Raw genomic sequence first — 114,874 nt, forward strand, 5'->3', positions numbered from 1 at the left:
GTGCTGCGGGAGGACGGGACGCTCAGGGTGCTGGGCCGCACGGACGACGTCATCAACACCGGCGGTGTGAAGGTCTCCGCGGGACTGGTCGCGGCCGAACTGCAGCGTGATGAGCGGGTCCGCCAGGCACTCGTGCTCGCGGTGCCGCACCCGGAGTGGGGGCAGGCGGTCGCGGCGTTGATCGCGCTGCGGGAGGGCTCGGACCTCAATGCCGTGGAGCGTGAACTGTCCTCGGCGATCCGGGACGGGCTCGGAGCCCCCGCGGTGCCCAAGCTGTGGCGTCACGTGGCGCAACTGCCCATGCTGGCCACGGGGAAACCCGACCGCCGTTCCGCCGAAGCGTTGTTCGCGAGCCCCGGTGTATAGCGCGCCGGCGTTCCACGGGGCCGGGGTGTGGCTGCCGACCGCGACAGGCCGGGCGGTCCTGCGTGACGAACCCACGGACGGGACGAGGTGACATCATGCCCGCGCACTCCCTCGACCTGGTGCTCTCCCCCGCCTCAGATGATCTGATCCGCTCGCGGTGGGCGGCACTGCACGGGGCCGGTCTACCGAGCCTCGCCACGCATTGCGGTGCGTCCAACGCCCCGCACATCACCGCACTGTCCGCGCCCTCGATGCCCGAACATGTCCTGGCCCGAGCACGGGAGGTGTTCTCCGCATTGTTGCCGTGTTCCGTGGATATCCCTGGGTTGCTCGTTGTGGGGCACGGGCCCTTCGTGCTCGCGGAGTCGGTGATTGTGCCACCCGGGGTCACGGAGGCCGTCCGCGAGCTGGAACGGATCGCGGCGGAGTCCCGACCCCCGGCCCGCCCGTGGGTTCCGCACCTGACCCTGGGTAAGCGACTCACCGCGTCTCAGGTGGGTAAGGCCTTGGAAGTACTCGCAGACGTGCCCGCACCGCGCGCGGTCGAGATCGCGGGCCTGCGACGGTGGGATCCCGACCAGCGCGTCACCACCATGGTGGTGGGCTGAACCGGACCGGGCGGCTTACCGTGCTCGCGCCGTCGTCATCCCTTGGGCTCGGCGAGACCGCGCATGCCTGACGCACTCAGGCGCCCCAGCGCCGGCCGGAATCCGCGACCGCCTCCACGGCCGGGCCGCTGGGACCGCCTGGACTCATCGTGTCCCCGGAACGTGTGCACGTGCACAGCGCGTGAAACAATGACACGAACCCGTCCCCGTTCTCGAAAGGTTGCACCGTGGCCACACCAGCTCAGTGGGTCGAGGGAGCACGTCTGCGTACGCTTCCCATGGCCGCGGCCCCCGTGATCGCCGGCACCGCCGCCGCCCAGTGGATGGCTGCCGCACGGTTGGGCCCCGCGGTCCTCGCGCTGCTGGTCGCGCTGTTCCTGCAGATCGGGGTGAACTACGCCAACGACTACTCGGACGGCGTGCGCGGGACGGACGACGATCGCGTGGGCCCGTTGCGTCTGACCGGCTCCGGTGCGGCATCCCCCCGCGAGGTCAAGACCGCGGCGTTCGTGTGCTTCGGGCTGGCTGCGCTCGCAGGCATCGCGCTCGTGGTGGTCTCCCAGCAATGGTGGCTCGCCGCGGTGGGTGTCCTGGCGATCCTCGCGGCATGGGGCTACACGGGTGGCAAGAAGCCCTACGGGTACATGGGACTCGGCGATCTCTTCGTGTTCATCTTCTTCGGTCTCGTGGCCACCCTGGGTACCACGATCACCCAGGCCGGGCGGCTCAACCTGGAGTCGTGGGTCCTGGCGATCTCCACCGGGCTGTTCGCGTGCGCGCTGCTCATGGCCAACAATGTCCGGGACATCCCCGGGGACCGCGCCGTGGGCAAGAAGACCTTGGCCGTGCGTCTGGGCGATCCGAAGGCCCGGCTCACGTTCACCACGGAGCTGTTCGTGGGGATGGTCCTGCCGTTGCTGCTCGTGCCCCACAACCCGTGGGTGCTCCTGATTTATGCCGTGACGCCACTGGCCATCGGCGCGGCCGTGACCGTGCTCAGGACCACCGACCGGCGCGAGCTGATCCCCGTGCTCAAGCAGTGCGGTTTCATCAACCTGGGAGTGACCGTGCTCTACGCGATCGCAGTGCTGGTGCACCAGTACCTGGGCTGACACTCCCCGCCGCTTGAATCATGGCGTCGCGCTCCGGGTGTGCGCCATCGCGACCGCTGAAGTGCCCCGGGCCAGAACCCCGCGGGCGGACGCTCAGACGTCCTTGCGAGCCTCGCGGTCCGTGTAGGAGTCCTCGATCTCCTGGTCCTCCAGGGCCACCCGGTTGGTGGGCTTGGGGGTGCGTGAGATCCATCGGTGGAAGTCCTGGCCCGCGGCGTAATGCAGCTTGGGGAAGAAGATGTAGCAGATCGCGAAGGCCGCCACCACGGCCGCGATCCCGGAGAAGACCAACCCCAGCCCCAGGTACATGCACAGCAGGAAGAGCACCACCAGGATGCCCAGGCGCAGCAGGGAATACTTCACGAAGTTCACCCGACCATTCTACGGGCCCGCCCTGGGTGCTTCCCGGGCACCGTGGTTGCCTGCGAAAAGCCCCGATCTGGACAGGACGTTGCCCGTGCGGGGCATCTGCCTCGGACGCCCTCCCCGCTCAAGGCCCCGGCCCTGGTCAGGGCGCCTTCCTGCCTGGGCCCGATCCGGACGGGACGCGCTCCCCCACCCGCCGCGCTGACCCGAAGAGGAACTGCCCAGTCCACTCCCCTAGGATGTTCCGCATGGGCAGAGCGATCCTGATCATCGGAGCAGGCGCCCTCGCTGTGGGCGTCATCATTTACGCGCTCATCGAGTGCGCGCAGTCGGACAAGTACGCCGTGCGGGCCATTCCCAAGTGGGGTTGGCTGTTGGTGATCCTGCTGTTGCCGGTGGTCGGGGCGGTGCTGTGGCTCTTCTTCGGCCGCCCCCGCAAGGACGACGCCGCCCGCGAACCCCAGCGCGGCCGCGGCCCGGACGACGACCCCCAGTTCCTGCGCAACCTCGAGGAGCGGCGCAAGCAACAGGAACGCGCTCGCAAGCTCCAGGAATGGGAGAACGAACTCAAGCGCACCGGTCGCGCCCCGGGCGAACGTCCCGACGCCGAGGAACCGGTGTTGGATCCCTCCGACCCGCGCCTCGCTGCTTCCTCCCCCGACCACCCGGCGGGTGATGTCCGCGCGAACGACCCGGACGACGCCGCCCCCCGCAGCGGCTCCCACTCGGAAGACTCAGACGCTCCCCGGGACGATCCCGACGCGGACGGCCTGGACCCCGACGATCCGCGCGGCGACGACTCGCGTCCCGGTGGTTCCACTCCCCGCTAACGAGCCCGAGATACCCACTGAACATGACGTGAGCCCCGCCCCATGAGGGACGGGGCTCACCTGTTTCGCGAACTCATGTCACGGGCTCATGCCCGCGGAGGACTCACAGGCCCGAGTACGAGTGCAGGCCCGGGAACAGCGTGTTGACCACCGTGAAGTTGAACACCACGCACAGGTAGCCCGCGATCGACAGCCACGCGGAACGATTGCCGTTCCAGCCGCGGGTCACGCGCGCGTGCATGTAGGCGGCGTAGACGGTCCACACCACGAAGGTCCAGACCTCCTTGGTGTCCCAACCCCAGAACCGACCCCAGGCCTGATCCGCCCAGATGGCACCGGCGGCCAGGGTGAAGGTCCAGAACACGAATCCCACGGAGTTGAGCCGGAAGGAGAAGTTCTCGAGGGTCACGGACGTGGGCACGGCCCGCAGGAAGCCCAGACGGGCGTCCTCGCCGGTGGCCAGCTTCTTCTCGCGGCGAGACTGCAACAACTGCAGCACGGCCATCGCGAACGTGATGGTGAAGATCCCGGAGGCCGCGACCGCGATGGACACGTGGATGATGAGCCAGTAGGACTGCAGCGCGGGCTGCAAGGGGGACACGGGGGTCGGGAACGCGATCGTGGCCAGACACAGCATGATGAGCACGAGGCCGGAGACCATGGGTCCCACGAAGCGCAGGTCCTTGAAGAACAGCGTCACGAGGTACACGCCGGCCACCACCAGGGCGCCCGTGGTGCAGAACTCGTACATGTTGGCCCACGGCACACGGTCCGCGGCGACACCGCGGGAGGCCACCGCGAACGCGTGCAGCAGGAACGCGATAACCATGAGGGTCACGGCCACGCGCGCAGCCGGGCGGCGGCTGTTGTGCTGGTAGTCCAGCGCCTCGAACTCGTTCACGCCTTTGGCGCCGTCCGCCGAGGTCCGGAACTCATCCGCGACGGATTCACCGGTCCCCGCGCCGTCGCCCGACGCACCCCCGGCGGAAGAGCGAGTGGACGCGGAGCGCGACACCGTGGAACCGACCGTGGCGGAACCCGCCGCCCGGGCCCCGGAATGCGCGGCCGTGGCGCCCACGAGTTCCTTGGCCTCGCCCTCGGCGGTGTCACGCCGGGCACGTTCAGTCAGGCCGAGGGTCTTGGAGTGGGAGGCCATGTCCCATACGAAGGCCACAAACACCACCAGGTAGGTCATGGCGGCCAGGAGCATGAACCATTCGCTCCAGTTGCCCAAGGTCACGTTGATGTTGCTACCCATTAGTTCACGCCTTCGAATTCAGGTGGAACTCCCGCACGCCGCGGTCCTCCCACAATGACGTCCACAGAGCTGTCAGTTTTTCCGCTTCCGCGCCCAAGCGGTGGTCCTCGCCACGCGCCAACAGTCCGTACTCCAGAACAGTACACCGCACCCCGTTGGCGTCCTCCGTGGTGGTGGCCCGCACCCACGCCCTCCGGCGCGCGATGAACAGGCTCATGATGAGCCCGATGAACGCGAGCACGAAGGAGATGAACGCGGGGATCCGCCCGGGGTCGCTGTGCACGTCCAGACCCACGTAGCGCTTCACGTCCAGGAACTCCACGCTGCCCTTGCCGTTGGGCAACTGCACCTCGCGGTGCTGACCGTCCAGCAGGATCGGGCCGTTGGCCGAAGTCATGGAGTTCAGTTCCGTGAGGTTCTCGGTGTTGAGCACGTACACGTTCTGCGGTTGCCCGCTGTCCAGGCCCAGGTCCCCGTAGAACGAGGACAGGATCAGCGCGGGGTTGTTCAGCGCGGGGTCCGCGGAGCGCGGGATCTCCCCCGGCTCCGAGACGGCCGTGGGCAACAACAACCCCACGAACCCGAGCTGATCGGGGCGGGCGTCCGGGACCTTGAGGGTCAGCGAGGACGTGTACACGGAGTCCGAGGGGACCGTGACCACGGGGCCCTCGTAGGCCACGTTGCCCTCCCCATCCGTCACGCGGATCACGGGCGCGTAACCGTTGCCTACCAGGTACACCTTGGTGCCGTTGACGTTGAGGGGCTTGTTGACCGCGAGGTTCACGTCCTGGGGTGTGGCCCCGGGTCCGTCCGTGACAGTCAGGTCCGCGTTGAAGTCGGTGGGCTGACCGTAGTGCCGGGGATCGGAGGTGTCCCGGTTGAACGTGGCCTGGAAGTTGTTGAGCCGCACCGAGAAGGGGTTGAGCCAGTCCGGGTCGAAATTGGTCCCCGGGTTGAAGGAGTCGTAGTCCACGAGGGTGTTCACGAAGGACTCCCCCTCCACGATGATCTTTTGCCCCTTGTACCCGAACAGGGCACCGATCGCCACGGAGACCAACACGCCCAGCAGCGCTACGTGGAAGAGGATGTTGCCCACTTCCTTGAGCATCCCGCGCTCGGCCGCGACCGACGGCGCCGCGGAGCCCAGGTCCTGTGTCTGCACCCGGTAGCCGCGCTTCTTCAGGGCGGCGGCGGCCTGCTCGACGGCGTCGTCCGGGGAAGGTGCGGCAGCGCCGTCGCGCCCGCCCAGCATGACCTTGCGGTACTGCGGCAACCGGGAGATCCGGCGCGGGGTGCGCGGCGGCTTGGAACGCCACGCCTTGAAGTGCTGGACGGCGCGCGGGAGCACGCAGCCCACGAGCGAGATGAACAGCAGGAGGTAGATCGCGGAGAACCAGTAGGAGGAGAAGACGTCGAACAGCTGCAGGCGGTCCAGCCACGGACCCATGGTGGGGTTCGCCTCGATGTAGCTGGTCACCGCGTCCGGGTCCTGGACCCGCTGGGGGAACAGGGATCCCGGGACCGCAGCGATCGCGAGCAACAACAACAGCACGAGGGCCGTGGACATCTTGGTCAGTTGCCGCCAGGCCCACCGGGCCATGCCGAGGGGACCCAGTGAGGGGACCTCCACGTCGGAACGCTGCGCCTTCTTCGGGCGTGGCGTGCGCGTCTCGGTCATATCGGCATCACCCAATCGGTTACGAATTCGGACTGGACCCACGAGACCAGTGCGGACCACACGCCCGTGGCCATGGCGGCCCCGATGAGCACGAGCACGGCACCGCCCACGCGCTGCAGCGTGAGACGGTGCCTGCGGAAGAAGGACATGGCCCCCATGCCCCGGCGCAACGCCAGGGCGATCAGCACGAACGGGACGCCCAGTCCCAGGCAGTAGGCGGTGGTGAGCACCACGGCCTTGCCGGTGGACGCGCCGTCCACGTAGACGAGCGCCTGCACCGCGGCGAAGGTCGGGCCGATGCACGGGGCCCATCCCAAACCGAAGGCCATCCCCAGGAGGGGCGCACCCCACAGCCCCGGGGGCGGGCGGCGCTCGATCTTGCGGTCACGCTGGAACCACGAGAAACCACCCATGAAGACCACGCCCATGAGCATCACCAGGATCCCGAGCACCACCATGATCCACTGCTGGCCCAACAACCACGCGAACGCGCCGAGCTGCGCGAGCACCACGGACATCAGCACGAACACTGCGGAGAACCCCAGGACGAACAGCACCACGCCCGTGAGGATCCGCCCGCGCCGCTGTTCCCGCAGGTCCACCCCGGTGAGCCCGGTGATGTAGCCCAGGTACCCGGGCACTAGGGGCAGCACGCACGGTGAGGCGAAGGAGACGAATCCCGCGAGCAGCGCCACGGGCAGCGCGGCAATCAGTGAACCGTCGAGGACGACCTCGGCGAAGGGATTGCCGTTCATGCGGACTCAGCCACCGTGTCCTTGATCAGGGCGTCCAGGGTGGATTTGTCCGCTTTGCCCAGCACGCGGGCGGCCACGCGACCCTGCTCGTCCAGAACGAGGGTCGTGGGGACGGCCTGCGGCGGGACGTAGTCGCTCAGTGCGAGCAGCACGGCCCCGTTGAGATCGGACGCGGAGGGGTAGTCCACCCCGTAGTTGCGTTCGAACGCCTCCGCGGTGGGCTGCTGGTCGCGCAGGTTCACGCCCAGGAACTGCGCGCGGTCCTGGTACTCGTGGTGCAGGGCCACGAGGTCCGGGGCCTCCGCGCGGCACGGCGCGCACCCTGCGTACCAGAAGTTCACGACGGCGGGCTTGCCGCGCAGGCTCTCGGCGCTCACGGTGCTGCCGTCGAACATCTCGGCCTCGAACTGCACGGGCTCCCCGCGCTGCTCCGGCGCGTACTCGCTCACGGAACCGTCACCGGCCACGTAGCCCTTCTCGCCGCCGGCGTTGGCCTGCTGGGCGAGGCTGTCGTTGCCCGAGGACGAGCACCCCGCGAGCGCGAGCCCCAGACACACCACCACGGCGACCGCTCCCGTGCGCACTCGGGCACGGGCAGGCAGGGAACGGGCGGATGAACAACGCGGAGAAGTCACGGGGAGAACACCTGGGAAGAGGTCGTGGGGTGAGAGATCAATTATGAGCCGGGAAGCTGATTGACGCCTGGATAGAGGTGGGCGGCGGGTTCCCGGTAGGAGACCTCCGGGACCTGCGCGGCGTCCACGTCCTTGAACGTTAAGGACGTCAGGGACGCGAGGTTGCACTCACGCTGCCGCGGGTCGTGCGGCAACGGACGGCCCTGCGCGGACAACCGCGTGAGCCAGATCGGCAACTGGTGGGACACGGCCACGGCCTGGGCGCCGTCGCCACCGCGGCGCACCGCGTCCCGGGCGAGTTCCCGCACGGCCTGTGCCATGCGCTCGACCTGCGCCTTGTAGGGCTCACCCCACGAGGGCCGCAAGGGGTTGAGCATGTAGGGCCAGTGCTTGGGCTTGGCGAGCTCACGACCGGTCACGTGCAGACCCTGGAAGTGGTTGGCCGGTTCGATCAACCGCTCGTCCGTGCGCACCTCGAGCCCCAACTCGCGGGCCACGGGTGCGGCAGTCTCCCGCGTGCGGGTCAGCGGCGAGCACGCCAGCAGAACGATCCGATCGCCATCCTGGACCCGCCGGGTCAGGTCCGCCGCGGCGGCCTCGGCCATCCGAGCGCCCTTCTCGGACAGGTGGTAGTCCGGGAGCCGCCCGTAGACCACGTGCGCGGGGTTGTGGACCTCGCCGTGGCGCAGGAGGTGAACGGTTGCTGAAGGCATGCCCCCAGTGTCTCAAACCCCGCTGTCAGCCCCCAATCGGCCCCGTCGGCACGGAACTGACCCCGTCAGGACAGCACTGCGCGTCAGGACAGCACGGCGCGCAACCGGGCGGCGTCGATGCGCAACCGGTCCCATGGGGCTCCGTCCACGAAGACCACGGGGATGTACTCGGCGTAGTCGCGCAGCAGCTGCAGATCGCCCGTGATGTCCCGCTCGCGGTACTCGCTGCCCGTCTGCTCGCACACCCCGGTCACGACCTCGCGCGCGTCCTCGCACAGATGGCATCCCGGTTTGGTCAGCAGCGTCACTGTGTGCGCCGGGCGCGGGCGGGTCCAGTCCGCGCCGGAGAGCAGGGGCGTACGACGTCGCTCGCGCCCGTCCTGCCTCCCCGCGGCACCGGCGCCCGCGCCGGTTTCACGCGCCGTCGCCGTTGCGGGAGCCGTCGTCGTCCCGCGCGTCGTCGTCGCTGCGGGTTCCGCCTGCACGGCGGGGCCCGGTTTGGCCGGACGGGCGGGATCGAGACGGTCGGGGCTCACGGACTGCTGCGTCATGCGGCCCATGCTACGCACGCGGACACTGCGCACACGATGAAGGCCCCGTTCCCATAGCGGGAACGGGGCCTATCACGGGCGCGCTTACTTCTTGTTACGGCGCTGGTGACGAGTCTTGCGAAGCAGCTTGCGGTGCTTCTTCTTGGACATGCGCTTGCGGCGCTTCTTGATGACCGAACCCATAGGATCCCTCACAGTTCTCTGGACAGTGGTATTTGCTGGGGGCCGCGGGTGAACACCGCCCCGCCCCTGCTAACGCGGGGGCAACATACGTTTAACGGCAAACTACTGGCCTACCTTACCGTGCGACCCCGCCGGGCCCGAAAACGGGCGCTCAGGCGCTCGCGCGGCGATCGGCGTCGAGTTCCTCGTCCTGCTCTGGCCGCCCGTCCTGCTCCGTGACGGAACGCCCCCGCGGCGTGGCCGTGCGCTTGTCCCGGGACGACGCCACACGGTCCAGCGAGCATGGTTCCGCGACCGAGGCGCGGGAGTCGTCCGGGTCCACGCCGGCTTCCTCGTACTGGTAGGTGATGTGTTCGGCCACGAGGCGGGCGGCCAGGTTGTGGTCCCCCGCTTCGAGGGCGCCCACGATGGCCCGGTGTTCGGCGCGGATGCGGCTGGACGTGGTGCTCCACAGCGGCACATGACCCACGAGTGCCAGGGTGTACTCGTAGATCGAGTCCCGCAGGGCAGTGAACAATGCCGCGTTCACCGCGTTGCCGCCCGCCTTGACCAGCGCGATGTGGAAGCTCACGTAGAGGTGGTGGAACTGCTTGAGCCCCAGGTCCTCGTCCATCTGCACCATGATCGCGTGCAGTTCCTCGCGCGGGATGCTGTGCTTCTCGGCGTTCTCGAGGGCCGAGGTCTCGAGCATCACGCGAGTCTGGACGATGTCACGCAACGGGTGCTGCGACGTCGCTATGTGCAACTGCAGTGCGGGACCCGCGGACGCGGCCGGTTCGCGCACCAGGATGGGGAGAATGCTGCGGTGCGGGCCCTCGAAGAGATTGACGATGCCCTGGGCCTCCAGGATCTTGAGGGTCTCACGCATGGAGTTGCGGGACACCCGGAAGATCGCGGCCAGGTCCTTGTCGGTGGGCAGTCGTTGACCCAGCACCAGGTTTGCGTCGAACAGCTCGTTCTCGAGCCATTGCAGAACCTCTCGATGCGTTGCCATATATCCCACCCTAAACGTCGTACGGCGCCCGACCGCCGTATGGCACGGTCGGGCGCCCGGCGCGCCGCTCTCCGGACGCGGCCGTGCTCAGATGATGCCCTGGGCCACCATGGCCCGGGCGACCTTGAGGAACCCCGCGATGTTCGCACCGGCCACGTAGTTGCCCGGCATCCCGAACTCCTCGGCGGTCTCTGCGCAGCGATCGTGGATCCCGCGCATGATCTCCCGCAGGCGTTGCTGCGTGTAGTCGAAGCTCCACGAGTCGCGGGACGCGTTCTGCTGCATCTCGAGCGCGGACGTGGCCACACCGCCGGCGTTGGCGGCCTTACCCGGCGCGAACAGCACGTCCGATTCCTGGAACCGGTGCACGGCCTCGGTGGTGCACGGCATGTTGGCACCCTCGGCGACGGCCACGATCCCGTTCTCGAGCAGGGTCTTGGCCTGACGGCCGTTGAGCTCGTTCTGCGTGGCACACGGCAGCGCGACCGTGCCGGGGACGTCCCACACCGAACCGTCGGAGACGAATCGGGCACTCGAGCCGCGCCGTTCGGCATACTCGCTGATCCGGGCCCGCTCAACCTCCTTGACCTGCTTGAGCAGCTCGAGGTCGATGCCGTTGCTGTCCACCACGTAACCGCTCGAGTCCGACGCCGTGAGCGCCTTGGCGCCGAGCGACTGGGCCCGCTCGATCGCGTAGATCGCCACGTTGCCCGAACCGGAGACGATCACGTCCCGGCCCTCGAGGTCCAACCCGCGGGTCTTGAGCATCTCCTCCGCGAACATCACCGCACCGTAGCCCGTGGCCTCGGTGCGCACGAGCGAACCGCCCCAGGACAGGCCCTTGCCCGTGAGCACACCGGACTCGTAGCGGTTGGTGATGCGCTTGTACTGACCGAAGAGGTACCCGATCTCACGCCCGCCCACGCCGATGTCACCGGCGGGGACGTCCGTGTACTCACCGATGTGGCGGTACAGCTCGGTCATGAAGGACTGGCAGAACCGCATGATCTCCGCGTCACTGCGCCCGGACGGGTCGAAGTCCGATCCACCCTTGCCGCCGCCGATGGGCATACCGGTCAGCGCATTCTTGAAGATCTGCTCGAAACCCAGGAACTTCACGATGCCCAGGTACACCGACGGGTGGAACCGCAAGCCACCCTTGTAGGGACCCAGCGCGGAGTTGAACTCCACCCGGAACCCGCGGTTGATGTGCACCTGGCCCTGGTCGTCCATCCACGGCACACGGAAAATGATCTGACGTTCGGGTTCGCAGATACGCTCCACGATCGCGGAGTCCAACAGATCCGGATGGCGAGCCACCACGGGACCCAACGACTCGAAGACCTCGTCCACAGCCTGGTGGAACTCGGACTCACCCGGGTTGCGCGCCGTGACGATCTGCCGGATGGGGATCAGTTTCTCGTGCATGTCTCTCCTGCCCTCTTGAAAGGTCTGCGGCTCCCACTCAACCGCGGCGTGAACCGCGGTTGCGGCGCCGGAAACCCGTCAGAGTGGACAGCAGACCGCTCTGACGGCGATGCGCGGCCCCGCGAGGTCGGATGAGCTCCGCGATCTCGGGCGAGTTCGTCTCCGGGGAGACAGCGCGGGGCTCTGCATCGTGGGGCTCGGCATCATGCGCGGCACGGGGCTGCGCAGCGGGCTCGATGTGGGCACCATCGTCCACAGTATCCCCTGTGACCTGGGCCTCCCGTTCGTCGGCCAGGCCCTCCGGATCAGCGGAATTGATAGCTTCTTCGGTGACCCCCGAGCTGAACTGCACGACTTTCTCGGACCCCTGGGATGATTCGTCGAAAAACTCGGCTTCTACGGGCGTCTCTGCTTCGCCAGAATTTTCTTCCGGACGGGGATCATCGACCGGGGATCCGGGGGCGACCGTGGGAGCGGGGATGTCCAGGACCTCGGGATCGTCCGAGGTGTTGGTGGCCTCCGCGGCCTCCGTCGTGACGTCGGTGACCTCCGCCGTGAACCACGGCAGGGACCGCTCGGGTTCGCGCACAGGTTCCTGGGCGGCGTCGACGTCGGCGGCCTCGGCGCGTACGGGCTCCGGGCGCGGGGCGTCCTCGGGCGACGGCGCGGCGTCGTGGTCGGTCGACTCGGCGGAGGCGTCCGTGGTCAGCTGTGCAGCGTCGTCGACGGCCAGCTGCGCAGCGACGTCGTTCGCCATGGCGGGCTCATCGGACTCGGCCGGGGCGGACTCATGTGTATCCGTCACGGGAGTGTCCGCCTCGTTCGCGGCGGCGACCAGCTCGTTCACCCAGTCGAGCACGGCCACGAAGGGCTCGGCGGTGAGGTTGTAGAAGCGCTTCTGTCCCTGGGCGCGGGTGGTGACCATCCCGGCGTCGCGCAGGACCTTGAGGTGCTTGGACACCGTGGGCTGGGAGACCTCGAGCGCGGTGACCAGCTCGCCCACCGGCCGGGGCCCGCCGCACAGGGCCGTGAGGATGCGGCGTCGGGTGGGGTCGGACAAGGCGGAATATGCGTCGTGGGACATGGGATTCACCTTAGACGGGCTGCCCACCCTGACCCAATCAGACCTTCCCGTCACGGGTCGGTCCCACCAGCGTCAGCCCTGCCAGGGTCAGTCGTACCAGGGGTCCAGTCCCCACTGGGGAAAGACCTCCTTGCGCGTGGCCATGATGCTGCGGTCGGTCTCGTCACTGGGGTCGTAGCCGATCTCCCACGAACGCCACCAGATGTCGACGTCGTCGCCCATGCGCTCGGGCGGGCGCCCGCCGTACTTTTCGGCCATGTAGCTGCGCCACGCCTGCGGGACCGGCGTGTTCACGTCCACGGGGTATCCCGAGGCGACCCCCACGAGGTGCGCCCACGAGCGGGGAACGGCGTCGTGGCAGTCGTACCCGCCGCCACCCGTGGCGATCCACCGGTCCTCACATAATTCCGCCGCGAGCTCGGACACCGCCAACGCGATCTGACGCTGCCCGTCCACGCTCATGCGTAAATGGGTCAGTTCGTCCTGGAAGTGGGAGTCGCAGCCGTGCTGGGAAACGATCACCTCGGGACGGAACTCGCGCGCGATCGGGGGGACCACGGCGTCGTACGCTCGAAGCCACTGGGAGTCGTCCGCGCGCGTGGGCATGGCCACGTTGACCGCGGTGCCGGCCGCCGCCCCGGAGCCGATCTCGTTGGCGAAGCCCGTGCCCGGGAACAGGGACAGGCCCGTCTCGTGCAGGGACACGGTCATGACGCGGGGCTCGTCGTAGAAAATCGACTGGGTGCCGTCCCCGTGGTGGCCATCCACGTCCACGTAGAGCACGCGCTGCACTCCGTTGTTCAAGAGGTGCTGGATGGCCACGGCGCAGTCGTTGTACACGCAGAAACCTGAGGCCTTGTCCGCCGCGGCGTGGTGCATGCCACCGCCGAAGTTCACGGCGTGGACCACGGAACCGCTCAGCAGGTCCACGGCCCCCTGGTAGCTGCCGCCCACCAGGCGCGCACTCGATTCGTGGATGCCCTCGTAGCCGGGAGTGTCCTCGGTGCCCAAACCGCATTCGGGGATCTGCCGCGTGGGGTCCTCCGAGACGGCGCGCACGGACTGCACGTAGGTCTTGGTGTGCACGAGTTCCAGGACGGAGTCGTCCGGTACCTCGGGGACGGTGACCCGCACGTTGGGCGCGGTGTCCAGGCCCAGGTTCTGCACCAACCGCATGGTCGCGTCCAGGCGGGTGGGGCTCATGGGGTGGTAGTCCCCGAAGTTGTACTGGAGCAACCGGGGATCCCAGTAGACACTGGTGGGGTAGACGGCATCCTTGCCCGTTGTCGCGGAGCTCACACCTCCATTAGAACACTCACGCGCGTGCGGCAGTCGCTGCAGCGCACTGTGACGGGGGATACTAGGGGTCGTTGCGCCGATCCACCCCCGCGGGCCGTAGGATTCCGCGTGACCCGACCGTCCATCGGATCCCGCGAGGAGGTGCCGTGAGCGAGCTCGAACAACCCAACGCCGTCGAGGAGCCTGCATCCCCCGCGCCCTCCGGTGAACCGCTGACCACACGCACGGCGCGAGGCATCCGGGACTTCGTGGACCAGATCGCGAGTTCCTCGCCCGCGCGGCTCGCGGTGATCGTGTTCGTGATCGTGGACCTGGGCTTCGCGGCCCTGTTGTGGCTGCCCTTGTCCGCCAATCCCGGTCAGGAGACCCGGTTCGTGGACGCCGTGTTCACCGCGACCTCCGCCGTGACCGTGACCGGACTGACCACGGTGTCCACGGCCGCGCAGTGGTCCGTGTTCGGCCAGGTAGTCATCCTGATCGCCATTCAAGTGGGCGGTCTGGGCACCCTGACGCTCACGTCCATCCTGGCGCTGGCCATCGGGCGCAAGCTCGGGCTCAAGTCCAAGCTCATCACTCAGGAGGCCCTCAACATCGGGCGCTTGGGTGAGGTCGGCTCGCTGCTGCAGATCATTGTGATCACCTCCGTGAGCATCGAGGCCGCCCTGGCGCTCGTGCTCTCCGTGGGGTTCCTCGCCGAAGGAGAACCCCTGGGAACGGCCCTGTGGCACGGGGTGTTCTACGCGATCTCGAGCTTCAACAACGCCGGGTTCACGCCCCACACGGACGGGCTCGTGCCCTACGACCACGCCGGGCCCACCGCGTGGCTCATCCTGCTGCCCGTGTGCATCGGGGTGATCGTGGGGTCCCTGGGCTTCCCCGTGATCTTGGTGCTGCGTCAGGTGGGGTTCCGGTTCACCCGGTGGAACCTCAACGCCAAACTCACCGTGGTCACCACCGCCGCACTGTTGCTGCTGGCGTGGGTGCTGTTCACGGCCATCGAGTGGGCCAACCCGGACACCCTGGGCGGACAGTCCGTCCCCGAACGGATCTTCCAGGGGTTCTTCGCGTCCGTGATGATGCGCTCGGGCGGTTTCAACCTGGTGGACATGACCGACACGTCCCAGGTCACGCTGTTGCTCACGGACGCCATGATGTTCGCCGGCGGCGGTTCCGCGTCCACGGCCGGCGGGATCAAGGTGACCACACTCGCCGTCGTCTTCCTGGCCATCCTCGCGGAGGCCCGCGGCGACCAGTCCGTGATCGCGTTCTTCCGCACCATCCCTGACTCCGTGCTGCGCATCGCGATCTCCGTGATCATGATGGGCGCCTCCGTGGTGCTGCTGGGTTCGAGCATCATGGTCGCCCTGACCCACATGCCCCTGGACCACGTACTGTTCGAGGTCATCTCCGCGTACGCCACGTGCGGTCTCAGCACCGGTGTGTCCGCGGGCGCCCCGGACGCCGGGAAGTACGTGCTGTCCGTCATCATGCTCATCGGCCGCATCGGTACCAACACCGTGGCCACGGCTCTGGCCCTGCGCTCGCGGCGCCGGCTCTACACGTACCCGGAAGAGAGGCCCATCATTGGCTAAGAACTCCTCCCACTCCGTCCCCGTCCTGGTGGTGGGCCTCGGGCGTTTCGGCTCGGCCACGGCCCTGCAGCTGATCCAGCAGGGGCGCGAGGTCCTCGGCGTGGAACGCGACGCCGCCCTCGTGCAGAAGATGTCCGGCCAGCTCACCCACGTGGTCGAGGCCGACGCCACGGACATCGACGCCCTGCGCCAGCTCGGCGCCGCCGAGTTCTCCTCCGCCGTGGTGGGTGTGGGCACGTCTATCGAGTCCTCGGTGCTGACCACCGCAAACCTCGTGGACCTGGGGATCGACCGGATCTGGGCCAAGGCCATCTCCCCCGCCCACGGCAAGATCCTCGCGCGCATCGGCGCCCACCACGTGATCTTCCCCGAGGCCGACGCCGGGCGCCGCACCGCCCACCTGGTCTCCGGGCGGCTCCTGGACTACATCGAGTTCGACGACGACTTCGCGATCGTCAAGATGTACCCGCCCCGGGAGACGCAGGGGTTCACGCTGGGCGAGTCCGACATCCGCTCCAAGTACGGCGTGACCGTGGTGGGTGTGAAGTCCCCGGGCGAGGACTTCACCTACGCCCGCCCGGACACCACGGTCAGCTCGCGGGACCTGCTCATCGTGTCCGGGCACGTTGACCTGATCGAACGGTTCGCCGCACGCCCCTGACCCGGTTGCGTCTCGGCGGGCCGTCGTGATCCGGCATCACGGCCCGACGCCCCTCGGTGCCGGTCAGCGTCGACCGGCACGCGCTCCTCGGTGACCGGCGTGACCGACGCCCGCGAGCGACGTCGTCCCCCGCTACGGCGCACGCGCGTGACGCTACCCCGCGTTATTCAGCATCCGACGGCGCGGCCGTCATGGCCCGCGTGGCGAACGCCATGATCCCGGGGACGCCGGCGCGGCCGAACGCCCGGCGCTGACGGCTCGCCCCATTACCGCGCTCGAGGATGTGGCGCACCCCCGCCTCGGCGAAGCGACGGTCCTCCTGCGAGGTGTAGTGCCCGCTCACCCGTTCCAGCAGGGTGCTCACGAGTTCCTCGGCCGGGACCAGGGTGGCCGTGACGGGATCCAGGAGCCGACCGCTCAGCCCCCACCGGGCGGACTGCCACAGTGCGATGTCCAGGTACTCCTGGGTGAACGCGACCGCGGGCGGTGTCTCGAGCGCGTAGTTCGCGAGGGCGCGCGTGAGCACCGCGATGGCCACCGAGTCCTGGGCCTCCAACTGGACGTCGCACGCGCGGATCTCCAGGGTGTCGTGGCGGTGGGACAACCGGGCGAGCCAGCTGAGACTCGCGGGGCCCTCCACGGCGTCGAACGCGGTGAGCATGGCCACGCGCGAGTCGTAGTCGTGCAGGTCCTGGAAGTGGGGCGGCACGCCGTTGGTCATCCAGCGGCGATAGTGGATGGAACGCCAGCTCTCGAACCCGGATTCCACGCCCCGCCACACGGGCGAGTTCGCACCGATGGCCACGAGCACGGGCAACCAGCCCCGCAGCCCGTTCAGGGCGCGCACCGCGACCTCCAGGTCCGGGAACCCCAGGTGCACGTGCATCCCGCTGATGTACTGGTCCGCCGCGATGGCCGGGGTCTGGCCGGCAAGTCGCTGGTAGCGGGCGTCGTGGGTGATCTGCGCGGGTTCGGGCCGCACGTCCGGGGCTGCGGCGACGCCCACCACGTCCATGCCCATGGCGTTCGTGGCCTCGCGCAGCGCCGTGCGGAACTCCACGAGCGAGTCCACTGCCGTGGCGGCGTCGCGGAACACCGGGGAGGTCTCCTCGACCTGACACGAGAGCCATTCCGGGGTGGCCGCACCGCCGCCAGCGGTCAGCGACATCAGTTGCGCCGACTGTTCCGGCGTGGGCCGTGCGGGGAGGTTGTCCCCGCGGTCCACCAGCAAGAACTCTTCCTCGATGCCGAACGTGCTCATGGTGCTACCGCCTTGCGTGGTCTCGTGTGGTGGGCCGGGCGGTTCACGTCATTCGCCGCCGTATTCCTTCTCCATTTGGTCACCCTTCGTCGCGGACGCCTCCGCGCCGGCCGCGATGATCTCGCGCAGGCCCTTCTCGTCGAACGTGGTGATCGCCTGCTCCGTGGTGCCGCCCGGGCTGGTGACGGCCTTGCGCAGGGCGGCGGGATCAGCGTCGTCGGGAGCGAGCAGGACGCCCGCGCCGGAGACCGTCTCCTTCGCGAGCACGCGCGCCGTCTCCGGGTCCAGGCCCAGCTGCTCCCCCGCGTGCTGCATGGCCTCGGCCAGGTAGAACACGTACGCGGGGCCCGAGCCGGACACACCCGTGACCGCGCGGATCAGGTTCTCGGGCACCTCCACGACCGTGCCCACGGCGGCCAGCACGTCCTTCACCGCGTCCAGCTGCTCACGGGACACGTGCTCACCCGGGGTCACGGACAGCACGCCACGGCCCACGCTCGACGGCGTATTGGGCATCGAGCGCACTACCGGCTGCCCCTGCGGCAGGGCCTTCTGCAGGGCGTCCAGCGTGACACCGGCGGCCACGGACACCACCACGGTCCCGGGGTCCAGAGCGGGTGCGATCTCGCGCGCCAGGTCCAGGATCGCGTACGGCTTGACCCCCAGCAGCACGACGTCCGCGCCCTTCACAGCAGTGCGGTTCGCCTCCGCGTCCTCCTCGCCCGCGAACACGGTCACGCCGGTCTCGTCACGCAGCTCCTCCCCCGACGACGCCGATCGGGTCGTCGCGCGCACCGCCCCCTTCTCGGTGCCGCCCGCCAGGACCCCTCGCAGGATCGCACCGTTCATGGAACCGGTTCCCAGGAACGCCAGGGTCAGCTCGCTCATGCCATCAGTCCTTTCACACCCGCCCGGGGGCCCTCTCGTGCTGTTGCCGCGCAGTAGGGCTCACGGGGTGTTGTTGCGGTCACGGAACTCTCCTTGAACGGTATCGCGCGGCGGACGGTCCCCGCGAGCGCGCCGGATGGGACTCCGTGCCGTGGGGGTCGGCGGGGAGCACTCCATACGGGGCCGGGGAAGCACCGCGCCCCGCGGCTGCGAACATTCATGGCCCGAAAAGACACGGATCCCGTGTCCAGGCGGCTGTTCCGGGACTTATGTGTATCCGCCCCTGGTAACTGGGCGGAAGCGGCAACCTCAGCCCGCTCCCACGCCGGTGCGGCCCGGGACATCCTCACTGCAGAACGCGCGGATTCGGGGCCGAAACCGTGCGTATCGCAGCGCAGATGTGCGCGCCACCATGGACGGGTGGCGGTGCAAGGCGGTGTGAGGCGGAAGGGGTGGCGGCACCGGCCCGCCGCGGTGCACCGGGTCCGGGGTCTGACGGGCTAGCCCTCCACCGTCATGTGGCGGCGCGCGAAAGACAGGGCTTCGGCGAGCCACTCGTCCCGCTCGTCCGCGTCCTTGGTCTTGCGTGTAGAGACCTCGACCCCCACCACACCCTGCCAGCGCTGATCACGCAGGTACTCGAGGGTCTCGGCGACCGGTTGTACGCCCCGCCCCGGCAGGAGGTGCTCGTCCGCCATGGTCTGACCCGAACCGTCCGTGAGGTGCACGTGGCCCAACCGGGAACCGAGTTCCTTGACGGCCGCGAGCGAATCCATCTTGGCGGTGGCCGCGTGGGAGAAGTCCCACGTGACCCAGTCGTAGTCCTGACCCAGGGGGCTGTAATGCGGCGAGTAGACGACGGCCTCACGCCCGCCCACGCGCCACGGGTACATGTTCTCCACGGAGATCTTGGTGTCGGTCATCCGGGAGACCTCACGCACACCGGCCACGAAGTTGCGCGCGTACTTGCGCTGCCACCGGAACGGCGGGTGGGCCACCACGACTTCCGCGCCCACCTGGTGCGTGAGCTTGGCGGCCATCTGGATCTTGGTCCACGCCTTGCCCCACACCTGTTGCGTGAACAGCAGCGTGGGCGCGTGGATCGTGGAGATGGGCAGCTGGTACTTCTGGATGTTGTCCAGCAGTTGGTGGGTCAGCTGACTCATGCGCTCGTGGGTCACGAGCACTTCCACGCTGTCGTAGCCCAGGCGCTGGGCGGCGTCGAACGTCTCGGGGACACCCTGCGGGTACAGCGAACTCGTGGACAGGGCCACGTGCGGGCGGTAGACGGGTGTGTCGGTCATGAGCTGGTCACCAGGTCCTTGGGATCGACGGTCGAGCTCGTGGAGTCCCGCAGCAGCCGGTCCATGCGCCGCAGGATGAGTCCTTCCCGCAGGGCCCACGGGGAGATCCGCAGCGACTCCACCTTGAGCAGGTCCATGGCGGTCTCCGCGACGATCGCCCCGGCCACCACCTGCGCGGCACGGTGTTCGGAGACACCGGGCAGGTCCGCGCGTTCGGCCACGGTCATGGCCTCCATGCGCCGCGTCCACAAGCGTAGGTCCTCCAGGTGCATAACGCGTTGCACGTACGGTCCCTGGCCCGACGGCGCCGCCCCGCAGATCCGCGCGAGCGAGCGGAACGTCTTGGACGTGCCCGCGACCAGATTCGGTTGTCCCCCGGCGGCGATCCGGTCCACGGCGGGACGCAGCGTGGTGCGCACGTGCTTGCGCAAGGCCTTGAAGCGGGCCGGGGGTGCGACGTCGTACCCCGCGAGATATGCCCGGTACAGCCGACCCGCACCGAGCGGGACGGACGTGGCGACCGTGGGCAACGCGTTGGTGCCGATCGCCATCTCGAAGGACCCTCCGCCGATGTCGAAATCCAGGACGCGTCCGGCGCCCCAGCCGAACCAGCGGCGCACCGCGGAGAACGTCACGGCCGCCTCCTGGTCCCCGGACAGTTCCGTGAGCGTGACCCCGGACGTGGACTGGACGTGGTCCAGCACGGCGTTGCCGTTGGTGGCCTCCCGGATCGCGGAGGTCGCGAACGCGAGCAGGTCCTCCGCGCGGTGCTCCACGGCAAAGTCACGCGCCTCCACCACGAACCCGGTGAGCAGGTCACGGCCCTCGTCCGTGATCCGACCGTCGTCGTCCTGGTAGTCCACGAGCCGTAGCGCCATCTTGTGGGACGCGTACGGTTCCGGCCGCGACCCCGGATAGACGTCCAGCAGGAGCAGGTGCACCGTGTTGGAGCCGACGTCCAGGACGGAGAGCCGCATGTGAGTTCCTTCGCTCGCTGGGTGGAGGCGTTGGGTGGGGCCGTTGGGCCGGACCGGATAGCGGGGCTTCGGGACGACCGCGGGGACGACGCCGCCGGGACGACGCCGCGCGAACCGCTCCTACTTGCTCGCGGAACGCCCCGCGCCGGCGGTCTTGCGCGTGGTCTTCCTGGCCGCGCCACTCTTGGTAGCCGCACCCTTGGCCGTGGAACGTTTCGTCGTGCCGCTCTTGGCCGAGCTGCGAGAGCGCGACGTCGTCTTGGCGGGCGCCGGGCCCTTCGCCCGCTTCTCGGCGAGCAACTGGGACGCGCGGGCCGCGGTGATCTGCTCGATCGCCTCGGCACGCGGGACCGTCACGTTGGTCTCCCCGTCCGTGATGTACGCGCCGAAGCGGCCTTCCTTAATGACCATGCGCTTCTCGGTCAGGGGATCCGCACCCAGATCCGCGAGCGGGGGCTTGGCGGCCTGGCGACCGCGCTGCTTGGGCTGCGCGTAAATGGTCTTGGCCTCGTCCAGGGTGATCGTGAAGATCTGGTCCTCGGAACCGATCGACCGGGAGTCGGAGCCCTTCTTCAGGTACGGGCCGTAACGCCCGTTCTGCACCGTGATGGTTTCACCGTCGGTGTCCTCACCCAGTACCCGGGGAAGGGACAGCAGCTTGAGGGCGTCGTCCAGGGTGATGTCCTGCAGGTTCATGGACGAGAACAGGGATGCCGTGTTGGGCTTGGGCCGCTCGACCTTCTTGGGCTTGGGCTTGCCGTTCTTGTAGTACTCGGTGGGGATCGCGTCCAGTTCCTCCTGCGTGGGCTCCGGGATCACCTCCGTGACGTAGGGACCGTAACGGCCGTCCTTGGCCACGATCATCCGACCGGTGTCCGGGTTCACGCCCAGCTCACGGCCGTCCGCCTTCCCGATCTCCATGAGTTCCCGCGCCTTCTCGGGCGTGAGCTCATCCGGGGCGAGGTCCAGCGGGACGTTCGCGCGCACCGGGTCGGTCAGTTCCCCCGTCGCCGGGTCCACCGTGCCACCGGTCTCGAGGTACGGACCGAACTTTCCCACGCGCAACGTGATCTCGTCCGTGACGGGGATCGAGTTCACGGCGCGGGCGTCGATCTCCCCGAGGTCGTCCACGAGCGGCTTGAGTCCTGGTTCGGAGGCGGTGTCACCGAAGTAGAACCCCTCGAGCCACTTGACCCGCTCGGCCTCGCCACGGGCGATCCGGTCCAGGTCCTCCTCGAGCTCCGCCGTGAAGTCGTAGTCCACGTAGTCGGAGAAATGCTCCTCCAACAACCGCACCACGGAGAACGCGAGCCAGGACGGGATCAACGCCGAGCCGCGCACCTGCACGTAACCGCGGTCCATGATCGTGGAGATGGTCGCGGCGTACGTGGAGGGCCGCCCGATCCCCAGTTCATCCAGGGTCTTCACGAGGGAGGCCTCTGTGTAGCGGGCGGGGGGCGTGGTGGTGTGCCCGTCCGCGGTGACCTCGGAGGCGTCCAGGGCGTCACCCTCGGCCATCACGGGCAGCCGCTTGTCCTCGGACTTCTCGGACTGCTTCGAGTTCTCATGGGCGAGATCCGGGTTCACGTCCCGGCCCTCCTCGTACGCGGCCAGGAACCCCCGGAAGGTGATGACGGTCCCGGAAGCCGAGAACTCGGCGTCGGCCCCGGAATGCTCACCGGCGGCGGAGGTGGCCGTGGCGCCCAGGCGGACGGTCGCGGTGCTGCCCTTGGCGTCCTCCATCTGGGAGGCCACGGTGCGCTTCCAGATCAGCTCGTAGAGCTTGAACTCGTCCACGGACAGCTGCGAGCGCACCTGCGACGGGGTGCGGAAGGTGTCCCCCGCGGGGCGCACGGCCTCGTGGGCCTCCTGCGCGTTCTTGGACTTGGACGCGTACACGCGCTTGGAGGCGGGGACGAACTCTGCGCCGTAGAGCTCCTTGGCCTGTGAGCGCGCGGCGTTGACCGCCTGATCGGACAGCGCGACCGAGTCGGTACGCATGTACGTGATGTAGCCGTTCTCGTACAACCGCTGCGCAACCCGCATGGTGGTGCGCGAGGTGAAACGCAGCTTGCGAGCGGCCTCCTGCTGCAGCGTGGAGGTGGTGAACGGTGCGGCGGGACGGCGCGTGTAGGGCTTGGTCTCGAGCGAACGGACCGAGAACTCGGCGTCCTGCAATCCGGCCGCGAGCGCCGTGGCCACGGTCTCGTCCAGCGCGGCGGGGGCGTTCTGCCCGGAGGCCTTGAGCTCGCCGCGGTCCGTGAAGTCCTTGCCGGTGGCCACTCGGCGGCCGTTCAGGGAGCTCAACCGGGCGGTGAAGGCCCGCCCGGCGTCCTGCCCCTCGGGCCGGGAGAAGGTGCCGGTGAGGTCCCAGTAGTCGGCGGGCACGAACGCAATCCGCTCCCGTTCGCGCTGGACCACCAGGCGGGTGGCCACGGACTGCACGCGCCCGGCGGAGAGCCCCGAGGAGACCTTGCGCCACAGCACCGGGGAGATCTCGTAGCCGTAGAGCCGGTCCAGGATGCGGCGGGTCTCCTGGGCGTCCACGAGGTCCTGGTCGATCTCCCGCAACTGCGCGAACCCGCGCTCAATGGCCTCCCGGGTGATCTCCGGGAACGTCAAGCGGTACACGGGGACCTTGGGCTTGAGCACCTGCAACAGGTGCCACGCGATCGCCTCACCCTCGCGATCACCATCCGTGGCCAGGTACAGGGCGTCCGCGTCCTTGAGCTTGCGCTTGAGCTCCGTGACCTTCTTCTTCTTGTCCGGGTTGACCACGTAGTACGGGTCGAACTCGTGCTCCACGTCCACCGCGAACTTGCCGTACGGGCCCTTCTTCATGTCCGTCGGCAGCTCGGAGGGCTGCGGCAGGTCACGGATGTGGCCCATGGAGGACTCCACTTCATAGGCGTCCCCCAGGTACCCCGCGATCGTCTTCACCTTGGACGGTGACTCCACGATCAGCAGGCTCTTGCCCGTACCGGCGTTCTTGGTGGCCTTGGATGCCAAAGGTGCTCCTCGTCATGACCCGTGGTTGCGGGGCGGGTCTGTGTTCAATGCTGGCCGTTCATGCTGATCGGCCGGTGGGCGTGGGCGACGGCGCTCGATTCCTCCGCGTGCCGCGTTCACTTCGTGCCCGGGACGTCAGCGTACGACACGCTGGATCACTACAGGTCGTGATCCGGTTCCTCACCCATGGTGAATTCGCGTCCGGTGGCGTCGTCCGGCTCCAGGACCACGTAGTGGAACTTGTAGTTCGGTGCCCATGGGGTCAGCGGCAATTGTTCCGCCGCCTCCACCTCCGCCCGGGTCTCCAACCGGCGCGCCCGGCCGTGGACCACCGCGGATTCAACGTGGGTGCCCTCGACCTTGTCCACCTCGAATGCCACGTGGTTGTTCACCACCAGGCTGGCCAGCTTGGTGCCCTGTGACGTGCGGAAATAGATCTTGCGCTGACTGACCACGTGATTGACCGGGAAGATGTCCACGAGGCCCGCGCCCTGGACGGCAAGGCGGCCGTACGGCATGTCGCCCAACAACTCCCAGACCCGCTGGGAATCCATGACCCGGAAGGGATTCAGGTTCTCGCTCATGGGTTCAGTCTTACACCTCCGTCAGGAAGCCATGTGTGATCAGGCCTTTGATTTCACGCAGCAGCTGGGGTGCCGGGCCGTCCTGCCACCCCAGCAGCGATCCGAGGGCCGTGAGGATCTGCCCCGCGCTGAGCTCGCCGTCGCACACGCCCGCGAAGCCCGCCGCCTCGCTCGAGAGGATCACGCTCCGACGCAGTCCCGCCCCCTGCCGCAACAGGATCAGGGCCGGGTCCGGGGCCCCGGGTGTGCCGTGGCGTTCCTCGGTCACGTCCTGCGCCACGGTGTAGTGCCGCGCGAGCCACGCGGGATCGGTGTCCGACGCCGCTGCCGGGCCGCGAGCGCCGTGGTCCGCCTCGTCGCGCGCCATGCGCAGCATGCGCTCCCACTCCGCGGCGAGCGCCGGGGCGATGGGTTGCTGGATCGGGTGCGGGACGGTCTCGAAGATCCGCGGTGCAATATCCGGTGTTTCCTCACCCGGGCGGTACAACCACACCATGCCGAAGCCCACCGCGGCCACGTCCCGGGAGTCGAAGTCGTCCAGGTAGGCCGCGTAGGCACGTTCGTAGTCGGCGACGTCGCGCTGCTGGGACGCGTCCCGCAACCAGGTCTCGGCGTACTCGCACGGGTCCTGCACTTCACGTTGGACGAGCCACGCGCCGGTTCCCGGCGGCACCCACGACGCCGGCCCGCGGGACCACGTGGTCGAGGGCTCCTCGTGCGGATCGCGCGGGATCTCCCAGTTCGCGAGCAGGTGCGCGGTGGCCCCCGGGTTCAACACGGTGGGCAGCGCGCCCAATAATTCCCGCACGAGCCGGTCCCCCGGCAGACCGCCGTCCCGGTAGGTGAAGCGGTCCTCGGCGTGTTCGTCCGGGCTGCGCGGCGTGATCACGAAGGGCGGGTTGGACACGACCATGTCGAACCGGCGATCCGCCACGGGCTCCAACAGGCTCCCCCGTTCCAGGCTCACCCGGGCGGGCAAGTCCCACGGGTCCACGTCCAGTGCCTCGGCGTTGAGGATCAGGTTGAACCGCGCGGTGGCCAGTGCGCGGTCGGAGATGTCCGTGGCCGTGACGTGGCGCGCGTGGGCCAAGAGGTGGAAGGTCTGGATCCCGCATCCGGTCCCCAGATCCAGGGCGGTGTCCACGGGCCGGCGCGGTGTGGACTGCACGAGGGTCAGCGATGCACCCCCGATGCCCAGCACGTGGTCATGGCGCAGCACGCCCGGTCGCTGGAACGCACCCAGGTCGCTCGCGACGTACAGCTCGGCCGAGGAATCCGTGGCGTAGGGCCGCAGATCCACCGCGGAACGCACTGTGACGGAGGGCGCGGGGGTATCCGCCGCTGCGCTCTCGTCCGGGTTCGCGTGGGACGGGCAGTTCTCACCGAGCCCGCGCACAGCGGCCTCGACGGCGCCTTCGGCCGACTCGGTGGCGGCATCGGCGGCACCACCGGCCGGCTCAACGCCGGCCTCGACCAGATCCAACCGTTGCAGGCCGGAAGCGCCCACGGAGGGCAGCGCGGCGTCGAGCGATGTGGCCGTTACGGGGTCCCCGAGCAGGAAGAACGCGGCGAGGGTGATCAACGCGGCGACGTCATGGCCCGCGGAATCCGCAGCGTTGCCGACGCCGCGCGGTGAGGAGTGAGTATCTTCCGCACCGCCCGGCACCGAACGGAGGTCCTGCGAGCGCCGTTGCAGGGCGCGACGGGCAGGGACCGCCTGGTCCCGCGACCACGCGGACATGGCCTGCTCGCCCACGAGGTCCGTGACCCCGTCCACCGTGAACCCCGCGGCCACGAGGTCGTCGTGGAGGCGGGCGATCAGCTCCGGGTCATCGGAGCGCGGGGCATCCGGGACCACGCTGAACGCGGGCCCGGGAGCGGCGTCGTTGGGACAGGAAGAGACCACCCGTCAGTGACCCAACCGGAAGGCGCGACCCGTGATGCGCGTGGGCGTGATCTCCACGAACTCGATCTTCTCCGTCTCCAACCACGGTCGCAGACCAAGCTCTTCCACGTACGCGATCCGGTCCGTGTCCGTGATCATCTCGGCCGTGCCGCGCACCACCACGGAGTGCGCTTGTGAACCGGCGGCGCGGTCGATCTCGACCGTCACGTTCGGGTTCAGTTGCAGGTGCAGGACCTTGGTGCCCTTGGCGGAGCGGAAAAAGATCTTCTCGCCGTCGGTCACGATGTTCAGCGGGGTGATGTCGATCTCGTCGCCGTCGCGAGTCGCCAGCCGCGCGAAGCGTGCCTGCTTCAGCAGCTCCCAGCTCTCCTGTTCGCTCAGCTCGGTGATGGGCGGGACCTGGGACGCGTCATCGTGCTCGTGGGCGATGTTCATGGGGTGCGGGTGCTCAGCGTTGCTCATACCCCCATGATTCCATGCGGGTGCGGGACGTGGGCCAGGTGGCGGTGTCGTCCCCGCATCGAATTCCGGCACCGGGTCCCCGCACAGGCAGGGAGCCGACGACGCGTGGCGGGCCCCGCGCATTGGTGGCCGGGCGGCGTCGTCCCCGCCCGGCGTGGGCCACAATGTCACGGTGACGACTTCGCAGGAGATGGTGGACCTGCTCGGACGCGGACCCCGCCCCGAGCAGGTACGTCATGTGCGCGAGATCCCGGAACGCGAACCCACCCACGCGCCCTGGCCCGAATGGCTGCACCCGGATGTGGTCAGCGCATATGAACGGCTGGGTATCCATGAACCGTACGCGCACCAGGTCGCTGCGCTGACCGCTCCGCGACACGCGATCGTGGCCACGGGCACCGCTTCGGGGAAGTCCCTGGTCTACCAATCCCTCGTGCTCGACGCCGTGCACCGGGGCAAACTCGCGGTGGCCGAACGCCCCGGCCTGCTGCACCATCCGGACGAGGCCACGGCCCTCTACATCTCGCCCACCAAGGCCCTGGCCGCGGACCAGCTCACGTCCCTGCGTGCACTCGGTTTCGCGGACGTGCGCGCGGCGACCTACGACGGGGACACCGATCCCGGCGAGCGCCGTTGGATCCGGGAGCACGCGGACGTGATCCTGTGCAACCCGGACATGCTCCACCACGGGATCCTGCCGCATCACATCGGCTGGTCTCGGTTCTTCCGGCGGCTGCGGTTCGTGATCGTGGACGAGGCACATTCCTATCGGGGGGTGTTCGGTTCGCACGTGGCCGTCCTGTTGCGCCGACTTGTCCGGGTCGCGGCGCATTATGGGGCCTCCCCCGTGTTCGTGGGGGCGTCCGCCACGAGTGCGTCCCCGCAGCAGTCATTCGCCAAGCTCATCGGCGCGTCCGAACAGGACGTGACGGCGGTGACCCGTGACACCTCGCCCCACGGTTCGCGCACCGTGGTGCTGTGGGAGCCGGAACAGTCGCCCGGCGGTTCGGACAACGGCGCGCCCCGTCGCCGCACGATCACAGCCGAGGCCTCCGACATGCTCACCGACCTGGTGCTGCGTCAGATCCGCACGATCGCGTTCATCCGTTCCCGCCGCGGCGCGGAGACCATCGCACAGGCGGCCCACCGGCAGCTCGAGGAGGTGGACCCCTCGCTCGGTCATCGCGTGGCCGCCTACCGTTCCGGATTCCTGCCGGAGGAACGCCGCGAGCTGGAACAGCAGTTGCGGGACGGGCGGTTGCTGGGGGTCGCGAGCACGTCCGCACTCGAGCTCGGGATCGACATCGCGGGGCTCGACGCCGTCCTGGTCGCCGGGTGGCCCGGCACCCGCGCGTCCTTCCTGCAGCAGATCGGCCGCGCCGGGCGGGCGGGCCAGCACGCCTTGGCGGCGCTGATCGCCGGTGACGATCCCCTGGACGGCTACTTGGTCAACCACCCCGAGGCAATCTTCGACGTCCCCGTGGAGGCCACGGTGTTCGAGGCCTCCAACCCCTACGTGCTCGCACCGCACCTGTGCGCGGCCGCCGCAGAACTGCCCCTGCGCCCCGACGAACTCGAGCTGTTCGGGCCCACCGCGCGCGACGTCGTCGACTCCCTCACGGACGCGGGGCACCTGCGCCGACGCCCGAGCGGGTGGTTCTGGACCCGGTCTGAACAGCCCGCCACCATGGTGTCGATCCGTTCCGGGGACGGCGGTCCCGTGCAGATCATCGACTCGGACACCGGCTCGGTGCTCGGCACCATGGGCGCTCCGCAATCGCATTACCAAGCCCACCCGGGCGCGGTCTACGTGCATCAGGGCCGAACCTATCTGGTGGAGGAACTGGACGAGGAACTACACGTGGCGGCGGTGCGCCGCGCGTTCCCGGACTTCTACACGGTCGCGCGGGACATCACCGAGGTCCGCGTGCGGGACGTGCGCGATTCGATGCAGTGGGGTCCTGTGAGCATCCACCGCGGGGCCGTGGACGTGACCACCCAGGTGGTCAGCTATCAACGCAAACTGGTGGCGTCCAACGAGGTGGCGGGTGAGGAACCCCTGGATCTGCCGCCCCGCCAGTTGTCCACCACGGCCACATGGTTCACGGTCTCCGGGGGTCAGCTGGCCGCGATGGGGATCGAGGAACCGGACATCCCCGGCTCCCTGCACGCCGCGGAACACGCGATGATCGGGCTCCTGCCACTGTTGGCCTCCTGTGACCGGTGGGACGTGGGCGGGCTCTCGACCGCCCTGCACGTGGACACCGAACGGCCCACGATCTTCGTGCACGACGGCCACCCCGGCGGTGCGGGCTTCTCCGAGCGCGGGTACGACATGTTCCGGCACTGGATCACCGCCACCCGGGACGCGATCGCGCAGTGCGAATGCGAGTCCGGTTGCCCCTCGTGCGTGCAGTCCCCCAAGTGCGGCAACCGCAACAATCCGCTCGACAAGGCGGGGGCGCTCAAGCTGCTCAACGGGGTGCTGTCCTTCGCGCCGTGATGCGCTCGCGGCTGCCACGCGGCGGGTGGCCGTCCCGCAATGGCTGACTACTCCGAGGTGGGGGACCACTCCGAGGTGGGGGACCACTCCGGGGCGGGCGCCTGCTGCGGGGCTGATGGCTGCTCCGGGGGTGAAGTTCCCGGAGCTCACGGCTCCCCCGGCGGCGGTCCGGCCCGGGACACCCCGGTGGCCGGGCCCAGTGACGCGAGGGGTTGCGGCAACTCGATCACCGCGGTGACGTCCACGATCGTGTTCTCAGGGGCCACCACCGCGCACTCGGACAACTGCGCCCCGTTGTCGGCGGCCACCCGCGCAGCCACATCGCACGGGACGCCGGGGCTCAGGCCGCGAGCGACGTCGGCCGCGGCGAGTGCTGCCAAATCCGCCGCCTTGGCCACACGGTGCGTGAGGATCGCGGCCTGCCCGACGAGCAGGACCACCACGAGGACAAAGCACAGCGTCACGGCCAGTGTCAGACCGTGCACCGTGCCGGACCCCTCGTCGCGATGATCTCCCGCGCCCACTGCTCGAGTCCGACGATGCTCGTGCACCTCGTCCGACGTCATGTCACGGCCTCGCATGATCAAGCGTCCCCGGCCCGGCGCTCGGATCCCCGGTGCTTCCGAGAGCGGTGTCCACGGCCGCGCTGCCCGTGGCCTGCAAGCGCCAATCACTCCACGTCCCCAGGATCCCCGGGGCGGGGCCGTTCACCGCGACCGTGACCCGGTCGTCCGCGACGCTCACCCGGACGACGGCGGTGTCCCCGGCGATCTCACGCGCCGTGCGTTCCACGACCTCGGCGGTTTCTCCCCGGGCGGCGGCGCGCGCGGAGGCCCGGGCGGCTTCTTCGTAGCGCACGGTCGTCATCCCGGCAGCTGCGGCCGCGAGCAGAACGGCCAGGAGCAGGACGAGACCGGGCATCATCACGGCCGTTTCGACCGTGACCGCTCCGGCATCCGGATGTCGTGGTGGGCGCTCCGGCTGTCCCGGTGGGGCTTCGGCGCGATCGTGCGCCGGCACGGTTCTTGACCTTCTCATGGGAGTCCTCCTTCTACGGACGGCCACGCGCTCGCTCACCGGCACTCCACGGTGTTCGAACCACGGTGTGACTGGGGACCGTGGCAGTTCCGGGCGGCGTGGTGGTGGCCCCACTCCGACGAGCGGGTCCGCCGGAACAGAAGCGCGGCGGGCCCGGGGGCTCGGAGTGGTTCGGGTGTATGCGGTTCTGGCACCGGGCCCGGGCCGCAGGGTGGCCGGTCCTACGCGGCCCTCCCACGGCCCGGGTCCGGTGGGTGCGCGGTTCAGACGGCCAGGGCCTTCTGGATGATGCCGAGCAACATGCCCGACACGGAGTCCGAGGACAGCACCGCGGCCATGACGCCGCCGAACGCGGCGGCCGCGAGCACGATGACCGCGTACTCCGCCGTGGACGCCCCGAGGTCCGGGTCGTCCGGATCGACGGCGGTGCGGGGCCGCACCTCGGCGGTCGGCATCGGTTGGGTCGCATCCTCCACGGGGATCTCCGTGGGATCGTCGAACGCGGTGGTGCAGGCGGGAAGCGTGATCATGGACATGGTGATATTCCTGTTCGTTGGGTGTTCGTGATGTGTTGAGGGGTGAGATGGCAGCGGTGTCGCGCACCCGCCTTCGTGACAAGTGGAAGGTTGCAAATACGTGCCTAGATCGGGGCGCAGCATCCTGCGGGCGGTCCCCTCCCCCTCCCCGCAGCGTGAGCGCCGTGCAGGCGCGCGTGGCCGGTCATGATCCGAAGACCCTGGGCAGCAAACTCATGAGTACGGGGACCACACCCCAGCACATGAACGCGGGCAGGAAGCACAGGCCGAGCGGCAGCACGAGCTTCACGGCGAGCGCCTCGGCCGCCCGTTCGGCGCGACGGTACTGCGCTCGCCGCACGAGGTCCGCCTGACCCCGCAGGACGGACGCCGAGGCCGTGGCGGAGGTGGCCGTGAACTCGAGAGCGTCGCGGAAGTCGCGCATGTCCCGGGACAGTTCTTGATCCGCGGGCCACGCCGCGTCCCACGGGAGCCCGAGTCGCAGGGCGGCCGCAACCCGACCCAGCTGCTGGTGGACAGCTCCAGCGCAGCTGTTCGCGAGGACGGACACGGCCTCCGCGAGGGGCAGTCCGGTCTCAAGCTGGCATGCCGTGAGTTCCACGAGTGCCGCGGCGGGTAGAGGGGGGATCGACGCCGCCGTCGCAGTTGCTGCACGGACCGAGGGACCCAGCGATGCGTCCGCCGGCATTGCCCAGGTCGCCACACTCCGAGCATCCCCGGTCGCTCCCGGGGTCGTGGATGACCCAGACGACCACCCGTTCGCCCCGGTCGATCCGATGTCCCCGCCCCGGGCCAATCCGCCGTGAACGGTCGACGTGGCCCTTGAGCCAGGACGAAGAAACCCACCGTTCAACCCCGAACGGGACGACCCGAGCTCACGTGGGGAACGTCGTCGTCCGCGGGGGATCCGCAGCCGCGAGCCGGGAGAAAGCCACACAAGTACACCGCATCCCGCGAGAACACCCGCCATCAGCGCCCCGATCATGACGCGCTCTCCACTTCGGCGCGATGCATCAGGGCCCGGGTCCACAATCGCCCGGCGATGCTGAGGGCGGCACCCGCCGCGAGCGCGAGCCGACCCCACCACGTGGTCAGCAACGTGGTGATCGGATCCGTGCCCATGAGCACACCGAGCCCCAGCGCGAGCACGGGCAGCCACGACAGCGTCCGCACCGTGACCCGCGGTCCTGCCAGGGCACTGTCCCGGGCGGCCTGCGCGTCCAGCTGCGATTCTAGGGACTCCGCCACGCCCGAGAGCGTGCGCCCCAGGGGCGCCCCGGAACGCTCCGAGATCTCCCAGCACGCGGCGAGCTGGGCGCACACGGACCGCGCGGTGGCCGCGAGGGCGCGATCACCCACGGGCACGGGAGCACTCGCGAAGCGCGTCAGACTGGCGGACACCGGGATCCCGACCTGGGCGGCGGCGTGGACGTCCCCGCACATCCGGGCGATCCACCGCCCCGTGGGTCCCGAGCCCGTGGAGACCGCGGGCAGTTCGCCGAACACCCGGGCGGGTGCCCGCCCCGCTTGCAGCAGCGCGGCCAGTCGGCGCACCACGGTCACCCATTGCATCGCTTCCGCGGCACGATCACGACGACGCCACCGTGCGAACACGCCCGTGCCCACCGAACGCTCGGCACCGCCGTCGGCGTCGTCATCACCCGAGCGGTGTGCGGGTACTGCGAGGCTGCCCCCGCGCGCGCCGCCACTGCTCCAGACGAGCAACGCGGCCGCGGTGAGGACGAAGAGGAGAAACGCGAGCATCATGATGCGTCACGCCCTCGGGCCAGCAGCCGTGCCAGCTGTGACCACCCGGGCCCCTCGACCGGATGCCCGGACTCCACGGTCAGAGCGGGCCGGGTGCTCAGCACACCGTCCTCGAGGTGGAGAGTGCACAGGGAATCCAGCCTGCGTCCGGCGGGGGTGCGGCTCACGTGGGCCACGAGGTCCAGCGCGTTGGCAGCCTGCAGATCCACGGCGCTACGGCTGAGTCCCGCGAGGGACCCCAGGGCGGCGAGCCGGGCCGGAACCGCCCGCGCGGAGTTCGCGTGCACGGTTCCCGCACCGGAGTGCCCCGTGTTCAGGGCGGTCAGCAACTCGCGGACCTCCGCGCCACGGCATTCCCCCACCACGAGCCAATCCGGGCGCATCCGCAACGCTTGCCGGACCAGGTCCGTGAGGTCCACGGAACCGGCCCCCTCCACGTTCTCCTGCCGGGACTGCATGCCGACCACGTGGGGATGATCGGGGTTCAGCTCCGCGGCGTCCTCCACGAGCACGAGGCGCTGTCCCGGCGCGCACTGGGACAGTAGCGCAGACAGCACGGTGGTCTTTCCGGAACCGGTGGCGCCGCTGATCATGAGATTCGCCCGTGCGGCCACGGCATCCGTGAGGACGTCCGCGAGGAACGGGTGCACGGTCCCGGAGTGCACCAGATCCGCGAGCGACAGCCGTTGCGGAGCCCGGAAACGGATGGACAGCAGTGTCCCCGACGTGGACACCGGCGGGATCACGGCATGCACCCGTAGCCCGGTGGCGGTCTGCACGTCCACGCACGGGTGGCCGTCGTCCAGCCTTCGCCCGGCCGCGGTCACGAGCCGCACCGCGAGCGCACGCACGTGCGCCTCGGACGTGAACGGGCTCGTGACACGCTGGATCCCGTCGTGGGTCTCCACGAAGACGTTCTCGTGGCCGTTGACGTAGACGTCGCTCAGTCCGGTCGCCGGCAGTAGTGGCTCCAACGGCCCGAGCCCGGTCAATTGCGCCTTGACGTGCTGCGCGGCTCGGACGGAGCCGACGGCCCCGAGCACCCGGCCCGTCTCCCGCACGGCCTTGGCGATCCTGGTGTCGGTGACCGGACCGCCCTCGGCCAGGAGGCGTTCGCGCACCTGGTCCACGAACGCGGCGTCGTGCGCGGCAGCTTCCGGCCCTGGCGTGACGCACGGGCCGGACCGGGTTGCGGTGTGGTCGACTACTTCCGACTCCGACGCATCGCGCGGACCGGGCCGAGCGGCGTCGTGATCGTGGGACACCGTGCATGAGACCGTCATGACAGCTCCTCCAATGCCCGGGCGATCTGCGCCACGGCCTTCGCGTGGCGGGGACGCCGGCCGCGACGTAGGACGGTGCCATCGTCGAGGTGCTGGGGCACACGAGCGTCGAACGCCACGGCCGCCACGCACGGCACGCCGGCGGCCTCGGCCACGACCGGGGGATCCACGTCCGCGACGTTGACCCCGCACACCGCACTCACCACGGGAACGGGTGCGCAACGCCGCACCGTGTGTTCCGCGGCCAGGATCCCGCGCACGGTGCGGGAAGCCAGGACCAGCACGGCATCGCACCAGCGCGCTTGCCGTTCGAGGTCCGAGCGGCACAGATCCACCACCTGGACCGCAGCGGCGCCACGCAGCGCGGCGATCACCGTGGCCATCGGAACGGTGTGCGCTAGGCTCGCGTGGCGATCCCATGAGAGGTACCGCAGGGCATCCAGGCGCGGCATGGCCGCCCACAGTTGATCGGCCGCCACGGTGCCCGAGAACTGATTGAGCTCGGGCCACCGCAGCCCGTCGGTGGTTTCCTCCCCCAGCGCGAGATCGAGGCCCGCGCCCAGGGGGTCACCGTCCACGAGCGCGGTGTCCACCCCCCGGGCCGCGAAGTGCCCCGCGAGCCAGCACGCCACCGTGGACGCGCCCACTCCCCCGGTAGCGCCGACGACGCCGTACACCCGCCCGGTCGTGCGTGGCAGTTCGGAATCGGACGAGCGGGAGATCATGTCCGCGAGCCACGCGGCCGCGTGCGGTAACACCACCACGGCGGACGCCCCGAACCTCACCGCGGTGTCCCACGCGTCGGCGTGTTCGGTGAGCGCCACGACCACCGCCCCGCGGGGTACGACGTCCCCGGCCCAGGCGGCATCCACGAGCACGACGTCCGACGACGCCGCTCGCGCCCCCGCACCGTCGTCCGTCACCCTGAGCGCAACCCCGGCGCCGATACACACGGCCTCAACGGCCTCCACGAGGTCAGGGGTGGTGCTGAGCAACTGCACGCCGCGGGTCCCGTGCAACTCGGTGCAGGCCAGCGAACTGCCCGCCGAGGCACTGCCCGCGGCGACACCGCCCGATGCCGCGCTGCCCGTCGCCGTGCTTCCCCTCGGTGCACGTCCCCCCGCTGCGCTGGCCCGCGAGCGCGCCGCGATCGGGGACTCGCGATCCGCGGGGACCGGCCCGGCAGGGAGCGGACCACACCCCTGATCGCCATCGCCACTGTCAAAGGCTGCGTAAGACCGACTGGCCGCGCGGCGGGCTCGACGCGAGGCGCCCGGAGGGTCGACGGGAGCCGTGATGGATGCGGTGTTCATGGCACCAACCTGGCCGGTGACACCCACGTTCCGCGCCCGCTGGCCCGCACTGTGCAGCGTTGCGGGCACCCGCCGCGGCGTGCCGGGTGCTGTGCAGATCGCCCGCCGCGGGGACGGAGGGTTCCCTCCCGTCGTGCGTGCTCGCCGAGTATTACGGAACGGTCACCGGTGGTGCACAGCTGTCCGGGGAAGCACCACCATGAGCTGATGGACCTCAACCCTGTGACACGAACATCGGCCGTCGCGGCGCTGATGCTGAATGTGCTCTATTGCCTGCTGGTGCTCGCCCTGCTGCTCTGGGTGTTCCACTGGGGCCGGGTCAGCATCATAGTGGTGGCTCTGCTTCTCCTGGCCGTCATCATCATCCCCGGGTTCTTCGCTCTGCGCCCGCAGACCGAGCGGGGCGAGGACTACATCATCACCTCATGCGGTGCCCGCAGCCAAGGGCAACTCACGGTACCGGTGCCCGTCTCCGAACTTCCGAGACTGGTCGAGCGTGCCTGCGCCCAGCACGCGGAACTGGGCTTGCGAGAACTCGATGCGCAGGGCGGGCGGATCTCGGTGGGAATCACGTTCTCGTCGTGGGGCGCGCGCGTCCGATTCGTCTTGCGACCCGTCTCGGAGACCGCGTCGCAGATCGTGGCGACCTCGCGTCCTCGGATGCCACTGGAACTGTGGGGCCTGGCCGGGAGCGAGGCAAACCTGTCCGTGCTGTTCCGCGGCGTGGCACAGGAGGCCGAGCGCACGCACACGAGCGTGGCCTGAGCACCGCCCGACCGGGCGCGGTGCATGCCCCATGAGGCCCGGCTCTCAGCTGAGCCGCCGCTCAGGCGGGTTCCACCCACCACGCCCGGGTGGTGTCGGTGGGGCCGTCCAGCTCGGTCAACCCCGCGTCCGTGACCGTGACCGGCCTCTGGACCCCGTCCCACTCCTCCCGCGAGGGGAACTCCACGCGCACCCGGTAGTCGTCCACGCGCCAGCGTTCCCGCACTGCTTCGGGCATGGCCTCCCACGCGAGCTGCGCGGCGTGCCCACACTGCGCCGCGAGCTTGCCGCTCGAGATCCCGAGTCCCGGGGCCACCTCCACGGTGACCACGGCATTCTGCGTGGCCGAGGCCCCGACGGCCGGGAATTGCGTGCCGGACACCTGCAGCTTGTGCAGTTGCTTGGGCAGGGGCTGCACGGGTGCGGGCACGAATGCCCTCACGGCCGCGGTGCCGTGCTCGTCCGCTGCCGTAGTCGGCGCCTTCTGCGCCACCGTGACCCCGGGTAACGCCTGCACGTCCTCCCAGCGCTTGCCGTCCGCGCGCCGCACAAGTTTGCGGATCTGCACGTCCCGCCACGTTCGCACGGCCTCGTGCCATGGCCCACCCGGGGCGCTGCGTTCGTCGCCCAGCAGCATCACGACGGCGCGCGCCGCCGCTTCCGCGACGTCCACCTCCCGTGCGGGGCGCCCACGATCCCGGTACACCACCAGTTGCATGGCCCAGGGGACGTCGTGGGTCTCAGTCGGCTCAGCACTCATGGCCCCGAGTCTCCCACGCGGATCCGCAGCGCGAGCTCGCCCATGGACAGCGCGTGCGTGTCCGGGACCACGGGGACCATGAGACCGCGGTCCGTGGCCCTGCGGACGCCCTTCAACGGGATGGTCCACGTCTCGTCGCCCTCCGGGGCGCCGGGCGACGTCGTCGGCGCGACCTCCGGGAGACCACCGGTGCCTACCAGGTGCTGCGCGAGGTCCCTGCGGGTGACCTCGCCGGCCGCACCCGTTCCGGTCAGCGCGGCGAGATCCACCCCGGCGTCCTTGGCCCGCTTGCGCACGGGCGGTGTGGCGCGGGCACGGGTGTCCCCGGGGGCCGGCACCGAGGGTTCAAGACGCTGCGGGGCCCCCACGTCCTCGTGGAGACCGATAGGACCGGACGGTGCGGGCCCCGCCGGCTCCGCCGCCCGCTGCTCCGCAAGGGCACGACGTCGCCCGAGTCGCCCGCGGCGCTTCGTGTCCTCCCGCGCCCCGCACCCGACCAGGGTGGCACCGGAACCCTCGGCATCGGCCGCGGGTTGCGCGCCGGTCTGGGGGCCGGACTCCCGTGCAGAACCGGCCGGGGCAGCGGGTGCACCGGTGGACCCGTCCGCCGCGGCGTCCTCGGCCACGATGTCGATGATGGGCGTCCCTACCTCCACCGTGGCTCCCTCGGGGGCGAGCAGCGCCGCCACCGATCCCGCGGTGGGACACGGCAGTTCCACGACCGGCTTGGCGGTCTCGATCTCCACGATCACCTGGTTGACCTTCACGGCGTCACCGGCAGCGACTTTCCAGGTCAGGATGTCCGCTTCCGTGAGGCCCTCGCCGACGTCCGGGAGCTTGAACTGGGCTGTATTCATGATCTTCTCCTCCATACTCGAGAGCCCGGTCGATCCCGTCGAGGATTCTGTCCACGTCGGGCAAGTCGTGGTGCTCGGAACGCGACGCCGGGTACGGGGTGTGGAACCCGCCCACGCGGATCACGGGTGCCTCGAGGTCGTAGAAGCATTTCTCCCCGACCCGCGCGGCGATCTCAGCGCCCTCACCGAAACTCGTGGGCGCTTCATGGACGATCACGAGACGACCCGTCTTGCGCACGGAGGTCACCACGGTGCCCGCTTCCGCGAGAGGAGCATGGATGACCCGCTGGTCGCCGAAGTCCTTCTGCAGTCCGTCCGTGATGAGGAAGACCCCGCCCAGCACGCCGATGTCCTCCCCGAACAGCACGACCCTGGGATCGTCCTCGAGGGCCTTGCGCAGTCCCCGGTTGATGGCAGCGGCCAGGGTCATGGTGGTGTTCTCGGCCCCGGGTGCCTGGGCCGCGGTCCCAGCTCGCCCTGGTGCTGGAGAGCCGTGGCCTCCTGGTCGAATCTGCGTAACAGGACCATGGATCGGTACATGGTCATCAGGTCGGTCATCTCGAGGGTATCGAGCTCGTATCCGTTCGGGGACAGACGCTCGCCGCTGGGACTGATCATCTGCACGGGATGAGGTTCACCCAGTCCCGTTCGTTCCGGATCCATCACCTCGTTGTGAACGTTCATGTCACTCCTCGAAGTAGCGCGTATTCAATTGTCACTAGGTCTCTGTGATGCAGGTCGCTACGCCTATCCCGCGCGGCTCCGCCAGGGGGCCCGGGTGTACCCGATCCACGCCCCATACTGGGAGCATGCACATCGTGGTGGCCGCCGCAGAGCCCGGGTCCTGGGTGTTGCGGGTGGTCTCCGCGAACGGCAAGCCCGCCGGGGAGCCGCACACCGTCACGGACGAGGGCCTCGCCTTCGAGGTCGCCCGGCGCGAGAACGCGGCACGTGCCGCGGGCGTGGTGCCTCCCGTGTGGACGTGGCTCGAGACCTCCGTCCCCGCCGCACTGCTGCTCGCCGCGGGCGTGTGGGTGACCCGCTGCCGGGACCTGGGACTGTGCGCCACGATCCTTGCCACGGCCGCGACCGCCCCCGGATCCGGCGCACCCGATCCCACCTCGGACGAACCCCGCCCACTCGACTACCGTCCCGTGATCGAACCCGCGGACCCGCGCCGCGTGGCCGGTCCGCACGCCCCGGCCGAACCGAGCAGCCAGGGGTCGCTGTTCGCCGTCGTCGAGCAGCGCGGGCACGGGACGGACGAGTTGATCGCGGAGCTCGCCGCGCAGAACCGGGCGTGCGAGACCGCGCGCTATCCCCGGCGGATCGAACGCCTGCTGGCCCTCGAGTCCCAGGGCGCGTTGGTGGCCGCGGACATGCGCCACCACGGCGTCCCCTGGAGCCCCCGGGCCCACGAGGAGATCCTCGAGGAGCTGCTCGGCCCCCGTCCGGTCGGTGAGGAGCGGCCCGCGCGCATGCAAGAACTCGCCCGGCGGGTACGTGACGTGCTCGACGCCCCCACCCTCAACCCGGACTCCCCCGTGGAGCTGCTCAAGGCCCTGCGCAACGCCGGGGTGGACGTGGACACCACGCGCGCGTGGAAACTGCGGGACTGGGCCCTCGTCAACGGCCGGCCGCAGGAGCAGCGCGTGGCCATCGTGGAACCGGTGCTCGAGTACAAGAAACTCTCCCGGGTCTTCTCCGCGACCGGGTGGCACTGGTTGGACACATGGGTGCGGGAGGAGCGCTTCCACCCCGAGTACGTCGTGGGCGGCGTCGTGACCGGACGATGGGCCGCGCGCGGCGGCGGTGCGCTGCAGATCCCCAAGTACATCCGCGGCGCCGTGCGCGCGGATCCCGGCCGCGCGCTCGTCGTGGCCGACGCCGCCCAGCTCGAGCCGCGCGTGCTGGCCATCCTCGCGCGCGACGACGCTCTGGCCGAGGCGTCGCGCGACCGTGACCTCTACGAGTCCATCGCACTACAGGGCGAGGCACGCGGTTCGGAATTAAAGGAGCGGGCGCACGCGAAGCTCGCGCTGCTGGGCGCGATGTACGGTGCGACGTCCGGGGCCGGCGGGCGGTTCATGCCTCACCTGGCCCGGATGTTCCCGCGCGCCGTGGGTTACGTGGAACACGCCGCGCGCGTGGGCGAGCTGGGGCACCAGGTCTGCACCTACCTGGGCCGCTGGTCACCCGTTCCCGGGGCGGAATGGTTTGAGGTGCAGCGCGCCACGGCCACCCAGGCCGGCGAGCGCCGGGCCACCCAGGCCGCGCGCGGTCACGGCCGGTTCTCCCGGAACTTCGTGGTCCAGGGCTCGGCCGCCGAGTGGGCGCTCGCGTGGTTGGGACACATCCGACAGGGTCTGCACGACGCCGGCCTGGACGCACAGCTCGTGTTCTTCCTGCACGACGAGGTCATGGTCCACTGTGCCGAGCAGCATGCGCCCCGGGTGCGGGACCTCGTGACGCAGGCGGCCGAACAAGCGGTGATCACGGTGTTCGGCAGAGTACCCGTGGCGGTCCCGGTGGCCACGACGGTGGTGACGTCGTACGCGGATGCGAAGTGACCGCGGCTGCGCGCACCGGCATTACGCTGAGACGTCCCGCTCCTGAGTAGCGTCCTGCTGGTGACCTCGCGGACCGTCCGCACCATGCGCCTCGACGGGGACCGAGGGTGAACGGCGCTGAAAGGGTTATGCCTTCGGCCCGAACCTCGGCACGGGGCGCTTGATCGAGCGGTCCCACTCCACGGACCAGCCGAGCCAGTCGAGCACGCGGTCGATGATGACGCCGGTGAACCCCCACACGGTGATGGGCTCGGCCACGCCCGCCACGCGCACGTCGAACGCCGGGGACTCGTAGGTGTGCTGCCCGCGGGTCACGGTCGCGTAGTACCGGTGGGCGGGGTTGATCAGGTCCAGCACCGGCACCCGGAACACCAGGGAGGACTCGGCGTGGTCCACCACGTCTACGGGGGACGGACTGCGCCACCAGCCGATCACCGGCGTAACCAGGTGGTTGCTCACGGGCAGCGGCACGGGGTGCAGTGCACCGAGGACCTCCACGCCGTCCGGGTCCACCCCGGTCTCCTCGTGGGCCTCCCGCAGTGCCGCCCGGACATGGGGTGCGCTCACGCGCCCGCCGGGCACGTCCAGGAAGGTGCCGGGTTCGCCGTCGGGCGGATCGAGGCGCCCGCCCGGGAAGGCGACCTGGCCGGGGTGGGCACGCAGGGTCGCGGCGCGCTGGACGAGCAGCACGTCCAGGTCACGTCCCGGCCCGTCCGTGTGCTCGGCGTAGTGCGAGGGCACGGCGTCCAGCGCGCCGAAGAGGATGAGCACCGCGGAGTGCCGGTGGTTCTCGTCCAGCTCGCCGATCCGCCACGGTTCGCGGTCGTGCATGATCACGGAATCACCGTGCCGGGCGAGCTCCACGAGCTGATCACGGGGGTCGGCCCCGTGAGGGTCGGAGGGGGTCATGCGAAGTCCTTTCACGCGCCGAGGGTGTGTCCGTCGGCGCGCAGTTCGCGGCGCGTGCGCCCGGCCAGGAAGCCCGCGAGCAGCTCCTCGCGGCCCGGGGCGAGTTCGTAGGCCAACAGTTTCCGGGCGGCCAGTGGATCGGTGGGGCCCGTGCCGTAGGAGGGGCACAGATCCGCGACCGGACACACTCCACACGCCGGTTTGCGCGCGTGGCACATCCGCCGCCCGTGGTAGATCAGTTCGTGGGACAGCTCGGTCCACACCGCGGGCGGGAACAGGGCGGCCACGTCCGTCTCGACCTTGACGGGGTCCTCCTGGTCGGTCCAGCCGAAGCGGCGCGCGAGCCTGCCGAAATGCGTGTCCACCGTGATCCCGGGGACCCCGAACGCATTGCCGAGCACCACGTTCGCGGTCTTGCGCCCCACGCCGGGCAGGGTCACGAGCTCGGCGAGCGTACCCGGGACGCGGCCGTCGTACTCGTCCACGATCCGCGTGGCCAGCCCCTGGATGGAACGCGCCTTGGACCGGTAGAACCCGAGCGAGCGCACCCGTTCCTCGACGTCCTCGGCCGGCGCCTCGGCCAGCTCCCAAGGCCCGGGGTATGCGGCGAACAGCCCCGGCGTCACCGAGTTGACGCGCACGTCGGTGGTCTGCGCGGAGAGCACCGTGGCCACGAGCAGCTGCCACGCGTCGTCGAAATCCAATTCCGCCACGGCGTACGGATAGCTGCGCGCGAGCTCGCGCTGGATCCGCCGCGCGCGCCGCGTCGTCGCCAACCGCGTTTCGCCCCCGGTACGACGACGCCGCGCGGCCGCCTGCTCGGCCTGGCGCGGGGGCACGAAGCGCACGTGGGCAGCGGCGGCCGGGGAGTCCATGTCCTCGATCATGGTGGCCGCCGTGGCGGGGGTCAAACCGCGCGGCCGCCGTGACGGTGCGCGCGACACCGGCCGCCATGGATCGAGCACGGGCGGGAACCTCGACTACGCTGGGGAACAAGAATGTGAACTGAACCACGTGCCCGCGAGCGGCACGAGACGGCCCAGGTAAGGAGCACCATGTTCCCGGAATCCGCAGCATCCCAGTCGAAGACCTACGCACCCAGCGAGGAGTTCGCCACCCAGGCCAACGCCACCGCGGAGCTGTACACGCGAGCCGAGGAGCAGGGTGAGGAGTTCTGGGCGGACCAGGCCCGCGAGCTGCTGACGTGGTCCACCCCGTTCACCGAGGTATTGGACTGGTCCAACCCGCCGTTCGCCAAGTGGTTCCAGGACGGCACCCTGAACGCCGCGTACAACGCCGTGGACCGCCACGTGGAGGCCGGCAACGGGGACCGCGTGGCCCTGTACTTCGAGGGCGAGCCCGGAGACAGTGCGTCCTACACGTACGCGCAGCTCAAGGACGAGGTCTCCAAGGCCGCGAACGCGTTCGAGGCGCTCGGCGTGGGCAAGGGCGACCGCGTGGCCGTGTACCTGCCCATGATCGCAGAGGCCGTGGTCACCATGCTCGCGTGCGCGCGCATCGGAGCGATCCACTCGGTGGTCTTCGGCGGCTTCTCCGCGGACGCCCTGCGCTCGCGCATCGAGGACGGCGAGGCCAAGCTCGTGGTCACCGCGGACGGCTCCTACCGCCGCGGCAAGCCCACGACGCTCAAGCCCGCCGTGGACGCCGCCCTGGAGAAGGGCGGGAGCTCCGTCCAACACGTGGTGGTGGTCAAGCGCAACGGCGAGGACGTTGCGTTCCAGGACGGCCGTGACGTGTGGTGGCACGAGGTCACCGAGAACGCCTCCACCGAGCACACGCCCTCGGAGCAGAACGCCGAGGATCCGCTGTTCATCCTCTACACCTCCGGCACCACCGGCAAGCCCAAGGGCATCCTGCACACCACCGGCGGCTACCTCACCCAGGCGGCGTTCACCCACAAGAACGTGTTCGACCTCAAACCGGAGACGGACGTCTACTGGTGCACCGCGGACGTCGGGTGGGTCACGGGCCACACCTACATCACTTACGGGCCGCTCGTGAACGGCGCCACCCAGGTGATCTACGAGGGCACCCCGGACTCCCCGCACCGCGGCCGGTTCTGGGAGATCGTGCAGAAGTACGGCGTGAGCATCCTCTACACGTCCCCCACCGCCATCCGCACCATGATGAAGTGGGGCGAGGAGATCCCCGGCGAGTGGGACCTCAGCTCGCTGCGCTTGCTGGGCACCGTGGGCGAGGCCATCAATCCCGAGGCCTGGACCTGGTTCCACCGTGTGATCGGCGGCGAGCGCTGCCCCATCGTGGACACGTGGTGGCAGACCGAGACCGGCGCGATCATGATCTCCCCGCTGCCCGGGGTCACCCACGCCAAGCCCGGTTCCGCGCAGGTCCCGCTGCCGGGGATCGCGGTGGACGTCGTGGACGACGCCGGCAACTCCCTGCCCAACGAGACCGACGGTTTCCTGGTGGTCCGCAAGCCGTGGCCGTCCATGCTGCGCACCATCTGGGGGGACGACGACCGTTTTGTCAACACCTACTGGGGCCAGTTCGGTGACAAGTACTTCGCCGGCGACGGCGCCAAGCGGGACGCGGACGGGGACGTCTGGATCCTGGGTCGCGTGGACGACGTCATGAACGTCTCCGGCCACCGCCTGTCCACCCCCGAGATCGAGTCCGCGCTGGTCTCCCACCCGTCCGTGGCCGAGGCTGCCGTGGTGGGCGCCCAGGACGAGACCACGGGCCAGGCGGTTTTCGCCTTCGTGATCCTCTCGGACCAGGCCACCGCCGAGAACCGGGACGCCGCCGAGCTCGCCGAGGAGATCCGCGCGCACGTGGGCCGGGAGATCTCCCCGATCGCCAAGCCCAAGAAGGTCTTGATCGTCCCCGAGCTGCCCAAGACCCGCTCGGGCAAGATCATGCGCCGTCTGCTCAAGGACGTCGCCGAGGACCGTCCCGTGGGTGACGTCTCCACGCTCGCGGACCAGACGGTCATGCAGCAGATCGTGGACTCGCTCGGCCAGAAGTAACCCCGGCCCCGGCGCACGACGCCGCTGCGGTGCCTCGCGTGAAGAGGTCATCGTGGCGGCGTCGTCCGGTGTTGTCAGGGTGTTCGACGACGCCGCACTGTTCGTCGGTGCCGCACTGTTGGTCGGCGCCGCCTTGTTCGGAGGTGCCGTGTCGCTCCACGTGACCGTGTTGTTGAATGGAGCCATGAGTGAGCTGCCGATCCACGTCCTGAATGGGCCCAATCTCAACACCCTGGGCACCCGCAAGCCCGAGATCTACGGGCACACGACCCTTGCGGACGTCGAACGCAATGTGCGCGTCCGCGCGCAGTCGTACGGGCTGGACGTGGTGTTCGAGCAGTCCAACTATGAGGGGCAGCTCGTGGACTGGATCCAGCGGGCGCGCACCGAGGCGTGCGGGATCGTGATCAATCCCGCGGCGCTGACCCACTACTCCGTGGCCCTGCACGACGCCCTCGAGATGTGCGAGATGCCGATCGTGGAGGTGCACATCTCCAACGTGCACCGCCGGGAGGCCTTCCGGCACACGTCCTTCGTGTCACCGCAGGCCACGGCCGTGATCGCCGGTGCCGGTGTCCTGGGGTACGAACTGGGCGTGCAGGTGATCGCCAACGAACTGGGTAAGAACATCGAGAGATAGGACGCACCCATGACCGCAGCAGATCCACGGTCCGGTGTGCCCCTGGTCTACAGGCGCATCGACGAGTCCTTCCACCAGGTGGCCGCCGCCGGGGACGTGGAGCTGTTCGCCGATGCGTGGTTGCCCGGCGGCCACGAGGTGTACTGCGAGCAGGTCAAGGACACGTGCGTGGAAGCCGCGGTGCTCTTCGAGGGGTGCATGTTCTCCTGGGCATTCCAGCCCACGTCCCGGAGGACCTGGTCTCGTCCCTCGAGGAACTGGCCAGCCCCGAGGTGGCCGAGCGGATGACCACGCTCACCGCGCAGGGGACCATGCCCGGGACCGGTCTGACCATGCGCTCCGAGAAACTCATCGAGGCCTACGGACTGGCTGCGCTGGGGCGGCGCCAGGAGATCGGTGACCCGCGGGCCATCATCGACACGGTCGACCGGCGCATGGCGGACGAGGACTGGTTCGTCACTGCCCTGTGGCAACCGCAGTACCTCCACGACGTGTAGTACGACCTGCGCCCGCTGCGTGATCCCCTGAATGCGTTCTTGGCCCCGGACCGCGCCTCCCTGCTGGCGCACTCGGTACCCGGCCACCGCTCGTCCGTGCTCGACCGCCGGTCATCGGTGCTCAGCCGCTGCTTGTCGGTGTTCAGCTGCTACCGACAGGATGTCCGCTCAGGACACCACGCACTGACCCGTGGGGACGGACTCCGTGGAGTCCCCCGCCGCGGCGAGGATCTCGGTGACACGAGCCACGGGGATCGCATACCCCACCTGGTCCGTGACGGCCTTGGCGAAGACCACGCCCACGACCTCACCGTCCGCGTTGAGCAGCGGACCGCCCGAGTTGCCCTGCTCCACGTTGCCCGCGATCTGGATGATGCTGCGGGTCTGGGTCTGCCCCGTGGTCACGTTCTGCACGGGGGCCACCGCCTGACCCTGGATCGTGGCCGGGCGCAGCGTATAGGGACCGCCCAGCGGGTAGCCCGCGAAGGACACGGTCTGTCCGCTCGTCACCGAACCCTGCAGGGCCAGGGGTGCCTCGGGCAGATCGGGGACGCGCAGCACCGCGAGGTCGGACGCGGCGTCGTACTGCACGGCCTGCGCGCGGTAGACGCGACCGTCGCGCGTCTGGACCACGGGCTGGTCCACGCCCGCGACCACGTGGGCGTTGGTAACCACCGTGCCGGGCTGCGCCACGAATCCCGAACCCGTCTGGTTCTGGGCGCACTGGGCGGCCGTGCCGTAGACCTGGACCACGGACTGGCCCGCGTCCGCGACGCTCTGGGTGTCCGGGGTGTCCGTGGGGTCCGGGGCGGCCTGGGACGGGAAGAGCAGTTCGTCCAGCTGCCGGATGCCCTGGGCGCCGCTGATCGCGTTGCGGGTCTGTGTCATGGCCTGGCGCACGGGCTCCGGGGTGACCCGCTCGATACCGCGCAGCACCTGCGAGGACGCGACCTGTTGGGACAGTGCGGGAAGGCCCAGCTGACCCACGAGCGAACCCACGAGCCCCATGACCAGGGCGGCCACGACCACGTTGAGCACCCCGCCGCCCACGCGGTCCAGGATCCCCAGTCCCGTCCTCTCGGTGATCCGCGCGAGGGCATTACCCGCGATCGACCCCAGCCACTGACCCAGGGCCAGGGCCACGAGGACGGTGAGCAGCACGGCCGGGATCCGCCATTCGTCCGAGACGTACGCGGACACCACGGGGCCGGCCCAGAACGCCACCACGGCGCCGAGCACTAGCCCCACGAGGGACGCGAACGAGCGGAAGAACCCTCGGCTCAGCCCTGCGACGAGATACGCCACCAGCGCCACGATCAGCAGCACGTCCAGGATGTTCAGGGACAGGGTCATCGAAGTCCTCACGGAGGGGGAACACGCGGGGATCGGGTGCGTGCTCAGCCGAGCATACGGTGGGGGGCTGGGTAAATCGTGGATCGTGAACGGTGGATGAACACGAGCGGGAACACCCGGAACTCGCAGCGCGTTCACACCGGGCATAACCAGCGGGGTGGACCCGGGCGGTGTGAAATTCGTTACGATGGAACGTACTCAGATCATGTGCCCCTGTCCGGGCTCATCCGCAATCCGTGAGGAGTTTTACCTTGGATACAGACGTCCTACGCCGCGCTCCGCTGTTCGCTTCCTTGGACGATGAGGCGTTCGCCGCTCTGACCGAGGAGATCACCGAGGTGAACCTCTCCCGCGGTGCCACCCTGTTCTACGAGGGTGATCCGGGGGACCAGCTCTACTTCATCGTCTCCGGCAAGATGAAGCTTGGGCGCACCGCGAGCGACGGTCGCGAGAACCTCGTGGCCGTCATGGGTCCCGGTGAGATCTTCGGCGAGATGGCCCTGTTCGACCCCAGCCCCCGCTCCACCTCTGCGACCGCCGTGTCCGAGACCCGTCTGGACGGGCTCAAGCACGAGAACCTGCGCAAGGTCATCCAGCGCTCCCCCGAGGTCTCCGCGCAGCTGCTGCAGGCGCTCGCCCGGCGCCTGCGCCGCACCAACGAGAACCTCGCGGACCTAGTGTTCTCGGACGTCCCCGGCCGCGTGGCCAAGGCCCTGCTGGACCTCGCGGACCGGTTCGGCCGCCCCGCCACGGACGGCATCCTGGTGGCGCACGAGCTCACCCAGGAGGAACTCGCCCAGCTCGTGGGTGCCTCTCGCGAGACCGTGAACAAGGCCCTGGCCGAGTTCGTCCAGCGCGGTTGGATCCGCCTCGAGGCGCGCGCCGTGGTCATCCTGGACCTGCAGCGCCTCAAGCAGCGCTCCCGCTGACGCCGGTTCTTCCGCCGACGGCGCTCGTGGCACCCGCCACGGGCGCCGTCGCCTTTCACACGGGATGCGTGAGGGGTGCGTGAGGGCGCGCGGGACGCGACCCACCCGGGAGGTCACTCGTCCAGGACGAGGACGGGTTCGCCGTCGCGCAGATCCAGTCGGGGACTCTTGACCCGCAGGTCCCGCCGGGCCGCGAGGAACGCCACCGCCGAGCCGGCGTGCGCAACCGCCTCGAGGGCGCACTGCACCCCGGGGGTCGTGAGCTCGTTGAGGTCGAAGTGCCAGGGGTCGTCGGTGAGGCTGGCTTCCTCCGACTGGCGCCGGAACAGCTCCGGCACCGGTGTGGACCACGGGTCCTCGAACAGGGCGCGCGCGTCCACCCAATCGAGCCACGCCATACCGCGCTGCGTGGCCAGCGGCACGGGTCGCTGGCCCACGGGAACGGCCGCCGAATAAAACTGCAGGTCCACGCGCTGGTGGATGAAGTCCGAGGTGATCCAGTGGGACAGCGGCCGGAGGCATTCGCTGTGGAACGTGAGACTGCGCTTGGCCAGCAGGTCCGCGAAGGAGAACTCCTCTGCTGCCAGCCGTTCCCGCGAGGTCATCCAGTCCGCGCCGTCCACGCTCTCGGCGACACCGTGACCCGGGGTTCCCGCGAGCAGGATCCCGGTCTCCACGAACACCTTGCGCGCGGCGGCCACCACGCTGCGGCGCGTGCGGCCGATGTCCTCCGAGAGCACCTTGTGGGCCCACTGCGCGGGGGTGGGGCCGTGCCAGTCCAGGGGTTCGTCGTCGCTGGTCTCGCACACCCCGCCGGGGAACGAGAGCGTGCCCATGGACTGGCGGCCCGGGCGGTGGAGCATGAGGGTCTCCACGCCGTGCTCGCCGTCCCGCACGAACACGGTGGCGGCGCCGTGGCGGGGGGCGGAACCGTGCAACCCCAACCCTCGTTCCATCCAGGCCCGGGCGGCCGTGGAATAGGCGCGGGGCACCGCGAAGATGCGTTCGTTCCCGCGGCCCCCGCTCATCGTCAGTGGAACTCGACGATCAGTTCGACCTCCACCGGGGAGTTCAGCGGCAACACGCTGACACCCACGGCGGAGCGGGCATGCACGCCGGCGTCCCCGAACACCCGGCCCAGCAGGGTGGACGCGCCGTCCACCACGGCGGGCTGACCGTAGAAGTCGGTCGCGGAGGCCACGAAACCCGTGACCTTGACGATGCGTTGGATCCGGTCCAGGTCCTCGATCTGGGACTTCACCGCGGCCAGGGCGTTGAGCGCGCAGCGTTCGGCGAGCTCGGCGGCCCGTTCCGGGGACACGGTCCCCTCGGCGCCGGAATCGCTCACCACGCCGGTCTCGAGTAGTGACCCGGACACCAGCGGCAGCTGGCCTGCGGTGTAGACGTGCTTCCCGCTCACCACGGCCGGGGCGTAGGCCGCGAGCGGCCGGGCCACGCCCGGCAGTTCCAGACCCAGCTGCGCGAGCCGGTCTTCGTAGCTCTTGTCCATGATGTCCTCTTCCCCGCGGGTCAGTTCTTGGGCCGCTTGAAGTAGGCGATCGGGTTGGTCTGGACGGGGGCGTTCACGTTGCCCGCGGGGGTGTCCGCGGCCTGCGTGCCGGGCAGGACGGTCACGAGCTCCCAGCCGTCCTCACCCCAGTTGTCCAGGATCTGCTTGGTGGCGTGGATCATCAACGGAACGGTGGCGTATTCCCATGTGGTCATGGCCACCACCCTACTGGTCCCGCCCCCCGCAGCGCGCCGGGAGCGTTCCCGCACGAGGTTCGCGGGCCGTGTGCCACCCTCTCCGGTACACGATTCGCACAGGACCCGGCCTATAGACTGGCCCAATGGCATCACGCAACAACTCGGGCTCCGAGCCCACCTCGGTACTGGGCAACATCGTGGCGTTCATCGCCGTGTCGGTGGTTGCCGGGGTGGTGGCAGCCGGGCTCCTCGTTCCCCCCGCCGCGGCCGCCGGACTGGCCGCCAACGCGTCCATCGGCTGGTTCAAGTCCCTTCCCGCGGACATGGAAATGGGCCCCCTCTCCCGTTCCTCCACCGTGGTGGCCAAGGACGGTTCCGAGATCGCCACGTTCTTCGCGCAGAACCGGGAACCGGTCTCCCTGAACCAGATCTCCCCCAACATGAAGAAGGCGCTGCTGTCCATCGAGGACCGCGACTTCTACGACCACGGCGGTGTGGACCCCTGGGGCATCGTGCGTGCCATGGGCAATAACGTGTTGCGCCCCAGCAACCGCCAGGGTGCCTCCACCATCACGCAGCAGTACGTGAACAACCTGATCATCGATCAGCAGGTCCGGGCCGGCGAGCAGGCCAGCACCATCGGCGCGGACAAGGGCATCGTGGATAAGATCAAGGAAATCAAGCTCGCGCTGTCCATGGAGCAGGAGAAGTCCAAGGACGAGATCCTGGAGGGCTACCTCAACATCGTGCTCTTCGGCGGTCAGAACTACGGTGTGCAGGCGGCCTCCGAGTACTACTGGGGCATCCCGGCCTCCCAGCTGAGCATCGCGCAGGCCGCCACGCTCGCGGGCATGGTGCAGTCCCCCAACTACTACGATCCGCAGGTCAACCCGGAGGCCTCGGTGCAGCGGCGCAACGTGGTGCTGGACACCATGGTGCAGACCGGCGCGATCACGCAGCAGCAAGCGGACCAGGCGGCCCGCGAGCCCCTGAACCTGGACATCCACCCCACGAGTTCCGGGTGCTCGGCCGCGCGGACCGCTCCCTACTTCTGTGACTACGTGGAGAACCAGGTCATGCAGTCCAACTCGTTCGGTGCCACGCCGGAGGAGCGCCTGGCCACGCTGCAGCGCGGTGGTCTGACGATCACCACCACCCTGGACCCCAAGGCCCAGCGGGCCGCGGACACCCAGGTGAACGCGACCCAGCCCAAGGACGACAACCCGGACAACGTCTCCACGGCGTTGGTTTCCCTGGAGCCGCGCAACGGTCACATCGTGTCCATGGCGCAGAACACCAACTACTCCGCCGCGGAGGGCACCTCCAACACCACGTACAACTTCAACGTGGACAGCTCCATGGGCGGTGCCGGTGGGTTCCAGGTGGGCTCCACGTTCAAGCCGTTCACCCTGGCCCAGTGGATCAACGCGGGCAAGGGCATCAAGGCGAGCGTGGACGCGCGTCGTCTGCACTATCCCGCGGACTTCCGTTGGAAGGCCTCGTGCCTGCCCAACGGGTACAAGATCGAACCGGGTGATGACGGCAACGGGTTCAGCTTCCAGAACGCGACCGAGGGATACGCCCGGGTCATGGACGTGGACTACGGCATCTACAACTCCATCAACTCGGCGCTGTACGCCATGGCCGCGGACCTGGACCTGTGCGAGATCGGTGAGTTAACCAAGGCCATGGGCATCCACGACGGTAAGACCGGTGATCCCGTGGACACCACCGTCCTGTCCTCCCTGTTGGGTGGTTCGGTGGACATCTCCCCCATGACAATGGCGCGTGCCTTCTCCGGCTTTGCGAACGACGGCGTGATGTGCGAGCCCCGCGCTGTCACCAAGGTCGTGGACTTCACCGGGAAGAACTACGACGTCCCCGGTGACAGCTGCCAGCAGGTGATCAAGAAGGAGGTGGCCCAGGGCGTGAACGAGGTGCTCAAGCAGGTGCTCGTGCGCGGTTCCGGGTACCAGCGCTCGATCGGGCTGCCGGATGCCTCCGCCGCCAAGACCGGCACCACCGACAACTCGACCCAGACCTGGATGCTCGGCTACACCAAGGGCCTCGCGACCGCCTCGTGGGTGGGTAACTACGAGTTCGGTTCCCGCTCCCTCAACGGCCTGAGCATCGGCGGGCGGACCGGCGGTTCGGGTACCGAGTGGGTGGACGGTGCCACGTACGCGGGTGGCCAGTGGCAGAACTACATGCGCACCGTGGCCCCCGACTACGACACCTCCCGGTTCTCCTCGCCGACGCCCAGCGTGATGTCGGCGCGCAAGTAGTGGCGGACTCCACCGCATCCGCCCCGGTCGCCCGCTCCCTCGCCGCGGCCGGAGCGGGCTTGTTCGCCGCTGGCGCCGGGACGCTCGCGTGGGCCTCACTCGGGGAGCGGCGTCGATTCCAACTGCGCCAGGAGACGGTGCGTGTGCTCCCGGAGGGCTCCCGGCCCGTGCGGATCCTGCACATCTCCGACCTGCACACCGTGCCCGGGCAGGAGGCCAAGAAGCGCTTCGTGCACTCGCTCGCCGCACTGCGCCCGGACCTCGTGATCGACACGGGTGACAACCTCTCGCACCTGCGCGCCCTGCCGTACCTGCTCGAGATCCTGGAGCCGCTGTTCGCGTTCCCCGGTGTGTACGTCCCGGGGTCCAACTGCTACTTCGCGCCGCAGCCCAAGAATCCCGCGCGCTACCTGTGGCGCACCACGAGCGGCGAGAAATCGGACGAGGCCCCGCGGTTGCCCACCGAGGACATGCACCGCGCGTTCGACGAACGCGGCTGGACCGGGCTCATCAACCGCGCCGAGCGGCTCAACATTGCGGACACCGTCATCTACTTCTCCGGCGTGGACGACCCCCACCTGCGCTTCGACCGGCACCCGGGCTTCCCGCGTGAGCAGGACGGGCCGGCCCACGTGCGCATCGGCGTGGCGCACGCGCCGTACGTGCGCACGCTGGACCGTTTCGCCGCCCACGGTGCGGACATCGTCTTCGCGGGTCACACCCACGGCGGTCAGGTCTGCCTCCCCGGGGGCCGCGCGCTGGTGAGCAATTGCGACCTGGATCCCGCGATGTGCAAGGGATTGATCTCCCACAGGGGCGTCCCGGTGAACATCTCCCAGGGCCTGGGCGAGTCCCGCTTCGCCCCGGTGCGGCTTTTCTGCCCACCACAGGCCGTTCTGGTCACGCTCACGGACTAAGGTTCTTCCCATGGCACCGATTCGACTCCCCCTCCCCACGCGCCGACCCGACGACGCCGCCCCGGCTCCCAGCGACTCTCCGCTGGACCGCGCGGTGGCGAGGATCGAACGGGAGTGCGGCAGCGGCGTCGTCGTCACCGGGGAGCTGGAACGGCGCGCGGTGGCCCACGACGCCTCCCACTACCTGATGCAGCCCCGCGCGGTGCTGCGCCCACGGGACACGCACGAGGTGGGGCGGATCTTCGCCGCGGCCGCGGACACGGACGCTGGCCTGACCCTGCGCTCGGGCGGCACGTCCCTGTCGGGGCAGTCCGTCACGGACCAGATCCTCGTGGACGTCCGCCGCCACTTCAAGAGCGTGGAGGTCCTGGATCGGGGTGCCCGCGTGCGCGTGCAACCCGGGGTCACCGTGCGCCAGGTCAATGCGCGGCTGGCTCCGCACGGGCGGGCGCTGGGCCCGGATCCGGCCAGCGAGTCCGCGTGCACGCTGGGCGGAGTGGTGGCCGACAACTCCTCCGGGATGGCGTGCGGCACCGAGTTCAACACGTACCGCACCCTGGAGTCCATGGTGCTCGTGTTGCCCTCCGGCACGGTGCTGGACACCGCCGCCCCGGATGCTGGTGAGCAGCTGCGGGCCCGAGAGCCCGACCTGTTCGAGGGCCTGCTCCGGCTGCGGGACCGCGTGCGGGGCAATCCGGAGTCCGTGCGGACCATCCAGCGACTGTTCGCCATGAAGAACACCATGGGCTACGGGCTGAACTCGTTCCTGGACCACGAGGACCCCGTGGCCATCCTGGAGCACCTCATGATCGGCTCGGAGGGCACCCTGGGGTTCGTGGCGAGCGCGACCCTGCGCACCGTGCCCGTGCACCCGCACGTGGCCACCGGCCTGCTGGTGTTCCCCACCGTGGTGGCCGCCACGAGTGCCGTTCCGGACCTGGTGGGCTCGCAGTGCGCCACCCTGGAGCTGATGGACGCCACGTCCCTGGCGGTCTCGCAGCGCACCGGACTCGCGCCGTCCGCGATCATGGACATCCCGGTGAGCCAGCAGGCCGCACTGCTCGTGGAGTACCAGCACGACACCGCGGCAGGTGTGCGGGAGCTGGCGGAGGCGGCGGCGTCCACCTTCGATGCGCTCGAGCTGGCCGGGCCGGTGGCCCTGACCACCGACCCCCGCGAGCGAGCGAGCCTGTGGACCGTGCGCAAGGGGCTCTACACCACTGTGGCGGGCAACCGACCGCAGGGCACCAACGCGCTGCTCGAAGACGTGGTGGTGCCGGTGGACCAGCTGGGCGGCACGTGCGAGGAGCTCACCGGACTCTTCGACGCCCACGGCTACCGGGACTCGGTGATCTTCGGCCACGCCAAGGACGGCAACGTCCACTTCATGCTCAACGAGCAGTTCGATGATCCCGCTTCGCTACGCCGTTACGAGCAGTTCACCGAGGAGATGGTGGAGCTCATCCTGGGCCGCGGGGGCTCCCTCAAGGCCGAGCACGGGACCGGGCGGATCATGGCCCCGTTCGTGCGGCGGCAGTACGGGGACGAGCTGTACTCGGTGATGGTGGAGCTGAAGGCCCTGATCGATCCCGGCAACCGCTTCAACCCCGGGGTGATCCTCACCGAGGACCCGCGCGCGTACCTGCGCGATCTCAAGACCGCGCCGGCCGTGGAGGAGGAGGTGGACCGGTGCGTGGAATGCGGATACTGCGAGCCGGTGTGCCCATCCCGGGATCTCACGCTCACGCCGCGCCAGCGCATCGTGGGGCGCCGCGAGATCGCGGACGCCGAAGCGCGCGGTGAGCACGAACTGGCCGGTCGGATGCGGCGCGAGTTCGACTACGACGGGCTGCAGACGTGCGCGGTGGACGGCATGTGCGTGACCGCGTGCCCCGTGGACATCAACACGGGTGACCTGGTGCGTCGGCTGCGGTCGGAGAACCGTTCCGCCGTGGCGGACCTCGTGTGGGCGGGGCTCGCCCGGGCGTGGCCCGTGACCGTCCCTGGTGCGGCCTTCGCGCTGTCCCTGGCCCGGCGGATGCCCGCCGCGCTCCCGGTCAGCGCGACGTCGGTGGCCCGCGCCGCGCTCGGGACGGACACCGTCCCCGGCTACTCCCCTCGTCTGCCCGCGGGCGGTCGCTCCCGTGCCGGATTGACGACGGCGCCCGCGAACGTCCCTGCCGACCGCGCCCGGGCCGTGTTCTTCCCCGCGTGCATCGGGGCCATGTTCGGCACGGTGCACGGGGAGGGACCGTCGGTGTCCGAGGCGTTCCTGATGTTGTGCGAGCGCGCCGGAGTGGACGTACATGTTCCCGAGGGCATCACCTCCACGTGCTGTGGCACGCCGTGGAAGTCCAAGGGCCTACCCTCCGGATACGAGACCATGTCCCGGCGGACCCTCGAGACCCTGTGGGAGGCCTCCGAGCACGGCACACTCCCGGTGGTGTGTGATGCCTCCTCGTGCACCGAGGGACTCGTCACCATGCGAGAACTGGCGGCGAACTCGCCCCGGTACGCCGGACTGCGGTTCGTGGACGCGGTGCAGTTCGTGGCCGAGAACGTGCTGGACCGGCTGACCGTGTCCTCGCCCGTGGGCGCGCTCGCGGTGCACCCCACGTGCTCGTCCGTGCAACTGGGGATCAACGATCACCTCCTGCGCGTGGCTGGCGCATGTGCCGAGCACGCCACCGTTCCTTTCGCGTGGGGGTGCTGCGGGTACGCGGGCGACCGCGGCATGCTGCATCCCGAGCTCACGGCGGCCGCCACGGCTCCCGAGGCTGCGGAGGTACAGGCCGGAGACTTTGATGCATATGCATCTTTGAATCGGACGTGTGAGCAAGGCATGACCGAGGCCACGGGCAAACCCTACGAACACGTCCTGCAGGTGCTGGAGCGGGTCAGCCGCTGACACCGCGCTCGGACGTTTTCGGTGACTCGGGGATTTCACATTCCTCCCGTGCTGCCGCTATGCTGGAGCAGTTGTTCGCGGCTCTGCCGTGTGACATCGGGATGTGGCGCAGCTTGGTAGCGCGCGTCGTTCGGGACGACGAGGTCGCAGGTTCAAATCCTGTCATCCCGACCACATGAACACCCGGACCCACGAATCGTGGGTCCGGGTGTTCTGCATTTCCCCACGGACCCGGATCCCGGAAACCCATTCCGAGCCTCTTCCCGGGAAATGTTCCGGCCCGGCGATACTCGGCAGCGGCACATAGAAACCTATGCATAATCATTCATTGTCTGAACCGATATGCACTCCGGTCATGATCGCGTAGCTAACCGGCAATCCGTCACCCCCCCCGGCGCACCGGTGAACTCCACGATGACAAGCACTGACGACGAGCCCCTCCGGTTCAGACACAATTCATCTGTTGGTTTGCTAGTGCACACATGAACTGTATATATTCACTGCGGCGACAGCGGAACTGGCCTCATCGCCTTCACATCATTTGCATGGGGGAATTCTCGTTAGCGGGGGCTGACGGGAAGCGCCAGGATCCCCGGGGGACAGCTGTGACAGCTCTGAGAACTTTGGTGCACGATTCTTTCAGTCGCACTCGTACCGCCACGATCGTCGTGGCCCTATTGCTCACGGGACTGGTCCCCGTGGTGCTTGAACTCCTGGGCTCACACGCCGAGGTCCTGGTCATCGCGGGCGGACTGCTGGTGTTGCTCACCGCATTCCTGGTGCTGCGCGGCTCCCGTCCGGTGGACGCCGAGCACGCATCGGAACCCGCCGGGAGCTCCCGCGGCGGGGTGGAGCTGTTGCTCTACCTCTCGCCGGTGATCTTCCTGAACATCGTCTTCCCGCTCGTGAGCCCGCGCATGGCGGAGGCGACCGTGGGTGGGGTCCAACTGACCCACGTGGTCCTGGCCTCTTCCATCACCGTGCCCTGGCTCGCGCAGGCCGCGTGCATGCCCGCGTACCGCGCGATCGGTGACCTCATGGCCGAGCGGGACATGCAGAAGATCACCCAGCGCTTTTGCGAGGTGTGGCCGGCCATGTTCCTGCAGACCCTCCCGCTCGCCGCGCTGTTCGCACTGCCGCTGTGGCTGGCCACCGGCTGGTCCTGGCAGGCCATGGGCGCCTACCTGCTGTTGCTGGGCGCGCACGTGCTGTTCGTGCAGTCCCTGGTCCTCGCCAACGTGGGAGAACGCCGCGGCCTGTGGGCCGTGGCATGGGGCGCCTACGCCCTGGCGCTGGCCGTGGTTCCCACCGTGTGGATCCTTCCGCCCCTGGTCGCCGCGGCCACCCAGATCGCGGCAATGGGCCGTCAGCTGTCCCACGTGCGGGTCTTCGAACGCCTGGACCACCGCAACTTCGCCGCGGACGCCCTGCGCGGATTGCTGCTCGGATCGGTGTTGTGGGCGGACAAGTTCGTGCTGTTCCTGGCCACGGACGGGACCTTCCAGGTGATCGTGGTGTTCATGGCCATGCTCCCCGCGGTGCTCGCCTACAACTTCTACTTCGTCAACATGGCCCCGCACGTGGACCGCGCCGTCAGCGGACTGCACCGGGCCATCGAGAAGGAAACACTGCCCGTGCTGGCCTCCCGCTCCACGCTGCTCAGCTACGTGGTGGACCGCTCCGTCCTGCGCACCGGCGCGGTGGGCATGGTGCTGACCCTGGCGGCCGCACTGCTACTGGGCGGCTTGCAGCCCAACCACGTCCTACTCGCGGTGACCGTGGCCGTGGCCTCATGGACATTCATGATGCTCACCCTGTTGAGCTACGAACTGGACTACATCGGGGAGAAGATCACGGCCCAGGCCCTGGGTGCGGTGCACCTGGTCGTGAGCGTCCTCGCGTTCGCGGTGTTCTCCACCAACGGGGCGTACGCCCTCCTGTTGCTCGCGGACCTGGTGCTGGTCGCTGGTGCCTGGGCGCTGTACAAACGCCACTGGGCCCAGCCCGAGTACACCCTCTTCTGGCGCCACGCCACGTCCTGGTAACGCAGTCCACGTAAGCGCTTCCTATCAAGCGCATCCGCCGCGCACGGGCGCAGTCCTGCCCGGTCCCGGCCCCACTGCACGTCCCGACTGGTCGCCACATTGCGCCCCCGGACCCTTTCATCCCGTGAGGAATAGCCGACATGTACCCTTTCACGCGCTCACACGCCAAGCACCGCGCCACCAAGTCCGTGGCCGTCGCGGAACCCGCCCGTCTGTCCCCCGCCGCGCAACAGCGCCAGAAGCAGTACGAGGACGTGGACGTCGCCATCGTCATGGAATCCACCTACCCCTTCCTCAAGGGCGGGGTCTCGGCGGTCGTCCACGACATCGTCACGGGTAACCCCGACCTGAGCTACGGGATCATCCACATCTCCTGGGACTCCGAGGCACCCCAGGAGGACCTCTACTCCATGCCCGAGAACGTGAAATGGGTCCGCGTGGTCTACCTGAGCATGCAGGAGCACCGGGACGACTTCATGTCCGTGCGTCCCAAGGACCTGCGCATGACCGCGGAGCAGCGAACGGTGCTGTCCCACCGGATCTTCGACGCGATCTACGCCCTGGCCGGTGCCCGGGACACCGAGCCACTGTGGGAGCTCATCGACGAAGGACTCAATGAACGTACCCGGCAGTACCCCCTGTGGGCCGTGCTGGGCTCCCGCGAGTTCCTGCATGCGCTGACGGAGCGGATGCCGCAGCTCGGGCTCCCCCTGTCCGAATCGTTCTGGTTGCTGCGCGGATTCTTCTCCCTGGCCCACGCGATCCTGGGCGAGACCATGCCCCGGGCCCGGGTGTACCACGCGCACACGACCGGCTACGCGTCCCTGCTGGGTGCCGCGGCCGCGCGCGATCACGGCACGTCGTTCCTGCTCACCGAGCACAACCTGTACGTGCGCGACACCGTGAACACCCTGCTCGACCGCAACATGGCGCTGTCGATCACGTCCGAGGACTACCGCACGTTTGACGTCAGTGCCGAGGACCGGGCGTGGATGGCGTGGTGGATCGAGATCGGGCACTTCTGCTACCCGAGCGCCGAGCTCGTAACCTACCTCTACCCCACGGCCATCACGGAGGCCGCGAGCCTGGGCGCGGACGTGGACAAGTCCGTGGTGCTGCCCAACGGCATGATCATCGAGGAGTTCGAGGAGAAGTACCACGCCCGCCAAGCCGCGGTAGAGCGCATTGCGCAGTCCCCGGAGGAACACACCTGGCGACTCGTGTACATCGCCCGCGTGGTGCCCATCAAGGGACTCATGGATCTGCTCTCCAGCATGGACATCCTGCGGGATCGCGGGTACCCCAACATCCACCTGGACGTCCTGGGCCCCACCGAGCATGTGCCCGAGTACTACGAGGCGTGCCTCGAGAAGATCGAGGCCCTGGGCCTCCACGACCTCGTGACCATCCACGGGACCGTGAACGTACGGGACATGCTCGACCAGTTCGACCTCCTGGTGCTCCCGAGCTACAACGAGGGCCAGCCGATCGTGGTGCTCGAGGCCATGGCCGCGGGCATCCCCACGGTGGGTTCGGACGTGGGTGGCATGAGCCAGCTCGTGGGCGACGACCTGGTGACCCCCGACGGCCGCACGTGGGGACCGTGCGGTGAACTGCTCGCACCCGGTGACATCGTGGCCATGGCGGACAAGGTCCAGGCCGTGATCGGGAACGTGGACCGTTACCGCTCCTACAGCACCAACGCCCGCGGCCGCGTGGAGGACTTCTTCCAGCTCCACGAGGTCATGTCCTCCTACAACAAGATCTACCGGATGCTCGGCAACATGGGTGAGAAGCGCAACTTCGAGTACTCGGACCTGCGTCAACCGGCGCTCGACGCGCCGTTGGCGGGCGCGGGCGAGTGAGCGGCGTCGGCGCCTGGATCCGGTACGGGGGCCCGATCAGCCCCGAGCAGCTCGACTTCGCCGCGCAGCACTACCGGGCGGCGATCCTGCAACCGTGGGAGACGGCGGCGGCCGCGGACCTCAAGCGGCGCCGCCCGGACATGACGGTGCTGTGCTACAAGTGCCTGTCCTCGACCCGCAGTTACGAACCGGGCCCGATCCACAGTTCCGGGGTCTCGTACGCCGAAGCCCCGGACCGGTGGTTCGCGCGGCGCCTGGACGGTGAACGCATCGAGTGGGCCCGCTACGGCGGACACTGGCAGATGACCGTGTGGTCGCCCGAGTACCGCGAGCGCTGGGTGCGCAACGTCGTCGCCGAGCTGCGGGATTCGCCGTTCGACGGCGTGATGGCGGACAACGACGTGTTCGACGACTACTACGGCCTGGACCTGCCCATCCGTCATGCCCGGACGATGGCGGATTTCCGCGACGGCGCGGGCGAATTGGTGCATGCCGCGGGCACGGCCCTGAACGAGGTCGGTAAGATCCTGGTCCCGAACATCGCGGAATCGCGGCGCGAGCCCGGCCGCTGGGCGAGCCACGCGGCCTACGGCGGCGGATTCGAGGAGGTATGGCTGGGTTTCAGCCCGGTGGACCTGTTCGACCCGCAGACCACCGAGGCGCAGCTGCCCCAGGCGGACGGGCCGGGCCTCAGCATCCTGCGGGTGCCCACGGACGGCGACGACGACCACCCCAATGTCGAGTACGGTCTGGCCGCGTTCTGGATCTTCGGGGCGGGCCGCGGCGCGTACTCGGCCACGGCGCACGACGACTACAGCCGCACCCAGCACACCGCGCAGCTCGATTGGGATCTCGGCGCGCCAGTGCAGGACCCCGTGCGCCGCGGTCACACGTGGTGGCGCGAGTTCACGCACGGCTGGGCCGCGGTGAACTTCAACGCCGACCGCCGACGACGCCGCCGCGTCCGGGTGCCGCGCGGCATGGTCGACGTCCGGGGTCGGGCGGCGGGGTCCCACCTGGTGCTGCAGCCCCGCCGCGGGGTGGTGCTGCGGCGGGGGTGAGCCCACCGGGGGTGCGGGGCATCGCGTGCCGGACGCCCGTCCGGCACGCGTGTGCGCCGGACATGTTGTCTCTGGCCGCGCCGTGTGAGGCCCGGGCGCGAGGTGACACCCCGTCGGCGCATCGTGATGGAATCACCCCATGAGCCCAATACCTCGTCCGCGCCCGTTCACCCAGGTCGACGTCTTCTCCCGGGAGCCCTATCTGGGCAACCCGGTGGCGGTCGTCCTGGATGGCACCGATCTCACCGACGACGCCATGGCCCGCTTCGCGCGCTGGACCAACCTGTCCGAGACCACGTTCGTGCTCCCACCCACGGACCCGGACGCCGACTACCGGTTGCGCATCTGGACCCCGGACCGTGAGCTGCCGTTCGCCGGTCACCCCACCCTGGGCTCGGCTCACGCATGGCTCACCGCGGGCAACACCGCGCGCGCCAAGGACGTCATCGTCCAGGAATGCGCCGCGGGCCTCGTGCGGATCCGCCCGTCCGACGACGGCGCACTGACCTTCGAGGCCCCACCCACCGACCGCACGGGAGACCTGGGCCCGGAATTGCTCGGGGGCGTAACCGCGGCCCTGGGCCTGCGGGACGAGCAGGTCGTCGCCCATCAGTGGGTCGACAACGGCCCCGGCTGGGCCGCGCTGCTTCTGGCCGGCGCCGAGGACGTCCTGGCGATCGAGCCCGACCTTCCCGCTCTCCACGGCGCCAAGATCGGCGTGGTGGGTCCCCACCCGCAGAGCAGCCCGCACCAGTTCGAGGTCCGCGCCTTCGTGGGTGGCACCGGCGGGTACGAGGACCCCGTCACGGGAAGCCTCAACGCGAGCCTGGCCCAGTGGCTCATCCGTACGGACCGGGCGCCCGCGAACTACATCGCCCGACAGGGCACCCTCATGGGACGCAGCGGCCTCGTGACCGTGACGTCGGACGGGGACCACGTGTTCGTGGGCGGACACTGCACCGCGTGCATCGACGGGACGGTGCTGTTGTGAACCCCCGGGGCACCGAGCAGGGCGCATCCCTGCACCTGGTCTTCGACGGCAACTGTGGGTTCTGCACGCGCTGCGTGGGATGGGCCCGGACACTGGACCGCCATGACCGGATCGCCCTGCACGCCTACCAGGTCCCCGGCGTACTGGAGCGGTTTGGACTGACGAATGCGGAGGGCAACGCGTCGGTGTGGGCCGTCCTATCCCGTTCCGGTGAGCGATCCTCGGGGGCGCACGCGGTGGCCGTGACCCTGGACACCGCCCTGAGCATCCGGGTGTTCGAGCCGTTCTACCGGTTACCGCCCGTGCGGTGGGTCCAGGACCGCGTGTACCGGTGGGTGGCCGATCACCGGGGGAAGTTCCCCGGTGTCACCCCGTGGTGCCAGCAGCACCCCGGGCAGTGCGGGACCCCGTAACGGTTCCGCTCCGCGTACCGAGCGAGCCGTGCCACCCGCGCGACGGCAAGACACTGCGGCGCCATGACTCCATGACTCCGCCCCGACGCGCACCACCCCACCGAACACGTCGCCACCCGAGCGGTGCCATCCCACCGCGGCGCCGCCGCTCCACCGCGTTCAAAGATCGGGTCTCACCCGGGCAGCGTGTCCCGCAGCGCCCGCGCCGCCGCGGTGACGTCCTCCGCATCGGTCACGGCCCGCACGACCACGATGCGCGAGGCACCCGTGTCGAGCACGGACGGCAACCGCGCGGTGTCGACCCCACCGATCGCGAAGAAGGGCTTGTCCCCCGCCTGCTGAGCGGCGTAGCGCGGCAGCTCGAGCCCCACGGCCGCGCGACCCGGCTTGGTGGGGGTCTCCCACACGGGCCCTGTGCAGAAGTAGTCGAGCCCGGCGTCGGCCACGGCGGCGTCCACCTGGGCCGGGGAGTGACAGGACCGCCCGATCACCACGTCGTCCCCCAGGACCCGCCGAGCCTGCGCGGTGGTGAGATCGCCCTGGCCCACGTGGAACACGTCCGCGCCGGTGAGCAGCGCGACGTCCGCACGATCGTTGACGGCGAAGAGTGCGCCGTGCTCACGGGCGACGTCGGCGAGCACCTCGATGGCCTCGATCTCCGCGGCGGCCTCGAGGGATTTGTCCCGCAACTGGATGATGTCCACCCCGCCCTCGTACGCGGCGTGCAGAAATTCGCGCAGGTCACCGCGCTCGTGGCGCGCCGTGACGCACACGTACAGTCGCGCGTTCTCGAGGGCGGCGCGGCGCCCGGTACCCGTCTGGCTCGTGTGTCCCATGCGGCCATCGTGGCACGAACCGCGCGCCCGCGGACACCTCGCCCGATCAGCCCGCCGCGAAGTCCCCCTGCGTTCCACAGCTAGGGGTGATTAGACTGGCAGGGCCGTTCGTCGCCGTTCGACGAACTCCACGGGAGTCCGCACACGTTGGCAACAACCACCGCAGCGGGCTGAGAGGGCGTGAGCCGCCGACCGGATCACCTGATGCGGATCATGCCGCCGGAGGGAGGAACAATGCCCGAGCACCTCGGTGACCACGTGGTCGTGGCCGGAGCTGGTCTCGTGGGCCTGGCCACGGCCTTCGAACTACGACGCCGCGGGGCCGCCGTGACCGTCGTCGATCCCCGCCCGGCGTGGGGCGCCACCCGCGCGGCCGCGGGCATGCTCGCACCGATCGCCGAGACCCAGTACGGCCAGGAACGCCTCTACCCCCTCATGCGGGCCTCCGCCACGGAGTACCCGGACTTCGTGGAGCGCGTCACCGCGGCCACGGGCCTGCCCACGGGCTACCGCACCGAGGAGACGCTCGTGGTGGCCGCCGATGCCGCGGACGCCCAATCCCTCTCCGACCTCGCCTCACACCAGATCGCCTCCGGGATGGACGTGCAGGAGATCTCCACGCGGGAGGCCCGGCACCTGGAACCGGCTCTTGCGCCGCGGTTGAGCGGTGCGGTACGGATCGTCTCCGACCGCCAGGTGGACCCCCGGATGCTCGCGGCCGCCCTGGTGGAGACCCTGAACTGCCCGCACCTGACCACCATTGGGGACGTCCCCGACGCCGGACCGGCGCAGTGGCTGACCTCCCGCGTGGACACCGTGCTAACGTCCCGCAGGGAACCCCGGCAGGCCACGGGCGTGCAGGTGGACTCCGGTGAGGTGATCCCCGCGGACGCCGTGGTCGTGGCCACCGGGCTGACCGCCAACACCATGGGCGGGCTGCCCGAGGGACTCGACCTCCGATTGCGCCCGGTGTTCGGGGACATCCTGCGGTTGCGGGTTCCCGAGACCGCACTGGCCCCCGGGGAATCGCATTTGCTCACGCGCACAGTGCGCGCCCAGGTCCTGGGTCGGCCCGTGTACATGGTCCCCCGCGAGGACCGCACCCTGGTGCTGGGCGCCACGAGCCGCGAGGACGGGCGCGAATCCGTGCTGGCCGGTGGCGTGCACCAACTGCTGCGGGACGCGCGCACCGTGGTCCCCGCGATCGACGACTGCGACGTCCTGGAGATGATGGCCCGCGCCCGCCCGGGAACCTCCGACGACCTGCCGTACGTGGGGAAGACCTCGGTGGCCGGGCTCGTGATCAGCACGGGTCACTTCCGTCACGGCATCCTGCTGACCCCCGTGGCGTCCCGGCTCGCGGCGGAGCTCGTGACCGGCGTCCTGGACCCGCTCGCGGACCACGAGTCCGACGCCGCGTTCCTCGCCGACACCGACCCGGCCCGGCACTCGAACCCCGCCCCCGAGGCCCCGTTCACCACACCCGAGAGCTATCCCCAGATGCAGGGAGGACTCGAATGATCGCGCCCGAGACCACAGACAATTCCTCCACGGCCGTCGTGAACGGCTCCCCCGTGACGGTGACCCCGGGGTTGACGGTCGCGAGCGCCGTCGTCGACCTCACGGGCCGCGAGATCACACCCGAGGGCACCGCCGCGGACGGTCATCCCCTGGGGATCGCCGTGGCGGTGGACGACGCCGTAATCCCCCGCTCCCTGTGGGCCACGACCCCCGTGGAAGCGGGTCAATCCGTCGAGATCGTCACCGCGGTGCAGGGAGGCTGAACATGACCACGCACGGAACCCCCCTGACCGTGGCCGGGGTGGAGCTCTCGTCCCGGCTGATCATGGGCACCGGGGGCCTCACCGATTTCGCAATGCTCGAACGGGCCCTGCTGGCCTCCGGGACGGAACTGACCACGGTGGCCCTGCGCCGCTTCGCGCCCGGCCCCGCCTCGCCAGCGGGCGCGCAAGCATCCGGCACGGCGAACCGGGCGAGCGGTCGCGCGGGAGGTGGCGCAGCGGCGTCGTCGACCGGGACACCGCAGGACAGCCTGTACGGGCTGCTGCGCCGCAACGACATCCGGGTGCTGCCCAACACTGCGGGGTGCTACACCGCGCGGGACGCTCTGCTGACCGCTGAACTGGGGCGCGAGGCGCTGGAGACGGACTGGGTCAAGCTCGAAATCATCGCGGACGAGGACACCCTGCTCCCGGACGGTGTGGAGCTGCTGGACGCGACCGAGAAACTCGCTCGGCGCGGTTTCAAGGTCTTCGCGTACACGTCCGACGACCCCGTGCTCGCGCTGCGGCTCGAGGACGCCGGGGCCGTGGCCGTGATGCCCCTCGGTGCTCCCATCGGCACGGGTCTGGGGATCCTCAACCCGCACAACATCGAACTCATCGCGTCCCGCGCGTCCGTGCCCGTGGTGCTGGATGCCGGGATCGGCACGGCGTCCGAGGCGGCCCTGGCCATGGAACTCGGGTGCGACGCCGTCCTGCTCGCGTCCGCCGTGACCCGGGCGCAAGATCCCGTGGCCATGGCGAGTGCCATGAAGCACGCCGTGCTCGCGGGGCACCTGGCCCGCGGCGCGGGGCGGATCGCGCGGCGCACGCACGCCGTGGCGTCCTCGCCCATGGCCGGGCGCATCGATACCGCCGACGCGCCCCGCGGGGACTGGCCCGCGCCTTCATCCACCACCCCACAGCTGGAATCGCAGGTTTCATGAGCACCCCGCTACCACCCCTCGTGGCCCCCGCCTCCGATCTGAGTCGCGAGGAACTCGAACGCTATTCACGCCACCTCACGTTGCCGCAACTGGGCGAGGAGGGGCAGCGTCGGCTCAAGAACGCACGCGTCCTGGTGATCGGCGCGGGCGGGCTCGGCGCTCCCGCGCTGCAGTACCTCGCGGCCGCCGGGGTGGGGACCATCGGCGTGGTCGACGACGACGTCGTATCCGTGTCCAACCTGCAACGCCAGGTGGTCCATGGGATGGCCGACATCGGTCGGCCCAAGGTCGATTCCGCCGCGGATGCCGTGGCCCGGCTCAACCCCCTGGTCACCGTGCACCGCCATCCCGAGCGGCTGAGCACCGACAACGCCCTGGAGATCTTCTCCGGCTACGACCTGATCATGGACGGCGCGGACAACTTCGGCACACGCTTCCTGGTCTCGGACGCCGCCGAACTCACCGGCATCCCCGTGGTGTGGGGCTCCATCCTGCGTTTCGACGGCCAGGTCTCCGTGTTCTGGTCCGGTCACGGCCCTGTGTACCGCGACCTGTTCCCGGAAGCGCCGGCGCCGGGCCAGGTCCCCTCGTGCGCCGAGGGCGGTGTGCTGGGCATGCTCCCGGCCACGATCGGCTCGGTCATGGTCACCGAGGCGCTCAAACTCATCACGGGCATCGGCCGTCCCCTGCTCGGCAGGGTCCTCATCCACGACGCCCTGGCCCAGACGTGGCGCGAGCTCACGGTCCTGCCGGACCCGCACCGCCCACCCGTCACGGATCTCTCGCGGGTGGCGCTCGCGTGCGGTCTGCCCTCCGACGACGACGCCGCTCCCGCCCCCCACGAGACCGTCACCGTCCCGGAGCTGGCCGAGCTACTGACCGCCCGGTCCCTCGGGGAGACGTCCTTCACGCTCGTGGACGTGCGCGAGGACTGGGAGCGCAAACTCGTGGCCATCCCCGGATCCGTGCACGTGCCGCTGCAGGACGTCCTGGACCGGGGTGTCACGGCTCTTCCGGATGAGGCGGAGGGCACCGTGATCCTGCACTGCAAGGCCGGTGCCCGTTCCGCCCAGGCCCTCGCGGCACTGCGCAGGGACTACGCCCTGCGGGAGGACACCGTGAAGCACCTGGACGGCGGGGTGCTCGCGTGGATCGACCGGGTGGACCCGGCGCTGCCGCGCTACTGACCCGTTCGATCACAGCTCCTCCTCAAGGAGCGGTTTCCGCGCGTGTGTCACCATGAGGTCCAGCGGTTCGTGGTGGATAGCCGTTGGACTGACTGATCGCTTGTCGCGCGCGGCAGCTCCTCGTGAGCGATCGCTGCTGGTGAGCAACGTGTGAACGCGAAGGTCCCCGTCACCGCGGTAACGCGGGCGACGGGGACCTTTCTCGAAGTATGCGGGACAGGACCGCGCGGCCTCAACCCAGCAGGATCACGTCCAGCGTGCGCGGACCGTGGACACCCTCCACGCGTTCGAGCTCGATGTCCGAGGTGGCCGAGGGCCCCGAGATCATGGTGGTGGGCGCAGTGGGCTCCACGCGGGCCATGGCCTCCGGGATGAGCTCCACCACGGAGTCCAGCGGCACGATGCAGATGTGGTGGTCCGGCACCAGGGTGATGGCGCGCCGACCCTCGTCCGGGCGCCCGGACAGGAAGATGGTGCCCGTCTGCGCGCACGAGACCGTGGAGGAGGTCACCACGGCGTCCACCTGGTTGAGGTCCCGCACGGTCAGCGCGGAGGCCTTGCGACCGTCATTGGGGTCCACGATGGCCCGGCGCGCGGCGGTCTCCTCAGGCAACCACGCGGTGTCGAGGCCCTCGGGGATCACGTAGCGCGCGGAGGTCCCGAGCTGGGTGGCGACGCGCTGCGCCACGGTCTGCGCGGTCTCCCTGTAGACGTTGGCCTTGTAATCCAGCAACCGGTCCTCGAGCATGTCGATGATCTCGTCCCGCCCGAGGTCCGAGGTGTGCCGGTAGTCGCGGGGCACGTGGGGTGCCCGCGGGTGGTCCGTGAGCGCACCGTTGAGCCGCTCGAGGATTTCGGTCTTGGCGTCGGCGCTCATGCCGGCTCTCCGTCCTGGTTCCCGCGGCCTGCGTGGCCGTTGCGGGGTGCGATGTTGTCCTCGTGGGGGTCGCCCGTGGCAGCACTGTACGCCCCGGCCACGGCATCCGCGCCGGCACCCGGGGCGGCGGCGTCCTGGCCGGTGCCGGCCGCGGTCTCCTCGGTCCGGGCGGCCTTGGACTCGCCGTGCGGGCCCTGGGGGGTTGCCACCTCGACGGACGACGCCGGGTGGTCCTCCGCGGGCCCCGCACCGGTGCGCGCGGTTCCCGACGCCGCAGTGACGCCGTCGCGCTCGAGTCGTTCCCCGGTCTCCCCCTCGTGCTTCTTCCACCAGTTGCGGAAGGATTCCTTGGGGGGCTCGGGGATGTCGCGTTCGGCGGTCCAGCCGCCCACCATGCCGGGCAGCCAGCCGATGGCGCGGTCGCGGCCGGCGATTACACGGCCCATGGGTAGCCCGCGCTCCGCCAAGGACATCCGCTGACCAGAGGACATCACGAAGGAAGCGCCCTTCATCATGGCGTCCATCTGCGTGGGCACACCGCGGGAAGGCACGGCTCCTCGGATGCGGCGTCCTGCGCGACGCGCCCGAGAACCGAGCTCCTGGGGGCTGCCCTTCTGGGGGGCAGTGTCCTGCCCACCCCGGCCCTCGTCCGCGGTCAGGGACTTCTCCTCGCGCCAGTTGTCGTCCCCGCCCACCGCCGGGTCCTTGGAGGCCGGTGCCGGGTGGGCGTGGTCCGCGCGTTGCCCGTGCTGGGTGCGGATGTCCTCGTCCCGCAGATGCACGAGGATCTCGGGGATGTTGATCTTCACGGGACACACCTGGTAGCACGCCCCGCACAGGGAGGACGCGTACGGCAGGGAGGCATTCTTCTCGGACGTGATGCCCGTGAGCTGCGGCGAGAGGATCGCCCCGATGGGACCGGGGTAGGTGGAGCCGTAGGAGTGCCCGCCCGCGTGCTCGTACACGGGGCACACGTTCAGGCACGCGGAACACCGGATGCAGTGCAGTGCGGAGCGACCCTGGGGGTCCGCGAGCACCGCGGAGCGCCCGTTGTCCAGGAGCACCACGTGAAAGTTCTTGGGGCCGTCCCCGGGCGTCACGCCGGTCCACAGGGAGGTGTACGGGTTCATGCGTTCGCCAGTGGAGGAGCGCGGCAAGAGCTGGAAGAACACCTCGAGGTCCTGGTAGGTGGGCAACAGTTTCTCGATGCCCATCACGGTGATCAGGGTCTCGGGCAGGGTCAGGCACATGCGCCCGTTGCCCTCGGACTCCACCACGGACAGGGTGCCAGTGTCCGCGATGCCGAAGTTCGCGCCGCTGATGGCCACCTTGGAGGTGAGGAACTTCTCCCGCAGGTGCTGCCGCGCGGCCTCCGCGAGCACTCGAGGCTCGCTCGTGAGCTCCTCGGTGACGCCGGGCATCTCGCGGCTGAAGATCTCGCGGATCTCCTCGCGGTTCTTGTGGATCGCGGGCACCAGGATGTGGGAGGGCTTGTCCCGCCCCAGCTGCACGATGAGCTCGGCGAGGTCCGTCTCCGTGGCGGTGATCCCGTGCTCGGAGAGGTGCTCGTCCAGCCCGATCTCCTGGGTGGCCATGGACTTCACCTTGATCACGTCCGTGGTGTCCTGCTCCTGGACCAGGCGGGTCACGATGGCGTTCGCCTCGTCCGCGTCCCGGGCCCAGTGGACGACGCCGCCGCGCGCCGTCACATTCGCCTCGAACAGCTCGAGCAGCTCGGGCAGCTCCGCCATCACGGTCTCCTTGATGGCGGAGCCGGCGTCGCGCAGCTCGCTCCAGTCCGGGACTTCCCCCACCACGCCGGCGCGCTTGGCGCGGATGGTGTGGGTGGCGTGCCGGATGTTGGCGCGCATCTGCTTGTTCTGCAGCTCCTTCTTGGCGGCCTTGGGGAAGGCGACCTGCGCGTGCAGGTTGCCCTGCCCGTGCACGGGACGCACGGCGGGCATGCCGAGGGACGTGACGCTCATCGAGTTGCTCCTGCAGTGGTGGCCGGGCTCGCCGCGCGACGGCCGGGCTGGGGGATGGACAGTTCAACGGGGCCCTCTACCTGCAGCGGGTTGGCCCGGGTTGAGGCGAGGATTTCCGCGAAGTGGACGGTCTGGACGTCCACGTTCCGCTTGGACGCCGCTCCGCCCAGGTGCAGCAGGCACGAGGCATCCCCGCCGGTGCACAGCGAGGCGCCCGAGCTGCGAATGTTGTTGAGCTTGGCGTCCGCCATGGCACCGGAGACGTCCGGATTCTTGAAGGAGAACGTGCCGCCGAAGCCGCAGCACTCCTCGGCGTCGGGTAGCTCATGGAACTCGATGTCCGCCACGGAGCGCACGAGGTCTTTCTGGCGATCCCCGAGTCCCAACAGGCGCATGCCGTGGCACGAGGGGTGGTAGGTCACCGGGTGCGGGAACCAGGAGCCGAGCTGCTCGGCGGCGTCCGTCACGCCCAGCACGTCCACGAGCAGCTCGGAGAGCTCGTAGGTGTTCTTGGCCACCATGGCGGCATCCTCGGCCAGGGCGTCCTCGCCGCACTGGCGCGCAACCATCGGCTGCTGGTGCCCCAGGGAGGCCACACAGGAGCCGGAGGGGGCCACGGCGACGTCGTAGTCCACACTCGTGAACGCGCGCACGTGGTTGCGGATCACCGGCACAGCGTCCTGGAAGTACCCGCTGTTGACGTGCATCTGGGAACAGCAGCCCTGCCCCTGGGGAAACACGACCTCGTGTCCCAGCCGCTCGAGGATCCGCACGGTGGCCAGCGCCACCTTGGGATACATGGCATCCACAATGCATGTGGCGAAGAGCGCGATTTTCATGTGTGTGGTCTCCTAACCGTCTGCCCCGGTCCATACTCTGCGGTCATACCAGGCTACGCCCGTGAGCCCGGTCACAACAACGTACGGCGTGGCATGGGACAGGCATGAAAGGCCGCGCGGGCTCCCCGTGGCGGGGCGCGAGGTGTTCACCATGTGACCTGCATCATGTACGCTGTGCGGTAGGACCAATGTGGTCTGACCACTCATCGTACGACTTGCCCGGACGTGGCGCACACCGCCCCGCCGAGACCACACTCTCGATCCGGGAACCACGGTTCCGATCCGGCCCCACCCCTTGGAGAACGCGTGAACACCTTTACCGCCGCGACCGACGCCGTGGGCGGCAGCGTCGGGCTGTCCGCCCTGGTCGGCTGCCTGCCCCTGCTGACCTTCTTCGTGATGCTGCTGGCCTTCAAGGCCAGCGCCTACGTGGCGGGGCTGACGTCCCTCGCCGTGGCCCTGCTGGTGGCCATCCTGGGCTTCGGCATGCCAGCGCACCTCGCCGCACTGACCGCCACCCAGGGCGCCGTCTACGGACTGTTCCCGATCGTGTGGATCGTGGTCATGGCCCTGTGGTTCTACCAGGTGACCGTGCTCTCCGGGCGTTTCGAGGACCTGCGCACCATCTTCGACACCATCGGGGGCGGTGACCTGCGCATCCAGGCCATGCTCATCGCGTTCTGCTTCGGCGGTCTGCTCGAGGCTCTCGCAGGCTTCGGTGCCCCCGTGGCGATCACCGCCACGATGATCCTGGCCCTCGGCCTCAAGCCGCTCAAGACGGCCACCCTGGTGCTGATCGCCAACACCGCCCCGGTGGCCTTCGGCGCGATCGCCATCCCCATCACCACCGCGGGCACGCTCACGGATCTGGACCCCGCCCACATCGGTGCCGTGGTGGGGCACCAGGCCCCGTTCTTCGCGTTCGTGGTCCCCTTCTTCCTGCTGCTGATCGTCGACGGCGCCCGCGGTCTCAAGCAGGCCTGGCCCGCCGCCCTCGTGGTGGGCGGCAGCTTCGCGATCGCCCAGTGGTGGTGCGCCACGCACTTCTCGTACGAGCTCACCGACGTGGTGGCGTCCCTCGCCGGGCTCGCCGGTGTGGTGATCCTCATGCGCTTCTGGCGTCCCAAGGGCGCCGAGGCCGTGCGCGCGGACCTGGGCGTCTCCCGCCCGGAGGATGCTGCGGTGCTCACGGCCGGGCGCGTGTGGATGGCAGTGCTGCCCTACCTGCTGGTGGTGGCCGTCTTCGGCGTCGCCAAGCTCTGGACCGCCGGGGTCAATGTGCCCAAGGCGCTGGCGTCCACGGACGTCAAGATCCCGTGGCCCGGCCTGAACGGGCACCTGCTCAATGCCAAGGGCGAAGCCATCTCGGGCACGGTCTACTCTTTCCAGTGGCTCTCCAGCCCCGGCACGCTGCTGCTCATCACCGGCCTGCTGGTGGCCGTGATCTACGCCCTGTTCAACCACCACGGGATGTTCCGACTCTCGATCGCGGATGCCCTTGCCGAAATCGGACGCAGCTTCTGGAAGATGCGTTTCTCCGCCCTGACCATCATGTCCGTGCTGGCACTGGCCTACGTGATGAACTTCTCCGGCCAGACCCTGGCGATCGGCACGTTCGTGGCCGGTCTTGGCGCGGCGTTCGCGTTCTTCTCCCCCGTGCTGGGCTGGGTGGGCACCGCGGTCACCGGTTCGGACACGTCCGCCAACGCACTGTTCGCCAACCTGCAGAAGACCGCGGCCCTGGGGTCTGGGCTGGACCCGCACCTGATGACCGCCGCGAACACGTCCGGCGGTGTGGTGGGCAAGATGATCTCGCCGCAGTCACTGGCCATCGCGTCCTCAGCGGTGGGCATGCAGGGCAAGGAGTCTCAGATCTTCCGCTCCGTGGTCCCGTGGTCCCTGGGCATGCTGCTGGTGCTGTGCTGCCTGGTGTTCCTGCAGTCCAACGTGCTCGCATGGATGCTGCCCGCCGCCTGAGCACTCCTGAGATACCAGACCGTCCGGGCGCCGCGGAGCTGCGGGCACCCCGGGGACGCCGAGCGCCACGGGGCTCAGCACGCCCTGGCACCCGCAACCCTGTGGGCACCGTGAGGAGACCGGTCCGGCGGCACCTCGCCGCAACGGACCACGGACCCGCCCCGAGAGGAATCAATGAGCACCACCCCCGCCTACACCCTCGTGCTGGACTGGCTCGAACACCAGTTGCGCACGGGCGGGCTGCACGTGGGCGACAAGCTCCCCGCCGAACGCGCGCTCGCCGAGGACTTCGGCATCTCCCGGGCGTCGGTACGGGAGGCCGTGCGGATCCTCGCGGCCATGGGGCTCGTACGGACGGCCACGGGCTCGGGCCCGCAGTCCGGGGCCTCCGTTATCTCGGACCCCTCCGCGGCGCTCGGCTGGGCCCTGCGGATGCACATTGCCACCCGTTCCTTGCCGGTCGCGGACGTGGTGGGCACACGCGTGCTGCTGGAGAGCCACGCGAGTCTTGAGGCGGCGTCGTCGACCGATCCGCACCGGGACGAGATCCTTGCGCAGGCCGGCGAACTGCTCGACCGCATGGACGACCCCGAGGTGAGCGACGCCGAGTTCCACGCGCTGGACGCGCAGTTCCACGTGCGCCTCGCATCCCTGAGCGGGAATGTGGTGCTCGAGACGATCATGGCGTCCCTGCGCGAGGCCACGATCGGGTACGTCCAGGAGACGGTCGCGAAGGTCACGGGCTGGCCGGAGATCCGCGCGCACCTGCAGCAACAGCACCGCGCGATCCTGCGCGCGACCACCGAACGCGACGGCGCCCTGACCGCGCGCCTGCTGCGCGAGCACATCATGTGGTTCTACGGCTTCGTGCCGGATGCGACCGGCACGGCCGACCAGGACCGAGCCAACCACGACCGCGCCGCGCATGACCGCGCCGAATAGGACCGGGCCCGGCAGGACTGAACTGAACGGGACTGAGCCGGGTAGAAACCGAGCCGAACGGGACTGAACGACCCGGCAGCGAACGGTCTCGAGACCGGCTACGACCGACCCGGGCGTCAGCGTCGGATCGATGAAGGGGCGCCGTTGACCCGCACGTCGGAAACTCCCCTGACAAAGGAAAAACCCCGGCGCCTCCTGGCCGGGAGGCGCCGGGGTCAGGCTTGCATCCGCCCTGGCCCGCTGACGCGACGGAGGACCTCGGAACTGCACGCGAGGTGATCCAGGCCTCGCGGAGCTCTGTCACAAGGGGGTACGAGGACCCCCGCCGCGAGTTCAGCGGTCCGCTCCTACTCGGGGCCGCACGCCGTACACTCGCTCGACCCCCGTGGAGCGGTGGACATCTCTTCCGATGTCCACCACTAACTGTGCCGTACCGGGGACCCGCGCCACCATGGCCATTCGGCCAGTCTTCGAGCGTGAACCTGAAGGTAACCTGGGAATCAGGTCAGGTGGGGGTACCGCTCGTCGTCCAGCTCGGGATGCACGAGGCCCCACTGGATGCCCGAGATCAGCACCTGGACCCGATCCCGCACCGCGAGTTTCTCGCACAGATGGGACACGTAGGCCTTCACACTGCCGTGCGAGACGGACATGCGCTCGGCGATCTCATTGTTGTTGAGCCCCTTGGCGATCCACTCGAGCGTTTCGAGTTCGCGCGGCGAGAGCTTGGGCGCGTCCGGGTGGGGTCCCCGGGATGCGGGTTCGACGGCGCCGGCCGCCGCCGCGCGCAGGTGACCGCGGCGCACGGAGGGCACCGGGACGTCCCCCAACACGTTGTTGGCCAGCGAGCTGGCCACGGACGGGGACAGCGCGAGTTCGTCCTCGCGGATCAGGCTCACGGCGGAGACGATCTCGTCGTGCCGGGCGTCCTTGACGAGGTACCCGGAGGCTCCCGCGCGCAGAGCGGGGACCACGTACTCGAGGGTCGAGAACGTGGTCAGCGCGAGCACCTTGGTTTCCGGGCAGCGCTGCACGATCTCCCCGGTGGCCTCGATCCCGTCCATCCCCGGCATACGGATGTCCATGAGCACCACGTCAGGGCGCAGTTCCAGGCACGTGGCCACGGCCTTCGCGCCGTCCGAGGCCTCCCCCGCGACCTCGAAACCCGGCTCCGCGCGGAACAGGTTCGCGAGGGCGTCACGCATGAGCGGATGATCGTCCACCAAGAGAAGCCTGCACAAATCCATGGCCTGATCATAAACTGAGCGCATGACTGAGCACTCGTCCCCCGTGACCACCACCACTTCGACCCGCACACGCTGGGTGCGCACCGCCACCGCGGCCCTGCTGAGCGGAGCCCTCATCCTCAGCGCGGCGCCGGCGCACGCCGCGTCCCCCACAGTCCCGCGCGGCCCCACGAACGTGATCTGCCACTACTGGCCCGTTCTCTGCCCCAACCGGTGATCCCGGGGGGTACTGCTATCGGGGTGGACCCCGCCCCTCGATCCGGCGGTATGCCGAGCTGGCTGCGTGTCGTCGTGGTGCTCTTCGCCGCGGTGGCACTGCTCGACGACCTGCGGTCCATGCCGTGGTCGTTCATGCCCCCGGCACCCGCCGTGCTCTCGAGCAGTTTCCTGGTCCTGAGCTACGGGGCCGTGGCGCTGCTCGCATGGTCGCCCCTCGCGAGCGCCGTGGCCATCACGCTGTCGTACGTGTTGGCCACGGTCTTGCACGACTACGCCCTGGCCCTGTTGTGCGGGTGCGTCGTGATGGTCGCGGTGCTCGCGATGCTCTCCCGCGGGACCGCGCTGGCCCACCTCGCGGTCACCGCCACGTGGATAGTCGTGTCCGCGGGGGTGCTGCGCAATTCCGATTTCGTGTGGACCGTGGGCATCCCCCTGGGTGTGTCCGCGCTGATCGGTGCGGCCGTGCGGTTCTTCGTGACCCAGTACCGGCTCAACACCCGCCGCCTCGCGGTTCTGGAGGTCACCCACCAGCGGCTGCGGGAGCAGGAACGGCTCGCCCTGGCCCGGGACCTGCACGACGTGGTCGCGCACGAACTGACCCTCGTGACCATGCAGGCTGCGGGGTCCCACCGGCAGCAGGACCCCAGGGAACTGCACCGCACGATCGACATGATGGACTCCGCCGCCCGCTCCGGGCTGCATGAGCTGCGCACGCTGCTGCACATCCTGCGGGACTCCCCCGGCGCCCCGGACGAGCGGGACAGCAGTTCCGGGCTCACCACGGGGTCCCTGTACGGCGTGGCCCGGGCACTCGCGGCGAGCCTCGAACGCGCCGCACTCGTGCCGGAGCTCGAACTGGGTGACGGCCTGGACGAGATCCCCACGTCCATCCGCGGCACCGCGGCCCGGGTGCTGCAGGAGGCCTCGACCAACATGATCAAGTACGCGCCCACGGGTTCCCGGTGCGCCCTGCGGGTGTTCGTCCGGGACGGCGCCGTGCACGTCCACGCCGAGAACCAGATCCGCCGGGGTGCCGGCACCGACTCCGGGCGCAGGGAACTGACCTCCGCGTTCGGGCTGCGCGGCATCCAGGAACGGGTCGCCCTGCTCAACGGTCAGGTGGAGTACGGTCCGCGCAATGCCGTGTGGCACCTGGACGTGCGGATCCCGGTCGCGTGAGTGACACCCCGGACGCCCCGAGGACCGGGACGGACGCGGTCGAGGCCGTGCGCGGCGTCGTCGTCGCGATCCCACCGGGCGCGGTGCTCAGCTACGGGGACGTGGCGGAACTCGCGTGGTTGAGCACCCCGCGGCTCGCGGCGCGGATCATGGCCATGGGCCTGGCCGGGACGGACGTCCCGTGGTGGCGTGTGGTGCGCGCGGACGGCACGCTGCCCGACCACCTGCAGATCACTGCGCGGGAACACTACGAACGCGAGGGCACGCCCCTGCGCGAGACCGACGCCCATTGGGTCCGCGTGGATATGCGCACCGGGCGCTGGGACGGCCGGTGAGCACCGGCGCGTGAGCGCGCCGACGCGTCAGTCTCGACAAAGTAGGACCCGCGCTGCCGCCAGCCTAGCGCCGGGCAGGATCCGTACTCGGCCGGATCAGTACTCGGGCGGGCCGGCGACCTCGAAGAACGGGCCGCGGGCGTCGAACACCCGACCGGTGAGCCGCTCGTACGCCTCCACGTAGCGCTCGCGCGTCTTGGCCACGACCTCCTCGGGCAGCTCGGGCACGGGGCCCTGGCCGTCCCACCCGGAGGCGTCCGAGCGCAACCAGTCCCGCACGTACTGTTTGTCGAAGGACGGTTGCGGGCGGCCCGGCTTGTAGGTCTCCAGGTCCCAGAACCGTGAGGAGTCCGGGGTGAGCACCTCGTCCCCCAGGGTGATGGCCCCGCGGTAGGAGTCCAGGCCGAACTCCACCTTGGTGTCCGCCACGATGATCCCCCGCTCCCGGGCGATCCGCTCGGCGCTCGAGTAAATCTTCAGGGACAGCTCCCGCAACCGGTCCGCCACGGAATTGCCCACCACGTTCGCCATTTCCTGATATGTGATGGGCTCGTCGTGCTCCCCCAGTTCGGCCTTGCCCGTGGGGGTGAAGATGGGCTGCTCCAGCCGGTCGCCGTCCTCGAGGCCCTCCGGCAGCTCGATCCCGCACACCGACCCGGTGGCGCGGTAGTCCTTGAGCCCGGAGCCGGTGAGATACCCGCGCACGATGTTCTCCACGGGAAACATAGACAGGTTCTTGCACACGACCGCGCGCCCGCGCACGGACTCGTGAACGTCCGTGGTCAGGATGTGGTTCGCGATCCCGTCCAACTGCTGGAACCACCACAGGGACAACTGGGTGAGGATGACGCCCTTGTCCGGGATGGTGGTGGGCAGCACCTGGTCGAACGCGGAGATCCGGTCGCTCGCGACCACGAGCACGGCACCGGCGCGGTACTCGGCGTCGTCGTGGATCGCCACACCCGTGGCGCTGAGGCGGGAGTCGTCCGGGACGTAGAGTTCCCGGACCTTGCCGGAGTAGACGTGCTTCCAGCCCGGGATCTCGAGGGGTATGCCGTGCTCGCTCATGCCTGCTCCTCTGCTGTGGTCGCGGTGGGCGCCCCGGTGCGACCCGGCGTCCCGCCCGGGGCGTCCGTGGTGCCGGGACCCGGTTGGCCCCCGGGGACCGTGATCCGTCCCTCGGACGCGGCCAGTGCGATGTCGGTGCGGTAGTGCGATCCGGGAAGGGTGATGCGCTCCATCCCACGATAGCCACGCTCGCGCGCTTCCCGCAGGTCCGCCCCGCGGGAGACGACGGCGAGCACGCGCCCGCCCGCCGAGACGATCTCCCCGGCGGCGTTGCGGTCTGTGCCGGCGTGGATGACCCACGTGTCCGGGTCCTGGGCGGCCTCGGCCAGCCCCGTGATCACGTCCCCCTTGCGCGGGGCGCCCGGGTAGTTGTGAGCCGCGAGCACGATGGTCACGGACGCGCCGGAGGCCCACTGGAGCTCCTCGCGCTCGGACAACCGGCCCTGCGCGGCGTCGAGCAGCAGTTCGCCCAGCGGGGTTTCGAGCACCGCCAGGACGGACTGGGTCTCGGGATCGCCGAAGCGCGCGTTGAACTCGATGACCTGGATGCCGCGCTCGGTCACGGCGAGACCGCAGTAGAGCACCCCCACGAAGGGGGTGCCGCGGCGTCGCAGTTCGTCGATCACGGGGCGGGCCACGCGGCGCACGACCTCGTCCGTGAACCCCTCGGGCAGCCACTCGAGCGGCGTGTAAGCGCCCATGCCACCCGTGTTGGGGCCCTGGTCACCGTCGCGAACGCGCTTGAAGTCCTGGGCCGGTTGCAGTGGGACCACGTTCTCGCCGTCGCTGAGCACGAACAGGGACACTTCCGGGCCGTCCAGGAACTCTTCGACGACCACGGCACCGCCCGCGTCCAGGCACTCGCGCGCGTGGGCCTCGGCACGGTCCCGGTCCGGCGTGACCACCACGCCCTTGCCCGCGGCCAACCCGTCGTCCTTAACCACGTAGGGCGCACCGAAACGCTCGAAGGCCGCCCGCACGTCCGCGAGATCCGTCGTGGCCACCGATCGCGCGGTGGGGACACCCGCCGCCGCCATGATCTCCTTGGCGAACGCCTTGGAGCCCTCGATCCGCGCGGCCTGTGCGGACGGACCGAACACGGGGATGCCCGCACGAGTGAGGGCGTCCGCGACACCGGCGACGAGCGGTGCCTCCGGTCCCACGACCACGAGGTCCGCGTCCAACTCCCGAGCCAGCGCGACCACGGCCTCCGGGTCCTGCGCGTTGAGGGGATGTACCGGGACGTCCTGGGCGATCCCCTGGTTACCGGGTGCGCTGTGCACCTCGCTGACGTGCGGGTCCCGTAGCAGGGACGTGATCATCGCGTGTTCGCGGCCCCCTGGGCCCACCACCAAAACCTTCACGCGCTCAGCGTATCGGCCACAGCCCCCGTCCGGGCAACGATTGCGCGGGCCACGCTGCCATACTGGAAGGTATGCAGACCTTCAGCTCGGACCAGGCCGTGGAACTCGCCGTGGTGCAACGCAGCGGCTTCGTGGAGTCCCGGCACAGCGGATCCGCCGTGGTGCTGGCACCTGACGGATCCGTGGCGTTCTCCGTGGGCGCTCCGGACGAGGCGATCTTCCCGCGCTCGACCCTCAAGCCGTTCCAAGCGATCGCCGCGATGAAGGCCGGGGCCCCGCTGCGCGGCGAGCAGGTGGCGATCGCGGCGGCGTCGCACACCGCCACGTTCGACCACCTGGACGCGGTCAACTCGATCCTCAAGGCGGCCGAGCTGGACCCCGAGGCGCTGCAGTGCCCGCCGGACTGGCCCCAGGACGAGGACACGCGCGCGTGGTTGATCCGCACCGAACGCGGCCGCAACCGCATGTGCATGAACTGTTCGGGCAAGCACGCGGCGTTCCTGCTCGCGTGCGTGACCAACGGGTGGCCCATCGACTCCTACCTGAATCCCGAGCACCCGCTGCAGCAGCTCGTGATCGAGACCATCGAGGAGTTCTCCGGCGAGCGCGCCCAGCACGTGGGCGTGGACGGCTGCGGTGCACCGCTCACGGCGATCACCCTCACCGGCCTCGCCCGCATGTACTCCACGCTGGGGCGCGCCGCACGCAACGTCCAGGCTGACGCCCGCGCCGCGACCGTGGCCACGTCCATGCTCGACTACCCCGAGTACGTCCAGGGCCCGGGGCGTTCGAACACCGTGATCATGGAGGAGCTGGACGTGATCACCAAGCTCGGCGCGGAGGGCGTGCTGGGGCTGGGCACCCGTTCCGGGTGGTCCGTGGCCATCAAGATGCTGGACGGTTCCTCGCGCGCCAACTCACTCGTGGGCCTCACACTGCTCGCGCACGCGGGTGCCGTTTCCCGGGCCGACGCCGATCGCGTCCTCGAACGCGTCACGCACCCGATCACCGGGGCCGGGCGGCCCGTGGGTGCCATCGAGCTCGCCGAGCCGCTGCGGGAACTCCTGGGCTGACCGCCCCCCCCCCCGATCCTCAATCCGAGATCCACGATCCCAGAGGTGGGCCATGACGATCCGACGCAAGGTCGACCCGGCGGACGGCAGCCTCGCGCTCGCGCGCTGGCGTCGATCCCCTGACGAGGCCGACCGCCGCACCACGGCCACCGCGGTGCGCTACTGCCTCGAGGAACTCGCGAGTCGCGCTGAGGGCAATTCCGTGGAGGTGCGCGTGCCGCCCTTCGGCGTGACCCAGTGCGTCCCCGGTCCGCGCCACACGCGCGGCACCCCACCCAACGTGGTGGAGACCGACGCCACCACGTGGCTCGCGCTCGCGACCGGACGCGCACGGTGGACCGACAGCGTCCGCGAGGGCAGCGTCGCGGCGTCCGGGACGCGCACCGACCTCAGCGCGTGGCTCCCGCTGTTCGGCTGAGGCACCACCCACGCCCCACCGACGACATCGCGTGGCCCGCGCACGCCCGGATGCGCGATAACCTGGAAACCATGAGCTCCGCCGATCCCGAGACGCCCGCGCCCGCCTCGCAGCCCGGTTCCGCCACCGAACGGATGACGGTGCGCCGCGCCCCCAACATGATCGCGTTCCTCATCACGGGCGCGGCCGTCGGGGCCATCGCGGGACTGCTCGTGGGGGCGCTGGGCCCCGGATCGCTCGCCTACACCCGCGGGGCCATCATCGGGTTCTTCCTCATGACGTTCCTGATCGTGGGTGCGACCGTGGGTGCCGTGGTGGCACTCGTCCTGGACCGGATCTCCCTCAAACGCTCCCGGCACGTGACCGCGGAGGTCCAGGATCTTCACGGGGCGGACGAGCGCCCCGGCACATGAGACACTGTCTGCGTGGTTCGAGCTGACGGAAAACTCTCTCACGACCTCTTGCCCGGAGAAAAAGGCCCCCAGGACGCGTGCGGCGTGTTCGGCGTGTGGGCCCCGGGCGAGGACGTCGCCAAACTGACGTACTACGGCCTGTACGCGCTGCAGCACCGCGGGCAGGAGTCCGCGGGCATCGCGACGTCCGACGGGGAACGGATCTCGGTCTACAAGGACATGGGGCTCGTGTCCCAGGTCTTCGACGAGACCACGCTCAACACCCTCAAGGGGTACCTGGCCGTGGGACATGCGCGCTACTCCACCACGGGTGCGTCCCACTGGGCCAATGCCCAGCCCACCCTGGGTGCCACCCCGCACGGCACGCTCGCGCTCGCGCACAACGGCAACCTGACCAACTCCGCCGAGCTCTACGACCTGCTGCTCGACAAGTCCGGGTTCCCGTCCCGCGGTGAGATCGCCCGGGGCAACACCACGGACACCGCGTTGATCACCGCGCTGCTCGCGGAGCACCCCCTAAACTCGCTCGAGGAGGCGGCCATGATGCTGCTGCCCCGGCTCGTGGGGTCCTTCTGTCTCACGTTCATGGACGAGGCCACACTCTACGCCGCGCGCGATCCCCTGGGCGTGCGTCCCCTCGTGCTGGGCCGACTGGAACGCGGCTGGGTCGTGGCCTCCGAGACCGCTGCGCTGGACATCGTGGGCGCCTCCCTCGTGCGCGAGGTGGAACCTGGTGAGTTCATCGCAATCGACGAGAACGGCCTGCGTTCGCGCCGTTTCGCGGAGGCGAAGCCCGCGGGGTGCGTGTTCGAGTACGTGTACCTGGCCCGCCCCGACACCACGATCGCCGGGCGCTCCGTGTACGAGTCCCGCGTGGAGATGGGCCGACAACTCGCGCGCGAGCATGCCGTGAACGCGGACCTCGTGATGCCCACCCCCGAGTCCGGGACCCCCGCCGCGATCGGATACGCGGAGGCCTCGGGCATCCCGTTCGGACACGGACTCGTGAAGAACTCCTACGTGGGCCGCACGTTCATCGAGCCCTCGGACACCATCCGTCAGCTCGGGATCCGGCTCAAGCTCAACCCCCTGCGTTCGATCGTGGCGGGCAAGCGCCTGGTGGTCGTGGACGACTCGATCGTGCGCGGCAACACCCAGCGGGCCCTCGTGCGCATGCTGCGTGAAGCGGGGGCGGCGGAGATCCACGTGCGGATCTCCTCCCCGCCCATCAAGTGGCCGTGCTTCTACGGCATCGACTTCGCGTCCCCCGCGGAGCTGATCGCCAACGGGCTCGCCGTGGAGGACGTCCGCGCCTCCCTGGGCGCCGATTCCCTGGGGTACATCTCCGAGGAGGGGATGATCGAGGCCACCGCCCGCCCCCGTTCCACCCTGTGCACCGCGTGCTTCTCGGGTGATTACCCCACGGCCCTGCCCAAGGCGGACCGGCTCGGCAAGTCCGTGCTGGAATCCCCCGGGGCCCACGCGGAACCTTCCGAGGACCTCGTGGACCCAGCACCGCGCACCGACACCGCCCACGAGGAGACCACCGCATGAGCCAGTCCCGAGCCCACGGCACGGAAGCCGTCACCTACGCGAGCGCGGGGGTGGACGTCGAGGCCGGGGACCGCGCCGTCGAACTCATGAAGTCCGCCGTGAAGGCGACCCACACGTCCGGCGTGGTGGGCGGCGTGGGCGGCTTCGCCGGGCTCTTCGACGTCTCCGAGCTCACCGGCTACCGCAAGCCCTACCTGGCCACGTCCACGGACGGCGTGGGCACCAAGGTCGCGATCGCCCAGTCCCTGGACGTCCACGACACCATCGGGTGGGACCTCGTGGGCATGGTCGTGGACGACATCGTGGTCGTGGGCGCCAAGCCGCTGTTCATGACCGACTACATCGCGACCGGCAAGGTGGTCCCGGAACGCATCGCGGACATCGTGCGGGGCATCGCCGCGGCGTGCGAGGCCGCGGGCACCGCCCTCGTGGGCGGAGAGACCGCCGAGCACCCCGGGCTGCTGGGCGTGGACGAGTACGACGTCGCCGGTGCGGCCACCGGCGTGATCGAGGCGGACGAACTGCTCGGCCCGCAGCGCGTGCGTGACGGGGACGTCGTGATCGGCATGGCGTCCTCCGGGCTGCACTCCAACGGGTACTCCCTGGTGCGCCGGGTCATCAACGTGGCCGGTTGGCAGCTGGACCGCCAGGTCAGCGAACTGGGCCGGACCCTGGGCGAGGAACTGCTCGAACCCACGCGCGTCTACGCGGCGGACGTCCTGGACCTCGCGCGGGCGTTCCCCGTGAACGGTCCGGACGGCACCACGGGCCACGGCGTGCGCGGCTTCTCCCACGTGACCGGCGGTGGTCTCGCGGCCAACCTGGCGCGTGTTCTGCCCGCGGACCTGCAGGCCACGGTGGAGCGCTCCACGTGGTCCCTGCCGCCCGTGTTCCAGCTCGTGGCGCAGCTCGGTCAGGTGCCCCTGGCGGACCTCGAGCGCACGCTCAACCTGGGCGTGGGCATGGTCGCGATCGTGGACCCCGCCGTGGCCGACGCCGCCGTGGCCCATCTCACCGAACGCGGGCTGCCGTCCTGGATCATGGGCCGCGTGGGTCCCGTGGACCCGGATGCCTCCCGCCACGGCAGTGACTGGGTGCAAGGCGCCAAGGGCGTGGCCGGCGGCGGCGTGCTCATGACAGGTGACTACGCCCTCTGAACGCGCACCGAGCGCCCGCGACGCGACGGGCACGCAAGGAACCGCCCACACGCTCGTGTGGGCGGTTCCTTGCTCTGCTGGTCACGATGACGACGCCGCCGCGGTGGCGCGGCGAGCGGATCAGTCGTAGTCCGAGTACTTCTCCGCGTAGGTCGAGTAGTCGTCCTCATCCTCGGGACGTTCCTCGTGATCCATGGCTCGGGAGGACGGTTTGCTGCTGCGCAACTCCCGCTGCAACGCCGAATAGTCGGTCTGCGGGCTGAAGTACTTCATCTCCCGCGCCTGTCGTGTCGCCTTCGCCTTTTGACGGCCGCGCCCCATGGCGTGACCCCCTCTGCGTCTCGTGTCCGATCGGCGGTACCGTGTTGAGCACACAGTACGGCCCCGGAGTGTCTTGTCAGTTTTTCGTGTGTCCAGGGTACATGTTTTGTACGCTTCTCGCGCACCCGCACGCCGTGCGTCCACCCCGGGCGAATCCCGGGCGAATCCCGGGCCCTCACGGCGTGGTTCGAGGAAACTCGCGGGGCGAATCCGGCCGGTACAGTGAAACGGCCCCGGCGGCGCAGTCCGCACATTCCCCGCACCAGAGCAGGTTTGCCATGAGTTCATCCCCGCGGAGGGTCCCGCCCTCCGAGAGTCCGTATCCCCATGACACCCACCCGGGCCTGGTGCCCGGGGTCTCGGTGGAGGAGCAGCGGGTGCGCTACCGCACGGACAAGATCACGTTCGGGGTCGCCGGAGCACTGATCGTGGGGTTCGTGGTGTGGGGTGCGGTCTCCACCGAATCGCTCACCACGGTGTCCAAAGGTGCGCTGGACGCGGTGGTGACCTACGGCGGATGGGTCTTCACCTTGTTGGCCGCCGTGATGCTGTTGTTCCTGCTCTTCGTGGGGTTCTCACGCTACGGCCGGATCCCTCTGGGCAAGGACGGCGAGGAACCGGCCTACTCCATGGGGTCGTGGATCGCCATGCTCTTCGCGGCGGGGATGGGCGTGGGGCTCATCTTCTTCGGTGTCTACGAACCCGTCACGTACTACATGACCCCTCCCCCGGGACGCGCCGCGGCGCAGAGCTACCACGCGATGCATTCCGCACTCGCACAGACCATCTTCCACTGGGGACTGCAGGCGTGGGCCATCTACGCGCTCGTGGGGGCGGCCGTGGGCTACGCGGGCTATCGCCGTGGGCGGCCCCTGCTGATGTCCGCGATCTTCGGCCAGCGCGCGCACCTGAGCGTGGGCGGGCGGCTCATCGACATGTTCGCGATCGTGGGCATCCTCTTCGCGACCTCCGCCTCCCTGGGATTGGGCACGCTGCAGATCGGCCGCGGTCTGCAGATCATCACCGGTCTCGGTGAGGTGGGCAACGCGGTGCTGATCGCGATCATCGCGGTGCTCACGTGCGTGTTCCTGATCTCCGCGGTCTCCGGCGTGGCCAAGGGGATCCGCAGGCTCTCGAACTTCAACATGGTGCTCGCGGCCGTGGTCGCGTTCTTCCTGTTCGTGGCGGGCCCCACCGTGTTCCTGCTGAACTTCATCCCCTCGGTCGTGGGCACGTACTTCGGTGAGATGTTCCAGATGCTGTCCCTCTCCGCGTCCTGGGGCAGGGAGGCCGAGGAATTCATGCGCTCATGGACCCTGTTCTACTGGGCGTGGTGGGTTTCGTGGGCGCCGTTCGTGGGCGTGTTCGTGGCCCGCATCTCCCGCGGGCGCACCCTGCGCCAGTATGTGAGCGTGGTACTGCTGGCACCCACCGTGATCTGTGTGCTCGCGTTCTCGGTCTTCGGCGGCACCGCCATCTGGTTGCAGCGCGACGGCGTGGACATCGCGGGTGCCGCGTCCCCCGAGGACATGCTCTTCCGCGTCCTGGACGCCCTGCCGTTCGCGCAGATCACGCCCATTGCGATCATCGTGCTGCTGGCCGTCTTCTTCATTACGTCCGCGGACTCCGCGACGCTCGTGATGGCGTCCATGTCCCAGCAGGGCAAGCCCGAACCGGACCGGAAGATCATCATCTTCTGGGGTGTGGCCCTGGCCGGGGTGTCCTCCGTGATGCTCGCGGTGGGCGGGGCGAACGCCCTGCAGGGTCTGCAGGACCTCGTGACCGTGGCGGCGCTGCCGTTCGCGGTGATCCTGCTGGCCCTGATCCCGGCGTTCCTGCGGGACCTCTCCACCGATCCCATGAGTCTGCGCCACCACTACGCGCGCACGGCGCTCGACAACGCGGTACGCCAGGGCATGGACGAGCACGGGGACGACTTCGCCCTGGAGGTCCGCCACCAGGAGGGCCCCGCCGCGGCCGGTCACGACGTGGACTCCACGGGGGAGCGCATGAGTTCGTGGTACCAGCGCACCGACGAGAACGGTCAGCCCGTGGAGTACGACTACCGTCAGGACACCTACGTGGACGCGCGGCCGGCCGTGGCCGATCAGCCGGCCGCGGGCGAGAGGCCCACCGTGGATGAGCGGTCGCCCCGGAACGGACGACCGCCCGAGCAGCACTAGGCTCCTCGGGCGGTCTCGGTCACCGCGAACGCATCCGCGGTAGCCGGGGTGTCACTCGTCGACGATCTCCGCGTCCACGACGTCGTCGCCGCTGTCCCGCGCCGGGGCGTCGTGGGCGTGCGCGGCGTCGTCGTCCTGCGGGTCGTCGCCGTGCGAAGCGGTGACAGTCAGGCCGTCCTGAGCGACGTCCGGGTTGACGTCCACGAGCACGGTGTCCCCGTCCGTGATGGCGCCGGAGAGCAGCCCGCGCGCCAAGCGGTCACCGATCTCGCGCTGCACGAGCCGACGCAGCGGGCGGGCACCGTAGGCGGGGTCGTAGCCCGTGATACCCAGCCACTCGCTAGCCCCGGGCGTGACCTCCAAGGACAGGCGCCGCTGCTCGAGACGGTGCGCGAGCTGGGCCACCTGGATGTCCACGATCTTGGCCAGGTCCTCGGTGCTCAGCGGGTCGAACATGATGATGTCGTCCAACCGGTTGAGGAACTCCGGCTTGAACGAGGCGTTGACCACGCCCATCACGGCGTTCTTCTTGGCCTCCTCGTCCATGGTGGGATCCACCAGGAACTGGCTGCCCATGTTCGAGGTCAGGATCAGGATCACGTTGCGGAAGTCCACCGTGCGGCCCTGCCCGTCGGTCAGGCGACCGTCGTCCAGGACCTGCAGCAGGATGTCGAAGACCTCGGGATGGGCCTTCTCGACCTCGTCGAGCAGCACCACCGAGTACGGACGACGCCGCACGGCCTCGGTCAGCTGTCCGCCCTCGTCGTAGCCCACGTACCCCGGAGGGGCGCCGACCAGGCGTGAGACGGAGTGCTTCTCCGAGTACTCGGACATGTCGATGCGGATCAGGGCGCGCTCGTCGTCGAACTGGAAGTCCGCGAGGGACTTGGCCAGCTCGGTCTTGCCCACGCCCGTGGGACCCAGGAACAGGAACGAGCCGATGGGGCGGTCCGGGTCCGAGATCCCCGCGCGGGAACGCCGTACGGCGTCCGCGACCGCACTCACGGCCGGCTTCTGCCCGATCAGGCGCTTGCCCAGCAGCTGCTCCATGTGCAGCAGCTTGTCGGACTCGCCCTGCAGCATCTTGCCCGCGGGGATACCGGTCCACGCGGAGATCACCTCGGCGATGTCGTCCGCGGTAACCTCCTCCGAGACCATGGTGTCATGCCGGGCCCCGGCCTCCTCCTGCGCCTGTGCGGCGTCCAGGTCCTTCTGCAGAGCCGGGATCTCGCCGTACAGCAAGCGGGAGGCCTCCCCCAAGTCACCGTTGCGCTGGGCGCGTTCGGCCTGCGAGCGCAGGTCGTCGATCTGCGCCTTGAGGTCACCCACGCGGTTGAGTCCGGCCTTCTCGGCCTCCCACCGCGCGTTGAGGGCATCCAGCTCGGCCTCCTTGTCCGCCTTGTCCTGGCGCAGAGCGGCCAGACGTTCGACGGACGCGGGGTCTGTCTCCCCGTCCAGGGCCAGTTCCTCCATGGTCAAGCGGTCCACGGAGCGGCGCAGCTCGTCGATCTCCTCCGGGGCGGAATCGATCTCCATGCGCAACCGGGACGCGGCCTCGTCAATCAGGTCGATGGCCTTGTCCGGGAGCTGACGGCTGGGGATGTAACGCTGGGACAGTTGAGCGGCGGCAACGAGTGCCGAGTCCGCGATCTGCACCTTGTGGTGCGCCTCGTAACGCTCCTTCAACCCGCGCAGGATCGCCACGGTGTCCTCGACCGAGGGCTCCCCCACGTAGACCTGCTGGAACCGACGCTCCAGGGCGGCGTCCTTCTCGATGTTCTCGCGGTACTCGTCCAGCGTGGTGGCACCAATCAGGCGCAGCTCACCGCGGGCCAGCATGGGCTTGAGCATGTTGCCCGCGTCCATGGACCCCTCGGACGCACCCGCGCCCACGACCGTGTGGATCTCGTCGATGAACGTGACGATCTGACCCTCGGACTTCTTGATCTCGTCCAGGACGGCCTTGAGGCGTTCCTCGAACTCCCCGCGGTACTTGGCGCCGGCCACCATGGACCCCAGGTCCAGGGAGATCAGGGTCTTGCCGCGCAGCGACTCGGGTACGTCCCCGGCCACCATGCGCTGGGCGAGGCCCTCGACCACGGCGGTCTTACCCACACCGGGCTCACCGATCAGCACGGGGTTGTTCTTGGTCCGGCGCGAGAGCACCTGGACCACGCGGCGGATCTCCGAGTCACGCCCGATCACGGGATCGAGCTTCCCCTCGCGGGCGATCGCCGTGAGGTCCGTGCCGAACTTCTCGAGGGACTGGAAGGTCCCCTCCGGGTCCGGGCTGGTGACCCGGCGGTCACCGCGCACCTGCGGGATGGCCTGTGCGAGCGCCTCCGTGGTCACGCCCGCCGCCTGCAGCGCCTCGGCGGTCTTGTCGCGTCCCGCGGCCAGACCGTAGAGCAGGTGCTCGGTGGAGACGTACTCGTCCTTGAGGTCACGCGCGTAGTTCTCCGCGGCCTGCAGTGCCTGCAGCGCGGTGCGGCTCAGCTGGGGCTGGGCCGTGGAGGTCCCGGATGCGCTGGGCATCTCGTGGATGATGTTGCTCGCCTTGATGGACACGGCGTCCGCGTTGGCACCGGTGGCCTGTAGGACAGCGACGGCCACGCCGTCGCGCTGGTCCATGAGCGCCTTGAGGACGTGGGCGGGCTCGATATTGGGGTTGCCCGCGGTCGCGGCATTCGACGCTGCAGCGCTCAGGGCTTCTTGAGACTTGGTCGTGAACTTGGTGTCCACGGCGGCTCCTTCCGACAGTAGTGATGACGTTGACTTCAGTTAACTTGAGTCTACTACGCTCAACTTGATACGGGAAGCCCGATATTCCGCTCAGCGCGAAATGATTTGTCAATTCATTTTCCATTCCGGGTTTTCGGCCTAACCGGGTGGAAATAGATTATCGAATGCTCTATACCAATCCCCCGATAATATGTAGCCTTATTAAATCCACCACATGCTGTAGGAAAGGTGCCACTATGAGCAACAACAACGATCAGCGTCGAGCTGGTCAACAGACCCACTCCCAGGGTTCCACCGAGGTCCCGTCCAAGAAGGACGTCGCCGCGGAATCCGGCAAGGTCGAGGCGCAGCAGCTCAAGAACGAGGCGGCTGGATCCGGCCGCCGCGTGAAAGAGACCGCCAAGGAGCAGGCCGTCGCCGCCAAGGACGAGGCCATGGGCCAGGCGCACGACCTGTGGGGCCGCCTCAAGGAAGACCTACAGGGCTACGTGGGCCCGCAGCAGGAGCGCCTCGCATCGACCGTCCGCTCCGTGAGCGATGAGGTGGACGCCATCTCCCAGGGCAAGAAGCCGGAGACCGAGTACGTCAGTGGCCTGCTCGGCAACGCCTCGGGCACCGTGAACTCCCTCGCGTCCTCGCTGGAGAACAAGGACCCGCAGCAGCTGCTCGGTGACGTACGCCGTTTCGCTGCCCGCCGTCCCGGGACCTTCCTGGCCATCGCGGCCGGCATCGGTCTGCTCGCCGGGCGCGCCACGCGCAGCGCCAAGGACAGCGACGAGATCGGCAACGACCACCACGACACCGTCGCCCGCACCCAGGCACCCGCGTACGGCACCCCCAGCACGGGTGACACGTACGCGTACCGCAACGACACCCGTGGCGAGGGCACCCGCACCTACACCGACCGGGTTCCCGGCACGGTCTACCCGGATCAGCGCGACGCGCAGGTTCCCGGCACCACGTACCCCGGTCAGGGCGACACCCAGGTCCCCGGCACCACCTACCCCGGACAAGGCAGTGAGCGTCGATGAGTCACCCCATTCCCCCGTCGGAACCCGAAGAGCGGGCGGAGCACGAGTCGCTCGGTGAGATGTTCAAGTCTCTGAGCACCAACCTGACCACCCTGATCCAGCAGGAGATCGCGCTGGCCAAGGCCGAGGCGAACATGGCGATCCAAAAGGCCACGGACTCCGTAAAGGTCACAGGTAAGGGCGCGGGGCTGTTGGGAGGCGCCGGTGTGGCCGGCCACTTCGTGCTCCTGTTCCTATCCCTGGCCCTCATGTGGGCCCTGGGCAACCTGGTGGGTCTTGGCTGGTCGGCCGTGATCGTGGCGCTCATCTGGGCGATCATCGCCGCGATCCTCGCCGCGGTGGGCAAGAAGAACCTGGACCGCGGCAAGCGCAAGATGGCCCAGGCCACCAAGGACCCGCTGCCCCGAACCCGCGAAACCGTCAGCGAAATTCCGGATACCGTGAAGCCTTCCAAGGAGACCCGATGAGCCAGCAGAACCCTGATCAGATCCGCGCCGATATCGAAGCCACCCGTGCACGCCTGAATGCGGACGTGGACGCCGTGGCGGAGAAGGTGACCCCGGAAAAGGTGGTCGACCGTCAGAAGAGCAAGGCCCGCCACAAGATCCAGGACGTCCGTGAGTCCATCATGGGCTCCGCAGAGGACGCCCGGGATACAGGCCGCGACCTTCGTGACGAGGCCTCCCACCGCATGGACCAGGCCGGCGAGGCCATCAGCAACGCCCCGGCGGCCGCCCGGGCCAAGACCCGTGGCAACCCCATGGCCGCGGGCCTGATCGCCCTCGGTGCCGGTTGGTTGATCGGTTCCCTGCTGCCCTCGAGCCAGAAGGAGCAGGAGCTCGTGGCCGAGGCCGCCGACCGCGTCCAGCCGCACCTGCAGAGCGCCATGGATTCCACCAAGGAAACCGCGCAGGAGATCGCGGACGACCTGAAAAAACCGGCCAAGGAGGCTGCGGAGTCGGTCAAGCAGACCGCGCAGTCCGGCGCCCAGGAGGTCAAGGAGCAGGGTCAGCAGGAAGCCGGCCAGCTCAAGGGCTCCGCGCAGGAGCACGCCAAAAACGTCAAGGACGACACGCAGCGGGCCTGATCCGCTCGTAATCGCACCCTAGGGCCCCTGACCGGGAACGGTCAGGGGCCCTAGGGCCTTTCTCACCCCTGCGTCGGGCATAATGGAGGTGGGACGCGCGTGCGCTCCCCAGAGTTCTCTCCCCACCCGCAGTCTCCAAAGGAACCCGCCGTGGACACCGATTCACCGTCCGATGAGACCACCCCGCGCAAGCCGAGTCGGCTGCAGCGTTTCAACAAGGTGGTGATGCGCTTCGTGGGACCGGCCAACCGCAGTTCCATGAACCTGCGGGGCAACACCGAGATGACCCCCGAGGCCCAGGACTGGTACCGCAACCTCCAGGACGACTACGAGATGGTCAGGGATTCCGACGGCCGCAGCTATCTGCGCCGTCGTGATCGCTAGCGCCCGCGGCACCCGGTCTCACGTCCAGACCCCGGAGGTCCCGCGGCGGTGACTGCCCACCAAATGGGTGTCCACCATCCCGATCGCTTCCATGAGCGCGTACATGGTCGTGGGACCCACGAACACGAACCCGCGCCGTTTCAGTTCGCGGGACAGGGCCCTGCTCTCATCCGAGGTGGTCGGGACGTCCGCGAAGCGATCGGGATGCGGGGTACTGCTCGGCATGAAGGACCACACGAGGTCCGCCAGACCGCCGTCCTCGCGCAGAGCCACGGTGGCTCGCGCGTTCGTCACGGTCGCCTCGATCTTGCGCCGGTTGCGGATGAACCGCGCGTCCCCCAGGAGCCGCTCGACGTCCCGTTCGTCCATGGCCGCCACGGCCTCCGGGTCGAAGCCGTGAAAGACCTCCCGGAACGCCGGCCGTTTCGCGAGCACCGTGCGCCATGACAGCCCGGATTGGAACGCCTCGAGCGTCACGCGCTCGAACAGCCCGGTCTCGTCCCGCACCGGCACGCCCCACTCGTGGTCGTAGTACTCCCTGAGCAGTGGGTCCGAGGCCGCCCATCTGGGCCGGGCGAGACCGTCCGCACCGATCACGAGATCGGGATCACTCATGCTGCCTCCCCTTCGTGCGCGGTGGGTGCCCGGAGCTCGAAGAGTGCGCACTCGGCGTCGTAGTACGCTCGGCTGAGACCGCGGTGGGTCATGCCCAGGCGATGACACACGGCCTGCGACGCCCGGTTGGCCGGGTGCGTCACGGCGACCACCCGGTCCTGACCGTGCTCGAAGGCGTGGGCCAGCACGGCACGGGCCGCCTCCGTGGCGTATCCGCGTCCCCACGCGCGCGGGTGCAGGTGCCACCCGACCTCCACGTCGGTCGCGGTGTTCGTGCCGGAATCGGGGATGGGCTTGAGCAGCAGGGTCCCCGCGAGGGCGTCGACCGGGTCGACGATGGCCCACACACCGAGCACCGGCTCGTGCGCGTAGCCTTGGTCCCAGCCCCGGATCTTCTCCCGGGCCTGCCCGTCCGAGCTCACGCGCTGCGTGCCGTCCCCGATGTAGCGCTGCACCTCGGCGCGCGCATACAGGTCACGCACGAACGCGGCGTCGTCCGCGCGGTAGACACGCAGCATGAGTCGCGGCGTGCGCAGCGGCACCGTCACGGTCGTTCCCGGGACGACGACGTCGCGCTCGCCGGCGCGGGCCCGGCACCGGCGGCGTCGGCGTCGGCGTCGGCGTCGGAGGCAGCGTCGAGACCGCGGGGGTGCGCCTCAAAGCGGTCCAGGCGCTCGTCCTCCGTGAGGGGCTCACCGCGCAGCCGGCGCGCCGTGACGCGCAGATCCGTGAGCGCGAGCAACACCAGGGCGACCGCGAGCGCCACGGACAGCACGCCGAAGATGTTGACAAACCCGTAACTCAACTCCACGTACTCGGCGCCGACCGCATGGGTGAACAGGGACTGCATACCGTGGGCGGCGGAATCCGGGAGGAAGAACCCGAAGCACAGTGTGATCACCCATGAGGCCACCGCGGTGAGCATGCCCCGCCGGCTCATGGCGTGGGACGGGTAGCTGAGTGCGTCCCGGCGGAACAGCGCCGCCGCGATGACGTGTAACAGCAGGATGGGCAGCCCGATCGCCGCCGCGTAGACCGGGGTGAGGGAGCCGAGCAGACCCGCGACGCCCCGGCCGAAGCCGACCCACAGGGCCAACGCCGCGGCCACCGCGATCATGATTACCGGGAAGGCGCCGGACAGCGCAGATCCCGGTCTGTGATGGGCGGACGCGGGATCGGTAGCACTCATACGTCCATCGTAGGGCGCGGTCCGTGTCGGGGCGGGCAGGTACCGTGGGGTCATGAGTACCCACGACTTCCCGCAGGCCGTCCTCTTCGACCATGACGGCACCCTGGTGGACACCGAACCGCTGTGGGAACTGGGCAAGCAGCGGATCGTGGTCGCGCACGGGGGTGAGTGGACCGAGCGGGACACCCAGGACACCCTGGGCAGGCCGCTCGCGACCACCGTGGAGCGGTTGAGCGCGCTGGGCGTACCGGGGTCGCTGGACGAGGTCTACCGCGAGTTCTACGGGGTGCTGCAGGCGGTGTTGGAGGAGAACCCGCCCACGTTCATTCCCGGGGTCGTACCTCTCCTGGAGGACCTGGACCGTGCCGGGATCCCCGCGGCGATCGTCACGAACGCTACCTCCGAGGTGGCCCGCTACAGCGCGTCCCTGGCCCCGGACAACCTGTTCCGGGTGATCATCGGGGACCAGGAGGTGGCCCAGGGTGTCAGGCCCAAACCGGATCCGGACGCGTACCTTGAGGCCGCCAGGCGTCTGGGCGTGGCGCCCGGGGCCTGCGTAGTCGTGGAGGATTCGCCCTCCGGCGCGGCGTCCGGCGTGGCCGCGGGGATCACCACGGTCGTGGTCCCGGGGGTGCAGCAGGTCCTGCCCGGACCCGGCATCGTGCACGTGGCCGATCACGCGGCGCTCACCCTGGACTTCCTGCGCGGTCTGGCTCCTGCATAGCGCGGCGGCATCCCGACGACGCCGCCTCCGGCCCCGGGGTTCGCCGGTAAACTGGGGTCCCATATCCCACCCCCGATGCTTCCGAAAGGTGGCCATGACCTACCCCCTGGCTGTGCTTTTCGACCACGACGGCACCCTCGTGGACACGGAGCCCCAATGGGCGGCCGCCAAGCGCAAGGTCGCGCAGCGGTACGACCAGAGCTGGACCGTGGAGGACGATCACGCGACCCTCGGGGGGACCGTGCCGGATGCGGCCCGCAAGTTCGTGGAACGCGGGGCCACCGATTCCGTCGAGGACATCACGCAGCAACTCGCCGAGCACGTGATCGACAGCATGGACGACCGCGTACCCTTCCTGCCCGGCATGCGCTCGCTGTTGAGCGAACTGAGCGAGGCCGGTATCCCGGCGGCGATCGTCACGAACGCGCTGAGCTCGGTCGCGGGGACCACCGCTGCTGGCGCCCCGGACGTGCTCACCCGGATCGTCTCCCAGGACGATGTGACCCGTCCCAAGCCGGATCCCGAACCGTACCTCACGGGTGCCAAACTGCTCGGAGTCGCCCCGCGGAATTGCGTGGCCATCGAGGACTCGGAACCGGGGGTGCGCAGTGCGGTTGCCGCGGGCATGACCGTGGTGGTCGTCCCGGGTGACAAGCCCGTCCCCGACGGCCCGCACCGGGTGTTCGTCAACGCGCACGAGGACATCACCCTGGACTTCCTGCGCTCGCTCACTCCTCCGGAGTAGGCCCGCGGGCATGATGCCGGAACCGCCCCGGCCCGAACCAGCAATAGAGAACTCCCGGTCCGATGACTCATCAGACCGGGAGTTCTCCACTGGGAAGCGCAGTTCCGCGAGCACCGTTCCACCCCGGGGTCGAGGTGGGACAGCGCTCGCGGCGACCCTCGCCGAGCGATCAGCGAGTGGGCTGACCCGCCCGGTTGTTCTCACGGCGCCGCTGCGCCGCCGCCGTGGCGCGGTCCGGAACCCGGTCCGCCCCGTGACCGCGCTGGGCGGAACCGCTGCGGGCGGAGCGGGACGCGCCGGTGCGTGCGCTACCGGAGGCCGCGCCATCGACGCTGCCACCGCGGCGTCGTTCGCTGGAGCGAGCCTGCGAACGCCCGTTCGAGGGACCGCGCCCGGCACCGGCGTCGCCGGAACGAGTACCGTTGCCGCGTCCGGCGGCCTGAGCGGAACCGCGACCGCGGCCCCGGCCCGAACCGCCACGGCCACCGCGGCGGGACCCGGAGGCACCCCCGCCGGAACGGGAAGCGGAAGGCGAGCCACCGGTCGCGCCGGCCGGGGTGGCACCCGGCGCAACGCGCTCGGCGCGCTCGCCCACGAGGTCCTTCACGACCTCGGAACCGGGTGCGACCTGGTCCACCCGGGGCGTGACACCGGCCTTCTTCATGAGCTTGTTGACGTCCGAGCGCTCCTCGGTGGTCGCGATCGTGATCACGGACCCGGAGGCGCCAGCCCGCGCCGTGCGGCCGGAACGGTGCAGGTAGGACTTGTGCTCGGCGGGCGGGTCGATGTGTACGACGAGTTCGACGTCGTCCACGTGGACACCGCGCGCGGCCACGTCCGTGGCCACGAGGACCCGCACGTCACCCGCGGAGAACGCGGCGAGATTGCGGTCCCGCGCGCCCTGGGACAGGTTACCCTGCAGGTCCACCGCGGGGATCCCGGCCTGGCTGAGCTTCTTGGCCATCTTCTTGGCGCGATACTTGGTGCGGGTGAACATCATCCGCCGACCGGTGCCCGACGCGAGGGTCTCGATCAGCGCTTGCTTGTGATCGCTGTCGGTGACCAGGACGTGGTGGTCCATGGTGGTCACCGCGGCCTGGGCGTTGTCCGCCGAGTGCAGCACCGGGTCCTTGAGGAACTTCTTGACCAGGATGTCCACGCCGTTGTCCAGGGTTGCGGAGAACAGCAACCGCTGGGAGCCCTTGGGGGTGCGGGACAGGATCCGGGTGACCACGGGCAGGAAGCCCATGTCGGCCATGTGGTCGGCCTCGTCCAGGACGGTCACGCGGACGTCGTCGAGCGTGAGCAGACCTTGCTTGATGAGGTCCTCGAGCCGGCCCGGGCAGGCCACGACGATGTCCACACCGCCCGCGAGCGCCTTCTCCTGGTGCTTCTGGGAGACACCGCCGAAGATCACGGTGGTGTTCAGCCCCGCGGCCTTGGCCAGGGGCGCCACCGTGCGATCGATCTGGGTCGCGAGCTCACGCGTGGGAGCCAGCACCAGGCCGGTGGGGCGGTTCGCCCGGCGGGCCACGCGGGACGAACCGGGGGCGAGTCCCGCGAGCCGGGACACGAGCGGCAGCGCGAACGCGACCGTCTTGCCCGAGCCGGTGCGGCCGCGGCCGAGCACGTCACGCCCGGACAGTGAATCGGGGAGGGTTTTCTCTTGGATGGGGAAAGCTTCCGTGATGCCCACGCGGGCGAGGTCAGCGGAAAGCGCCTCGGATACACCGAGGTCTTCAAAGGAATGAGACAAAGAACGTCTTTCAGGTTGGTCCGCGCGAAACGATTCCGCGCGCACGCGCCATGTTGGGGCGCGAACTGCGCGCCTCGGACCGGCGCGCCTCTACCCCGCAATGTGTACGGGGGAACCTGACCATTCTACACGCGTGCCGGAACACCCGTGACCCGCGGGTGTCGCCGCTACTCAGACCGCCGTGTACCCGCCATCCACCAGGAAGTAGCCCCCGGTGATGAAGGACGCGCCGTCCGAGAGCAGGAACGTGGTCAGCTGAGCCACTTCCTGCGAGGTGCCCAGCCGCCCCATGGGGTGCTTGTCGATCAGTTCCGACAGCGTCTGCGGGGGCAGGTTCTTGAGCAGCGGGGTGTCGATGTAGGCGGGACCCACCGCGTTCACGCGTACGCCGCGTCGGGCGTAGTCCACGCCCGTCTGCTTGGTGAGACCCACCAGACCGTGCTTGGCCGCGGTGTACGCGCTGTTGCCCACGGCAGTGGCCACGGTGGAATGGATGGAGCCGATGTTCACGATGGCCCCTCCCCCGTGCTGTTCGATCACGGGCAGCTGGGCGTGCATCCCGTAGGCCACGCCGGTGAGATCGATCGCGAGCGTGCGCTCCCACGCCTCGATATCGGTCTCCCCGAGGGCCTCCATCTGCCCGCCCACGCCAGCATTGTTCACGGCGTAGTGCAGTCCGCCGTAGGTCTGCACCGCGAAGTCGACGGCGGCCACGGCGTCCTCGCGCTTGGAGACGTCCTGGTGGATCCCGGCGGCGTCCCCGCCGTCCGCCATGATGGCCTGGACCACGTCGTCGATCCCGGTGGCATCGATGTCCGTGACCACCACCTTGGCGCCCTGCCGGGCCAGGTGTTTGGCAATGGCCTCACCGATACCGGAGGCGGCGCCGGTGACCAGCGCGACACGGGACGTGAACTCTGGCATGACAACTCCTGGCGTCGAATCCATGGGGACCGCTTCCAGTCTCACCCGTGTCGCCGCCGACCACCAGGGCGTGCGGCAATGAGTCAGGACGCCGTCACTCGTCGTCCTCCGCGGCCTTCTCCGCGTCCCGCTCCGCACGCAGCTTCTGGGCGGCCTCTTCCTCCTCCGCCTTCTGTTCGCGCACGACCTCGGTGAGCAGCTTGGTCATCTCCTTGGCCACACCCGCGGCGGACTGGGGGTTCTGCCCCGTGACGAGGCGCTCGTCCACCTGGACGTTCTCCTCCCAGTTGTCGGCGAGCTTGACCGTGGCGCCCTGTTCCTCGAGCTTGTCCTGGAGCAGGTACGGCACCACGTCCTGCTTGCCCACGACTTTCTCCTCCGCATTGGTGAATGCGGCCACCTTGCGCCCGGACAGCAACGCCACGCCCGTGCCGAGCTCCACGTCCACGAGGCCGGCGGGGCCGTGGCACACCGCGCCCACCACGCCACCGGAGTCGTAGACGGACGCGATGAGCTTCTGCAGGTCCGCGTCCCCGGTGAAGTCCCACATGGTGCCGTGCCCGCCCACGAGGTAGACGGCGTCGTACTGGGAGGGGTCCACCACGGAGACCCGCGGCGTGTTGTAGAGGGACGCCTTGACGGTCTCATCCTGCGTGAACTCCACTTGGACGGGGTCGTCCTCCTGGACCTCGTCACGCGGGGGCTGACCCCCGGCGATCGAGGCGAAGTCCACGAAATAGCCGGCGTCCCGGAAGACCTTCCACGGGTGGGACGCCTCGGCCACGTTGTAACCGGTGGCCTCCCCCGTGTCTCCCAGGGTGTCCTGGCTGGTCAGCACCAGGAGGATCTTCTTCATGGTCTCGATGTCCATGGTTCTCCTTTCCGAGGGCGCGCGGTGCGCGCGACGTGGCACCACAGTAGACATCGCACCGTGGGCGGCGTCCGTGCGTTCACTGTCGGCATGTTGCACCCACCCCGCCGCCGTGAAAAGGCCCGCTGTTAGGATGAACAGCGATCCCCGGTGGGTACCCAGGGCCCTGCTCCGCCCCCACCGCACCTCCCGACGAAAGGCCCAGTCATGCGCATTTCCAACGCCATCCTGCGCGGTGTCCCCGGCGCGTTCCTGCTCCAGTCCGGCTACGGCAAGCTCGGCATGGACGCCGAGTCCGCCGAGGGCCTCAAGCAGTTCGCCTCCACCGGTGTCCCCCAGTTCGCGGACTGGGACTCCCAGACCTTCACCAAGTTCATCGCCGGCACCGAACTGGCCCTGGGCACCGCCCTGCTGACCCCGTTCGTGTCCAAGCGCCTGGCCGGCGCGGGCCTGCTCGCCTTCAGCGCCGGGCTGCTGAGCATGTACTTCCGCAACTCGGACATGACCCAGGAGGACGGCATCCGCCCGTCCGAGCAGGGCCTGACGCTGTCCAAGGACGCGTTCCTGGCCGCCATCGGCGCGGCCCTCGTGCTGCAGAAGTAACGCAAGCACCACGCTTTCCCGACGACGCCGCAGTGGTCCGCCACTGCGGCGTCGTCATCTTCCCTGCCGGGACCGCCCCCCGGGACGCGCGCCGAGCTGCTACGTTAGTCAGCAATTCGCACCGTTGCTCACGGAAAGCTCCGTACCCCCATGGAAACCCTCCAACACAATCTGGACTTGGTTCGTGACCTGATCTGGGGGCCGTGGCTCCTGATCCCCCTGCTGCTGGGAACGGGGATCTTCCTGACGTTCCGCTTGCGCGGCATCCAGTTCCGACTCTTCACCAAGGCCATGAGCCTGGGATTCGGGCGCCGTTCCCGGGCCACCGGGGAGAAGGGCGACATCTCCTCCTTCGCAGCGATGTCCACGGCGCTGGCCGCCACGGTGGGGACGGGCAACATCGTGGGTGTGGCAGCGGCCATGTCCATCGGCGGCCCCGGCGCCCTGTTCTGGATGTGGATCACCGCGCTGTTCGGCATGGCGTCCAAGTACGCGGAGTGCTTCCTGGGCGTGCGCTTCCGCACCCGGGACACCGCCGGTCAGCTCACCGGCGGACCGCAGGTGTACCTGGCCCGCGGCATCCCCAACAAGTTCGGCCGCTTCCTGTCCGTGATGTTCGCGGTGTGTTGCGTGGTGGCCACGTTCGGGATCGGCAACATGACCCAGGGCAACGCGATCGCGTCCAACCTGGAACACACCTTCAACGTCTCCCCCGTGATCACCGCCGTGGTCCTGGCCGTGGGCACCGGGCTCGCCCTGCTGGGCGGCATCCAGTCGATCGCCAAGGTCACCACGTACATGGTCCCGCTCATGATCGTGCTTTACATCGGTTCGGGGCTGTACATCATCGGCGTGAACTTCCAGGGGATCCCCGAGTCGCTACGCCTCATCTTCACCGGCGCGTTCACCCCCATGGGTGCCGCCGGCGGTTTCGTGGGCTCCACGGTGCTCATGGCCATCCAGATGGGTGCCGCCCGCTCCCTGTTCTCCAACGAGTCCGGCATGGGCACCGCCTCGATCGCCGCGTCCGTGGCGCAGACGAGCCACCCCGTGCGTCAGGGTCTCGTGTCCATGACCCAGACCTTCGTGGACACCCTGGTGGTCATCTCCATCACCGGTTTCGTGATCCTCACGACCGGGGTGTGGAACGGCGCGGACACCGCGACCATGACCTCCGTGGCGTTCTCCACGGGCCTGCCCGGTTCGTGGGGCGGGATCGTGGTCACCATCTGCCTGGTGCTGCTGGGTTACTCCACCGTCCTGGGGTGGGCGTACTACGGCGAGCGCAACGTGGAACGCCTCGCGGGGGCCCGAGCGGCCATCGTGTACCGCGTGATCTTCTCCCTCGCGGCCGGTCTGGGCGCCCTCGCCCCGCTCACGCTCGTGTGGTCCTTCTCGGACATCATGAACGGGCTCATGGCCATCCCCAACCTGATCGGGCTGATCATCCTCTCCGGCCTGGTGGTCCGGGAGACCAACCTGTATCTGAAGAACGATCCCAAGTTCAACGCCACGACCGATCAGATCGACGCGTTCATGGGCACCCACCCCGGTGCCCTGGACGCCCAGATCCACCACACGGTGGACCTCTCCTCGGCCAACCCGGCGCTGTCGGAGACGGGTACGCTGCCCGTGGTCCCGCCCGCCGAGTCCCCGCGCGCCGGGGCCGCTACCGGTGCGGCACCGGGGGGCGACGCCGCGGCGTCGTCCGCCGAGCGCGACTGACGGTCCCGCACCCCGGGACTTTCGCCCCGGGGCATTCCCACACCGGGGCGTTCCCCGCGGGGTGCGGGCCGGGCCGAGCGGCGCTCTCGCCGGGCGCCAGCGACGTTGCGTGGCGAGAGCGCGCTTAGGTGTCGTGGGCGACGGGCGCCTGCTCAGGCGTCGTGGGCGACGGGATCCTGCGCCATGAGCTCCTGCACCTCGATGCTCTGCACGAGGGTGTGTGACTCGCCGGCGGCGAGCCGGACCGGGGAGCCCATCACGTTGCCCGCTTCCACGCACAGCATCTGCTGCCACTCGTCGTCCGCGAAGTCCGCCATGGCCACGGACTTGTCCGCCCAGGGGTTCCACACCACGGTGCTGTCCGAGCCCTCCTTGGTGATCACGAGAGTGCGACCGAGCTCGGGGTCGGAAACCCGCACCTCGCCGCGATGGGCGAACACGGCGTCGGTCTCGCCCGTGATCGTGAGTTCCCCGCTCTGGCGCCGCTGCTCCTTGGCCACCTTGTCGTAGTAGGAGACACCGTCGAGGCCGGTCACGCTCACGCGCCGGGAATCGCCCACGTGGAGGTAGCTGTGCAGCGCCTCCTCGAAGTCGAAGGTCCCGGTGCCGGTATTCGTCACGGTGAGCGCCATACGCAAGCGGGCGCCCACGGTGACCCGGAACCGGGCCTCGAACTCGTGGGGGAACGTCTCGCGCAGGTGCTCGGCCACGTCCGCGGGCGTGAGGGTGAACTCGGCGTAGGCGTGACCCTCGGTGTCCTCCCCCTGCTCGGCGAGCTGCCACTCGGTGATCCGCGCGAACCCGTGTGCGGGGTCCATGTCCCCCGTGCGCCCGGGGCCGAACCACGGGAAGCAGATGGGGACACCGCCGCGGACCGCTCTGCCCGTCTCGTTGTAGGAGCGGGAGGAGACCCACAGCACGGGCTCGTGATCCTCCGGTGCCCACGACACCACGTGCGCGCCGTAGCTCAGGACGGATCCCGAGCCGTCGGCGCAGGACAGGGACAGGGGTTCCGGCAGTCGAGTCATGTCCCCAGCTTAAGCATGGGGTGCGTGCTGAACAGGGGGCCAGGCGTGTTCTATCGGGACGGGTGTTCATGCTCCGCGGGGCGGGCCATCTCCTGCTTGAACCACTCGAAGGTCTGCCGGTGGGACTCCGTGCGGCGTACGAAGGCCCACGAGATTCCCAGCACCACGAGCCACGCGGCCACCGCGACCAGCCCCGTGGCGGTCTGGGGATCCGTGCTCAGCGCCCACGCCACGAACACGAAGAACGCGAGCACCACAGCGCACATCACCACGCCGCCGGGCATCTTGTACTCCGAGGTGGCGTGGCGCTCGGGGAACTTCATGCGGTAGCGGATGTAGGAGATCAGGATCATGGACCACACGAACACGAACAAGAGGGACGCCACGGACGTGATCAGCGTGAACGCCTCGATGATCGAGTCCCCCGCGTAGAGCACGGGGATGGTCAGCAGCAGGATGCCCGCCGTGAGGTACAGGGCCCGCACGGGTACGCCCACGCGGTTGAGCCCCTTGAAGATCCCGGGTGCGCTGCCCTCCGCGGAGAGACCGAACATCATCCGGGACGTGGAGAACACCCCGGAGTTGGACGAGGACATCGCGGAGGTCAGCACCACGAAGTTCACCACGGACGCGGCGCCCGCGAGCCCGGCCAGCGCGAACATGGCCACGAACGGGGACTGCTCGGGGTTGATCGAGCGCCACGGGGTGACCACCAGGATGGCCAGGAGGGATCCCACGTAGAAGATGAGGATGCGCACCGGGACGGAGTTGATCGCCCGGGGAAGGGTCGTGCGGGGATCACGGGCCTCGGCCGCGGTGGTGCCCACGAGTTCGATGCCCACGAACGCGAAGACCGCGATCTGGAACCCCGCGACCACGCCCATGGCGCCGTTCGGGAACCACCCGCCGTCGTTCCACAGGTTCGCGAGCTGGGCGGTGTGCCCGTCCGGGGATGCGAAATGGGTCAGCGCCATGATCGCACCCACCACGATCAGGGCCAGGATGGCCACGATCTTGATGAGCGCGAACCAGAACTCCATCTCCCCGAAGTTCTTCACGCTCACGGCGTTGAGCAGGAACACGATGAGGACCACGAGGACGGTGGGCAGCCACAGCGGGACGGCCGCCCACCAGAACTGGACGTAGCCCGTGATGGCCACGAGCTCGGCGATCGCCGTGACGATCCAGCAGAACCAGTAGGACCAACCCACGAAGAACCCCGCCCACGGGCCGATCAGATCGGCGGCGAAGTCCGCGAAGGTCTTGTAGCGCAGATTGGACAGCAACAGCTCGCCCATCGCGCGCATCATGAAGAAGAGGAAGAAACCGATCACCACGTAGATGAACACCACGGCCGGGCCCGCCAGGGAGATGGTGCGCCCCGATCCCATGAACAACCCGGTGCCGATCGCACCGCCGATCGCGATCAGTTGGATGTGTCGATTGCTCAGGCCCCTACTGGGCTCGAAGTGCGTGTGCGGCGGCGACACCGCGGTGGAGCTGTTCGTCATGGAGTCAGAGGGTACTCCCGGGCGGGCGCCCAACCGTAGCGGGGCCTGCGCCCGGGTGTCGGGAACAGCTGAGGCCCGAAACGGCAGGTGATCCGCGGATCACATGCCGTTTCGGGCCCTGGCTGTTCAGCGCCGTCGGGACCGAGGGCCCCGACAAGCTCGGCGAGCGGGCGGAGCGGCGGTCAACGCACGCGCTGCACCCGGTCCGGGCGTCCGGAGTCGGTGGAGACGTAGCTGTCGATGGCCCCGGGGCGGCCCTCCATGAACCCGTCGATCTGCAGCTTGTCCGCGCGCAACTGCGGGTCGTTGCGCAGGTAGTGCTTGGTCTCGCGGGCGATCAGCCCGGAGAGGATGAGCAGACCCAGCAGGTTGGGCAGCGCCATGAGCCCGTTCATGAGGTCCGCGAAGGACCACACGATGGCCAACGGCACGCTGCAGCCCACGAACACGATCAGCGAGAAGAACACGCGGTACGGCATCACGGACCTGCGGCCGAACAGGCGCTCCATGCAGCGCTCGCCGTAGTAGGCCCAGCCCAGGATCGTGGAGTACGCGAAGAGGATCAGGCCCAGGGTCACGATCAGGTGGCCCCACCCGCCGGGCAGCCCATGGCTGAAGGCGTCCCCGGTCATGGTGGCCGCGAAGTCCTTGCCCTGGTCCCACACGCCGGTGGTCACGATCACGAGGCCCGTGCAGGTCACCACGATGATGGTGTCGATGAACGTCTGGGTCATGGACACCAGACCCTGACGGACGGGGTGAGTGGTCTGCGCGGCCGCTGCGGCGATGGCCGCGGACCCCATGCCGGACTCGTTGGAGAAGATGCCGCGGGCCACACCCATCTGCACCACCAGGATGATCGCGGATCCCGCGAAGCCGCCCACCGCGGAGTGCCCCGTGAAGGCCGTGCTGAAGATGCTCCCGAACGCCGCGGGAACGGACTCGATGTTGACCGCCAGGATGTAGAGCGCGCCCAGGACGTAGAAGACAATCATGATAGGCACGAGCGCGGCGGTGACCTTACCGATGGACTTGATCCCGCCCACGAGCACGAGCAGCGTCAGCGCCGCGAGCACGAGGCCCGTGACCCACACGGGCACACCGAAGGAGGACTCCACGTTCGCGGAGATGGAGTTGCCCTGGGTCATGTTGCCGATCCCGAAGGACGCGAGCACCGCGGCGATCGCGAAGAACAGGGAGAGGAACTTGCCGAAACCGTTGGGGATCCCGCGGAACAGGTAGTACTGCGGACCGCCGGAGATCTCGCCCTTGGCGTCTCGGGTGCGGAACCGCACGCCCAGGAAGGCCTCCGAGTACTTGGACGCCATGCCCAGCACGCCCGTGACCCACATCCAGAACAGGGCGCCGGGGCCGCCGATCGAGATGGCCGTGGCCACGCCCACGATGTTGCCGGTACCCACGGTCGCGGCGAGCGCCGTGGTCAATGCCTGGAACTGGGAGACGTCACCGCCGGGGGCGTCCTTGTCCTTGCGTTCGAACAACGCGAGGCGCAGTGCGGGGATCAACTTGGTGATCTGCAGTCCGGACAGCCGGATGGTCAGGTAGACGCCCGTTCCGAGCAGCAGCGGGATCAGGAGGAACGGCCCCCACACGAACCCGCCGATCGTGTCGAGAATGGATTGGAGCGAATCGAGCATGAAGGTGTCCCTCGTTCAACTGGGGCAGGATGCCACGGACGGTGTGTGAACAATGTCACTGTCCCGGACAGTGAACCACATCCCGCGCGGTTCCGGGCCCGTCGGCGCGCGGAGCGGGGGCCATGTCGCACGGCTCGCGGGACGACGCCGCCGGGTCCGGGCATTCACCCGACGGGCGACACCGCCGGGTCGGGACATTCGCCCTCCGGACGACGCGGCCGGGACGTCCGCCCGACGAACGACGTTGCAGCGCCGGGTGGTTCACCGGAGGGGCGTCCCCTGCCGGCGCGCCGTGAGGACCAGTCCCACGGAGATCACGGCGCATGCCGCCATGCTCAGCGCCATGGGCACCGCGGTGTACTCCCCGCCGAGGCCCGTGAGGGGCGTGACGAGCCCGGCCAGGATGAACTGGGCCATGCCCACCACGGCGGAACCTGTGCCGGAGAGGCGCAGCCGTTGGGCCTGGCGCTGGGCCATAGCCACGGCGTTGCCCAGGACGAGTCCCATGCAGGACTGGGCCAGGAACAACAACACCAGGGTGATCGCTCCGACCACGCCCAGCAGCACCAGGACCATGTTGAGCACGGAGAAGGTTGCGAGTCCCGTGACCCCCACGAGCAACAGGGAGGAGGGGTCCCGACTGCCCACGAGCTTGGTGTTGACCACTCCCATGGTGATCGAACCGCACGCGTTGATCGCGAAGATCACGGAGTAGACCAGGGCGCTGAAGCCCAGCACGTTCTGGATCACGAACGAGGACGCGGAGATGTAGGAGAACAGCGCACCGAACGCGAAGGCGAAGCTCAGGGCGTAGAGCGTGAAGTGCCGATCACTGATCACCTGCCCGGCGTTGCGCAGGATGCGCCCCAGCCCGCCCCGCGAGCGCTGCCCCGGCGGGAGGGTCTCCGGCACGATGAACACGGAGCACGCGAGCATCACGGCCCCGAAGATCGCGAGCACCCAGAACACCACACGCCAGTCGGCCACGGTCGCGATCACACCGCCCGCGAGCGGTGCGACCACGGGTGCCAGGGACGTGATGAGCGCGAGCACCGAGTACAGCTGGGCCGCGCGGTGGCCATGGGCGATGTCCGAAACCACGGCCCGGGCGATCACCACGCCCGCCGCCCCGGCGAGACCCTGCACGAACCGCAGGGCGAGCACCCAGTGGATGTCCGGGGCCACGATGATCCCCACGGACGCGAGCAGGAAGATCAGGTTCCCCGTGACCATGAGTTTGTGCCGCCCCAGCACGTCCGAGAGCGGGCCCAGCAGGAATTGACCCAGAGCCATGCCCACCATGTACGCGGTAAGGGTCAACTGGATCATGCTGGCCGGGGAGCCGAACCACTCGCCCATCTCCGGCATGGACGCGAGGTACATGTCCGTGGCCAGCGGGCTCACGGCGGAGAGGATGCCCAGGGCGCCCACGAGCACGATCCAGTCCAGGCGCGGGCTCAATCCCAGCCTGCTGCGACCGGGCTCGGGGGACGCGGGGTTCTGGGTCATGCGGGCTCTCCTGGCACGCGCCTGGGCGCTGAGGGGTGGGTGGGCTGTTCAAATAGTAGGTGCCGCGGGTCACCCGATCCCTTCCTGCGACGCCCCCGCGCCTAGGATGATCCACGATGGAATCCAGCGATCGCACCCCTGACACGTCCGCGCACGACGCGGCTCTCCCGGACTCCCCGGGCAGCGCCCCGGAGGCGTCCCCGGCCCCCGAACACCGCACCGAACAGCCCGCCGAGGCCCGTGCGGCCGGCGCCGCGCCATCGTCATCCGAGCCCACCGATGCCGATGCCACCCCGACGAACGACGCCGCTCCGACAGGCGACGACGCTACGGCAGACGACGACGCTCCCTCGGGTCCCGCCGCGGCGACCGGCGGTGCCCCCGCGGGCGTGGCGTTCCCGCGGCAGCCGTACTCGTTCGTGCGCCGCGGTGACCGGTTGTCCCCCAAGCGCCAGAAGGCGTGGGACGAGCATGCGGACGAGTGGGTCCTGGACATCCCCCGCGTCATGACCGACACCTCCGTGGATCCGGCCTACCGACTGGACAGGGAGGCCGTGTTCGGCCGCGTGGCGCCGCTCGTCGTGGAGGTGGGCTCGGGCCTGGGCGAGGCCATCGTGGCCCATGCGGCGGCCCACCCGGAGCTGGACCACCTGGCCGTGGAGGTCTACAAGCCCGGTGTGGCGGATCTACTCATGAAGGCCGCCCAGGCCGGTGTGACCAACGTGCGCGTGGCGCAGGCCAACGCCCCCGAGGTGCTCGAGCACATGCTGGAACCCGGTTCCGTGCACGAACTGTGGGTCTTCTTCCCGGACCCGTGGCACAAGACCCGCCACCACAAGCGGCGCCTGGTCTCCCCCGGTTTCGCCGAACTGGCCGCCCGCGTCCTGGAACCGGGTGGACTGTGGCGGTTGGCCACGGACTGGCAGGAGTACGCGGTGGTGATGCGCGAGGTCCTGGACGGCGCGGACGCGGACTTCGAGAACGTGCATCCGGGTCCGCTCGCGGACGACGAGCACCCGGACGCCGGGTGGGCCCCGCGCTGGGAGGGCCGGATCCTCACGAGTTTCGAACGCAAAGCCACGGAAGCCGGGCGGATCCCGCGGGACCTGACCTACCGCCGTCGTTAGCCGGACCCGGGGCGAACCGGTCCGGGGGCCTACTGTGGGAAGGTCCCTGACCGACCGACCCGCAGGAGTCCCGGTGTCCTCCAGTACACGACCGCCCCACCCGTCGGACGCGGAGCCCGAGCCCTCGCCGCGCGGGGGTGCCCGCAAACCGGCGAACCGCAAGGACGCCACGCGCTCGTTCCTCGACGAGATCAACTACCCCCACAACATCCACCCGGCCGTGGTGCCGGGCGTGTCCGTGGAGGACCAGAAGGTGCGCTACGGGATCGACAAGATCGTGGTGGGCGTGGCCGGCGGGTTGATCGTCGCGTTCATCGGGTGGGGTGTCGTGGACACCGCGTCACTCACGGCCGTGTCCGGTGCGGCGCTGAACTGGACGATGCTCAACATGGGGTGGGCATTCAACGTCCTGGCGATCGGGCTGTTGCTCTACCTGCTGTACATCGCGGTGTCCCGCTACGGGCGGATCCCGCTGGGCCTGGACGGGGACCGGCCCGAGTACTCCACGGCGTCGTGGGCGGCCATGCTGTTCGCGGCGGGGATCGGGATCGGGATCATCTTCTTCGGCCCTTTCGAGCCCATGACCTACTTCCTGTCCCCGCGCCCGGGATCCGCGGACCCCGGCACGGTGGACGCCATGAAGAAGGCCTCCGCGCAGGCCGCGCTGCACTGGGGGCTCAACGCGTGGGCCATCTACGGTCTCGTGGGCGTGGCGGTGGCCTACACGTCCTACCGGCGCGGACGCGTTCCACTCATGAGTTCCGTGTTCGCACCGTTCTTCCACAACGGCAACACCGACAACCTGGCCGGCCGGATCATCGACATCCTGGCGATCCTGGCCACCCTGTTCGGCACCGCGGCGTCCCTGGGCATCGGTGCCCTGCAGATCGGGCGCGGTGTGGAGATCTTCACGGGTCTGGGCCCCTCGGGCAACGCCGCGGCGGTCGTCATCATCGCGGTGCTCACCGCGGGGTTCATCGCCTCGGCGGTCTCGGGCGTGGCCCGCGGGATCCGATGGTTGTCCAACATCAACATGGTCCTCGCCGTGGGTCTGGCACTGTTCTTCTTCGTCCTGGGACCCACCGCGTTCCTGCTCAACTTCGTGCCCTCCGTGATCGTCACGTACTTCGCCGAGCTGCCCACCATGCTGTCCGCGTCCATGTCGGACGGCCCCGAGATGCAGGCGTTCCTGTCCTCGTGGACCACGTTCTACTGGGCCTGGTGGGTCTCCTGGGCACCCTTCGTGGGGGTCTTCGTGGCCAAGATCTCCCGGGGCCGCACCATCCGCCAGTTCATCCTGGGGGTGCTGTTCATCCCCTCGTCCATCGTGGTGATGGCCTTCACGGTGCTCGGCGGGACCGCCATCCACCAGCAGATGCAGGACCACGCGATCGCCCCGGACGGCACCGCGCAGACCCTGCCGGCCCCGGAAGAGATCTTCTTCACCGTCCTGGACGGCATGCCCGCGGCCGGCATCATGGCGGGAATCGTGGTGCTCATGCTGGCCATCTTCTTCATCACCACCGCGGACTCCGCCTCCGTGGTGACGTCCCAGATGTCCCAGCGGGGCAACCCAAACCCCAAGCGGCGGATCACCGTGTTCTGGGGACTGTGCATGGCCGGGATCGCCGTGGTGATGTTGTTGATCGGCGGACAGAACGCGCTCACGGGTCTGCAGAACCTGATCACCGTCACGGCCCTGCCGTTCACGCTGATCATGTTCGTCATGGCCGTGGCCTTCCACAAGGACCTGCGCCGGGACCCCATGGTCATCCGCGAGCAGTACTCGCGCTGGGCCGTGGACAAGTCCGTGCGCCACGGCATCGACGAGTACGGGGACGACTTCACGTTCTCGGTGGAGCGCGCCCCGGACAGCAAGTGGGCGGCGGGCGCGGACTTCGACTCGAGCGCCCCGGAGGTCACCGAGTGGTACCGGCGCACGGACGAGGACGGCAACCCCGTGGCCTACGACTACGAGACGGGCGAGTTCACCGATTCGCACGACGTCGTACACCCCGGCGAGCGCGCGGCAGCGCCTAGGGTGGAACCCGACGCACCCTCCACGGACCCCGAGAGAAAGTAGCCCCGCATGTTGTTCCTGGCCCGCATGGACGTGGTCTTCCCGGAATCGATGACCGACGAGACCAAGGCTGATTACCAGCACCGCGAGAAGGCCTACTCCGGTGAACTCCAGCGCACGGGTGTCTTGAAGGGCATCTGGCGCGTGGTGGGCGAGTACGCCAACTACTCGATCTACGACGTCGAGGACAACGACGAGCTGCAGACCGTCCTGTCAGGGTTCCCCATGTTCGCGTACATGAACGTCAAGGTGACCCCGCTGGCCAAGCACCCCAACGCCACCACGGACGACTTCTTCGACGGCAACACGATCCAGGAGTAGTCCTTCCCGGTACCCCGGATGACGAGATCCCTGCGGCCCTTCCCGAGAGGAGCCGCGGGGATCTCGCCGTTCGCGGGTCGTCTACTTCTGCGAGCCGCGCAGCTTCGTGGTCGACGACGACGTCGCATCCCGCCGCACGGACGCCGCGTCCCAGCCCGGGGCCGTATCCCGGCCCAGTATGGCGTCCCGGCCGGTGGCCGCAGCCTCGGGCTTGGCCGGGCGGTAGAGCATGAGCGCCTGGGACACCTTGCGGGGTGAGCGCCGGGTGCCACGGGCCATACGCACCACATCCCCGGCGGAACCGGCGGTAAAGATCATGTCCCGCTCCTGCCGCGCCCGGCGCTCCCGTTCGAGTTCCTCGGACAGTTCCGTGACCCGGGTCTGCAGCGCCTGCACCTGGTTCTCGAGCTGGATGATGCGCTTGATCCCTTCGAGGGACACGCCCTCCTGGGAGAGCTCCTGGATCTGACGCAGTTTCTGCACGTCCAGCTGGGAGTACCGGCGGGCCCGCCCGGAGGCCCGGGACGGGGTCACGAGACCCATGCGGTCGTACTGGCGCAGGGTCTGGGGGTGCATGTCCGCGAGCTCCGCGGCCACCGAGATCACGAACACTGGCTGGGTGAAGTCGATGGCCATGTCAGAGCGCCGCCTCCTCGCTCAGGTTCGCGCGGGGGTCGAAGTCCTCGGTGGCCCGCGCGAACTCCTGCAGTGCTTCCCGTGCGGCATCGTCCAGGTCTGCCGGGAACTGGATCTGCACCGTCACGATCATGTTGCCCGTGGTGGACCCGGACGTGAAGCCCTTGCCCTTGACACGCATCCGGTGCCCGGACGACGTCCCCGCGGGGACCCGCACGGTCACATGGCCCTCGTCCAGCGTGGGCACCTGCACGGTGGTCCCGAGTCCGGCCTCCGCAGCGGTCACCGGGATGTCCACGTGCACGTCCTGGCCCTCGCGGGTGAAGAACGGGTGCTCCTTGACCTTGACGGTCACGAACAGGTCCCCGTGGCCACCGGGCCCCGAGTGTCCCTTGCCCGCGATCTTCAATCGCTGCCCATCCTTGACGCCCTTGGGCACGCGCACCGTGGTGGACTGGCCGTTGCCCCGGCGCAGTTTCACCGTGGTGCCGTTGTACGCGGAACGCAGCGGGATCGTGGTCGTGGTGTGGATGTCCTCACCCTTGGCGGGCGGTGCCTGGTAGCCACCGAATCCGCCCTGACCCCCGCCGAATCCGCCCTGGCCGCCACTGAAGCCCCCGCCGAACCGCGAATTGCCGCCCTGGCCGCCGAACTGCGCGAACAGGTCCTCGAACCCGCCACCCCCGGAGGTGGAGTAGCTCCTGCGGCCACCGCCGCCGTTGAACAGACCCCCGAAGAGGTCCTCGAACCCGGCGCCGCCAGCGTTGCTCGCACCACCGGGGCCACCGGCGGTGAACCGCGCCCCGGAACCCATGGCCCGGATCGCGTCGTACTGTTCGCGTTCCTCGGGGTCCGACAGCACCGAATTGGCCTCGGTGATGTCCTTGAACTTCTTCTCCGCGGCCGCATCCCCCGGGTTCTGGTCCGGGTGGTACTTGCGGGCCAGCTTGCGGTAAGCCTTCTTGATGTCCGCCTGGGATGCGTCCTTGGAGACGCCCAGGACAGTGTAGAAATCTTTGTCGATCCAGTCCTGACTGGCCATGACGCCTCCTTCCTCCTGGTACTTCCCTGTGTGACTCGGGGCGGGTCCCGTCATGCGGACCCGCCCCGAGGAATTTCTTGCGTTACGGCTTCGTGGCCACGGCCACCTGGGCCGCCCGGACCACTCGAGCGCCCACCCGGAAGCCCGAGCGCAGCACCATGGACACGTGATCCGGTTCCACCTCGTCGGTGGGTTGCTGCAGCACGGCCTCGTGGACGGTGGGGTCGAAGACCTCCCCCACCTCCCCGATCCGGGTGAGGCCCTTCTTGCCCAGGGCGTCCTCGAGCTTGGTCGCGATCGCGGCGAACGGGCCGTCCTCGAGGTCCCCGGCCTTGCGAGCGGCGTCGATGTCGTCCAGGACCGGCAACAGCGCGGTGATCATCTCGCCGGAGACGAAGTCCCGCAGCTGATCCTTCTCCCGCGCGGTGCGGTTCTTGAAGTTCACGAACTCCGCCTGCAGCCGACGCAGGTCCTCGAGGCGCTCGTCCGCGAGCTTCTGCGCGGCGGACTCGCCCGCCGGGGCGGCGTCGTCCTGCGACGACGCCGCGTCCGCGGCCTGCGTGTCCCCGGCCTGGGCGTCCTGGGACTGAGGGGTGTCCAGGATGTCGTCCACGGTCAGCCCCTCACCACCCTCGGAACGCTCGGTGCCGGTGGAGTCCTGAGCTGAATGATCCGGGTCCTCCGGCACGGACTCGCCGTGACCCTTGGTGTTCTCGGAATCGCTCATGCTCACTTCCTCCCGTTCTTACCGTCTTCGTCGTCCACGACCTCGGCGTCGACGATGTCGTCGTCGTCCTTGGCCTGCGCACCCTGAGCGCCCTCGGCACCCGGCTGGGCACCGGCGGCACCCTCGCTCTGGGCCTGGGCGTACAGCGCCTCACCGATCTTGGTCTGGGAGGCCTGCAACTTCTCGAACGCGGTCTTCACGGCGTCGTCGTCGTCGCCCTCGAGGGCGGACTTCACGGCGTCGACGTCGGCCTGGACCTCGGTCTTGACGTCCTCGGGGATCTTGCCCTCGTCGTCATTGAGCAGCTTCTCCACGGAGTACGCCTGCTGTTCCGCGTTGTTGCGACGGTCGGCGGCTTCACGGCGCTGCTTGTCCGCGTCGGCGTTCGCCTCGGCGTCCTTGACCATACGGTCGATGTCCTCCTTGGACAGCGAGGTACCGCCCGTGATGGTCATGGACTGTTCCTTGCCCGTGCCCTTGTCCTTGGCGGACACGTGCACGATGCCGTTCGCGTCGATGTCGAACGTGACCTCGATCTGCGGCATGCCGCGCGGGGCCGGGGCGATGCCCGTGAGCTCGAACGTGCCCAGGTTCTTGTTGTCCCGGGTGAACTCGCGCTCGCCCTGGAAGACCTGGATGGACACGGACGGCTGGTTGTCCTCCGCAGTGGTGAAGGTCTCGGACCGCTTGGTGGGGATGGCCGTGTTGCGCTCGATGAGCTTGGTCATCACGCCGCCCTTGGTCTCGATGCCCAGCGACAGCGGGGTCACGTCGATCAGCAGCACGTCCTTGCGGTCGCCCTTGAGCACACCGGCCTGGATCGCGGCGCCGATGGCCACGACCTCGTCCGGGTTCACGCCCTTGTTGGGGGCCTTACCCGCGAGCTCGGTGACCTTCTCGACCACGGCGGGCATACGGGTGGAACCACCCACGAGCACCACGTGGTCGATGTCGGAGACGTTGATCCCGGCCTCGGAGATGACGTCCTTGAACGGCTTCTCGGTGCGGGCCAGCAGGTCCTTGGTGAGGTCCTCGAACTTGGCACGGGAGAGCTTCTCGTCCAGGTGCACGGGGCCCTCGGGGGTCACGGACAGGTACTGCAGGGAGATGGTCGTGGACGTCGCGGAGGACAGTTCCTTCTTGGCCTGCTCGGCCGCCTCCTTCAAGCGCTGCAGGGCGATCTTGTCCTTGGACAGGTCCGCACCGGTCTTGGACTTCACCTGCTCCAGCAGCCAGTCCACGATGCGCTGGTCCCAGTCGTCGCCACCGAGGCGGTTGTCACCGGCGGTGGCGCGGACCTGGATGGTGGAGAAGTCGTCCTCGTCCTTGCCGACCTCCAGCAGGGAGACGTCGAACGTGCCGCCACCGAGGTCGAAGACCAGGATGAGCTCGTCCTCCTTGCCCTTCTCCAGACCGTATGCCAGGGCCGCGGCGGTGGGCTCGTTGACGATGCGCAGCACGTTCATGCCGGCGATCTCACCGGCCTCCTTGGTGGCCTGGCGCTCGGCGTCGTTGAAGTACGCGGGAACAGTGATCACGGCGTCCGTGACCGTGTCGCCCAGGTAGGACTCGGCGTCCGCCTTGAGCTTCATGAGCGTACGGGCGGAGATCTCCTGCGGGGTGTACTTCTTGCCGTCGATCTCGGTGGTCCAGTCCGTGCCCATGTGGCGCTTCACGGAGGCCACGGTGCGGTCCACGTTGGTCACGGCCTGGCGCTTGGCCACGTCGCCCACGAGGGTCTCGCCGTCCTTGGAGAAGGCGACAACGGACGGGGTGGTGCGGTTGCCCTCGGCGTTCGCAATGACGACAGGCTCGCCGCCTTCCAGTACGGATACCACGGAGTTAGTGGTACCGAGGTCGATTCCTACTGCACGAGACATGTTCTATCCCTTCGTTGTTCCGATGCGGTTCGGAGGGGCGCCGACGCGGCCGGTCCGTGAACCTTTAAGACTTGAGCTTTCGAGACTCAAGTTTACACCTTGAGCTACCCCTGTCAACCTAAGTTGAGTCGCAACGGCTCAAGTATCTGCACACCGCGTCTCGCCCGAGCTGCCGGGAATTCCACAGCAATTCGGGGGTGGACACTTAGCCGCGTTACACTGATGAGTTTGTACGCCCAGGGCGAAACGTGCCGGGCCCGCACTGACCCCGACCCCTCCAGGAGCGCCACCGCACCACACGAGCTCACCGATCACCCACCGCCGCAGTCAGGAGAACTGTCTTGAGCACGCCACCGCATTCCACGGACCGAGAACCATCGACCACCCCGCCCCACGACCACGCCACCCAGGGATCGACCGCCCGCAGCCGCCCCCGGAAGATCATCGACGAGCTCACCTACCCCCACGGCATCCACCCGGCACTGGTGCCGGGTGTCGGCGTGGAGGACCGCAAGGTCAAGTTCGGCACCGACAAGGTGGTCTTCGCCGTCACCGCGGTCCTCGTGGTGGGCTTCATCGCATGGGGTGTCCTCAGCACGGACAGCCTCTCCACGGTCTCCGCCACCGCGCTCGCGTGGGTCACGGACAACACCGGCTGGTTCTTCATCCTGCTCTCCACAGCGGCCGTGGTCTTCATGATCTTCATCGGCTTCACCCGCACCGGAAGAATCAAGCTGGGCCGCGACGACGAGGAGCCCGAGTACTCCTTCTTCTCGTGGCTCGCGATGCTCTTCGCGGCGGGCATGGGCATCGGCCTGGTCTTCTACGGCGCATTCGAGCCGATGACCTACTACGAGGGCGGGATCCCCGGCTTCGCGCACGCGGCCGAGGCCGGCAGCGACTCCATGATCGTCTATGCCCTCGTGCAGTCCGCCTTCCACTGGGCCCTGAACCCGTGGGCCATCTACGCCGTCGTCGGCGTCTCCGTGGCCTACGGCGCCTACCGCCGCGGCCGCGCGCCGCTGATCTCGCGTGTGTTCACCGCGCTGCTCGGCCACAAGCGCGTGGACGGCACCATGGGCAAGCTGATCGACGTCTTCGCGATCTTCGCAACCCTCTTCGGCACCGCTGCGTCCCTGGGCGTGGGAGCCATGCAGATAGGCTCCGGCATCTCGATCGTGGGCGGCATCGACAAGCTCAGCAACAACGCGCTGATCGTGATCATCGTGCTGCTGTCCGTAGGCTTCATCATCTCCGCCGTGTCGGGCGTCTCGCGCGGCATCCGCTACCTGTCGAACATCAACCTCTCACTCGCCTTCGTGCTGGCGCTGTTCGTGTTCCTCGTGGGGCCCACTGTCTTCCTGCTGACGCTGATCCCCTCCACGTTCTCCACCTACATCTCCGAGTACCTCTTCATGACCGGCCAGTCGGCCGCGTGGGGCCCGCAGAGCGCCCAGTTCTCCAACACGTGGACCGTGTACTACTGGGCCTGGTGGCTCTCGTGGTCCCCGTTCGTGGGCATGTTCATCGCCAAGATCTCCCGTGGCCGCACCATCCGCCAGTTCGTGACCGTCGTGCTCGTGGTCCCGGCCTCGGTGTGCATCCTGTGGTTCATCGTCTTCGGCGGCTCCGC

At 69.2% G+C, this 114,874-nt stretch carries 107 protein-coding genes, 1 tRNA gene and 1 pseudogene (2 of these 109 cut by a window edge); 50 read left to right on the forward strand and 59 right to left on the reverse strand.

The genetic code is table 11. The features are described from left to right. From IE157_RS01900 to IE157_RS01910, 3 genes are all read left to right on the forward strand, one after another. Positions 1-366, forward strand: the 3' end of a protein-coding gene (locus IE157_RS01900; RefSeq protein WP_193518967.1) for an AMP-binding protein. It extends 855 nt beyond the left edge of the window; the window shows 366 of its 1,221 coding nt (coding positions 856-1,221); its start codon lies beyond the left edge, outside the window; its stop codon occupies positions 364-366. 95 nt (positions 367-461) lie between these two features. Next, entirely contained in the window at positions 462-974 is a 513-nt protein-coding gene (locus IE157_RS01905; RefSeq protein ID WP_193518968.1) for a 2'-5' RNA ligase family protein, read from the forward strand. Positions 975-1,201: 227 nt separating this feature from the next. Next, positions 1,202-2,086: a 1,4-dihydroxy-2-naphthoate polyprenyltransferase gene (locus IE157_RS01910; RefSeq protein ID WP_035965116.1), complete on the forward strand. Its 885-nt coding sequence runs from the start codon at positions 1,202-1,204 to the stop codon at positions 2,084-2,086. Between the two features lie 93 nt (positions 2,087-2,179). Here IE157_RS01910 and IE157_RS01915 read toward each other — a convergent pair whose 3' ends face one another. Continuing rightward, positions 2,180-2,458 carry a DUF4229 domain-containing protein gene (locus IE157_RS01915; protein WP_035965117.1) on the reverse strand — a complete coding sequence of 93 codons (279 nt, stop codon included), beginning with the start codon at positions 2,456-2,458 and terminating at the stop codon, positions 2,180-2,182. A 242-nt stretch (positions 2,459-2,700) separates the two neighbouring features. Between IE157_RS01915 and IE157_RS01920 the strand changes: the two genes are divergently transcribed. Then, the gene (locus IE157_RS01920) at positions 2,701-3,282 is read left to right on the forward strand and encodes a PLDc N-terminal domain-containing protein (protein WP_193518969.1); all 582 of its coding nucleotides are present in this window, start codon (positions 2,701-2,703) and stop codon (positions 3,280-3,282) included. 103 nt (positions 3,283-3,385) lie between these two features. Here the strand turns inward: IE157_RS01920 and ccsB are convergent, their stop codons facing one another. From ccsB to IE157_RS01975, 11 genes are all read right to left on the reverse strand, one after another. Continuing rightward, positions 3,386-4,540: a c-type cytochrome biogenesis protein CcsB gene (gene ccsB, locus IE157_RS01925; RefSeq protein ID WP_231885582.1), complete on the reverse strand. Its 1,155-nt coding sequence runs from the start codon at positions 4,538-4,540 to the stop codon at positions 3,386-3,388. 4 nt (positions 4,541-4,544) lie between these two features. Further along, complete coding sequence (gene resB, locus IE157_RS01930; protein WP_193518970.1) at positions 4,545-6,218, reverse strand: cytochrome c biogenesis protein ResB; 1,674 nt, start codon at positions 6,216-6,218, stop codon at positions 4,545-4,547. Beyond that, positions 6,215-6,973, reverse strand: coding sequence for a cytochrome c biogenesis CcdA family protein (locus tag IE157_RS01935; RefSeq protein WP_085106234.1), 759 nt, complete (start codon positions 6,971-6,973; stop codon positions 6,215-6,217). The genes resB and IE157_RS01935 overlap by 4 nt, the downstream gene beginning before the upstream one ends. Beyond that, positions 6,970-7,608, reverse strand: coding sequence for a TlpA family protein disulfide reductase (locus tag IE157_RS01940; protein WP_396415837.1), 639 nt, complete (start codon positions 7,606-7,608; stop codon positions 6,970-6,972). The genes IE157_RS01935 and IE157_RS01940 overlap by 4 nt, the downstream gene beginning before the upstream one ends. Before the next feature lie 41 nt (positions 7,609-7,649). Beyond that, a complete protein-coding gene (locus tag IE157_RS01945; protein ID WP_193518971.1) occupies positions 7,650-8,321 on the reverse strand; it encodes a histidine phosphatase family protein in 672 nt (223 codons plus the stop codon). A gap of 83 nt (positions 8,322-8,404) precedes the next feature. Further along, entirely contained in the window at positions 8,405-8,872 is a 468-nt protein-coding gene (locus tag IE157_RS01950) for a glutaredoxin family protein (protein ID WP_193518972.1), read from the reverse strand. Between the two features lie 84 nt (positions 8,873-8,956). Continuing rightward, positions 8,957-9,055, reverse strand: coding sequence for a 30S ribosomal protein bS22 (locus IE157_RS01955; protein ID WP_005504750.1), 99 nt, complete (start codon positions 9,053-9,055; stop codon positions 8,957-8,959). 151 nt (positions 9,056-9,206) lie between these two features. Beyond that, positions 9,207-10,049, reverse strand: coding sequence for a FadR/GntR family transcriptional regulator (locus IE157_RS01960; protein WP_193518973.1), 843 nt, complete (start codon positions 10,047-10,049; stop codon positions 9,207-9,209). A gap of 87 nt (positions 10,050-10,136) precedes the next feature. Next, positions 10,137-11,477: an NADP-specific glutamate dehydrogenase gene (gene gdhA, locus IE157_RS01965; RefSeq protein WP_064846654.1), complete on the reverse strand. Its 1,341-nt coding sequence runs from the start codon at positions 11,475-11,477 to the stop codon at positions 10,137-10,139. 37 nt (positions 11,478-11,514) lie between these two features. Further along, entirely contained in the window at positions 11,515-12,561 is a 1,047-nt protein-coding gene (locus tag IE157_RS01970; RefSeq protein WP_193518974.1) for an ArsR/SmtB family transcription factor, read from the reverse strand. Between the two features lie 87 nt (positions 12,562-12,648). Beyond that, complete coding sequence (locus IE157_RS01975; RefSeq protein ID WP_193518975.1) at positions 12,649-13,860, reverse strand: acetoin utilization protein AcuC; 1,212 nt, start codon at positions 13,858-13,860, stop codon at positions 12,649-12,651. Between the two features lie 146 nt (positions 13,861-14,006). Between IE157_RS01975 and IE157_RS01980 the strand changes: the two genes are divergently transcribed. Together IE157_RS01980 and IE157_RS01985 are read left to right on the forward strand one after the other, a co-directional pair. Then, positions 14,007-15,452 (forward strand): TrkH family potassium uptake protein, encoded by a 1,446-nt coding sequence (locus IE157_RS01980; protein WP_064846651.1) that lies wholly within the window; start codon positions 14,007-14,009, stop codon positions 15,450-15,452. Continuing rightward, positions 15,445-16,113 carry a potassium channel family protein gene (locus IE157_RS01985; protein ID WP_035965130.1) on the forward strand — a complete coding sequence of 223 codons (669 nt, stop codon included), beginning with the start codon at positions 15,445-15,447 and terminating at the stop codon, positions 16,111-16,113. The genes IE157_RS01980 and IE157_RS01985 overlap by 8 nt, the downstream gene beginning before the upstream one ends. 163 nt (positions 16,114-16,276) lie before the next feature. Here IE157_RS01985 and IE157_RS01990 read toward each other — a convergent pair whose 3' ends face one another. From IE157_RS01990 to IE157_RS02025, 8 genes are all read right to left on the reverse strand, one after another. Then, on the reverse strand, positions 16,277-17,374 hold the full coding sequence (locus IE157_RS01990; RefSeq protein ID WP_193518976.1) for a carboxylate-amine ligase: 1,098 nt from the start codon (positions 17,372-17,374) through the stop codon (positions 16,277-16,279). Between the two features lie 48 nt (positions 17,375-17,422). After that, the gene (proC, locus tag IE157_RS01995) at positions 17,423-18,262 is read right to left on the reverse strand and encodes a pyrroline-5-carboxylate reductase (protein ID WP_193518977.1); all 840 of its coding nucleotides are present in this window, start codon (positions 18,260-18,262) and stop codon (positions 17,423-17,425) included. A gap of 500 nt (positions 18,263-18,762) precedes the next feature. Beyond that, positions 18,763-19,566: a sugar phosphate isomerase/epimerase family protein gene (locus IE157_RS02000; RefSeq protein ID WP_064846648.1), complete on the reverse strand. Its 804-nt coding sequence runs from the start codon at positions 19,564-19,566 to the stop codon at positions 18,763-18,765. After that, positions 19,563-20,543, reverse strand: a complete 981-nt coding sequence (locus IE157_RS02005; protein ID WP_064846647.1) for a Ppx/GppA phosphatase family protein — start codon at positions 20,541-20,543, stop codon at positions 19,563-19,565. Before IE157_RS02005 ends, IE157_RS02000 begins: the two co-directional genes overlap by 4 nt. Positions 20,544-20,663: 120 nt before the next feature. After that, on the reverse strand, positions 20,664-23,552 hold the full coding sequence (topA, locus tag IE157_RS02010) for a type I DNA topoisomerase (protein ID WP_193518978.1): 2,889 nt from the start codon (positions 23,550-23,552) through the stop codon (positions 20,664-20,666). A 158-nt stretch (positions 23,553-23,710) separates the two neighbouring features. Further along, positions 23,711-24,136 carry a pyridoxamine 5'-phosphate oxidase family protein gene (locus tag IE157_RS02015; protein WP_064846645.1) on the reverse strand — a complete coding sequence of 142 codons (426 nt, stop codon included), beginning with the start codon at positions 24,134-24,136 and terminating at the stop codon, positions 23,711-23,713. Between the two features lie 10 nt (positions 24,137-24,146). Then, positions 24,147-26,042 carry a DUF7059 domain-containing protein gene (locus IE157_RS02020; RefSeq protein WP_064846644.1) on the reverse strand — a complete coding sequence of 632 codons (1,896 nt, stop codon included), beginning with the start codon at positions 26,040-26,042 and terminating at the stop codon, positions 24,147-24,149. Positions 26,043-26,045: 3 nt separating this feature from the next. Further along, positions 26,046-26,504, reverse strand: a complete 459-nt coding sequence (locus tag IE157_RS02025; RefSeq protein ID WP_082943346.1) for a pyridoxamine 5'-phosphate oxidase family protein — start codon at positions 26,502-26,504, stop codon at positions 26,046-26,048. A gap of 172 nt (positions 26,505-26,676) precedes the next feature. Here IE157_RS02025 and IE157_RS02030 point away from each other — a divergent pair, with 172 nt between their 5' ends. Next, the gene (locus IE157_RS02030; protein ID WP_404820546.1) at positions 26,677-29,007 is read left to right on the forward strand and encodes a DEAD/DEAH box helicase; all 2,331 of its coding nucleotides are present in this window, start codon (positions 26,677-26,679) and stop codon (positions 29,005-29,007) included. 146 nt (positions 29,008-29,153) lie between these two features. On the opposite strand, the gene IE157_RS02035 is transcribed toward IE157_RS02030, so the two are convergent. From IE157_RS02035 to ssd, 7 genes are all read right to left on the reverse strand, one after another. After that, positions 29,154-29,573: an Rv3654c family TadE-like protein gene (locus tag IE157_RS02035; RefSeq protein WP_193518979.1), complete on the reverse strand. Its 420-nt coding sequence runs from the start codon at positions 29,571-29,573 to the stop codon at positions 29,154-29,156. A 1-nt stretch (position 29,574) separates the two neighbouring features. Next, positions 29,575-29,934, reverse strand: coding sequence for a TadE family type IV pilus minor pilin (locus IE157_RS02040; RefSeq protein WP_318281259.1), 360 nt, complete (start codon positions 29,932-29,934; stop codon positions 29,575-29,577). Between the two features lie 374 nt (positions 29,935-30,308). Further along, complete coding sequence (locus tag IE157_RS02045) at positions 30,309-30,581, reverse strand: DUF4244 domain-containing protein (RefSeq protein ID WP_064846641.1); 273 nt, start codon at positions 30,579-30,581, stop codon at positions 30,309-30,311. Between the two features lie 184 nt (positions 30,582-30,765). Next, positions 30,766-31,284, reverse strand: a complete 519-nt coding sequence (locus IE157_RS02050; RefSeq protein WP_239319099.1) for a type II secretion system F family protein — start codon at positions 31,282-31,284, stop codon at positions 30,766-30,768. 278 nt (positions 31,285-31,562) lie between these two features. Beyond that, a complete protein-coding gene (locus IE157_RS02055) occupies positions 31,563-32,348 on the reverse strand; it encodes a type II secretion system F family protein (protein ID WP_064846639.1) in 786 nt (261 codons plus the stop codon). Beyond that, positions 32,345-33,631, reverse strand: coding sequence for a TadA family conjugal transfer-associated ATPase (locus IE157_RS02060; RefSeq protein WP_193518980.1), 1,287 nt, complete (start codon positions 33,629-33,631; stop codon positions 32,345-32,347). The genes IE157_RS02055 and IE157_RS02060 overlap by 4 nt, the downstream gene beginning before the upstream one ends. After that, the gene (ssd, locus tag IE157_RS02065; protein WP_318281260.1) at positions 33,628-34,632 is read right to left on the reverse strand and encodes a septum site-determining protein Ssd; all 1,005 of its coding nucleotides are present in this window, start codon (positions 34,630-34,632) and stop codon (positions 33,628-33,630) included. The genes IE157_RS02060 and ssd overlap by 4 nt, the downstream gene beginning before the upstream one ends. Positions 34,633-35,151: 519 nt before the next feature. Between ssd and IE157_RS02070 the strand changes: the two genes are divergently transcribed. Further along, complete coding sequence (locus IE157_RS02070; RefSeq protein WP_193518982.1) at positions 35,152-35,709, forward strand: hypothetical protein; 558 nt, start codon at positions 35,152-35,154, stop codon at positions 35,707-35,709. A gap of 61 nt (positions 35,710-35,770) precedes the next feature. Here the strand turns inward: IE157_RS02070 and IE157_RS02075 are convergent, their stop codons facing one another. The 3 genes and pseudogenes from IE157_RS02075 to IE157_RS02085 form a co-directional block, all read right to left on the reverse strand. Beyond that, positions 35,771-36,469 (reverse strand): aminoacyl-tRNA hydrolase, encoded by a 699-nt coding sequence (locus tag IE157_RS02075; RefSeq protein WP_193518983.1) that lies wholly within the window; start codon positions 36,467-36,469, stop codon positions 35,771-35,773. Next, entirely contained in the window at positions 36,466-37,326 is an 861-nt protein-coding gene (locus IE157_RS02080; protein ID WP_193518984.1) for a biotin/lipoyl-containing protein, read from the reverse strand. The genes IE157_RS02075 and IE157_RS02080 overlap by 4 nt, the downstream gene beginning before the upstream one ends. A 13-nt stretch (positions 37,327-37,339) precedes the next feature. Beyond that, positions 37,340-37,756 (reverse strand): annotated as a pseudogene (locus tag IE157_RS02085) (transketolase C-terminal domain-containing protein); the annotation flags it as partial. Positions 37,757-38,135: 379 nt separating this feature from the next. Here IE157_RS02085 and IE157_RS02090 point away from each other — a divergent pair. Continuing rightward, on the forward strand, positions 38,136-39,896 hold the full coding sequence (locus tag IE157_RS02090; RefSeq protein ID WP_098053764.1) for a bifunctional 3'-5' exonuclease/DNA polymerase: 1,761 nt from the start codon (positions 38,136-38,138) through the stop codon (positions 39,894-39,896). A gap of 126 nt (positions 39,897-40,022) precedes the next feature. Here the strand turns inward: IE157_RS02090 and IE157_RS02095 are convergent, their stop codons facing one another. Both IE157_RS02095 and nth read right to left on the reverse strand, forming a co-directional pair. Further along, positions 40,023-40,805, reverse strand: coding sequence for an NUDIX hydrolase (locus IE157_RS02095; RefSeq protein ID WP_098053762.1), 783 nt, complete (start codon positions 40,803-40,805; stop codon positions 40,023-40,025). 11 nt (positions 40,806-40,816) lie between these two features. Then, positions 40,817-41,680, reverse strand: a complete 864-nt coding sequence (gene nth, locus IE157_RS02100; protein WP_064846708.1) for an endonuclease III — start codon at positions 41,678-41,680, stop codon at positions 40,817-40,819. 180 nt (positions 41,681-41,860) lie between these two features. Here nth and acs point away from each other — a divergent pair, with 180 nt between their 5' ends. The 4 genes from acs to IE157_RS02120 all read left to right on the forward strand — a co-directional run bounded on the left by acs (position 41,861) and on the right by IE157_RS02120 (position 44,950). After that, positions 41,861-43,813 (forward strand): acetate--CoA ligase, encoded by a 1,953-nt coding sequence (gene acs / locus IE157_RS02105; protein ID WP_193518986.1) that lies wholly within the window; start codon positions 41,861-41,863, stop codon positions 43,811-43,813. A gap of 184 nt (positions 43,814-43,997) precedes the next feature. Then, positions 43,998-44,453, forward strand: a complete 456-nt coding sequence (gene aroQ, locus IE157_RS02110; RefSeq protein ID WP_098053803.1) for a type II 3-dehydroquinate dehydratase — start codon at positions 43,998-44,000, stop codon at positions 44,451-44,453. 9 nt (positions 44,454-44,462) lie between these two features. Continuing rightward, on the forward strand, positions 44,463-44,741 hold the full coding sequence (locus IE157_RS02115) for a hypothetical protein (RefSeq protein WP_193518987.1): 279 nt from the start codon (positions 44,463-44,465) through the stop codon (positions 44,739-44,741). Further along, positions 44,648-44,950: a glycine betaine ABC transporter substrate-binding protein gene (locus IE157_RS02120; RefSeq protein WP_193518988.1), complete on the forward strand. Its 303-nt coding sequence runs from the start codon at positions 44,648-44,650 to the stop codon at positions 44,948-44,950. The genes IE157_RS02115 and IE157_RS02120 overlap by 94 nt, the downstream gene beginning before the upstream one ends. A 168-nt stretch (positions 44,951-45,118) precedes the next feature. Here the strand turns inward: IE157_RS02120 and IE157_RS02125 are convergent, their stop codons facing one another. Then, on the reverse strand, positions 45,119-46,303 hold the full coding sequence (locus tag IE157_RS02125) for a MarP family serine protease (RefSeq protein ID WP_064846629.1): 1,185 nt from the start codon (positions 46,301-46,303) through the stop codon (positions 45,119-45,121). 251 nt (positions 46,304-46,554) lie between these two features. Between IE157_RS02125 and IE157_RS02130 the strand changes: the two genes are divergently transcribed. Beyond that, positions 46,555-47,232 carry a Crp/Fnr family transcriptional regulator gene (locus tag IE157_RS02130; RefSeq protein ID WP_085106205.1) on the forward strand — a complete coding sequence of 226 codons (678 nt, stop codon included), beginning with the start codon at positions 46,555-46,557 and terminating at the stop codon, positions 47,230-47,232. A gap of 113 nt (positions 47,233-47,345) precedes the next feature. On the opposite strand, the gene IE157_RS02135 is transcribed toward IE157_RS02130, so the two are convergent. Genes IE157_RS02135 through IE157_RS02145 form a run of 3 tightly spaced genes read right to left on the reverse strand, consistent with a single transcriptional unit; the run spans position 47,346 to position 48,957 of the window. Beyond that, positions 47,346-48,260, reverse strand: coding sequence for an NUDIX hydrolase (locus IE157_RS02135; RefSeq protein ID WP_064846627.1), 915 nt, complete (start codon positions 48,258-48,260; stop codon positions 47,346-47,348). Between the two features lie 2 nt (positions 48,261-48,262). Then, positions 48,263-48,742, reverse strand: a complete 480-nt coding sequence (locus IE157_RS02140; RefSeq protein WP_131332363.1) for a RidA family protein — start codon at positions 48,740-48,742, stop codon at positions 48,263-48,265. A 20-nt stretch (positions 48,743-48,762) separates the two neighbouring features. After that, positions 48,763-48,957, reverse strand: a complete 195-nt coding sequence (locus IE157_RS02145; RefSeq protein ID WP_035965209.1) for a DUF4177 domain-containing protein — start codon at positions 48,955-48,957, stop codon at positions 48,763-48,765. Positions 48,958-49,082: 125 nt separating this feature from the next. Between IE157_RS02145 and IE157_RS02150 the strand changes: the two genes are divergently transcribed. The 9 genes from IE157_RS02150 (at position 49,083) to IE157_RS02190 (ending at position 61,424) form a co-directional block, all read left to right on the forward strand. Then, positions 49,083-51,224 (forward strand): transglycosylase domain-containing protein, encoded by a 2,142-nt coding sequence (locus tag IE157_RS02150; protein ID WP_131332362.1) that lies wholly within the window; start codon positions 49,083-49,085, stop codon positions 51,222-51,224. Next, complete coding sequence (locus IE157_RS02155) at positions 51,224-52,141, forward strand: metallophosphoesterase (RefSeq protein WP_193518989.1); 918 nt, start codon at positions 51,224-51,226, stop codon at positions 52,139-52,141. Before IE157_RS02150 ends, IE157_RS02155 begins: the two co-directional genes overlap by 1 nt. 10 nt (positions 52,142-52,151) lie before the next feature. Continuing rightward, positions 52,152-55,049 (forward strand): FAD-binding and (Fe-S)-binding domain-containing protein, encoded by a 2,898-nt coding sequence (locus tag IE157_RS02160; RefSeq protein WP_193518990.1) that lies wholly within the window; start codon positions 52,152-52,154, stop codon positions 55,047-55,049. A 97-nt stretch (positions 55,050-55,146) separates the two neighbouring features. Continuing rightward, a tRNA-Pro gene (locus IE157_RS02165) sits at positions 55,147-55,223 on the forward strand. A 452-nt stretch (positions 55,224-55,675) separates the two neighbouring features. Further along, positions 55,676-57,094, forward strand: coding sequence for a hypothetical protein (locus tag IE157_RS02170; RefSeq protein WP_231885581.1), 1,419 nt, complete (start codon positions 55,676-55,678; stop codon positions 57,092-57,094). Positions 57,095-57,234: 140 nt separating this feature from the next. Then, on the forward strand, positions 57,235-58,959 hold the full coding sequence (pelF, locus tag IE157_RS02175; RefSeq protein ID WP_064846622.1) for a GT4 family glycosyltransferase PelF: 1,725 nt from the start codon (positions 57,235-57,237) through the stop codon (positions 58,957-58,959). Further along, complete coding sequence (locus IE157_RS02180; protein WP_144997311.1) at positions 58,956-60,020, forward strand: putative glycoside hydrolase; 1,065 nt, start codon at positions 58,956-58,958, stop codon at positions 60,018-60,020. Before pelF ends, IE157_RS02180 begins: the two co-directional genes overlap by 4 nt. A 139-nt stretch (positions 60,021-60,159) precedes the next feature. After that, positions 60,160-61,011, forward strand: coding sequence for a PhzF family phenazine biosynthesis protein (locus IE157_RS02185; protein ID WP_193518991.1), 852 nt, complete (start codon positions 60,160-60,162; stop codon positions 61,009-61,011). Beyond that, positions 60,984-61,424: a thiol-disulfide oxidoreductase DCC family protein gene (locus tag IE157_RS02190; RefSeq protein WP_318281263.1), complete on the forward strand. Its 441-nt coding sequence runs from the start codon at positions 60,984-60,986 to the stop codon at positions 61,422-61,424. The genes IE157_RS02185 and IE157_RS02190 overlap by 28 nt, the downstream gene beginning before the upstream one ends. Before the next feature lie 173 nt (positions 61,425-61,597). Here the strand turns inward: IE157_RS02190 and thiE are convergent, their stop codons facing one another. Continuing rightward, the gene (thiE, locus tag IE157_RS02195) at positions 61,598-62,260 is read right to left on the reverse strand and encodes a thiamine phosphate synthase (protein ID WP_193518992.1); all 663 of its coding nucleotides are present in this window, start codon (positions 62,258-62,260) and stop codon (positions 61,598-61,600) included. A 234-nt stretch (positions 62,261-62,494) separates the two neighbouring features. Between thiE and thiO the strand changes: the two genes are divergently transcribed. From thiO to moeB, 4 genes are read left to right on the forward strand one after another with little or no spacing between them, the layout of a single operon-like run. Continuing rightward, positions 62,495-63,781 (forward strand): glycine oxidase ThiO, encoded by a 1,287-nt coding sequence (gene thiO, locus IE157_RS02200; protein ID WP_193518993.1) that lies wholly within the window; start codon positions 62,495-62,497, stop codon positions 63,779-63,781. After that, positions 63,778-64,044 carry a sulfur carrier protein ThiS gene (gene thiS / locus IE157_RS02205; protein ID WP_144997303.1) on the forward strand — a complete coding sequence of 89 codons (267 nt, stop codon included), beginning with the start codon at positions 63,778-63,780 and terminating at the stop codon, positions 64,042-64,044. The genes thiO and thiS overlap by 4 nt, the downstream gene beginning before the upstream one ends. Before the next feature lie 2 nt (positions 64,045-64,046). Then, positions 64,047-64,988: a thiazole synthase gene (locus tag IE157_RS02210; protein WP_052160824.1), complete on the forward strand. Its 942-nt coding sequence runs from the start codon at positions 64,047-64,049 to the stop codon at positions 64,986-64,988. Beyond that, on the forward strand, positions 64,985-66,175 hold the full coding sequence (moeB, locus tag IE157_RS02215; RefSeq protein ID WP_193518994.1) for a molybdopterin-synthase adenylyltransferase MoeB: 1,191 nt from the start codon (positions 64,985-64,987) through the stop codon (positions 66,173-66,175). Before IE157_RS02210 ends, moeB begins: the two co-directional genes overlap by 4 nt. 232 nt (positions 66,176-66,407) lie before the next feature. Here moeB and IE157_RS02220 read toward each other — a convergent pair whose 3' ends face one another. Genes IE157_RS02220 through IE157_RS02230 form a run of 3 tightly spaced genes read right to left on the reverse strand, consistent with a single transcriptional unit; the run spans position 66,408 to position 69,876 of the window. Then, a complete protein-coding gene (locus IE157_RS02220; RefSeq protein ID WP_193518995.1) occupies positions 66,408-67,052 on the reverse strand; it encodes a LutC/YkgG family protein in 645 nt (214 codons plus the stop codon). Next, positions 67,049-69,037, reverse strand: coding sequence for a LutB/LldF family L-lactate oxidation iron-sulfur protein (locus IE157_RS02225; RefSeq protein ID WP_193518996.1), 1,989 nt, complete (start codon positions 69,035-69,037; stop codon positions 67,049-67,051). Before IE157_RS02225 ends, IE157_RS02220 begins: the two co-directional genes overlap by 4 nt. Next, positions 69,034-69,876: a (Fe-S)-binding protein gene (locus IE157_RS02230; protein WP_144931716.1), complete on the reverse strand. Its 843-nt coding sequence runs from the start codon at positions 69,874-69,876 to the stop codon at positions 69,034-69,036. The genes IE157_RS02225 and IE157_RS02230 overlap by 4 nt, the downstream gene beginning before the upstream one ends. Positions 69,877-70,182: 306 nt before the next feature. Here IE157_RS02230 and IE157_RS02235 point away from each other — a divergent pair, with 306 nt between their 5' ends. Together IE157_RS02235 and IE157_RS02240 are read left to right on the forward strand one after the other, a co-directional pair. Continuing rightward, positions 70,183-71,853 carry an L-lactate permease gene (locus IE157_RS02235; protein ID WP_193518997.1) on the forward strand — a complete coding sequence of 557 codons (1,671 nt, stop codon included), beginning with the start codon at positions 70,183-70,185 and terminating at the stop codon, positions 71,851-71,853. A 174-nt stretch (positions 71,854-72,027) separates the two neighbouring features. Then, a complete protein-coding gene (locus tag IE157_RS02240; RefSeq protein ID WP_193518998.1) occupies positions 72,028-72,795 on the forward strand; it encodes a FadR/GntR family transcriptional regulator in 768 nt (255 codons plus the stop codon). 500 nt (positions 72,796-73,295) lie between these two features. Here IE157_RS02240 and IE157_RS02245 read toward each other — a convergent pair whose 3' ends face one another. After that, entirely contained in the window at positions 73,296-74,018 is a 723-nt protein-coding gene (locus tag IE157_RS02245) for a response regulator transcription factor (protein WP_318281264.1), read from the reverse strand. Positions 74,019-74,064: 46 nt separating this feature from the next. Here IE157_RS02245 and IE157_RS02250 point away from each other — a divergent pair, with 46 nt between their 5' ends. From IE157_RS02250 to IE157_RS02260, 3 genes are read left to right on the forward strand one after another with little or no spacing between them, the layout of a single operon-like run. Beyond that, complete coding sequence (locus tag IE157_RS02250) at positions 74,065-74,259, forward strand: hypothetical protein (RefSeq protein WP_064846363.1); 195 nt, start codon at positions 74,065-74,067, stop codon at positions 74,257-74,259. A gap of 50 nt (positions 74,260-74,309) precedes the next feature. After that, the gene (locus IE157_RS02255) at positions 74,310-75,440 is read left to right on the forward strand and encodes a sensor histidine kinase (protein ID WP_064846362.1); all 1,131 of its coding nucleotides are present in this window, start codon (positions 74,310-74,312) and stop codon (positions 75,438-75,440) included. Then, positions 75,437-75,775, forward strand: a complete 339-nt coding sequence (locus tag IE157_RS02260; RefSeq protein ID WP_231885550.1) for an MGMT family protein — start codon at positions 75,437-75,439, stop codon at positions 75,773-75,775. The genes IE157_RS02255 and IE157_RS02260 overlap by 4 nt, the downstream gene beginning before the upstream one ends. Before the next feature lie 96 nt (positions 75,776-75,871). On the opposite strand, the gene IE157_RS02265 is transcribed toward IE157_RS02260, so the two are convergent. Beyond that, positions 75,872-76,843, reverse strand: coding sequence for a phosphoribosylaminoimidazolesuccinocarboxamide synthase (locus IE157_RS02265; protein ID WP_193519000.1), 972 nt, complete (start codon positions 76,841-76,843; stop codon positions 75,872-75,874). After that, positions 76,840-78,207, reverse strand: coding sequence for a phosphoribosylamine--glycine ligase (purD, locus tag IE157_RS02270; protein ID WP_064846359.1), 1,368 nt, complete (start codon positions 78,205-78,207; stop codon positions 76,840-76,842). The genes IE157_RS02265 and purD overlap by 4 nt, the downstream gene beginning before the upstream one ends. Positions 78,208-78,278: 71 nt before the next feature. Between purD and IE157_RS02275 the strand changes: the two genes are divergently transcribed. From IE157_RS02275 to purM, 5 genes are all read left to right on the forward strand, one after another. Continuing rightward, complete coding sequence (locus IE157_RS02275) at positions 78,279-79,280, forward strand: asparaginase (protein WP_098053735.1); 1,002 nt, start codon at positions 78,279-78,281, stop codon at positions 79,278-79,280. Positions 79,281-79,332: 52 nt separating this feature from the next. Then, positions 79,333-79,698, forward strand: a complete 366-nt coding sequence (locus tag IE157_RS02280; protein WP_064846357.1) for a sterol carrier family protein — start codon at positions 79,333-79,335, stop codon at positions 79,696-79,698. A 71-nt stretch (positions 79,699-79,769) separates the two neighbouring features. Next, positions 79,770-80,111 (forward strand): hypothetical protein, encoded by a 342-nt coding sequence (locus IE157_RS02285; RefSeq protein WP_064846356.1) that lies wholly within the window; start codon positions 79,770-79,772, stop codon positions 80,109-80,111. A 12-nt stretch (positions 80,112-80,123) separates the two neighbouring features. Further along, entirely contained in the window at positions 80,124-81,665 is a 1,542-nt protein-coding gene (gene purF, locus IE157_RS02290; RefSeq protein ID WP_064846355.1) for an amidophosphoribosyltransferase, read from the forward strand. Beyond that, positions 81,662-82,822 carry a phosphoribosylformylglycinamidine cyclo-ligase gene (gene purM / locus IE157_RS02295; RefSeq protein ID WP_064846354.1) on the forward strand — a complete coding sequence of 387 codons (1,161 nt, stop codon included), beginning with the start codon at positions 81,662-81,664 and terminating at the stop codon, positions 82,820-82,822. The genes purF and purM overlap by 4 nt, the downstream gene beginning before the upstream one ends. Before the next feature lie 120 nt (positions 82,823-82,942). On the opposite strand, the gene IE157_RS02300 is transcribed toward purM, so the two are convergent. Next, positions 82,943-83,143 carry a DUF3073 domain-containing protein gene (locus IE157_RS02300; RefSeq protein ID WP_064846353.1) on the reverse strand — a complete coding sequence of 67 codons (201 nt, stop codon included), beginning with the start codon at positions 83,141-83,143 and terminating at the stop codon, positions 82,943-82,945. A gap of 278 nt (positions 83,144-83,421) precedes the next feature. Between IE157_RS02300 and IE157_RS02305 the strand changes: the two genes are divergently transcribed. After that, positions 83,422-85,326 (forward strand): BCCT family transporter, encoded by a 1,905-nt coding sequence (locus IE157_RS02305; RefSeq protein ID WP_064846352.1) that lies wholly within the window; start codon positions 83,422-83,424, stop codon positions 85,324-85,326. 51 nt (positions 85,327-85,377) lie between these two features. On the opposite strand, the gene clpB is transcribed toward IE157_RS02305, so the two are convergent. After that, on the reverse strand, positions 85,378-88,068 hold the full coding sequence (clpB, locus tag IE157_RS02310; RefSeq protein ID WP_193519001.1) for an ATP-dependent chaperone ClpB: 2,691 nt from the start codon (positions 88,066-88,068) through the stop codon (positions 85,378-85,380). 236 nt (positions 88,069-88,304) lie between these two features. Here clpB and IE157_RS02315 point away from each other — a divergent pair, with 236 nt between their 5' ends. From IE157_RS02315 to IE157_RS02330, 4 genes are all read left to right on the forward strand, one after another. Further along, the gene (locus IE157_RS02315; protein ID WP_064846350.1) at positions 88,305-89,099 is read left to right on the forward strand and encodes an ATP synthase subunit B family protein; all 795 of its coding nucleotides are present in this window, start codon (positions 88,305-88,307) and stop codon (positions 89,097-89,099) included. Then, positions 89,096-89,566, forward strand: a complete 471-nt coding sequence (locus IE157_RS02320) for a phage holin family protein (protein ID WP_193519002.1) — start codon at positions 89,096-89,098, stop codon at positions 89,564-89,566. The genes IE157_RS02315 and IE157_RS02320 overlap by 4 nt, the downstream gene beginning before the upstream one ends. Continuing rightward, a complete protein-coding gene (locus tag IE157_RS02325) occupies positions 89,563-90,186 on the forward strand; it encodes a DUF3618 domain-containing protein (RefSeq protein ID WP_064846348.1) in 624 nt (207 codons plus the stop codon). The genes IE157_RS02320 and IE157_RS02325 overlap by 4 nt, the downstream gene beginning before the upstream one ends. 150 nt (positions 90,187-90,336) lie before the next feature. After that, on the forward strand, positions 90,337-90,570 hold the full coding sequence (locus tag IE157_RS02330) for a hypothetical protein (protein WP_064846347.1): 234 nt from the start codon (positions 90,337-90,339) through the stop codon (positions 90,568-90,570). A gap of 18 nt (positions 90,571-90,588) precedes the next feature. On the opposite strand, the gene IE157_RS02335 is transcribed toward IE157_RS02330, so the two are convergent. The 3 genes from IE157_RS02335 to IE157_RS02345 are packed head-to-tail and all read right to left on the reverse strand — an operon-like array spanning position 90,589 to position 92,374. Further along, a complete protein-coding gene (locus IE157_RS02335; protein ID WP_193519003.1) occupies positions 90,589-91,185 on the reverse strand; it encodes a DNA-3-methyladenine glycosylase I in 597 nt (198 codons plus the stop codon). Further along, positions 91,182-91,733 carry a GNAT family N-acetyltransferase gene (locus IE157_RS02340; protein WP_318281265.1) on the reverse strand — a complete coding sequence of 184 codons (552 nt, stop codon included), beginning with the start codon at positions 91,731-91,733 and terminating at the stop codon, positions 91,182-91,184. Before IE157_RS02340 ends, IE157_RS02335 begins: the two co-directional genes overlap by 4 nt. Next, the gene (locus IE157_RS02345) at positions 91,730-92,374 is read right to left on the reverse strand and encodes a hypothetical protein (RefSeq protein ID WP_318281266.1); all 645 of its coding nucleotides are present in this window, start codon (positions 92,372-92,374) and stop codon (positions 91,730-91,732) included. The genes IE157_RS02340 and IE157_RS02345 overlap by 4 nt, the downstream gene beginning before the upstream one ends. A 52-nt stretch (positions 92,375-92,426) precedes the next feature. Here IE157_RS02345 and IE157_RS02350 point away from each other — a divergent pair, with 52 nt between their 5' ends. Continuing rightward, complete coding sequence (locus IE157_RS02350) at positions 92,427-93,098, forward strand: HAD family hydrolase (protein ID WP_193519004.1); 672 nt, start codon at positions 92,427-92,429, stop codon at positions 93,096-93,098. A 94-nt stretch (positions 93,099-93,192) separates the two neighbouring features. Next, entirely contained in the window at positions 93,193-93,843 is a 651-nt protein-coding gene (locus IE157_RS02355; RefSeq protein WP_193519005.1) for an HAD family hydrolase, read from the forward strand. 169 nt (positions 93,844-94,012) lie between these two features. On the opposite strand, the gene IE157_RS02360 is transcribed toward IE157_RS02355, so the two are convergent. The 3 genes from IE157_RS02360 to IE157_RS02370 form a co-directional block, all read right to left on the reverse strand. Further along, positions 94,013-95,599, reverse strand: a complete 1,587-nt coding sequence (locus IE157_RS02360; RefSeq protein WP_193519006.1) for a DEAD/DEAH box helicase — start codon at positions 95,597-95,599, stop codon at positions 94,013-94,015. A 171-nt stretch (positions 95,600-95,770) separates the two neighbouring features. Further along, entirely contained in the window at positions 95,771-96,523 is a 753-nt protein-coding gene (locus IE157_RS02365) for an SDR family NAD(P)-dependent oxidoreductase (RefSeq protein WP_064846341.1), read from the reverse strand. Positions 96,524-96,617: 94 nt separating this feature from the next. Further along, a complete protein-coding gene (locus IE157_RS02370) occupies positions 96,618-97,394 on the reverse strand; it encodes a type 1 glutamine amidotransferase domain-containing protein (RefSeq protein WP_193519007.1) in 777 nt (258 codons plus the stop codon). Positions 97,395-97,601: 207 nt separating this feature from the next. On the opposite strand from IE157_RS02370, the gene IE157_RS02375 reads away from it, so the two are divergent. Together IE157_RS02375 and IE157_RS02380 are read left to right on the forward strand one after the other, a co-directional pair. Continuing rightward, entirely contained in the window at positions 97,602-97,997 is a 396-nt protein-coding gene (locus IE157_RS02375; RefSeq protein ID WP_085106171.1) for a hypothetical protein, read from the forward strand. Between the two features lie 150 nt (positions 97,998-98,147). After that, positions 98,148-99,722 carry an alanine/glycine:cation symporter family protein gene (locus IE157_RS02380; RefSeq protein ID WP_082943302.1) on the forward strand — a complete coding sequence of 525 codons (1,575 nt, stop codon included), beginning with the start codon at positions 98,148-98,150 and terminating at the stop codon, positions 99,720-99,722. A gap of 152 nt (positions 99,723-99,874) precedes the next feature. Here IE157_RS02380 and IE157_RS02385 read toward each other — a convergent pair whose 3' ends face one another. From IE157_RS02385 to IE157_RS02400, 4 genes are all read right to left on the reverse strand, one after another. Further along, on the reverse strand, positions 99,875-100,750 hold the full coding sequence (locus IE157_RS02385) for a D-hexose-6-phosphate mutarotase (RefSeq protein ID WP_193519008.1): 876 nt from the start codon (positions 100,748-100,750) through the stop codon (positions 99,875-99,877). Positions 100,751-100,800: 50 nt separating this feature from the next. Further along, positions 100,801-102,261: an amino acid permease gene (locus IE157_RS02390; RefSeq protein ID WP_064846337.1), complete on the reverse strand. Its 1,461-nt coding sequence runs from the start codon at positions 102,259-102,261 to the stop codon at positions 100,801-100,803. Positions 102,262-102,443: 182 nt separating this feature from the next. After that, on the reverse strand, positions 102,444-103,919 hold the full coding sequence (locus tag IE157_RS02395) for an alanine/glycine:cation symporter family protein (RefSeq protein WP_064846336.1): 1,476 nt from the start codon (positions 103,917-103,919) through the stop codon (positions 102,444-102,446). Positions 103,920-104,180: 261 nt separating this feature from the next. After that, positions 104,181-105,428: a multidrug effflux MFS transporter gene (locus tag IE157_RS02400; protein ID WP_193519009.1), complete on the reverse strand. Its 1,248-nt coding sequence runs from the start codon at positions 105,426-105,428 to the stop codon at positions 104,181-104,183. 389 nt (positions 105,429-105,817) lie between these two features. Between IE157_RS02400 and trmB the strand changes: the two genes are divergently transcribed. The 3 genes from trmB (at position 105,818) to catC (ending at position 108,956) form a co-directional block, all read left to right on the forward strand. Continuing rightward, positions 105,818-106,555, forward strand: coding sequence for a tRNA (guanosine(46)-N7)-methyltransferase TrmB (trmB, locus tag IE157_RS02405; RefSeq protein ID WP_193519316.1), 738 nt, complete (start codon positions 105,818-105,820; stop codon positions 106,553-106,555). A gap of 73 nt (positions 106,556-106,628) precedes the next feature. Continuing rightward, a complete protein-coding gene (locus IE157_RS02410) occupies positions 106,629-108,638 on the forward strand; it encodes a BCCT family transporter (RefSeq protein WP_144997257.1) in 2,010 nt (669 codons plus the stop codon). Between the two features lie 6 nt (positions 108,639-108,644). Next, positions 108,645-108,956: a muconolactone Delta-isomerase gene (gene catC, locus IE157_RS02415; protein ID WP_035964097.1), complete on the forward strand. Its 312-nt coding sequence runs from the start codon at positions 108,645-108,647 to the stop codon at positions 108,954-108,956. 81 nt (positions 108,957-109,037) lie between these two features. Here catC and IE157_RS12770 read toward each other — a convergent pair whose 3' ends face one another. The 4 genes from IE157_RS12770 to dnaK form a co-directional block, all read right to left on the reverse strand. Continuing rightward, a complete protein-coding gene (locus IE157_RS12770; protein WP_318281267.1) occupies positions 109,038-109,592 on the reverse strand; it encodes a heat shock protein transcriptional repressor HspR in 555 nt (184 codons plus the stop codon). Position 109,593: 1 nt separating this feature from the next. Beyond that, positions 109,594-110,634, reverse strand: coding sequence for a DnaJ C-terminal domain-containing protein (locus tag IE157_RS02425; RefSeq protein WP_085106163.1), 1,041 nt, complete (start codon positions 110,632-110,634; stop codon positions 109,594-109,596). Between the two features lie 82 nt (positions 110,635-110,716). After that, positions 110,717-111,367, reverse strand: a complete 651-nt coding sequence (locus IE157_RS02430; protein ID WP_312918326.1) for a nucleotide exchange factor GrpE — start codon at positions 111,365-111,367, stop codon at positions 110,717-110,719. Continuing rightward, positions 111,364-113,241 carry a molecular chaperone DnaK gene (gene dnaK / locus IE157_RS02435; RefSeq protein ID WP_085106162.1) on the reverse strand — a complete coding sequence of 626 codons (1,878 nt, stop codon included), beginning with the start codon at positions 113,239-113,241 and terminating at the stop codon, positions 111,364-111,366. The genes IE157_RS02430 and dnaK overlap by 4 nt, the downstream gene beginning before the upstream one ends. Positions 113,242-113,582: 341 nt before the next feature. Here dnaK and IE157_RS02440 point away from each other — a divergent pair, with 341 nt between their 5' ends. After that, a protein-coding gene (locus IE157_RS02440) for a BCCT family transporter (RefSeq protein ID WP_193519011.1) crosses the window boundary here: on the forward strand, positions 113,583-114,874 show its 5' portion. 697 nt of this gene lie beyond the right edge of the window; 1,292 of the gene's 1,989 nt are visible here — the first part of the coding sequence; the start codon lies at positions 113,583-113,585; its stop codon lies beyond the right edge, outside the window.

This window comes from Kocuria marina (assembly GCA_014652975.1).
Lineage (GTDB): Bacteria > Actinomycetota > Actinomycetes > Actinomycetales > Micrococcaceae > Kocuria > Kocuria marina.

Coding starts and splice junctions, on each gene's coding strand:
- IE157_RS01905 (WP_193518968.1), top strand. CDS start 462: ATGCCCGCGCACTCCCTCGACCTGGTGCTCTCCCCCGCCTCAGATGAT.
- IE157_RS01920 (WP_193518969.1), top strand. CDS start 2,701: ATGGGCAGAGCGATCCTGATCATCGGAGCAGGCGCCCTCGCTGTGGGC.
- ccsB (WP_231885582.1), bottom strand. CDS start 4,540: ATGGGTAGCAACATCAACGTGACCTTGGGCAACTGGAGCGAATGGTTC.
- resB (WP_193518970.1), bottom strand. CDS start 6,218: ATGACCGAGACGCGCACGCCACGCCCGAAGAAGGCGCAGCGTTCCGAC.
- IE157_RS01935 (WP_085106234.1), bottom strand. CDS start 6,973: ATGAACGGCAATCCCTTCGCCGAGGTCGTCCTCGACGGTTCACTGATT.
- IE157_RS01945 (WP_193518971.1), bottom strand. CDS start 8,321: ATGCCTTCAGCAACCGTTCACCTCCTGCGCCACGGCGAGGTCCACAAC.
- IE157_RS01950 (WP_193518972.1), bottom strand. CDS start 8,872: ATGACGCAGCAGTCCGTGAGCCCCGACCGTCTCGATCCCGCCCGTCCG.
- IE157_RS01955 (WP_005504750.1), bottom strand. CDS start 9,055: ATGGGTTCGGTCATCAAGAAGCGCCGCAAGCGCATGTCCAAGAAGAAG.
- IE157_RS01960 (WP_193518973.1), bottom strand. CDS start 10,049: ATGGCAACGCATCGAGAGGTTCTGCAATGGCTCGAGAACGAGCTGTTC.
- gdhA (WP_064846654.1), bottom strand. CDS start 11,477: ATGCACGAGAAACTGATCCCCATCCGGCAGATCGTCACGGCGCGCAAC.
- IE157_RS01970 (WP_193518974.1), bottom strand. CDS start 12,561: ATGTCCCACGACGCATATTCCGCCTTGTCCGACCCCACCCGACGCCGC.
- IE157_RS01990 (WP_193518976.1), bottom strand. CDS start 17,374: ATGAGCACGTTCGGCATCGAGGAAGAGTTCTTGCTGGTGGACCGCGGG.
- proC (WP_193518977.1), bottom strand. CDS start 18,262: ATGAGCGAGCTGACCCTGGCGTTCCTGGGAACCGGTTCCATGAACGGT.
- IE157_RS02000 (WP_064846648.1), bottom strand. CDS start 19,566: ATGACCGACACACCCGTCTACCGCCCGCACGTGGCCCTGTCCACGAGT.
- IE157_RS02005 (WP_064846647.1), bottom strand. CDS start 20,543: ATGCGGCTCTCCGTCCTGGACGTCGGCTCCAACACGGTGCACCTGCTC.
- IE157_RS02015 (WP_064846645.1), bottom strand. CDS start 24,136: ATGAGCGAGAACCTGAATCCCTTCCGGGTCATGGATTCCCAGCGGGTC.
- IE157_RS02025 (WP_082943346.1), bottom strand. CDS start 26,504: ATGAGCAACGCTGAGCACCCGCACCCCATGAACATCGCCCACGAGCAC.
- IE157_RS02035 (WP_193518979.1), bottom strand. CDS start 29,573: ATGACGTCGGACGAGGTGCACGAGCATCGTCGGACTCGAGCAGTGGGC.
- IE157_RS02045 (WP_064846641.1), bottom strand. CDS start 30,581: ATGTCCATGATCACGCTTCCCGCCTGCACCACCGCGTTCGACGATCCC.
- IE157_RS02055 (WP_064846639.1), bottom strand. CDS start 32,348: ATGATGCTCGCGTTTCTCCTCTTCGTCCTCACCGCGGCCGCGTTGCTC.
- IE157_RS02060 (WP_193518980.1), bottom strand. CDS start 33,631: ATGACGGTCTCATGCACGGTGTCCCACGATCACGACGCCGCTCGGCCC.
- IE157_RS02070 (WP_193518982.1), top strand. CDS start 35,152: ATGGACCTCAACCCTGTGACACGAACATCGGCCGTCGCGGCGCTGATG.
- IE157_RS02075 (WP_193518983.1), bottom strand. CDS start 36,469: ATGAGTGCTGAGCCGACTGAGACCCACGACGTCCCCTGGGCCATGCAA.
- IE157_RS02080 (WP_193518984.1), bottom strand. CDS start 37,326: ATGAATACAGCCCAGTTCAAGCTCCCGGACGTCGGCGAGGGCCTCACG.
- IE157_RS02090 (WP_098053764.1), top strand. CDS start 38,136: ATGCACATCGTGGTGGCCGCCGCAGAGCCCGGGTCCTGGGTGTTGCGG.
- IE157_RS02095 (WP_098053762.1), bottom strand. CDS start 40,805: ATGACCCCCTCCGACCCTCACGGGGCCGACCCCCGTGATCAGCTCGTG.
- nth (WP_064846708.1), bottom strand. CDS start 41,680: ATGGACTCCCCGGCCGCCGCTGCCCACGTGCGCTTCGTGCCCCCGCGC.
- acs (WP_193518986.1), top strand. CDS start 41,861: ATGTTCCCGGAATCCGCAGCATCCCAGTCGAAGACCTACGCACCCAGC.
- aroQ (WP_098053803.1), top strand. CDS start 43,998: ATGAGTGAGCTGCCGATCCACGTCCTGAATGGGCCCAATCTCAACACC.
- IE157_RS02115 (WP_193518987.1), top strand. CDS start 44,463: ATGACCGCAGCAGATCCACGGTCCGGTGTGCCCCTGGTCTACAGGCGC.
- IE157_RS02125 (WP_064846629.1), bottom strand. CDS start 46,303: ATGACCCTGTCCCTGAACATCCTGGACGTGCTGCTGATCGTGGCGCTG.
- IE157_RS02135 (WP_064846627.1), bottom strand. CDS start 48,260: ATGAGCGGGGGCCGCGGGAACGAACGCATCTTCGCGGTGCCCCGCGCC.
- IE157_RS02140 (WP_131332363.1), bottom strand. CDS start 48,742: ATGGACAAGAGCTACGAAGACCGGCTCGCGCAGCTGGGTCTGGAACTG.
- IE157_RS02145 (WP_035965209.1), bottom strand. CDS start 48,957: ATGACCACATGGGAATACGCCACCGTTCCGTTGATGATCCACGCCACC.
- IE157_RS02150 (WP_131332362.1), top strand. CDS start 49,083: ATGGCATCACGCAACAACTCGGGCTCCGAGCCCACCTCGGTACTGGGC.
- IE157_RS02160 (WP_193518990.1), top strand. CDS start 52,152: ATGGCACCGATTCGACTCCCCCTCCCCACGCGCCGACCCGACGACGCC.
- pelF (WP_064846622.1), top strand. CDS start 57,235: ATGTACCCTTTCACGCGCTCACACGCCAAGCACCGCGCCACCAAGTCC.
- IE157_RS02185 (WP_193518991.1), top strand. CDS start 60,160: ATGAGCCCAATACCTCGTCCGCGCCCGTTCACCCAGGTCGACGTCTTC.
- thiE (WP_193518992.1), bottom strand. CDS start 62,260: ATGGGACACACGAGCCAGACGGGTACCGGGCGCCGCGCCGCCCTCGAG.
- thiO (WP_193518993.1), top strand. CDS start 62,495: ATGCCCGAGCACCTCGGTGACCACGTGGTCGTGGCCGGAGCTGGTCTC.
- thiS (WP_144997303.1), top strand. CDS start 63,778: ATGATCGCGCCCGAGACCACAGACAATTCCTCCACGGCCGTCGTGAAC.
- IE157_RS02210 (WP_052160824.1), top strand. CDS start 64,047: ATGACCACGCACGGAACCCCCCTGACCGTGGCCGGGGTGGAGCTCTCG.
- moeB (WP_193518994.1), top strand. CDS start 64,985: ATGAGCACCCCGCTACCACCCCTCGTGGCCCCCGCCTCCGATCTGAGT.
- IE157_RS02220 (WP_193518995.1), bottom strand. CDS start 67,052: ATGAGCGCCGACGCCAAGACCGAAATCCTCGAGCGGCTCAACGGTGCG.
- IE157_RS02225 (WP_193518996.1), bottom strand. CDS start 69,037: ATGAGCGTCACGTCCCTCGGCATGCCCGCCGTGCGTCCCGTGCACGGG.
- IE157_RS02230 (WP_144931716.1), bottom strand. CDS start 69,876: ATGAAAATCGCGCTCTTCGCCACATGCATTGTGGATGCCATGTATCCC.
- IE157_RS02240 (WP_193518998.1), top strand. CDS start 72,028: ATGAGCACCACCCCCGCCTACACCCTCGTGCTGGACTGGCTCGAACAC.
- IE157_RS02250 (WP_064846363.1), top strand. CDS start 74,065: ATGACTGAGCACTCGTCCCCCGTGACCACCACCACTTCGACCCGCACA.
- IE157_RS02255 (WP_064846362.1), top strand. CDS start 74,310: ATGCCGAGCTGGCTGCGTGTCGTCGTGGTGCTCTTCGCCGCGGTGGCA.
- IE157_RS02265 (WP_193519000.1), bottom strand. CDS start 76,843: ATGAGCGAGCACGGCATACCCCTCGAGATCCCGGGCTGGAAGCACGTC.
- IE157_RS02275 (WP_098053735.1), top strand. CDS start 78,279: ATGCAGACCTTCAGCTCGGACCAGGCCGTGGAACTCGCCGTGGTGCAA.
- IE157_RS02280 (WP_064846357.1), top strand. CDS start 79,333: ATGACGATCCGACGCAAGGTCGACCCGGCGGACGGCAGCCTCGCGCTC.
- IE157_RS02285 (WP_064846356.1), top strand. CDS start 79,770: ATGAGCTCCGCCGATCCCGAGACGCCCGCGCCCGCCTCGCAGCCCGGT.
- purM (WP_064846354.1), top strand. CDS start 81,662: ATGAGCCAGTCCCGAGCCCACGGCACGGAAGCCGTCACCTACGCGAGC.
- IE157_RS02300 (WP_064846353.1), bottom strand. CDS start 83,143: ATGGGGCGCGGCCGTCAAAAGGCGAAGGCGACACGACAGGCGCGGGAG.
- IE157_RS02305 (WP_064846352.1), top strand. CDS start 83,422: ATGAGTTCATCCCCGCGGAGGGTCCCGCCCTCCGAGAGTCCGTATCCC.
- IE157_RS02315 (WP_064846350.1), top strand. CDS start 88,305: ATGAGCAACAACAACGATCAGCGTCGAGCTGGTCAACAGACCCACTCC.
- IE157_RS02320 (WP_193519002.1), top strand. CDS start 89,096: ATGAGTCACCCCATTCCCCCGTCGGAACCCGAAGAGCGGGCGGAGCAC.
- IE157_RS02325 (WP_064846348.1), top strand. CDS start 89,563: ATGAGCCAGCAGAACCCTGATCAGATCCGCGCCGATATCGAAGCCACC.
- IE157_RS02335 (WP_193519003.1), bottom strand. CDS start 91,185: ATGAGTGATCCCGATCTCGTGATCGGTGCGGACGGTCTCGCCCGGCCC.
- IE157_RS02345 (WP_318281266.1), bottom strand. CDS start 92,374: ATGAGTGCTACCGATCCCGCGTCCGCCCATCACAGACCGGGATCTGCG.
- IE157_RS02350 (WP_193519004.1), top strand. CDS start 92,427: ATGAGTACCCACGACTTCCCGCAGGCCGTCCTCTTCGACCATGACGGC.
- IE157_RS02355 (WP_193519005.1), top strand. CDS start 93,193: ATGACCTACCCCCTGGCTGTGCTTTTCGACCACGACGGCACCCTCGTG.
- IE157_RS02365 (WP_064846341.1), bottom strand. CDS start 96,523: ATGCCAGAGTTCACGTCCCGTGTCGCGCTGGTCACCGGCGCCGCCTCC.
- IE157_RS02370 (WP_193519007.1), bottom strand. CDS start 97,394: ATGGACATCGAGACCATGAAGAAGATCCTCCTGGTGCTGACCAGCCAG.
- IE157_RS02375 (WP_085106171.1), top strand. CDS start 97,602: ATGCGCATTTCCAACGCCATCCTGCGCGGTGTCCCCGGCGCGTTCCTG.
- IE157_RS02380 (WP_082943302.1), top strand. CDS start 98,148: ATGGAAACCCTCCAACACAATCTGGACTTGGTTCGTGACCTGATCTGG.
- IE157_RS02385 (WP_193519008.1), bottom strand. CDS start 100,750: ATGACTCGACTGCCGGAACCCCTGTCCCTGTCCTGCGCCGACGGCTCG.
- IE157_RS02390 (WP_064846337.1), bottom strand. CDS start 102,261: ATGACGAACAGCTCCACCGCGGTGTCGCCGCCGCACACGCACTTCGAG.
- IE157_RS02395 (WP_064846336.1), bottom strand. CDS start 103,919: ATGCTCGATTCGCTCCAATCCATTCTCGACACGATCGGCGGGTTCGTG.
- IE157_RS02400 (WP_193519009.1), bottom strand. CDS start 105,428: ATGACCCAGAACCCCGCGTCCCCCGAGCCCGGTCGCAGCAGGCTGGGA.
- catC (WP_035964097.1), top strand. CDS start 108,645: ATGTTGTTCCTGGCCCGCATGGACGTGGTCTTCCCGGAATCGATGACC.
- IE157_RS12770 (WP_318281267.1), bottom strand. CDS start 109,592: ATGGCCATCGACTTCACCCAGCCAGTGTTCGTGATCTCGGTGGCCGCG.
- IE157_RS02425 (WP_085106163.1), bottom strand. CDS start 110,634: ATGGCCAGTCAGGACTGGATCGACAAAGATTTCTACACTGTCCTGGGC.
- dnaK (WP_085106162.1), bottom strand. CDS start 113,241: ATGTCTCGTGCAGTAGGAATCGACCTCGGTACCACTAACTCCGTGGTA.